102 protein-coding genes and 1 other annotated feature (2 of these 103 only partly in view) are annotated in these 115,343 nt (G+C 44.9%); of the genes, 23 read left to right on the forward strand and 79 right to left on the reverse strand.

Annotated elements, in window-relative coordinates:
• The 16 genes from nrdR to citZ all read right to left on the reverse strand — a co-directional run.
• Positions 1-298 carry the 5' portion of a transcriptional regulator NrdR gene (nrdR, locus tag BHE18_RS13960; RefSeq protein WP_071619158.1) on the reverse strand. It extends 158 nt beyond the left edge of the window, so the window shows 298 of its 456 coding nt (coding positions 1-298); it begins with the start codon at positions 296-298; its stop codon lies off the left edge, out of view.
• 82 nt (positions 299-380) lie between these two features.
• Positions 381-761, reverse strand: coding sequence for a hypothetical protein (locus BHE18_RS13965; protein WP_071619159.1), 381 nt, complete (start codon positions 759-761; stop codon positions 381-383).
• A 166-nt stretch (positions 762-927) separates the two neighbouring features.
• Positions 928-1,308, reverse strand: coding sequence for an adenosylmethionine decarboxylase (speD, locus tag BHE18_RS13970; protein ID WP_071619160.1), 381 nt, complete (start codon positions 1,306-1,308; stop codon positions 928-930).
• Positions 1,309-1,932: 624 nt separating this feature from the next.
• Positions 1,933-2,961: a glyceraldehyde-3-phosphate dehydrogenase gene (locus tag BHE18_RS13975; protein ID WP_071619161.1), complete on the reverse strand. Its 1,029-nt coding sequence runs from the start codon at positions 2,959-2,961 to the stop codon at positions 1,933-1,935.
• Positions 2,962-3,504: 543 nt separating this feature from the next.
• A complete protein-coding gene (coaE, locus tag BHE18_RS13980; protein WP_071619162.1) occupies positions 3,505-4,110 on the reverse strand; it encodes a dephospho-CoA kinase in 606 nt (201 codons plus the stop codon).
• Positions 4,111-4,158: 48 nt separating this feature from the next.
• Positions 4,159-4,797, reverse strand: a complete 639-nt coding sequence (ytaF, locus tag BHE18_RS13985) for a sporulation membrane protein YtaF (protein WP_071619163.1) — start codon at positions 4,795-4,797, stop codon at positions 4,159-4,161.
• Positions 4,798-4,867: 70 nt separating this feature from the next.
• Positions 4,868-5,698 carry a DNA-formamidopyrimidine glycosylase gene (gene mutM, locus BHE18_RS13990; RefSeq protein WP_071619164.1) on the reverse strand — a complete coding sequence of 277 codons (831 nt, stop codon included), beginning with the start codon at positions 5,696-5,698 and terminating at the stop codon, positions 4,868-4,870.
• A 23-nt stretch (positions 5,699-5,721) separates the two neighbouring features.
• Complete coding sequence (polA, locus tag BHE18_RS13995) at positions 5,722-8,352, reverse strand: DNA polymerase I (RefSeq protein WP_071619165.1); 2,631 nt, start codon at positions 8,350-8,352, stop codon at positions 5,722-5,724.
• Between the two features lie 162 nt (positions 8,353-8,514).
• The gene (gene hflC, locus BHE18_RS14000) at positions 8,515-9,450 is read right to left on the reverse strand and encodes a protease modulator HflC (RefSeq protein ID WP_071619166.1); all 936 of its coding nucleotides are present in this window, start codon (positions 9,448-9,450) and stop codon (positions 8,515-8,517) included.
• The gene (gene hflK, locus BHE18_RS14005; protein ID WP_071619167.1) at positions 9,450-10,406 is read right to left on the reverse strand and encodes an FtsH protease activity modulator HflK; all 957 of its coding nucleotides are present in this window, start codon (positions 10,404-10,406) and stop codon (positions 9,450-9,452) included. The genes hflC and hflK overlap by 1 nt, the downstream gene beginning before the upstream one ends.
• 262 nt (positions 10,407-10,668) lie before the next feature.
• Positions 10,669-12,465 carry a two-component system histidine kinase PnpS gene (pnpS, locus tag BHE18_RS14010; protein WP_071619168.1) on the reverse strand — a complete coding sequence of 599 codons (1,797 nt, stop codon included), beginning with the start codon at positions 12,463-12,465 and terminating at the stop codon, positions 10,669-10,671.
• Positions 12,462-13,175: a response regulator transcription factor gene (locus BHE18_RS14015; protein WP_071619169.1), complete on the reverse strand. Its 714-nt coding sequence runs from the start codon at positions 13,173-13,175 to the stop codon at positions 12,462-12,464. The genes pnpS and BHE18_RS14015 overlap by 4 nt, the downstream gene beginning before the upstream one ends.
• A 177-nt stretch (positions 13,176-13,352) precedes the next feature.
• Positions 13,353-13,829, reverse strand: a complete 477-nt coding sequence (locus BHE18_RS14020; RefSeq protein WP_071619170.1) for a MaoC family dehydratase — start codon at positions 13,827-13,829, stop codon at positions 13,353-13,355.
• A 399-nt stretch (positions 13,830-14,228) separates the two neighbouring features.
• Positions 14,229-15,167, reverse strand: a complete 939-nt coding sequence (mdh, locus tag BHE18_RS14025) for a malate dehydrogenase (protein ID WP_071619171.1) — start codon at positions 15,165-15,167, stop codon at positions 14,229-14,231.
• A gap of 79 nt (positions 15,168-15,246) precedes the next feature.
• Positions 15,247-16,518 carry an NADP-dependent isocitrate dehydrogenase gene (gene icd, locus BHE18_RS14030; RefSeq protein WP_071619323.1) on the reverse strand — a complete coding sequence of 424 codons (1,272 nt, stop codon included), beginning with the start codon at positions 16,516-16,518 and terminating at the stop codon, positions 15,247-15,249.
• A gap of 118 nt (positions 16,519-16,636) precedes the next feature.
• On the reverse strand, positions 16,637-17,755 hold the full coding sequence (citZ, locus tag BHE18_RS14035) for a citrate synthase (protein ID WP_071619172.1): 1,119 nt from the start codon (positions 17,753-17,755) through the stop codon (positions 16,637-16,639).
• A 466-nt stretch (positions 17,756-18,221) separates the two neighbouring features.
• Here citZ and ytvI point away from each other — a divergent pair, with 466 nt between their 5' ends.
• The gene (ytvI, locus tag BHE18_RS14040) at positions 18,222-19,334 is read left to right on the forward strand and encodes a sporulation integral membrane protein YtvI (protein ID WP_071619173.1); all 1,113 of its coding nucleotides are present in this window, start codon (positions 18,222-18,224) and stop codon (positions 19,332-19,334) included.
• A 44-nt stretch (positions 19,335-19,378) separates the two neighbouring features.
• Here the strand turns inward: ytvI and BHE18_RS14045 are convergent, their stop codons facing one another.
• The 8 genes from BHE18_RS14045 to dnaE all read right to left on the reverse strand — a co-directional run bounded on the left by BHE18_RS14045 (position 19,379) and on the right by dnaE (position 30,687).
• Positions 19,379-19,765 (reverse strand): FxsA family protein, encoded by a 387-nt coding sequence (locus BHE18_RS14045; protein WP_071619174.1) that lies wholly within the window; start codon positions 19,763-19,765, stop codon positions 19,379-19,381.
• 470 nt (positions 19,766-20,235) lie between these two features.
• Complete coding sequence (pyk, locus tag BHE18_RS14050) at positions 20,236-21,996, reverse strand: pyruvate kinase (protein ID WP_071619175.1); 1,761 nt, start codon at positions 21,994-21,996, stop codon at positions 20,236-20,238.
• A gap of 31 nt (positions 21,997-22,027) precedes the next feature.
• A complete protein-coding gene (pfkA, locus tag BHE18_RS14055; RefSeq protein WP_071619324.1) occupies positions 22,028-22,987 on the reverse strand; it encodes a 6-phosphofructokinase in 960 nt (319 codons plus the stop codon).
• A 316-nt stretch (positions 22,988-23,303) separates the two neighbouring features.
• Positions 23,304-24,284, reverse strand: a complete 981-nt coding sequence (gene accA / locus BHE18_RS14060; protein WP_071619176.1) for an acetyl-CoA carboxylase carboxyl transferase subunit alpha — start codon at positions 24,282-24,284, stop codon at positions 23,304-23,306.
• A complete protein-coding gene (accD, locus tag BHE18_RS14065; protein ID WP_071619177.1) occupies positions 24,278-25,156 on the reverse strand; it encodes an acetyl-CoA carboxylase, carboxyltransferase subunit beta in 879 nt (292 codons plus the stop codon). The genes accA and accD overlap by 7 nt, the downstream gene beginning before the upstream one ends.
• Before the next feature lie 126 nt (positions 25,157-25,282).
• Positions 25,283-25,951 carry a FadR/GntR family transcriptional regulator gene (locus tag BHE18_RS14070; RefSeq protein WP_235860326.1) on the reverse strand — a complete coding sequence of 223 codons (669 nt, stop codon included), beginning with the start codon at positions 25,949-25,951 and terminating at the stop codon, positions 25,283-25,285.
• Positions 25,948-27,186, reverse strand: a complete 1,239-nt coding sequence (locus BHE18_RS14075; protein WP_071619178.1) for an NAD(P)-dependent malic enzyme — start codon at positions 27,184-27,186, stop codon at positions 25,948-25,950. Before BHE18_RS14075 ends, BHE18_RS14070 begins: the two co-directional genes overlap by 4 nt.
• A gap of 147 nt (positions 27,187-27,333) precedes the next feature.
• Positions 27,334-30,687: a DNA polymerase III subunit alpha gene (dnaE, locus tag BHE18_RS14080; RefSeq protein ID WP_071619179.1), complete on the reverse strand. Its 3,354-nt coding sequence runs from the start codon at positions 30,685-30,687 to the stop codon at positions 27,334-27,336.
• A 143-nt stretch (positions 30,688-30,830) separates the two neighbouring features.
• Between dnaE and BHE18_RS14085 the strand changes: the two genes are divergently transcribed.
• Positions 30,831-31,166, forward strand: coding sequence for a YtrH family sporulation protein (locus BHE18_RS14085; protein ID WP_032087358.1), 336 nt, complete (start codon positions 30,831-30,833; stop codon positions 31,164-31,166).
• Positions 31,163-31,666, forward strand: a complete 504-nt coding sequence (gene ytrI, locus BHE18_RS14090; RefSeq protein ID WP_032087357.1) for a sporulation membrane protein YtrI — start codon at positions 31,163-31,165, stop codon at positions 31,664-31,666. Before BHE18_RS14085 ends, ytrI begins: the two co-directional genes overlap by 4 nt.
• A 341-nt stretch (positions 31,667-32,007) precedes the next feature.
• On the opposite strand, the gene BHE18_RS14095 is transcribed toward ytrI, so the two are convergent.
• Positions 32,008-32,946, reverse strand: a complete 939-nt coding sequence (locus tag BHE18_RS14095; RefSeq protein WP_071619326.1) for a DHH family phosphoesterase — start codon at positions 32,944-32,946, stop codon at positions 32,008-32,010.
• Between the two features lie 93 nt (positions 32,947-33,039).
• Between BHE18_RS14095 and BHE18_RS14100 the strand changes: the two genes are divergently transcribed.
• On the forward strand, positions 33,040-33,345 hold the full coding sequence (locus BHE18_RS14100) for a YtpI family protein (RefSeq protein WP_032087355.1): 306 nt from the start codon (positions 33,040-33,042) through the stop codon (positions 33,343-33,345).
• 47 nt (positions 33,346-33,392) lie between these two features.
• Here the strand turns inward: BHE18_RS14100 and BHE18_RS14105 are convergent, their stop codons facing one another.
• The 4 genes from BHE18_RS14105 to ald form a co-directional block, all read right to left on the reverse strand.
• A complete protein-coding gene (locus BHE18_RS14105; RefSeq protein ID WP_071619180.1) occupies positions 33,393-34,709 on the reverse strand; it encodes a CBS domain-containing protein in 1,317 nt (438 codons plus the stop codon).
• Positions 34,710-34,817: 108 nt separating this feature from the next.
• The gene (locus BHE18_RS14110; protein ID WP_328585885.1) at positions 34,818-35,069 is read right to left on the reverse strand and encodes a hypothetical protein; all 252 of its coding nucleotides are present in this window, start codon (positions 35,067-35,069) and stop codon (positions 34,818-34,820) included.
• A 116-nt stretch (positions 35,070-35,185) separates the two neighbouring features.
• Positions 35,186-35,866: a metal-dependent hydrolase gene (locus BHE18_RS14115; protein WP_071619182.1), complete on the reverse strand. Its 681-nt coding sequence runs from the start codon at positions 35,864-35,866 to the stop codon at positions 35,186-35,188.
• 577 nt (positions 35,867-36,443) lie between these two features.
• Positions 36,444-37,562: an alanine dehydrogenase gene (gene ald, locus BHE18_RS14120; RefSeq protein ID WP_071619183.1), complete on the reverse strand. Its 1,119-nt coding sequence runs from the start codon at positions 37,560-37,562 to the stop codon at positions 36,444-36,446.
• Positions 37,563-37,976: 414 nt separating this feature from the next.
• Between ald and BHE18_RS14125 the strand changes: the two genes are divergently transcribed.
• Complete coding sequence (locus BHE18_RS14125) at positions 37,977-39,314, forward strand: purine-cytosine permease family protein (protein WP_141771877.1); 1,338 nt, start codon at positions 37,977-37,979, stop codon at positions 39,312-39,314.
• A gap of 44 nt (positions 39,315-39,358) precedes the next feature.
• Here BHE18_RS14125 and BHE18_RS23260 read toward each other — a convergent pair whose 3' ends face one another.
• Positions 39,359-39,517 carry a hypothetical protein gene (locus tag BHE18_RS23260; RefSeq protein ID WP_171910708.1) on the reverse strand — a complete coding sequence of 53 codons (159 nt, stop codon included), beginning with the start codon at positions 39,515-39,517 and terminating at the stop codon, positions 39,359-39,361.
• Between the two features lie 103 nt (positions 39,518-39,620).
• On the opposite strand from BHE18_RS23260, the gene BHE18_RS14130 reads away from it, so the two are divergent.
• Positions 39,621-40,073 carry a universal stress protein gene (locus BHE18_RS14130; RefSeq protein ID WP_071619185.1) on the forward strand — a complete coding sequence of 151 codons (453 nt, stop codon included), beginning with the start codon at positions 39,621-39,623 and terminating at the stop codon, positions 40,071-40,073.
• A 43-nt stretch (positions 40,074-40,116) separates the two neighbouring features.
• On the opposite strand, the gene argH is transcribed toward BHE18_RS14130, so the two are convergent.
• Both argH and BHE18_RS14140 read right to left on the reverse strand, forming a co-directional pair.
• On the reverse strand, positions 40,117-41,511 hold the full coding sequence (gene argH / locus BHE18_RS14135) for an argininosuccinate lyase (RefSeq protein WP_071619186.1): 1,395 nt from the start codon (positions 41,509-41,511) through the stop codon (positions 40,117-40,119).
• Entirely contained in the window at positions 41,508-42,722 is a 1,215-nt protein-coding gene (locus tag BHE18_RS14140) for an argininosuccinate synthase (RefSeq protein WP_071619187.1), read from the reverse strand. The genes argH and BHE18_RS14140 overlap by 4 nt, the downstream gene beginning before the upstream one ends.
• Before the next feature lie 250 nt (positions 42,723-42,972).
• Here BHE18_RS14140 and BHE18_RS14145 point away from each other — a divergent pair, with 250 nt between their 5' ends.
• Positions 42,973-43,269, forward strand: coding sequence for a hypothetical protein (locus tag BHE18_RS14145; RefSeq protein ID WP_141771889.1), 297 nt, complete (start codon positions 42,973-42,975; stop codon positions 43,267-43,269).
• A gap of 42 nt (positions 43,270-43,311) precedes the next feature.
• Here the strand turns inward: BHE18_RS14145 and BHE18_RS14150 are convergent, their stop codons facing one another.
• The 8 genes from BHE18_RS14150 to sppA form a co-directional block, all read right to left on the reverse strand.
• The gene (locus tag BHE18_RS14150; RefSeq protein WP_071619189.1) at positions 43,312-44,148 is read right to left on the reverse strand and encodes an EcsC family protein; all 837 of its coding nucleotides are present in this window, start codon (positions 44,146-44,148) and stop codon (positions 43,312-43,314) included.
• A gap of 161 nt (positions 44,149-44,309) precedes the next feature.
• Positions 44,310-45,503: an acetate kinase gene (locus tag BHE18_RS14155; RefSeq protein ID WP_071619190.1), complete on the reverse strand. Its 1,194-nt coding sequence runs from the start codon at positions 45,501-45,503 to the stop codon at positions 44,310-44,312.
• 810 nt (positions 45,504-46,313) lie between these two features.
• Positions 46,314-47,300: a class I SAM-dependent methyltransferase gene (locus BHE18_RS14160; protein ID WP_171910711.1), complete on the reverse strand. Its 987-nt coding sequence runs from the start codon at positions 47,298-47,300 to the stop codon at positions 46,314-46,316.
• Positions 47,301-47,429: 129 nt separating this feature from the next.
• A complete protein-coding gene (tpx, locus tag BHE18_RS14165; protein WP_071619191.1) occupies positions 47,430-47,930 on the reverse strand; it encodes a thiol peroxidase in 501 nt (166 codons plus the stop codon).
• 404 nt (positions 47,931-48,334) lie between these two features.
• Positions 48,335-48,811: a GerW family sporulation protein gene (gene ytfJ / locus BHE18_RS14170; protein WP_071619192.1), complete on the reverse strand. Its 477-nt coding sequence runs from the start codon at positions 48,809-48,811 to the stop codon at positions 48,335-48,337.
• Positions 48,812-48,826: 15 nt separating this feature from the next.
• The gene (locus tag BHE18_RS14175; RefSeq protein ID WP_083573803.1) at positions 48,827-49,549 is read right to left on the reverse strand and encodes a DUF2953 domain-containing protein; all 723 of its coding nucleotides are present in this window, start codon (positions 49,547-49,549) and stop codon (positions 48,827-48,829) included.
• Positions 49,550-49,673: 124 nt separating this feature from the next.
• Positions 49,674-50,168, reverse strand: a complete 495-nt coding sequence (locus BHE18_RS14180) for an RDD family protein (RefSeq protein ID WP_071619329.1) — start codon at positions 50,166-50,168, stop codon at positions 49,674-49,676.
• A 77-nt stretch (positions 50,169-50,245) separates the two neighbouring features.
• Complete coding sequence (gene sppA / locus BHE18_RS14185; RefSeq protein WP_071619193.1) at positions 50,246-51,256, reverse strand: signal peptide peptidase SppA; 1,011 nt, start codon at positions 51,254-51,256, stop codon at positions 50,246-50,248.
• A gap of 152 nt (positions 51,257-51,408) precedes the next feature.
• Between sppA and BHE18_RS14190 the strand changes: the two genes are divergently transcribed.
• A complete protein-coding gene (locus BHE18_RS14190) occupies positions 51,409-52,209 on the forward strand; it encodes an NAD kinase (protein WP_071619194.1) in 801 nt (266 codons plus the stop codon).
• A 45-nt stretch (positions 52,210-52,254) separates the two neighbouring features.
• On the opposite strand, the gene rarD is transcribed toward BHE18_RS14190, so the two are convergent.
• The 6 genes from rarD to BHE18_RS14220 all read right to left on the reverse strand — a co-directional run bounded on the left by rarD (position 52,255) and on the right by BHE18_RS14220 (position 60,052).
• Entirely contained in the window at positions 52,255-53,172 is a 918-nt protein-coding gene (rarD, locus tag BHE18_RS14195) for an EamA family transporter RarD (protein WP_071619195.1), read from the reverse strand.
• A 75-nt stretch (positions 53,173-53,247) separates the two neighbouring features.
• Positions 53,248-54,840, reverse strand: coding sequence for an amidohydrolase (locus tag BHE18_RS14200; RefSeq protein WP_071619196.1), 1,593 nt, complete (start codon positions 54,838-54,840; stop codon positions 53,248-53,250).
• A 404-nt stretch (positions 54,841-55,244) separates the two neighbouring features.
• The gene (gene mbcS, locus BHE18_RS14205) at positions 55,245-56,828 is read right to left on the reverse strand and encodes an acyl-CoA synthetase MbcS (RefSeq protein ID WP_071619197.1); all 1,584 of its coding nucleotides are present in this window, start codon (positions 56,826-56,828) and stop codon (positions 55,245-55,247) included.
• A 571-nt stretch (positions 56,829-57,399) separates the two neighbouring features.
• The gene (locus BHE18_RS14210; RefSeq protein ID WP_032087337.1) at positions 57,400-57,603 is read right to left on the reverse strand and encodes an alpha/beta-type small acid-soluble spore protein; all 204 of its coding nucleotides are present in this window, start codon (positions 57,601-57,603) and stop codon (positions 57,400-57,402) included.
• 89 nt (positions 57,604-57,692) lie between these two features.
• Positions 57,693-58,904 (reverse strand): tRNA uracil 4-sulfurtransferase ThiI, encoded by a 1,212-nt coding sequence (gene thiI / locus BHE18_RS14215; RefSeq protein WP_071619198.1) that lies wholly within the window; start codon positions 58,902-58,904, stop codon positions 57,693-57,695.
• Complete coding sequence (locus tag BHE18_RS14220; RefSeq protein WP_071619199.1) at positions 58,901-60,052, reverse strand: cysteine desulfurase family protein; 1,152 nt, start codon at positions 60,050-60,052, stop codon at positions 58,901-58,903. The genes thiI and BHE18_RS14220 overlap by 4 nt, the downstream gene beginning before the upstream one ends.
• Positions 60,053-60,364: 312 nt before the next feature.
• Between BHE18_RS14220 and brnQ the strand changes: the two genes are divergently transcribed.
• Positions 60,365-61,702, forward strand: a complete 1,338-nt coding sequence (gene brnQ / locus BHE18_RS14225; RefSeq protein WP_071619200.1) for a branched-chain amino acid transport system II carrier protein — start codon at positions 60,365-60,367, stop codon at positions 61,700-61,702.
• A gap of 138 nt (positions 61,703-61,840) precedes the next feature.
• Here brnQ and ezrA read toward each other — a convergent pair whose 3' ends face one another.
• Positions 61,841-63,532, reverse strand: a complete 1,692-nt coding sequence (gene ezrA / locus BHE18_RS14230; protein ID WP_071619201.1) for a septation ring formation regulator EzrA — start codon at positions 63,530-63,532, stop codon at positions 61,841-61,843.
• Between the two features lie 218 nt (positions 63,533-63,750).
• On the opposite strand from ezrA, the gene hisJ reads away from it, so the two are divergent.
• Positions 63,751-64,545, forward strand: coding sequence for a histidinol-phosphatase HisJ (gene hisJ / locus BHE18_RS14235; RefSeq protein ID WP_071619202.1), 795 nt, complete (start codon positions 63,751-63,753; stop codon positions 64,543-64,545).
• A 58-nt stretch (positions 64,546-64,603) separates the two neighbouring features.
• On the opposite strand, the gene refZ is transcribed toward hisJ, so the two are convergent.
• Entirely contained in the window at positions 64,604-65,257 is a 654-nt protein-coding gene (gene refZ, locus BHE18_RS14240; RefSeq protein WP_071619203.1) for a forespore capture DNA-binding protein RefZ, read from the reverse strand.
• A gap of 231 nt (positions 65,258-65,488) precedes the next feature.
• Between refZ and BHE18_RS14245 the strand changes: the two genes are divergently transcribed.
• Positions 65,489-65,974: a GAF domain-containing protein gene (locus tag BHE18_RS14245; RefSeq protein WP_071619204.1), complete on the forward strand. Its 486-nt coding sequence runs from the start codon at positions 65,489-65,491 to the stop codon at positions 65,972-65,974.
• A gap of 46 nt (positions 65,975-66,020) precedes the next feature.
• Here the strand turns inward: BHE18_RS14245 and megL are convergent, their stop codons facing one another.
• Together megL and BHE18_RS14255 are read right to left on the reverse strand one after the other, a co-directional pair.
• Positions 66,021-67,223, reverse strand: a complete 1,203-nt coding sequence (gene megL / locus BHE18_RS14250; RefSeq protein ID WP_071619205.1) for a methionine gamma-lyase — start codon at positions 67,221-67,223, stop codon at positions 66,021-66,023.
• A 141-nt stretch (positions 67,224-67,364) separates the two neighbouring features.
• On the reverse strand, positions 67,365-69,209 hold the full coding sequence (locus BHE18_RS14255; protein ID WP_071619206.1) for a sensor domain-containing diguanylate cyclase: 1,845 nt from the start codon (positions 69,207-69,209) through the stop codon (positions 67,365-67,367).
• Between the two features lie 452 nt (positions 69,210-69,661).
• Here BHE18_RS14255 and rpsD point away from each other — a divergent pair, with 452 nt between their 5' ends.
• Positions 69,662-70,264 (forward strand): 30S ribosomal protein S4, encoded by a 603-nt coding sequence (gene rpsD, locus BHE18_RS14260; RefSeq protein WP_071619207.1) that lies wholly within the window; start codon positions 69,662-69,664, stop codon positions 70,262-70,264.
• A 390-nt stretch (positions 70,265-70,654) separates the two neighbouring features.
• Here the strand turns inward: rpsD and tyrS are convergent, their stop codons facing one another.
• Positions 70,655-71,917, reverse strand: a complete 1,263-nt coding sequence (gene tyrS / locus BHE18_RS14265; protein WP_071619330.1) for a tyrosine--tRNA ligase — start codon at positions 71,915-71,917, stop codon at positions 70,655-70,657.
• Positions 71,918-71,986: 69 nt separating this feature from the next.
• Positions 71,987-72,195, reverse strand: a binding site (T-box leader).
• A gap of 179 nt (positions 72,196-72,374) precedes the next feature.
• On the opposite strand from tyrS, the gene BHE18_RS14270 reads away from it, so the two are divergent.
• Complete coding sequence (locus BHE18_RS14270; protein ID WP_071619208.1) at positions 72,375-75,317, forward strand: transglycosylase domain-containing protein; 2,943 nt, start codon at positions 72,375-72,377, stop codon at positions 75,315-75,317.
• Positions 75,318-75,413: 96 nt separating this feature from the next.
• On the opposite strand, the gene acsA is transcribed toward BHE18_RS14270, so the two are convergent.
• Positions 75,414-77,132 carry an acetate--CoA ligase gene (gene acsA, locus BHE18_RS14275; RefSeq protein ID WP_071619209.1) on the reverse strand — a complete coding sequence of 573 codons (1,719 nt, stop codon included), beginning with the start codon at positions 77,130-77,132 and terminating at the stop codon, positions 75,414-75,416.
• 266 nt (positions 77,133-77,398) lie between these two features.
• Here acsA and BHE18_RS14280 point away from each other — a divergent pair, with 266 nt between their 5' ends.
• Genes BHE18_RS14280 through BHE18_RS14290 form a run of 3 tightly spaced genes read left to right on the forward strand, consistent with a single transcriptional unit; the run spans position 77,399 to position 79,882 of the window.
• Positions 77,399-78,031, forward strand: coding sequence for a GNAT family N-acetyltransferase (locus BHE18_RS14280; RefSeq protein WP_071619210.1), 633 nt, complete (start codon positions 77,399-77,401; stop codon positions 78,029-78,031).
• A gap of 31 nt (positions 78,032-78,062) precedes the next feature.
• On the forward strand, positions 78,063-78,710 hold the full coding sequence (locus BHE18_RS14285; protein ID WP_071619211.1) for an acetoin utilization AcuB family protein: 648 nt from the start codon (positions 78,063-78,065) through the stop codon (positions 78,708-78,710).
• A complete protein-coding gene (locus BHE18_RS14290) occupies positions 78,707-79,882 on the forward strand; it encodes an acetoin utilization protein AcuC (protein ID WP_071619331.1) in 1,176 nt (391 codons plus the stop codon). The genes BHE18_RS14285 and BHE18_RS14290 overlap by 4 nt, the downstream gene beginning before the upstream one ends.
• Positions 79,883-80,007: 125 nt before the next feature.
• Here the strand turns inward: BHE18_RS14290 and motS are convergent, their stop codons facing one another.
• The 4 genes from motS to BHE18_RS14310 all read right to left on the reverse strand — a co-directional run bounded on the left by motS (position 80,008) and on the right by BHE18_RS14310 (position 84,389).
• Positions 80,008-80,745, reverse strand: coding sequence for a flagellar motor protein MotS (motS, locus tag BHE18_RS14295; RefSeq protein WP_071619212.1), 738 nt, complete (start codon positions 80,743-80,745; stop codon positions 80,008-80,010).
• Positions 80,735-81,547 carry a flagellar motor protein MotP gene (gene motP / locus BHE18_RS14300; protein ID WP_071619213.1) on the reverse strand — a complete coding sequence of 271 codons (813 nt, stop codon included), beginning with the start codon at positions 81,545-81,547 and terminating at the stop codon, positions 80,735-80,737. Before motP ends, motS begins: the two co-directional genes overlap by 11 nt.
• Before the next feature lie 57 nt (positions 81,548-81,604).
• Positions 81,605-82,603, reverse strand: coding sequence for a catabolite control protein A (gene ccpA / locus BHE18_RS14305; protein ID WP_071619214.1), 999 nt, complete (start codon positions 82,601-82,603; stop codon positions 81,605-81,607).
• A gap of 709 nt (positions 82,604-83,312) precedes the next feature.
• Positions 83,313-84,389, reverse strand: a complete 1,077-nt coding sequence (locus BHE18_RS14310) for a bifunctional 3-deoxy-7-phosphoheptulonate synthase/chorismate mutase (protein ID WP_071619215.1) — start codon at positions 84,387-84,389, stop codon at positions 83,313-83,315.
• Between the two features lie 200 nt (positions 84,390-84,589).
• On the opposite strand from BHE18_RS14310, the gene BHE18_RS14315 reads away from it, so the two are divergent.
• The gene (locus tag BHE18_RS14315) at positions 84,590-86,752 is read left to right on the forward strand and encodes a cell division protein FtsA (RefSeq protein ID WP_071619216.1); all 2,163 of its coding nucleotides are present in this window, start codon (positions 84,590-84,592) and stop codon (positions 86,750-86,752) included.
• A 34-nt stretch (positions 86,753-86,786) separates the two neighbouring features.
• Here the strand turns inward: BHE18_RS14315 and BHE18_RS14320 are convergent, their stop codons facing one another.
• The 4 genes from BHE18_RS14320 to BHE18_RS14335 all read right to left on the reverse strand — a co-directional run bounded on the left by BHE18_RS14320 (position 86,787) and on the right by BHE18_RS14335 (position 89,213).
• Positions 86,787-87,356: a YtxH domain-containing protein gene (locus tag BHE18_RS14320; RefSeq protein WP_071619217.1), complete on the reverse strand. Its 570-nt coding sequence runs from the start codon at positions 87,354-87,356 to the stop codon at positions 86,787-86,789.
• Positions 87,357-87,778: 422 nt separating this feature from the next.
• The gene (ytxJ, locus tag BHE18_RS14325; protein WP_071619218.1) at positions 87,779-88,093 is read right to left on the reverse strand and encodes a bacillithiol system redox-active protein YtxJ; all 315 of its coding nucleotides are present in this window, start codon (positions 88,091-88,093) and stop codon (positions 87,779-87,781) included.
• A 119-nt stretch (positions 88,094-88,212) separates the two neighbouring features.
• A complete protein-coding gene (locus tag BHE18_RS14330) occupies positions 88,213-88,680 on the reverse strand; it encodes a YtxH domain-containing protein (RefSeq protein ID WP_071619219.1) in 468 nt (155 codons plus the stop codon).
• Positions 88,681-88,697: 17 nt separating this feature from the next.
• On the reverse strand, positions 88,698-89,213 hold the full coding sequence (locus BHE18_RS14335) for a DUF948 domain-containing protein (protein WP_071619220.1): 516 nt from the start codon (positions 89,211-89,213) through the stop codon (positions 88,698-88,700).
• A gap of 197 nt (positions 89,214-89,410) precedes the next feature.
• Here BHE18_RS14335 and BHE18_RS14340 point away from each other — a divergent pair, with 197 nt between their 5' ends.
• Complete coding sequence (locus tag BHE18_RS14340; protein WP_071619221.1) at positions 89,411-90,526, forward strand: aminopeptidase; 1,116 nt, start codon at positions 89,411-89,413, stop codon at positions 90,524-90,526.
• 92 nt (positions 90,527-90,618) lie between these two features.
• On the opposite strand, the gene murC is transcribed toward BHE18_RS14340, so the two are convergent.
• From murC to BHE18_RS14380, 8 genes are all read right to left on the reverse strand, one after another.
• Entirely contained in the window at positions 90,619-91,938 is a 1,320-nt protein-coding gene (murC, locus tag BHE18_RS14345; RefSeq protein ID WP_071619222.1) for a UDP-N-acetylmuramate--L-alanine ligase, read from the reverse strand.
• Positions 91,939-92,156: 218 nt separating this feature from the next.
• Positions 92,157-92,828 (reverse strand): hypothetical protein, encoded by a 672-nt coding sequence (locus BHE18_RS14350; protein ID WP_141771878.1) that lies wholly within the window; start codon positions 92,826-92,828, stop codon positions 92,157-92,159.
• Positions 92,829-93,062: 234 nt separating this feature from the next.
• Complete coding sequence (locus BHE18_RS14355) at positions 93,063-95,888, reverse strand: DNA translocase FtsK (RefSeq protein ID WP_071619224.1); 2,826 nt, start codon at positions 95,886-95,888, stop codon at positions 93,063-93,065.
• 538 nt (positions 95,889-96,426) lie between these two features.
• Positions 96,427-97,032, reverse strand: coding sequence for a YtpR family tRNA-binding protein (ytpR, locus tag BHE18_RS14360; protein ID WP_071619225.1), 606 nt, complete (start codon positions 97,030-97,032; stop codon positions 96,427-96,429).
• A 14-nt stretch (positions 97,033-97,046) separates the two neighbouring features.
• A complete protein-coding gene (locus BHE18_RS14365; protein ID WP_071619226.1) occupies positions 97,047-97,841 on the reverse strand; it encodes a DUF1444 domain-containing protein in 795 nt (264 codons plus the stop codon).
• Positions 97,842-97,984: 143 nt separating this feature from the next.
• Positions 97,985-98,299, reverse strand: a complete 315-nt coding sequence (locus BHE18_RS14370) for a thioredoxin family protein (RefSeq protein WP_071619227.1) — start codon at positions 98,297-98,299, stop codon at positions 97,985-97,987.
• 1 nt (position 98,300) lies between these two features.
• Positions 98,301-99,335 carry a PTS transporter subunit IIC gene (locus tag BHE18_RS14375; protein ID WP_071619228.1) on the reverse strand — a complete coding sequence of 345 codons (1,035 nt, stop codon included), beginning with the start codon at positions 99,333-99,335 and terminating at the stop codon, positions 98,301-98,303.
• 568 nt (positions 99,336-99,903) lie between these two features.
• Positions 99,904-100,410 (reverse strand): hypothetical protein, encoded by a 507-nt coding sequence (locus BHE18_RS14380; RefSeq protein WP_071619229.1) that lies wholly within the window; start codon positions 100,408-100,410, stop codon positions 99,904-99,906.
• A 196-nt stretch (positions 100,411-100,606) separates the two neighbouring features.
• Here BHE18_RS14380 and BHE18_RS14385 point away from each other — a divergent pair, with 196 nt between their 5' ends.
• Complete coding sequence (locus tag BHE18_RS14385; RefSeq protein WP_071619230.1) at positions 100,607-101,053, forward strand: YtoQ family protein; 447 nt, start codon at positions 100,607-100,609, stop codon at positions 101,051-101,053.
• 247 nt (positions 101,054-101,300) lie between these two features.
• A complete protein-coding gene (locus BHE18_RS14390) occupies positions 101,301-102,794 on the forward strand; it encodes a peptide MFS transporter (RefSeq protein ID WP_071619231.1) in 1,494 nt (497 codons plus the stop codon).
• Between the two features lie 89 nt (positions 102,795-102,883).
• On the opposite strand, the gene BHE18_RS22935 is transcribed toward BHE18_RS14390, so the two are convergent.
• From BHE18_RS22935 to BHE18_RS14405, 3 genes are all read right to left on the reverse strand, one after another.
• Positions 102,884-103,237: a hypothetical protein gene (locus BHE18_RS22935; RefSeq protein ID WP_141771879.1), complete on the reverse strand. Its 354-nt coding sequence runs from the start codon at positions 103,235-103,237 to the stop codon at positions 102,884-102,886.
• Between the two features lie 111 nt (positions 103,238-103,348).
• Complete coding sequence (locus BHE18_RS14400) at positions 103,349-103,873, reverse strand: DUF84 family protein (RefSeq protein WP_328585886.1); 525 nt, start codon at positions 103,871-103,873, stop codon at positions 103,349-103,351.
• A gap of 120 nt (positions 103,874-103,993) precedes the next feature.
• Positions 103,994-105,067, reverse strand: a complete 1,074-nt coding sequence (locus BHE18_RS14405) for a M42 family metallopeptidase (protein ID WP_071619233.1) — start codon at positions 105,065-105,067, stop codon at positions 103,994-103,996.
• 166 nt (positions 105,068-105,233) lie between these two features.
• Here BHE18_RS14405 and BHE18_RS14410 point away from each other — a divergent pair, with 166 nt between their 5' ends.
• Entirely contained in the window at positions 105,234-105,548 is a 315-nt protein-coding gene (locus BHE18_RS14410; RefSeq protein WP_071619234.1) for a peptidase M4, read from the forward strand.
• Between the two features lie 48 nt (positions 105,549-105,596).
• On the opposite strand, the gene BHE18_RS14415 is transcribed toward BHE18_RS14410, so the two are convergent.
• The gene (locus BHE18_RS14415; RefSeq protein WP_071619235.1) at positions 105,597-106,436 is read right to left on the reverse strand and encodes a YtnP family quorum-quenching lactonase; all 840 of its coding nucleotides are present in this window, start codon (positions 106,434-106,436) and stop codon (positions 105,597-105,599) included.
• A gap of 433 nt (positions 106,437-106,869) precedes the next feature.
• Positions 106,870-107,514 (reverse strand): tRNA (guanosine(46)-N7)-methyltransferase TrmB, encoded by a 645-nt coding sequence (trmB, locus tag BHE18_RS14420; protein ID WP_071619236.1) that lies wholly within the window; start codon positions 107,512-107,514, stop codon positions 106,870-106,872.
• A 360-nt stretch (positions 107,515-107,874) separates the two neighbouring features.
• Between trmB and BHE18_RS14425 the strand changes: the two genes are divergently transcribed.
• Complete coding sequence (locus tag BHE18_RS14425) at positions 107,875-108,153, forward strand: YtzH-like family protein (RefSeq protein WP_071619237.1); 279 nt, start codon at positions 107,875-107,877, stop codon at positions 108,151-108,153.
• Here the strand turns inward: BHE18_RS14425 and BHE18_RS14430 are convergent, their stop codons facing one another.
• The 5 genes from BHE18_RS14430 to thpR form a co-directional block, all read right to left on the reverse strand.
• Positions 108,154-108,927 carry a phosphotransferase family protein gene (locus BHE18_RS14430; RefSeq protein ID WP_071619238.1) on the reverse strand — a complete coding sequence of 258 codons (774 nt, stop codon included), beginning with the start codon at positions 108,925-108,927 and terminating at the stop codon, positions 108,154-108,156.
• A gap of 203 nt (positions 108,928-109,130) precedes the next feature.
• Complete coding sequence (gene pulA / locus BHE18_RS14440) at positions 109,131-111,281, reverse strand: type I pullulanase (RefSeq protein WP_071619240.1); 2,151 nt, start codon at positions 111,279-111,281, stop codon at positions 109,131-109,133.
• On the reverse strand, positions 111,275-112,228 hold the full coding sequence (locus BHE18_RS14445) for a diacylglycerol/lipid kinase family protein (RefSeq protein ID WP_071619241.1): 954 nt from the start codon (positions 112,226-112,228) through the stop codon (positions 111,275-111,277). Before BHE18_RS14445 ends, pulA begins: the two co-directional genes overlap by 7 nt.
• Entirely contained in the window at positions 112,225-113,202 is a 978-nt protein-coding gene (locus BHE18_RS14450; protein ID WP_071619242.1) for a nuclease-related domain-containing protein, read from the reverse strand. Before BHE18_RS14450 ends, BHE18_RS14445 begins: the two co-directional genes overlap by 4 nt.
• Positions 113,203-113,226: 24 nt before the next feature.
• Complete coding sequence (gene thpR, locus BHE18_RS14455) at positions 113,227-113,793, reverse strand: RNA 2',3'-cyclic phosphodiesterase (protein WP_071619243.1); 567 nt, start codon at positions 113,791-113,793, stop codon at positions 113,227-113,229.
• Between the two features lie 169 nt (positions 113,794-113,962).
• Here thpR and cysK point away from each other — a divergent pair, with 169 nt between their 5' ends.
• On the forward strand, positions 113,963-114,892 hold the full coding sequence (gene cysK, locus BHE18_RS14460) for a cysteine synthase A (RefSeq protein WP_071619244.1): 930 nt from the start codon (positions 113,963-113,965) through the stop codon (positions 114,890-114,892).
• A gap of 203 nt (positions 114,893-115,095) precedes the next feature.
• Here cysK and BHE18_RS14465 read toward each other — a convergent pair whose 3' ends face one another.
• A protein-coding gene (locus tag BHE18_RS14465; RefSeq protein WP_071619245.1) for a hypothetical protein crosses the window boundary here: on the reverse strand, positions 115,096-115,343 show its 3' portion. It continues 40 nt past the right edge of the window; 248 of the gene's 288 nt are visible here — the last part of the coding sequence; the start codon falls outside the window, past its right edge — the gene reads right to left on this strand; the stop codon is at positions 115,096-115,098.

Below are 115,343 nucleotides of genomic sequence, written 5' to 3' on the forward strand. Positions count from 1 at the left end.
CCCCCTGGTTCCTGAGCTCTTTCTCAATTTCCATTGAAATCTTCTCCAGGCTTTCAAGAGGTACCGGCCGCTTTTCACATGCCTTGATCAGCCCCCTAAGGATCTTTTCGCGGCTGAACTCTTCGCGGACACCTTCTTTTTTCACGACAATCAGAGGCAGCTCCTCCACTTTTTCGAATGTGGTAAACCGGAAGCTGCACTCTTCACATTCTCTGCGCCTTCTGATCGAGCGTCCTTCATCAGCGGGACGGGAATCGACTACGCGGGTCCCATTATGCTGGCATGACGGGCATTTCATATTATCAGCTCCGTTTTAACAAACTATTACTTTTATCATATTAAAAAGCAGTCATTTAAACAAGCAAATCACGGAATTACCGTTATTTTACCTTCGTCAGCCGACTGTCCAGCCTGGAGTAGTAATGTCCGATTTGAGCTTTCAGGACTGTATATGTACCAAAAATCTTTCCTCTGTCGGCGCTCACCTTGAAGTCGACAGCCGTTTCGAGCGGACGGACTGTGATTACTGTGGCGACAATAAACAGCCGGGGAGTCCCGTTTTTACGGACTGTGATTTCCCCCCGCTCCTTTGATTCTGAGATGACTTCATATTCTGAAGAAGAGAATAATTCAAGAACGGCACTATATGCAGCACCATGCATCGCTTTATAATAACGTGAACGGAGATCGGGATCTTCGTTCCGGTCCGACGTTTCACATTCAGATTGGAATCTTTTTAACAGGGTCTTTAATCCACTCATTTATCTGCCTCCCTTTATTTAACCCTATTTTACACGAAAACGGTTGCGTTGAAAATTGGTACTTGTTAAACGTGACTTTCATAGGGGGATAAATCCAAGGGTGACAGGGGATCTTTCAAACATCAAAAAAGAGATGCATCGGTATGCATCTCTTACATTATTAATATTAAAGTGCCTGCGCCTGTGATTTTTTCACTTGAACAGGACCCATTCCCCTAGGCAGCTCGATCGTTTCACGAGTATCTGCTCCAAGAGCTTCTGCAATATAATCAGCAGCAATATTAGGATCTAAATCACCGCATGTATATACATCTATACTGGCATAACCATGTTCAGGAAAGCTGTGAATGGTCAAATGTGATTCAGAGATGATCACAACACCGCTCACGCCTTGAGGAGCAAATTTATGAAAGGCTACCTCACGGATTTCAGCACCTGATTTAAGTGCAGCATCTACAAACGTTTTTTCAATTCCTACAACATCGTTAAGCTTTTCGAAATCACAGCCCCAAAGTTCTGCAATTACATGACGACCCATTGTTTCCATTGATCGTTTCCCCCTTTGACATAGTTTTTTTCGTCAAAATGAACGAATCCCTCAGCAAAATCTTAACTACCACGGGGGAAAGTTAGTCCGAAGAGGTCCTAACCCTTTAAGTAGCTAAATCAGTATTCATCTGCCATTAAGAAGTTCACGAAAAATAGTATACTTTGTTTGATATTCTTTTGCAATAAATTTATTAAAAGTTTTTTAATGGCCCTCAAAGCCGCTGTTGATTTCCGTGGAAGACTCCGCTTTCCGCGGGCGGTTGGTGAGCCTCCTCGGCTTCGCCTGCGTGAAGAAAAGCAGAGGGGCTTCGCTCAGAGGCGGTTGGCATAAGTTGGATCGGCCATGAAGGCGTTTTTTGCCTTCTTGGACGAGTCGGCTTATGACTTGTGCCTCTAAGCCCCGGAGCTGGACAGGTCTCACCTAACTCGCTTTTCCCGCAGGAGTCTGCGTCTTTCACTCCAATCAACAGCTGGAATGGCCTATATACTTTCAGAACCCGTTATTATTACAGCAGCTAAATTTCCTGATTTCCGAGAACACTTTTGGAAATATTTTATTAAAAAGAAAAGAACGTCCCGGGGGACGTTCGAGTGGTTTTGCTTATTGTTTTTTTGGGTTCTTTCAAACGTTTACTTCTGTTTTGGCTTCCATTTTGGATGCAACGTATTTGGCGAGGTCGACTACGCGGCAGGAGTAGCCCCATTCGTTGTCGTACCATGCGAGCACCTTTACTTTACGGCCGCCCATCACCATTGTTGACAATCCGTCTATGATCGCCGAGTGCGGGTTCGTGTTAAAGTCGATGGATACAAGTGGTTCCGTTGTATATTGCAGGATTCCGTGCAGGGATCCCAGTGATGCCGTGATGAATGCTTCATTGATTTCTTCCGCTGTTACATCCCTCTTCACATCTACTACAAGGTCAACAAGCGAAACATTGGGTGTCGGTACGCGAAGTGCCATCCCGTGCAGCTTCCCATTCAATTGCGGAAGGACGAGTGACAGCGCTTTCGCAGCCCCTGTCGTTGTAGGAATAATCGATTGTCCGCAAGCCCTTGCCCTGCGAAGGTCCTTATGAGGGTTATCGATATTCTTTTGATCATTTGTATATGCATGGACAGTCGTCATCAACCCATTCTCGATTCCAAACTGCTCATCCAGCACCTTCGCAACAGGAGCGAGGCAGTTTGTCGTACAGGATGCGTTGGAAATAATGGAGTGCTCTTCGATATTTAATGCGCTTTCATTTACTCCCATGACAATCGTCACATCTTCATTTTTCCCTGGAGCTGTAAGGATTACTTTTTTAGCGCCGGCTTCCAGGTGAAGGCTTGCCTTTTCCTTGGAATTGAATTTTCCCGTTGCTTCGATCACAATATCGATATCCATTTCGTTCCAAGGTAATGCTTTAGGATCACGATTACTTAATAGTTGAACTTTTTTCCCGTTAACGATGATAGCATTCTCTTCTGTCAGTACTTCTCCCTCGAATGTACCGTGATTTGTGTCATACTTAATCAAATGTGCCAACGTGGCAGCTGGGTAACTTGCGTTAACCGCCACTACTTCCAGGCTTTCGTCCAAGATCGCTTTTCTGAAAACCATTCTCCCAATTCGTCCAAAACCGTTAATCGCAATTTTCGCCTTCATAAATCCGGCTCCCCTCTATATTAATGTTATACTTATATGTTCATTAACTAAAAATAGTATAACATATTTAGAGAAATAGTTAATAAGTAATTTGCGGATTTTTAATGTTTTATTATTCTGACAAATTATATTCTGATTCTATGTAAAAAATGACGCAAACACTTAGAAATCCCGCTTCTATACCTTGGCTTTTGTTTTAGTTATTTTATAAGTGATAATTTGCCTTTTCACATTGAAAAGAGTTGAATTCTTACTAAAAGCGGCTAAGATTTTACCAAGTTACATGCAATTTGTCCCATTATTTTACGTTCACCCTTGCTTTCTAACATGCAGCCTTCAGGATATTATCAAAACCGGCCACTTTATTATCAAAAATCCAATTTTATTATCAAAAACAGGAATATATTATCAAAAACGACCCTTTTATTATCAAATCGAAAAATCCAGCCATTAAATACCACATAAGGTATAACTTAACCATTTAGATAATCGACAAAAAATAAAACCGACAAGAAGCAAATTCCTGTCGGCATATGTTAAGTATTATGGTCTCAAATCCCACTCATTTAAAATCTTCTCTAGCTGTTCTTCGGTTTCTTCGATTGTTCCGTTATTGTTAATGACTGCGTCGGCGAGGCCGATTTTTTCTTTTAGCGGGAATTGGGATGCGATTCTGGATGACGCTTCTTGTTCTGTGAATTGGTTTCGTTTCATTAATCGGGATAATTGGGTTTCGCTGTCTACATATACGACGATTGTCCTGTCCACCATCCATGTCAGTTCGCTTTCAAAGAGGAGCGGGATATCCATGATGATGGTGTTTTTCCCTGACTCGATGGCCTGATCTTTTTCTGAGAGCATCAGCCCCCGGACTGCAGGGTGGACGATGCCGTTCAGTTTTTTTCTCATTTCTTCATTATGAAAGACGATATCGCCGAGTTTTGCACGATTGATGGTGTCATCTTCCTTGTTCAGGATGCTTCTGCCGAATTCCTCGACGATGGCAAGGTAAGCCGGCTGTCCGACCTCAACAACCTGTCGTGCGGCAAGATCTGCATCGATCACCGTATATCCCTTATTCAAAAGCATATCCGATACAGTACTCTTTCCGCTTGCGATTCCGCCTGTCAATCCTAGAATGGTTGCCATATTTCGATTCCTTTCTTAATGCAGATGTTCAAGTTCACAATATCAATGTTAAAACCGAAGGATTCCTATAAGTATCAGCAGGACCCCCGGCAGGAAAGCCACCCGCTGGATCCACTTTAAATGGGATAGGGACCGCCCCATCCTCAGCCCTGTCGATAAGAAAATAAAACTCATGCAGAGAATGGCCGCCGCCAATACCAGCGGTGAGAAATCCAGGAGAGCCGCCCCGATCCCTGCTCCGAAAGCATCGAGTGATAGGGCAATCCCGAGCATGAATGCCTCGATGCCGGTAATTGTCCCGGACCGGTCAAAGTCTGCCGTTAATGGGCGCCTCAGGATCTGGATGACCAATCCGATGGACTTTATTTCGAAATTGATGAGCGTCTTCTCTTCTGAAGCCCGGGTATCCGTTTCTTTTTCCGGTCTGAAAAATTGATACAGTACAAGAGCCCCTATCACGACAAGGATGAGCCCGCCGATCCTTCCCGCCCATACGGGGGTGATGAACGACTGGACTGCCCCTCCGACCAACATGGCGGCGAGCAGTGAACTTGCCGAACAGATCGAGATGATACTGATTGATTTTACAGGAATTTTCACTTTTCTTAATCCGTACGTTAAACCTGTGCCTAAACTATCTAGACTTACAGCAAATGCAAGCAGCAGCAAGGAGATTGTTTGAGTCATCTAAAGCCCTCCCATAAATCATTACAATACTATATGGCAAGGGCTTATCAGATGTTAAATGTCCTTCGGCTCAGGGTTGCTTCTGGCAGCGGGGGCAATAATGGGTACCCCTTCCGGCTGAAACCTTCTTTTCAATCGGGGTACCGCAGACCCTGCATTCTTCGTCCTTCCGGCTGTATACGAACAAGTTTTGCTGAAACATTCCCATTTGTCCCTGTGAGTTCACATATGACCTGATCGTGCTGCCGCCCATCTCGACCGCTTCCCTCAATGTTTCGATGATCATGCGGTGTAATCCACTCACTTCTTCCGCGGTGAGGGATTTGGCTTTCCGGTCAGGGTGGATGCCCGCACGGAACAATGCCTCATCCACGTAAATGTTCCCGAGCCCGACCATTACCGATTGATCCAATAAGGCGGCTTTTACAATTCGTTCCGTTTTCTTAAGCTTCTGCTGGAGATAACCGACGGTGAATTCTTTATCAAAAGGCTCTGCCCCCAATTGAATCAGGGGCCGGTGAAGAATTTCTTCTCCTTTTTTAAACAGATGCATCGTGCCGAATTTCCGGACATCCCGGTATCTCAACTCCGTACCATCTGTAAAATGAAAAATGACGTGTGTATGTTTTTCCACTGGATCCTCTTCATTGTAAAGCCCGTACTTTCCTTCCATCCTTAAATGAGACACCAGGGACAGTTCATTCATATAGAAGATCAGGAATTTCCCTCTCCGCTTCATTTCAAGGATTTCCTGGCCGCGGAGAGCTTGAACGAACTCTTCTGTATCTTCCGGGTGTTTGATCATTTTGGGCCAGAAAAGAGAAATACCTTCTATCTTTTTCCCTATAACAAGGAGTTCAAGGGTTCTTCTTACCGTTTCCACTTCAGGAAGCTCTGGCATAGGGGCACCTCCTCATGACTTGCTTATTTTGCATCGTACCAGGTAGGGCCGTAAGAATAATCGACCTTGAGGGGAACCTCCAGTTCCATCGCATTTTCCATTACTTCCGGTACGATTTTCTTCAGTGTTTCAATTTCATTTTCAGGTGCTTCAAAAATCAATTCATCATGCACCTGCAGCAGTAAGCGTGATTGAAGGTTTTCCTCTTTCAGGCGCAAGGCCATATCGATCATCGCTTTCTTGATGATATCGGCTGCACTTCCCTGGATCGGGGTATTCATGGCTGTTCGTTCCGCAAAGCTTCGCAGATTGAAATTCCTGCTCGTGATCTCAGGCAGATAGCGGCGGCGGTTCAGAAGTGTGTTGACGAATCCTTTTTGTTTCGCTTCCTGAACGATATCATCCATATACTCTTTGACGCCCGGGAAACTTTCCAGATACTTCTTGATGAACTCCCCCGCTTCCTTCCGGGTGATATCAAGGCTCTGGGAAAGCCCGTAGTCACTGATTCCGTAAACAATCCCGAAATTGACCGCTTTGGCATGACGCCTCATATTCGAGGTCACTTCTTCCTTGGAAACACCGAAAACATCCATTGCCGTTTTCGTATGGATATCCATGTCGTTACGGAATGCTTCGACCAATTTCTCATCGCCTGCAATATGGGCAAGCACCCTGAGTTCGATCTGTGAATAATCGGCGGCAAACATGACCCAGCCCTGTTCAGATGGAATGAAGGCCTGGCGTATCTTCCTGCCTTCCTCAAGCCTGATCGGGATATTTTGCAGGTTCGGATCGATTGAACTCAATCGGCCTGTCTGCGTCAAGGCCTGATTGAACCGTGTATGGATTTTGCCGGAATCCTCATGGATCACTTTAAGGAGGCCTTCAAGATAAGTGGACTGCAGCTTCCCTAATTGACGATAATGCAGGATATAGTCAATGATGTCATGCTTGGATTGGAGTTTTTCCAATACATCTGCAGAAGTTGAGTAGCCTGTCTTGGTCTTCTTGACGACCGGAAGTCCCAGCTTTTCAAAAAGGATGACACCAAGCTGTTTCGGGGAATTGATGTTGAAGTTTTCCCCTGCAAGCTCATGGATTTTAACCTCAAGTTCCTCAATCCTGCTGCCCAGTTCTTCTTTCATATCGAGTAAACGCTGTTTATCAACTTTTACCCCGGTATACTCCATTTCAGCAAGAATCAATGCCAAAGGAAGTTCGAGCTCATTGATCAGGTCAAATTGTTCGTTTTCCTCGAGTTCCTTCGTGCAGACTGACTCTAGTTCAAAGATGGCAGCTGCCTTTCTGGCCAGGTGCTCTGAAAGATTCTCCTCCGCAGGCACTTTCTGTTTCGCTCCCTTGCCGTAGACCGCTTCATCGCTGTCCACTGCAGGAAGGCCGTGTGTTTTTGCAATCGAGGCAAAATCGTCACCTGAAGAAGATGGGTTCAAAATATAGGACGTCAGGGATAAATCGAATACAATACCCTTGATATCGATGCCGTGCCTTTTCAGTGAAACGACTGTCTGTTTCGAATCGTACACATATTTTCTATTCTCATCACTTTCCGCCCAGTTTTTGAAGTCTTCCGATTTCAGTGCTGCATCCAGTGAAAAATAGAACGTCCCTTTCTCATTGTGCATGCTCATTCCGATGATGGAACCGAGATGGTAGTTGTCTTCGAGCATCTCGATATATAATGAACTTTCTTTCCCTAGATGTTTCCCTTCGATTTCTTGAAGGATTTCATATGAGATTTCTTCTAATTCCTGTACTTCTTCCTGAGGTGTTTCCCCCATTTTTTCAAGGAGGGAATTGAAGCCGAGATCCTTGAACACTTCCTTGAGCTTGCTTGCATCCATACCTTCATAGTCCAGTTCGTCCACTTTGATCTCAATCGGAGCTTCACGGAGAATCGTCGCCAGTTCCTTGCTCATGACGGCAGATTCTTTATGTTCCTCGAGTTTCTCTTTCAACTTTTTCCCGCTTACCTCGTCGATGGATACAAGCAGTTTTTCAACCGTACCAAATTCCTTCAGTAATTTGATCGCAGTTTTTTCCCCGACACCCGGCACACCCGGGATATTATCGGAGCTGTCGCCCATCAATCCTTTCATATCAATGATCTGATCCGGGGATATCTCCCACTTTTCCTTGATATGGTCAGGCGTATAGATTTCAAGATCGGTGATGCCTTTTCTAGTGATGCATACGGTCGTTTTATCCGTGCTGAGCTGGGTCAGGTCTTTATCACCGGAAAAAATCTTGACTTCATATCCGTCCGTTTCTGCCTGCAGGGAAAGGGTGCCGATGATATCGTCCGCTTCATAGTTTTCCTTTTCATACCGTTTGATGCCGTAAGCATCCAGAAGCTCCCTGATATAGGGGAATTGTTCAGAAAGTTCAGGTGGGGTCTTCTGTCTCCCTCCCTTATATTCCTTGAATGTCTTATGCCTGAAAGTGGTCTTGCCTGCATCGAATGCGACCATGATATGGGAGGGCTTTTCATCTTCCAGGATCTTTTGCAGCATGGTGGTGAAACCGTACACCGCATTTGTATGTACACCTTTATCATTGTTCAACAGCGGCAGGGCAAAGAATGCCCGGTATGCGATACTGTTCCCGTCAATCAATACTAACTTCTTCGCCATAAATGGACCTCCTTAAAAGGGTAAACTGTTCTTCTATTTATGCCGGCTCAGAGTTTGTCCGGATTCTTTCCATATATCCTCTTTTATTCTATCATGCCGCAGTCAGAAAGGAAAAATAAGCCCTTCCGGGAAGAAGGGTCCTAATCCGGAAGGGCTTATCCATTATTCTGTATAGCCCATCAGCAATCGGGCATAAGGGGAATCAGAAGGCAGGATGATGACTGTTTTTTCATCCACTGTCTTCTTATATGTTTCCAGTGTCTTAAATAAGTCATAGAAACTTGGATCTTTTGAGAATGAATTATTGTAGATTTTTGCCGCTTCCGATTCACCTTCGGCACGGATGACATTGGCATCGGCGCTTGCCTTGGCAAGGAGCTCTTTAACTTCCCTGTCTGTATCGGCTGTAATCCTCTGCTTCTCTGCATCACCCATCGACAGATACTCCTGGGCCTTGGATTCACGTTCGGAAATCATGCGGGTATAAACAGAGTTTTCATTGGCCTCCGGCAGATCGGTGCGTTTCATGCGCACGTCTTTGACGACGATACCATATTCATCTTTGGCCAGAAGTTCATTCACTTTTTTCGTGATTTGATCGTTCAGGCTTCCCCGGGAGGATTTTTCATCATTGATAATCTGATCATAATTCAAACGGCCCAGTTCGGCGCGGACGACCGAATAAATGAACTCTTCCATTTTCGTCTCGGCATTCACTACCGTCCTCGCATTTTTGATCATCTTCAGTGGATCTTCAATGCTCCACACTGCAAAATTATCAATCAACATCCGCTTTTTATCCTTCGTGTTGATTTCCGCTTCGGTTACATCATACGTCATCTGATGCTTCGGCAGCGTGGTGACGGATTGAATGAACGGAATCTTCGCTTTCAGACCCGGCTCCTTGTCGATTTTCACCACTTCCCCGAATTGCCTGACCACTTTGTATTCGCCTTCTTTCACAACATAAAGGCTTGTAAAAAGAAGGAGGAGAGCTGCAAGAAGGAGGATAAGGAAGATGCCCAGTTTTCTGTATCTTTTCCATTCAACCGGTTCCTTCTGCTTCGATTTTAAGTCAAAGACATTCTGCTCTGTCATTATTCCTCACTCCCTTCCTGCTTTTGCGGCGGTGTTTGATTTTCAAGCTGTCTGATCGGGAAGTATTTGAGGGTCTCACCGTTATCCTTCATAATATAGATTTCAGCGTCAGGCAGGACATTCTCAAGTGTTTCGAGTACCAGCCGCTTCCGGGTGATTTCCGGATTGCCCTTGTATTCCGTATAAAGCTTATCAAAAACCGCTACATCCCCGCGGGCCTGCTCGACACGGGCAATTTTGTCACCTTTCGCCCTGTAGATGATGGCATCTTTTTCACCCTTGGCTTCATTCGTCCTCTGATTGCGGTACTTCTTCGCTTCGTTGATTTTCGTATTCATCGTTTCGCGTGCATCGGTGACTGCAGTAAAAGAGCTGCGCACCTCGTCGTTCGGCAATTCAACATCCTGCAGTTTGACTGCCAGAATGGAAATACCGATATCATACTCTTCGATCAGACTTGTTAATAAATCCCTCACATTGGCTTCGATTTCTGCTTTCCCCGAAGTCAATGCATCGTCGATGAGTGAACTCCCAATAATACTCCTCAAGGAAGCTGAAGTGGCGTCATACAGAATTTCCTTCGGATCATCCGAATTGAATAAGTAACCTTCGGGATCGGTGATTTTCCATTGTACCACCAGGTCTGCAAGGACAATATATTCATCCCCCGTGATCATTTTCGTTTCTTTCGGAAAATCCTTTATTTTCCCTTCACTTTCTTCATATCCGAATTGAAGACTGAATGTTTCCTTGGACAGTACTTCTACCGACTGCATCGGCCACGGCATTTTAAAATGAAGTCCCGGCTCCACGACCGGTTCACCCGCTTCCCCGAATGTCAAAACGAGTGCCTGTTCGGATTCATCAACCGTGTACCAGGATGTGATTAATACAAGAATTAATATTAGAGCGGCAATCACCATACCGGTAATCGTATAAATGCGTTTCAGGTTCATAAATTTCCTCCCCTTTCCCAGTTGCAGTTATCTCTATCATATTAGTCGACTACTAATCTATACGGATAATATACAAAAAGGTTTCAATAATATTACAAAAGAGGAAGGAAAGATAAAAATGTGAAAAGACGAGAACGGGGTTGGTTCTCGCCTTTTCTTAACTCCTTGGATGAAGGGGTTTCAACTATTATAGTATCAGCACTTTATTAATTTTGGTTTAACCCTTTGTAAATGAATTGTAAAAAATCAGTAAGAGAATGGATCAATTTCTACTTTTTTCTCTGAATGAAGGGTCGGGAAACTGTTTATGAAGAGTCACTTTAAATGTTGTACCTTCATTCAACCGGCTCTCCACTTCAATCTCCCCTTCATGGGCTTCGATAATATGTTTGACGATGGCGAGCCCAAGACCTGTACCGCCAGAGTTCCGGCTCCTCGCTTTGTCAACACGGTAGAAACGTTCAAAGATTCTCGGAAGCTCCTCCTCACTGATCCCGATTCCGTTATCACTGATCGAAACATGGACGTTCTCCATATCTTCTGTAATGGAAATGGTGACGTCCCCGCCTTTCGGAGTGTAAACAATCGCATTGGAAATCAGGTTGATGAATACCTGCTTCATCCGGTAGGAATCAACTTCAGCTGTTCCAGGTGAATCGAATCTGCTGTGAATCGTGATGTCCTTCTTTTCAGCCCGATCTTTCAAAATTGGCAGGACTTCTCCCACCAGCCCTGAAATCTCTTGTTTATCCAGTGAAAGCTCAAAACCATGCTTTTCGATTTTGGACAGCTCGAGTAAATCCTGGATAAGTGTCTGCAGGCGGTCACTTTCAGTCAGGATGATCTCAAGGAAAGACTTCAACGCATCCTTATCATTCATGGCACCATCCAAAAGGGTTTCCGAAAAGCCCTTGATCGATGTGATCGGCGTCTTCAGTTCATGAGAGACATTCGCCACAAAGTCTTTTCTCATCTGCTCCAGGTTCTTCAATTCTGTAATATCATGAAAAACGACGACAATCCCTTTCCATTCATCATTCTGACCAATGATCGGCGCACCGTACACTTCATAATGTCTTCGTTCTATTTTATGCGGAAGGAGGATCTGCCTTCTTACACGGTCTTCCGTCATGAAGATTTCTTCCACCAGCTTATTCACTTGCTGGTGATGGATCACTTCATGATATCGCACCTTCCTCAACTGGCTTTCATTCAGATTAAAAAACTCCCTGAATGTCCGGTTGGTCAATACCACATAGCCTCGGTGATCAATGAGAAGCATCGCACTTCCCATGTTTTCCACCAGGGTGGTAAGGCGGTCATGCTGCATTTCCTGGGAAGTGATCATTTCCTGCAGGTTCCTCGCCAGGATGTTGATCGAGGAACTCAGCATGCTGGTCTCATCCAAGTGATCTTCATACGTCCTGGCCCTGAAATTCCCTTTTGCAAGTTCCATCGCCACTTTGGTGGAAGATTCGACCGGCTTCGTATAGCGGACCGTGATCCTTGAACCAAGGATGATGATAAGGATCAATGCCAGGCCCAGGGATACAGCAAGGACTACCCAAATCTGTTCGGTACCCTCTTCCAATGCGTCCACTTCGGTACTCATGATCAGAAGTCCTTCTGTGGTCCCATCCGCTTTTTTGAGCGGATACCAATAATAACGGTATTCCTTACCTGCATACACAAGCTTTTTATGCTTAGTCTTTACATCCCAGTTTTCACCGATTTTCTTTATCATCTGCTTTTGCTGATCTTCGAGTCTGGGATCAGCGGACTCCGTATCGTGAATGACTTTTCCCGAGTCATCAAGGATCGAGATCCGGACATCCAATATATCGCTCAATTCCTCAATCATGGAAGGATTGATTTCCCCCAGCCTTCTGTTCTCTTCTATTGAGTTGGCCAAAAGCCTGGATTCCTTCTGAATCCTGGAGTTAAAGGTATCCATGTAAAAGTTTTCAAATATCTGGCCCAACACCACCCCGAGGGCGATCAGTACAAAGATGATTAATGTTATCAGGGCAAAAAGAAGCTTCGTCCTGAATTTTGTCATTGATTTCTAGGCTCCTCCATCTTATAGCCAAGCCCGCGGATCGTTTTGATATAGACAGGTTTCTTCGTGTCGGGTTCAATTTTTTCACGGAGATGGCTGATATGTACATCGACAATCCTGGTATCACCCGCGAAATCATAGTTCCATACAGCACTAAGAAGATGGTCCCTTGTCAATACTCTCCCTTTGTTGTTTATCAAGTGGAGAAGCAGCTCAAATTCTTTAGGAGTCAATTCCAATAATTGCCCCTGAAAATATGCTTCATATTGCTCGGGATACACTTTCAGTTCTCCTACTTCTTTATAATCAGCAGGCTCCTCAGGTTCAACTGCACCCTGGACCGCCTTACTCCTGCGGAGGATTGCTTTTACCCTTGCCAAGACTTCCCTCGGGCTGAAAGGCTTTGTCATATAGTCGTCAGCTCCAAGCTCGAGCCCAAGGACTTTATCGAATTCATCATCTTTTGCCGTCAGCATCAAGATGGGAATATTCATTTTCTTCTGCCTCAATTCCTTGCAAACTTCGATCCCGTCCATTTTAGGAAGCATAAGATCAAGAATCATTAAGTCAGGAAGCTGTTCAACAGCCATATTCCTTCCTTCCTCACCATCATTTGCCGTGATGACGGAATAACCCGATTGCTCAAGGTTATACTTCAATAACGTCGCAATCGATTGTTCATCTTCTACCACCAGGATTGTTTTGTTCATTTTTGTGCCTCCAAATAAAAGAAATTAACCCCATCATCCAACGATATTATGTAATTGTAGTTTTATTATAATACAATTGGAGATCTTACACATACCCTGAAGATAGTTTTAGTATGCGCAAATAAAAAAAGCTATACAATCCAATCAGGATTGTATAGCTTTTCGCATTGCTTATTATTAGAAGTTTTCAAGTGCGTGGCTGTTCATTTTTTCCAGTCTATGCGGCGGGCAGACTTTAACTGTTCCATTTATCACTTTTTCGTCATCTTCATTCACAGCCGTTACGGTGATGGTGACAGTATGGGAAGAAGGCTCAACTTCCGTGACTTCAAAAAGGAACTGAATCGTAGCATAATGGTATACCGGCTTTGGAAATTCGATATTCTGTTCAATGATGTGAGATCCGGGTCCCGGCAGATATTTTGACACGGCAGACGTGATGATCCCTGTCAGCATGATGGATGGGACGATCGGCTTTTTAAAAGGAGTCTGGGACGCATAATCGTGCTGGATGTAAAGCGGATTTGCATCGTTAGTCAAGCCGAGATACAGAAGCAGGTCATTGTCTTCTATTTTTTCGGTCAACGTTAATTTTTCCCCGACGGTCATTTCTTCGATTTTTCTTCCCAGTTTTCTTTTCTTGCCAAGTAACATAAGAAGCACCTCCGTATGTAAACGCATACAATTTACAATAATAGAAATAATCATTATTATCTGTATATTACTATAATATCATTTTTAGCGTTTCCATACAAAGGGATTTTAAGCCCTTAAGAAATATAAATTTCAATCTTTCTTACTTATCCTGTTCAATTATTTTTGCGGGCAGATATGTTGACCGTTTCTTTCCGCTTCAGGCACTTGCTTTCCGCGGGGAGGAAGTCGAGCCTCCTCGTCGCTTCGCTCCTGCGGGGTCTCGACCTTTCCTCTATCTCCCGTCGGAGTCAAGTGCCTTCAGCTACAATCCACTCTGAGTATTAAATATGGTGTCAGCAAAAATTCATTTAAAATAGCCAGCTCCATATCCTCAATGGAACTGGCTATTAATATTATCTATGCCAAAGATGACATGACGTTTTTTACGGAGTCGGCTGATTTTGCGAGGGCAGATTGTTCTTCTTCTGTCAGCTCTAGTTCGATTATTTTTTCGAGGCCGTTTCCTCCGAGGATGGTCGGCACTCCGAGGTAGATGCCTTCGAAGCCGTACTCGCCTTCAAGGTACGCGATCGCAGGTATGACACGGCGCTGGTCTTTCAGGATCGCTTCCACCATTTGAACGAGTGATGCAGCAGGGGCGTAGTATGCAGATCCATTGCCCAGCAGGCCGACGATCTCCCCTCCGCCTTTACGGGTGCGTTCGACGATTGCATCGAGGCGGTCTTTCGGAATCAAGGTCTCTAACGGGATTCCTCCTGCATAGGAATAACGGATCAACGGAACCATGTCATCTCCATGTCCGCCAAGAACAAACCCGGTGACGTCTTTGACGGACAGTTTCAACTCCTGGGCAACGAACGTGCGGAAACGGGCCGTATCAAGGACGCCGGATTGACCGATGACCCGTTCTTTCGGAAATCCTGATTCTTTGAAGACCGTGTAGGTCATGGCGTCGACCGGATTCGTCAGTACGATGATATAGCAGTTTGGAGAATATTTGACAATTTGCTCTGTTACAGATTTCATGACTTTCTGGTTTGTCTGAACAAGGTCGTCACGGCTCATCCCCGGCTTGCGGGCAATCCCTGCAGTGATGACGACAACATCGGAATCTTTTGTGTCTCCATAGTTTGATGTACCGATGATGTTTGCATCGAAGCCTTGAACCGGACTTGCTTCAAGCATATCGAGCGCTTTCCCTTTTGTAGGATCTTCCATCTGGGGAATATCAACAAGCACCACATTACCGAGTTCTTTTTGCGCCAGCATGAGTGCAGTCGTTGCACCTGTAAAACCTCCGCCGATCACTGAAACTTTTCTGCGTTTAATTGTCATAATGGTTCCTCCTGTTCATCATATGTATTTTATATAAGACAGAAGCATCCCTATTGAAGGAATGCTTCTGCTTTTTATATTATTCCATGTTTTCGATCAATGCAGTACCGAACTCTGAACATTTCACTTCAGTAGCACCATCCATCAGACGGGCAAAGTCATATGTCACGACTTTCGAAGCGATTGTTTTTTCCATTGATTTCGTGATTAGATTAGCTGCTTCTGACCATCCAAGGTGCTCAAGCATAAGCACACCTGAAAGGATGACTGAAGAAGGGTTAACCTTGTCCATACCTGCATATTTAGGAGCTGTACCGTGAGTCGCTTCGAAGATGGCATGGCCGGACTCATAGTTGATGTTCGCTCCAGGTGCGATCCCGATTCCGCCTACTTGTGCAGCAAGCGCATCAGAAATATAGTCTCCGTTCAGGTTCATTGTAGCAACGACATCGAACTCAGCCGGACGTGTAAGGATTTGTTGCAAGAAGATATCAGCGATTGAATCTTTGACGATGATCTTGCCTGCAGCTTCTGCTTCAGACTGCGCTTTGTTAGCTGCGTCAACGCCTTCAGCGTCTTTGATTTTATCGTATTGAGCCCAAGTGAATACCTTATCTCCGAATTCTTTCTCAGCAAGCTCGTAACCCCAGTTCTTGAATGCACCTTCAGTGAACTTCATGATGTTCCCTTTGTGTACAAGCGTAACTGATTTACGGCCTTCAGTGATGGCATAATTAATAGCTGCACGAACAAGGCGGGATGTACCTTCTTCAGATACAGGCTTGATACCGATTCCGGATGTTTCAGGGAAACGGATTTTGTTCACGCCCATTTCGTCTTGTAGGAAGCTGATCAGTTTCTTCACTTCATCAGAACCGCTTGCATATTCGATACCAGCGTAGATATCCTCTGTATTTTCACGGAAAATGACCATATCAGTATCTTCAGGACGTTTTACAGGAGAAGGTACACCTTCGAAGTAACGCACAGGACGCAGGCATGTGAATAGATCAAGCTCTTGACGAAGGGCAACGTTCAACGAACGGATTCCGCCGCCTACAGGAGTTGTAAGTGGGCCTTTGATGGCAATGAAATATTCACGGATTGCTTCAAGTGTATCATTCGGAAGCCATTCACCGGTTTTGTTGAATGCCTTTTCACCAGCATAAACTTCTTTCCACTCGATTTTACGTTCGCCTTTGTAAGCTTTTTCTACTGAAGCATCGAGGACGCGCTGCGCTGCAGCCCAGATATCCGGACCAGTTCCGTCACCTTCGATAAATGGAACGATTGGATTATTCGGCACATTAAGCTGGCCGTTTTGGTTTGTAATTTTTTCACCTTGTGTCATTATGTAACCTCCATATTCATTATCAAAGGGGATGAGCGATAAGTGCAGCAAGCCATTCATCGTCATTCCCCTCCTTATTCATTACACCAATATTTTTACTATTTGTAAATATCGATGATTAACCTCTTTCATCAACCGGAACATATTCCTGTTTGCCAGGCCCGATATAATCGGCACGAGGACGGATTAAACGGTTGTTGGAATATTGCTCCAGGATGTGAGCAAGCCAGCCGGATACACGGCTTACAGCAAAGATCGGTGTAAACAGATCATGATCGATGCCGAGGCTGTGATACACAGATGCTGAATAGAAATCAACATTTGGCGGAAGCCCTTTATTTGCTGTGAAGACTTCTTCGATCTTCGCAGACATTTCATAATATTTGCTTTCTCCTCTGAGCTCAGTCAGCTTTTTGGACATTTCTTTCAAATGCTTTGCACGCGGGTCTCCCTGACGGTATACGCGGTGGCCGAAGCCCATGATCTTCTCTTTCTTCTCAAGCTTGTCCAGAATGTAGGATTCCGCATTCTCGACAGATCCGACTTCGGTAAGCATCTTCATAACCTGTTCGTTGGCTCCGCCGTGGAGCGGTCCTTTAAGAGCTCCGATTGCTGCAGTGACACCTGAGTATACATCAGATAGTGTAGCTACACATACACGCGCAGTGAATGTGGAAGCGTTTAACTCATGGTCCGCATGAAGGACGAGCGCCTTATTGAATGCTTCGATCTCGATCGGCTCAGGTTCTTTGCCTGTAAGCATGTACAGGAAGTTGGCAGCAAAGCCAAGATCCTTGCGCGGTGCGATCGGCTCCTGGCCGTTACGGATCCTTGCGAAGCTTGTCACAATCGTAGGGATCTTTGCTTGGAGGCGAACGGCTTTCATGTAGTTCGCTTCTTCTTCCATCACGTCTGCCTGGTCATCATATAAACCAAGCAAAGACACTGCTGAACGCAAAGCGGCCATCGGATGAACTTCCTTGATGTTGTACATCTTGAAGTGATCAAGCACTTCCTGTGGAAGGGCCATATTTTCAGCAAGCTGGTCTGTGAGCTCCTGAAGCTCCGATTTAGTAGGCAGCTTAAGATGCCACAGCAAATAGATTACCTCTTCGAAAGTGGCATTGTTGGTTAAGTCATCAATGTTATAGCCGACATATGTAAGTGTGTCGTCAATGATTGAACTGATGGATGAAGTAGTGGCTACAACACCTTCAAGTCCGCGTGTCGCTGTCATAATAATCTCTCCTCCTGAATGTATTTCCCTTTTACCCATTTTCATATGAGCATAAAACCCTGCACGAAAATTTGTAGCGGGCTTGTTTAAAATAAGTAAGTAAAATTACCTGTTGAGGGCATATATTCATTACATTTCCAATGTTGAGCGATTGCTCAATCCCTGCACAAAAAATGATTCCCTGTCTGATAAAAAACTGCAGGGAAAACAGAGCTTGGGATGCGCTTACATTTTCTATTATAAACAATTATCTGACATTTGTGAACGAAAACGCTCGAATTTGTCTAAAATTATTTTACTAGAAAAATAAAACTTTCCGACTGTACCGGATTAAATCGTTAAGGATTGCTATAAAACCCCGTCCGGACAGCCTGTATGAATTGTAAGGATTTTTAAATTTAGAACTTTCTTTCATTTCCGGACTCTTATAAAATAGGAAGTAATCGTAAGGTCAGGGGGAACTCAGTTGAACTTGGAATATGTTTATAGGACCATCCGCTTTCTAATAGTGGTCAGTATCATCATCCTTTCTATATTTGCTTTGTACTACATATGGAAACTTGCCTATCCATTCGTCATTGCTGTCGGGATTGCCCTTTTGATCAATCCCTTCGTCAATTGGCTTGAATCCAAAGGCAGGCTCCCGAGGGTGTGGGCAGTCGTCATTTCCCTGTTTTTGATCATCGGTGCTTTTGCAGGTTTGATCACTTTGCTGATAGCTGAAATTGTATCTGGTGCAAACTATTTATCCGAAGTGCTCCCGGAACACGTCCGGACGCTGGTGACCTATGCAGAAAATTTCATTGTCGGACAAGTGATGCCGTTTTATCACCAGATTGCCGGACTATTTAAAAATCTTGATGCAGGACAGCAGAATACTATACTTGAAAATATTGAAACTGCGGGAAGTAAAATCGCCCAGTCGGCCGGGGATTTTCTTCAGAACTTCTTCCAGAGGCTCCCTCAGCTTATTTCCTGGATACCAAATGCCGCATCTGTTCTCGTATTTGCGTCATTGGCAACCTTCTTCATAAGTAAAGACTGGTACAAACTGTCTGCTAAAGCGGCAAAGTTCGTTCCCGGCAGGGCAATGGAAAGCGGAAGGACTGTGTTCATCGATCTGAAAAAAGCTTTGTTCGGCTTCATCAGGGCCCAATTCACGCTGATTTCGATAACGGCCATCATCGTATTGGTCGGACTTCTCATTCTTCGTGTCGACTATGCCATAACCATCGCGCTTGTAAGCGGCCTGGTCGATATCCTTCCGTATCTGGGGACAGGTGCCGTTTTCGTTCCATGGATCGCTTATGAATTCATTACAGGAAATGCAGGGCTTGGCATCGGTCTTTCCGTGTTATACGCAGTCGTCGTCGTTCAACGGCAGATCATGGAACCGAAAGTGCTGTCTTCAAGCATCGGCCTCGATCCCCTTGCTACATTGATCGCTCTTTTTGTCGGGTTCAAACTGATCGGTTTTCTCGGATTGATCGTGGGTCCGGTCGTACTTGTGATTCTTTCAACATTGAGGCGTGCAGGCGTTTTTGAAGATGCGTGGAAGTTTATTATGGGTGACAAATAAGAAAAGCACCGCACCGGTTTATAAGCCGGTCGGTGCTTTTTTCATTATCGGTAAATGATCAGGTTTCCGTTATTGAACCATTTCTTGAAGAGTCTGTAAATGAAAGGCTTGAACATTTTTCTGGTCGGAGGCAGCAGTAATAGAAATCCGGTTGCATCTGTAATGAAGCCCGGCGTCAATAATAAAAGGCCGCCGACAAGGATGCAGAGACCGTCGATGATCACATCGCCCGGGAACTGGGCATACTGCATGTCTTCCCGTGCCCTCCTGATTGTTTCGAGTCCCTGTTTCTTTGCAAGGTAAGCACCCGTGACACCTGTTGCGATGATCATCATCACGGTCGGGAGGACGCCGATTGCCTGACCGGCAAGAATAAGGATCCCTATTTCCAAAGCGGGCACTATGATTAGAAACGGCAGTATATATCTCATGAGGAATTCCTCCAGTTATTTACGACTTGTCCTTTTATTATAACATATAGCAGCTTGGGTGGCAGTATTCCGGTTGACCTGAGGATTCTGGCTTGTCGTCAACTTATGGATTGATTTGGTTGAAGGTGGAGCTTAGCCGGGGAGAGGATGAATCTACATGAGAAAATAATGAATTGTAATCTAACGCTTCGATTCCCTTAACCGCCACATACTTAATCTCTAATATCTTAATATGGAATTTATGATACAAATAAAAATTATATGCTCCATTTTGAAGTTTTATGCTCCTAATCCAGAAAATATACTCTTTTTAAAATCATTCTAATTTGCTCCAAATAATGATAAACACCAAGCGTGGTGACAAACCAACCCCTCCATTACTCAAATCTCCATAACAGCCTTCCCCACCAGGAAAGATCCCACAAAAAAACCGGAGCCCCATAAAGGGACTCCAGCCTGTATTCTAATGATTATAGTACACTCGCATGACCATTATAGATCACGCCGCGGGTACCATCGACTGTAACTTCCTGTCCATCCCTGAACAGTGATGTAGCATTATCCACACCTACCACTACAGGAATACCGAGGTTGATCCCCACTACTGCTGCGTGGCTTGTCAAGCCGCCTTCCTCTACGATCAGTGCAGAGCACTTCTCCAGGGCAGGCATCATTTCTTTGTCAGTTCCGATTGTTACAAGGACTGAACCCTGCTCGACTTTTTCCACTGCTTCCTGGGCGTTTGAAGCGACGACTGCTTTGCCGTAAGCAGATTTACGTCCGATTCCTTGTCCTTTAGCAATGATGTCCCCTACTACATGAATTTTCATCAGGTTGGTTGTGCCTGTTTCACCGATTGGAACACCTGCAGTGATGACAATCAGGTCACCGTGTTTTGTCATGCCGGAATTCACGCTTTCTTCAACTGCCATGTCTAGCATCTCATCCGTCGTGGATACTCTGCGTCCGACTGTAGGGTATACTCCCCATACCAGTGCCAATCTTCTTGAAACAGATTCCGAACCTGTGACAGCTACGATTGGGGCTTTCGGGCGGTATTTAGAAATCATGCGTGCTGTATGACCGCTTTCCGTAGGTGCCACGATTGCGTTGACATCCAGGTTAATGGCCGTGTGGGCCACTGATTGTCCGATTGCATCGGTCATATTATGATCGCTTTCTTTGCTGCGGGCTGAAAGGATCTCATTGAAATCCAGTGCGGTTTCCGCTTTAGATGCAATATTATGCATGGTTTGAACAGCTTCGACAGGATAGGTTCCTGCAGCTGTTTCACCTGAAAGCATGATGGCATCGGTTCCGTCAAAGATGGCGTTTGCCACGTCACTTGCTTCCGCTCGTGTCGGTCTTGGATTTCGCTGCATTGAATCAAGCATTTGAGTAGCCGTGATAACCGGCTTTCCTTGTGAATTGCATTTCTTGATCAGCTGCTTTTGTACAAGCGGCACCTCTTCTGCAGGGATTTCCACTCCAAGATCTCCGCGTGCAACCATCAGGCCGTCGGAGACTTCAAGGATTTCATCGATATTGTCTACACCCTCTTGATTTTCAATCTTAGGGATGATTTGAATATGAGGTGCATGGTGCTCCTCCAATAACTGACGGATTTCCAGTACATCTGACGCACGGCGTACGAATGAAGCGGCGATGAAATCGACATCCTGCTGGATACCGAAAATGATATCCTTCGCATCTTTATCCGTGATTCCAGGCAGGTTAACGGAAACGCCTGGTACGTTCACACCTTTTTTATTTTTCAGCATTCCGCTGTTTGAAACGACAGTATGGATTTCTCCGTTTGCTCTATCGATTTCAGTTACTTCGAGTCCGATGAGTCCGTCATCCAAAAGGATTTTAGATCCAACCTCAATGTCATCGATCAACCCTTCGTATGTAACGGAGAATTTCTCAGGCGTACCTAATACCTCTTTCATAGATACAATCACGGATGCTCCCTGCTGCAGTTCAAATCCATCATTCTCCATATTGTTCGTACGGATTTCAGGTCCTTTTGTATCTAACAGGATCCCGACAGTCTTCCCTGCTTTTGCTGCTGCTTCACGGATGTTTTTGATACGCTGGCCATGCTCTTCATGATCCCCATGGGAGAAGTTTAGGCGGGCGACATTCATCCCGGCATCGATCAGTTGAGATAACTTTTCGATACTTTCACTGGCAGGGCCAATGGTACATACTATTTTTGCTTTTCTCATTATCTTTACCTCCTGAATGTTTCAGCGATTATTAAATTGACAGCTCTTTAGATAGGCGGTACATATCCAAGTCGATCTTGTGAGGCTTGGCTAGTGCTTCAATGATATCATAATCGACAAGTTCATTCTTTTCGATTCCAACTGCTTTTCCGCCTTTTCCAGCCATTAACAATTCGACGGCACGCGCACCGAGACGGCTCGCCAGCACGCGGTCGGAAGCTGTCGGGGTTCCCCCGCGCTGAATGTGTCCCAGGACAGAAACCCTGGTATCCATTCCTGTTGCTTCAGTAAAACGGTTTGCAAATTCGTTACCAGACATAACGCCTTCCGCAACGATGATGACACTGTGTTTCTTACCGCGTTCCTGACCTTTGGTCAATCGGCTGACGATATCATCCATGTCAAACTTTTCTTCTGGGATGATAACAGTCTCTGCTCCGCCTGCGAGTCCTGACCATAGTGCAATATCTCCTGCATTGCGGCCCATCACTTCAATGATGAATGTCCGTTCATGGGAAGTGGCCGTATCACGGATTTTATCAATCGCATCAATCACTGTGTTCAACGCTGTATCAAAACCGATCGTAAATTCTGTACCCGGGATATCATTATCGATCGTTCCCGGTACACCGACACATGGATAACCCCATTCTGTTAATGCTTTGGCTCCTTGATAAGAGCCGTCTCCGCCAATCACCACAAGACCTTCGATGCCATGTTTTTCAAGCTGCTTGATCCCTTTTTGCTGGCCTTCTTTTGTCTTGAATTCTTCACAGCGGGCAGTGTAAAGCATCGTTCCGCCGCGGTGGATGATGTCCCCCACAGAACCAAGCTCAAGCTTCTTAATGTTTCCATTGATCAATCCATTGTACCCCTGATAGATACCATACACTTCAACGCCTTGGAAAATGGCTTTACGCACGACTGCACGTACAGCGGCATTCATGCCCGGAGAATCTCCGCCACTTGTCAGTACTCCTATTTTTTTCACTTTCATCACCTCATGAAGATAAATTTATATGTAAAAGAGTTAAAAGAAAATTTGTTAATGGTTTCACATATTTTCAGTGAATCTCATTTTATCCTATCTATTCTACCCAATTATTATGGACCAATAGACCATTGATTATTTCTAAAATAACACGAAGAGTAAAGCTTCTCAACAAGTTCCCCCCGGGAAGACCAATAGACGAAATAATCTATTAACTGGAAGCGTTTTAATTGCTAAAAAATTCAAAAACACCTGTATCCTTCAAATAAAAGGACTGACAAAAGGCAGAATCCTATTTGTCAGTCCAGTGGTTCCCTTATGATTTTACCCCAACGACATCATTTAAAACAGAAAAATCACCAATCGATTTAAATTTCTCGTAACGGTGCTGGATCAATTCTTCTTTGCTCATTGGGATGAGTTCTTTTAATGATTGTTTCAAAACGTCTTTCATAAGGTTAGCCTGTTCTTCAACATCCTTATGGGCCCCGCCCTTCACTTCGGGAATAATCTCATTGATGATTCCGAGTTCCTTTAGGTCGGGAGCCGTGATTTTCATGGATTCAGCAGCCCTTCTTGCCTGAGTGGAATCTTTCCATAACAGGGCTGCAGCTCCTTCCGGAGAAATGACTGAGTACGTGGAGTTTTCAAGCATATGAATGTGATTTCCCACACCCAATGCCAATGCTCCTCCGCTTCCGCCTTCCCCGATGACGATGCAGACGACAGGAACGCTCAGGCCGGCCATTTCAACCAGGTTCCTGGCAATGGCTTCACTCTGCCCGCGCTCTTCGGCTGCTTTCCCTGGATAGGCGCCTTTTGTATCGATGAAGCAAACAATCGGGCGGCAGAATTTTTCAGCCTGTTTCATAAGTCTCAAAGCTTTTCGGTAGCCTTCAGGGTGGGGCATCCCAAAGTTTCTGCGGATATTCTCTTTCGTATCTTTACCGCGCTGGTGGCCGATTACAGTCACCGGCACACCGTCGAATTTGGCAAGCCCTGATACAATCGCGTCGTCATCACCATATAGACGGTCTCCATGTATTTCCATGAAATCAGTAAATAGCCTGCGGATGTAATCCAGAGTCGTAGGACGATTGGGATGCCGCGCAACCTGGACCCTTTCCCATGGTTTCATGTTTTCATATATATCATTTTCGAGCTTCTGTAACCGCGTTTCCAGTTTTTCAATTTCCTTTGATAAATCCACTTCCGAATTCTGAGTGAACTCTTTAAGCTCTGCAATTTTCTTCTTTAATTCAACTACAGGCTTTTCAAATTCCATCTCATTTACCATGGCAGATCACCGTCCCATTGATGTATATCTAATACCAGTCCGATCTTCTCTTTCATTTCCATCCGCGAAATGACTTCATCAAGCTGTCCGTGCTTGAGAAGGAATTCTGCTGTTTGAAAATCTTCCGGAAGATCTTCCCGGATCGTCTGTTCAATGATCCTTCTTCCAGCAAACCCGATCAATGCACCAGGCTCCGCAAAATTATAATCACCAACAGAAGCGAAGCTTGCCGATACTCCTCCGGTTGTTGGATGGGTCATGACTGAAATGAAAAGACCCCCATTATCACTGAATCGTTTTAGCGCGACGCTTGTTTTGGCCATTTGCATAAGCGAGAGTACACCTTCCTGCATCCGTGCACCGCCTGATGCCGTAAAAATGATGAATGGCACTTTACGCTTGTCCGCTTCCTCGACCGCTCTCGTTATTTTCTCACCGACTACAGATCCCATGCTCCCCATCCGGAATCTGGAATCCATGACGGCAACGACGATATCTATGCCGTTTACTTTTCCAGTTCCCGTAAGTACGGCTTCGTTCAGACCTGTCTTCTTCCGGTCTTTTTCCACTTTGTCAAGGTATTCCGGGAAACCGAGGGGATTCACCGAGACAAGGTCTGCATCGATTTCTTCAAATGTCCCTTCATCGATGAAGCAGTCCACCCTCTCCATCGAACTCATGCCATGATGGTATCCGCAATGGATGCATACTTTTAAATTTTTCTGCAATTCCTTGGTGTACATGATTTTTTTACAATCGGGACACTTGGTCATGATTCCTTCAGGAACATCCTGTTTGGCTGCTTCGGAAGGAATCGTTGCATATTTTTTCTTTTTGGGTTTATTGGATTTATTGAAAAGATCCTTAAGCAAGGTTGAAACCTCCTTAACTAATTACAGTCGCCTTTTGTATTCGTATTCTTTGGATGATAGAAATATATTAGTGCATGGAGCAAGTTGATTTTGTAAACTGTTTGTCTATCAGTTTAACCGAAAGCGTTATAAAAAAATGTTGGAATTTGTCAGCTCCCGGTCGCTGATTTCCGAGATCTGCCTGTAAGCAGTCTGCACCGATTCTTTATCTTGATTTTCCAATCCTTGAAGCAGGTTCAGAAGCTTTTCTTTTATCTCGGGGGTTATCTTCTTCTCACCGATGATGAAAGTCTCGTAATCATTCAGGACGTTCCAGATTCGATGGGAGAGATAGTTGTTGCTAAGGAGAATGAGTTCCTCTACTATCTCTCTCCATGTAAGTGTCCCGTTGTCATCTTTAACAAGGTCCTTGATTGCCGATGTATCGAGCTTTTGGCAGAAGACTGTACGAAGGGCTTCCTTTTCGATCATCGTTTTCGTACATTTGATATCTTCCTTGGCTTTTTGGTCCTGGAGGATGAACATCCCCAGAAGGTCGATCAGGTGATGATCCCTGAAGTCACGGAGAAATGTCCCTTCTCCCCTCCTGGTTTCAATCAACCCTAAAAGTTCCAATGCTCTCAGTGCTTCCCTCACAGAGGAACGGCCTACATTCAATCTTTCTGAGAGTTCCCTCTCTGAAGGAATTTTATCTCCCTTTTTCAGGCCGTCCTTTGATATCATTTCTCTAAGTTGGTGAACAATTCCAATATATACTTTCGATTGAGAATGGAGAGAGTTCACTTTCGTCATCATTCACTCTTCCCGATAACCGCTAATTCTTCTGTCTTTTTACGGATTTCTTCAGGGTCTGCCTTTAACCTGGCCACTCCCGTTTCCATTGCCGTCTTTGCTACAGCGGCTGCGACGGCAGGCGCCACACGTTTGTCAAACGGACGAGGGATGACGTAGTCTGCATTCAATTCATCTTCACTGATCAAGCCGGCAATTGCTTCCACAGCGGCTTGTTTCATTTTTTCATTGATATGAGTGGCGCGCACATCGAGTGCTCCCCGGAAGATTCCAGGGAATGCCAGTACATTGTTTACTTGATTAGGAAAATCGGAACGGCCCGTCCCGATCACTTTCGCCCCTGCGGATTTAGCCAGTTCAGGCATGATTTCAGGAACCGGATTCGCCATTGCAAAGATGATCGGGTCTTCTTTCATTGATGAGACCATTTCTTCCGTCAAGGCACCGGCTACCGAAACACCGATGAATACGTCGGCATCTTTCAGCACATCTCCGAGACCGCCTTCAAGACGTTCACGATTCGTGAATTTTGCCACTTCATCTTTAATGGTGTTCATTCCTTGTGAGCGGCCCTCATAGATCGCCCCTTTAGAATCACACATAATGATATCCCTTACACCATAACGGTAAAGCAGTTTGATGATGGCAATGCCTGCTGCTCCTGCACCATTGGCCACTACTTTGATTTCCGACATTTTTTTGCCTACGATTTTCAGCGCGTTTACAAGTCCTGCTACCGTTACGATGGCGGTGCCGTGCTGATCATCATGGAAAATAGGGATGTTCGTTTCTTTCTTAAGGCGTTCTTCTATTTCAAAGCAATTCGGGGCTGCGATATCTTCCAAATTCACTCCGCCGAATGTCGGTTCAAGCAGCTTGACCGTTTCAACGATCTTGTCCACATCCGTTGTATTCAAGCAGATAGGAAATGCATCGACACCCGCGAAACTCTTAAATAGAACAGCTTTCCCTTCCATTACAGGAAGGGAAGCTTCAGGACCGATGTTCCCAAGTCCGAGTACAGCCGTACCGTCTGACACGACTGCGACCATATTACCTTTCATCGTATAATCATAGACCGTTTCCGGCTTGTCATAAATCACCTTGCATGGTTCTGCAACCCCTGGTGAGTAGGCCAGACTTAAGTCTTCGGCATTTCTTACCTCCACCTTGGATTTTGATTCCAGTTTCCCCTTATTCACTCGATGCATATGCAACGCTTCTTCGCGTAATGACAAAATCATTCACTCCTTATCAAATTCCGTGTATTTTTATGTTTTATCGTTCATCAATGGTTATGTCATCCTGCAGCATACTGAACCCCAGTGGTCAGACCACTTTTTTCTATTAAACAATAATATAAATTCCGGTTTAAGTAAAGTATGTTATGTCAAAACAACATTAGGTTTTCCTAAAACTGCTTCTAAATGACTAATTGCATCACTGGACGCGTCTATTCTGTAAGAATTAGATAGTTTTATACTTTTCTTGTCTTTTTCAATATACACAATCACTTGATGACGCCCCTTGTTTTCACCGATGATCTGTTGGATATCCTTCATGCAGGCATCTTGATCCTCGGTCACAGGAATCTTCAAGAATAGTTTCTTATCCCGCGTTTCAGAACGTTCCTTTATCTCTTCTATTGTTTGCACTTTATTGATGATAAGCTGCAGCTTATTGTTCCGTTCCTCCGTTTTTCCATCAAACCATAACACATTTCCCTCTTTCAGGTGTGTCATAATTTGGCGGTAGACCACAGGAAACACGACTGCTTCCATATCCCCTGTTTCATCACTGATTTCAAGGAACGCCATGACTTCACCCTTTTTCGTGCGGATTGACCGTATCGAGCTGATAAAGCCGCCGATTGACGCTTTCGCACCCTGCCGGACATCTACAATCAATGTTACTCCCAGATCATCCAGAAGCGGACGGTACGTAGTCACAGGATGATCTGAGAGATAAAGTCCAAGGACTTGTTTTTCAAAATTCAATTTCGTTTCTGCGTTCATTTCCTCCACTTCAACATATTTCGGTTTAAGCAGGAACGCTTCTTCTTCTTTAAATAAATCATGATCATCATCCGGATTGACCAGCTCTGCATGCTGAATCGCAACATCAAGGCTTGCGAGGAGGGTGGCCCGGTCTATGCCGAATTCATCAAATGCGCCGGCCAATACAAGGTTCTCCAATATCTTCCGATTGATGATTTTCGAAGAGACCCTCATGCAGAAATCGAACAAATCTTCAAATGGCTTATCTTTTCTTACAGAGATGATTTCTTTCAGTGCCTGTGCCCCGATCCCTTTGATTGCGCCGAGACTGTACCGGATTCCCTCTTTTCCCTCCACTGTAAAAACAAATTGGCTGCTGTTGACCGACGGAGGCAGAATGTCTATGCCGTAATGTTTCGCTTCTCTTATATACTGAGCGATTTTCGTTTCGTTGCCGACCACGGACGTCAGGAGGGCAGATAAAAAGTGAGCAGGATAATGGGCTTTTAAGTATGCCAGCTGATAGGCAATCATACTATAGGCGACCGCATGGGAACGATTGAATCCATAATTCGCAAATCGGACGATAAGGTCATAAATACGATGTGCCTCTTCTGTTGAATAGCCTTTTTGAATGGAACCTTTTACGAAATGCTCCCTTTCCTGATCGAGCACATCTTTTTTCTTTTTCGAGACGGCTCTTCTTAACAGATCGGCTTCTCCAAGGGAAAAGCCGGCCATTCTTGATGCGATTTGCATGATCTGTTCCTGATAAACGATGACACCGTATGTCATATCGAGGATCGGCTTCAAGTCCGGATGGGGATATTCCACTGTTTCCTTTCCATGCTTCCGGTTGATATATGTCGGGATGTTTTCCATCGGACCCGGCCTGAACAGGGCGTTGACCGCGACGATATCCTCGAAGGAAGTGGGCTTCAGCCTCGTCAATACATTGCGCATGCCGTCCGACTCAAGCTGAAAGATTCCGTTGGTCTGCCCCTTACTGAGGAGTTCGAAAGTTTTACTGTCATTTGAAGGGATGTGTTCCAAAGAAAAGCGTTTATCCCTCCCCTTCTTTATATTCTTTACGATCCTCTCGAGGATACTGAGGTTCCTGAGACCGAGGAAATCCATTTTCAATAAGCCGATTTCTTCAAGGATATCCATTGAATACTGGGTCAGATGGATGCCAGAGGCACTCCCTTGAATCGGAATCCACTGCACCAAAGGGTCTTCGCTGATCACAACGCCTGCTGCATGTGTCGATGTATGCCTGGGCAGGCCTTCAAGCTTCAGTGCCGTTTCGAATAACCGTTTATATAATTCCTGGTTTCCGATAAGATCACGGAGCTCTTTGGATTTCTCATAGGCATCCTTCAGCGTGATGCCGGGCTGATTTGGTATCAGCTTCGAAAGCTGCTCCTGCTCTTTCATATTCAACCCGAATACCCTGCCTGTATCCCTCAGGGCTGCCTTCGCTGCAAATGTACCGAATGTAATGATCTGGGCGACATGAAGGGAACCGTATTTTGCTTCCACATACTCAATCACTTCATCCCTGCGATGGTCAGGGAAATCAATATCGATATCGGGCATCGAAACCCTTTCTGGATTAAGGAAACGTTCAAACAATAAATGATGCTTGATTGGATCGACATCGGTGATGCTGAGTGCATAGGAAACGAGCGATCCCGCTGCGGAACCCCTGCCAGGGCCGGTGAGGATGTCCCTTTCCCTTGCAAATTTCATAAAGTCCCAGACGATGAGGAAATAGTCACTGAAGCCCATCCGCCCGATGACATCGAGTTCATAATCGAGCCTTTCCAGATACTCGGTCGTAACCTCCTCAAGCTTTTTACTGAGTCCTGTTTCACAAAGTCTGGTGAGTTCGTGCCGGGCTGTCACACCTTCCGGAAGCGGGTATTTTGGGAGGAGCTGCTGATGAAACGGAATTTGCACGGTGCATTCTTCTGCAATTCTCAGCGTGTTTTGGAGCTCTTCCACTTCATCCGGGAAAAGTTCTGTCATTTGCTCTTTTGTCTTGAAGTAGTATTCCTCTGTCTCAAGCACGGTCCGTTCATCTTCAGACAGCTTGACTCCATCGCGTATTGCATTCATGCATTCATGTGCAAAATGATCTTCCTTGTCCAAATACCGGACATCGTTTGCGGCCGCCATTTTCACACCGTTTTCACGCGCTATATTTTTCAGCAGGGGATGCAGTGTTTCTTCTGCCTTCAAGCCGTGTTTTTGAAGACTGATATAAAAAGATCCTTTTCCGAACATCCTTTGGTATAGTTGTATGGCTTCTTTTGCTTTATCTTCTTCCCCATTCAACAAATAGGTTTCAATCTCCCCCTGCAAACCGGGAGTGATTGCGATCAGGCCTTCACTGTAGGAATTGAGCCACTTATGAGGGATCCCTTCCGGGGCCTTCGCCCCGATCGCGCTTGATATCTTCAATAGATTCTGATAACCCCTATTATTCCTGCTTAACAGTACAAGCGGGAACGACTGTTCATCGCTGACAGCGACATCCGCAGTCAAACCGATGATTGGCTTGATCCCTTCCTTCACACATGCCTTATAAAAGGGAATGGCAGCATACATCATATTTCGATCAGTCAACGCCAGGGATTTATATCCGAGCGTCTTCGCTTTATGTACAAGTCCATTTATGGAGATTGTGCTGGAAAGTAAACTATAAGCGCTTGCTACCTGTAAATGAACAAACGACATATTATGCACACCCTTTTTCTTTTCAATATACTTTTATTATAGGTAAGAAAAGCAAAAAAAGAAAATATGTTCTCCCTCATATCCTGTCCATGAAGCCCATATAGTTATCGTAAGAGAAGAATTGCTCATATGGAGATGATGAAATGGCTGAAGCCTTTTTTCCTGAATTATTTAAGAGTTTCTTTATTGCTTTCGGGGTGATATTGGGGGGATCCCTGATGGGCGGGCTGGCTTCCTTTGCAATGGGGCAGCCGCTGTTCATCGAGATGTGGCGCCTTTCAAATTTTTTGCGCATCTGGGCAATCATTGCAGCAATCGGGGGAACGTTCGACACGGTCTACAGCTTTGAGAAAGGTTTTTTGAATGGAGAAACGAAAGAGCTGTTCAAACAGTTCCTGCTGATTCTATCTGCCCTGGGAGGAGCGAATACAGGGGCCATGATCATTTCCTGGCTGACTCAGGAGCATATCTCATCATGAGGATCCCCCCTTTTTATAAACTTCCTTCCTGGCAGCGCTTTTTCTCCGGTATGGTTGTGGGGGGCATCGTCAGCTGGATCATCTTCATTTATATGTTTGGCGTCATGCATGAAAATCAGACCAAATTGATAGAAGAACAGAAAAATGAGATAAGCAAATATAAAAATACCCTTTCCTATCTGCAGGAAGAATACAAGCAGCTTAATGAAAAAAATGAAGATCAGCTCACCATCCAGGAGGTAAAAATTAAATTGATCAACCCGACCAAAACAAAAGTCGAGCTCCTCAGCATCCATGAAACCGAGGACCGGCTAAGCGGGGATCTGCGCAGCCTGATCAACAAGGACCTTGAAACCGCTTATGGAACCCGTGATCTGATCAAGAAGATCATCGAAAATAAAACTGTGGAGTTAAATGATAAGTCGTTCACCTTTAAAGTGCGTGAGATTTATTTCTGGACAACCACGCAGATCACATTGGAACTTGAGTATGAAGAATAGAAAAGCTGGAGGAGTCCGTTCCTGGGGCGGTAAGCTTAATGGGCGCGCAGACTTTAGCGAATAGTGTCGATTAATTGGGGTTTCGCCCTTATATTTGAGATTTCGCCCTTAAATCCGGCATTTCGCCCATATAATCAGGATTTCGCCCTTATATCCGATATTTCGCCCTTATAATTAATTCTACGCACATAATAAGAATTCGATAATCGGGGTTTATTACCTATATCTATATTAGAATCGATCAACACAAGACATTTCTCACACCACATTTTTTAACACATCAAAAATACAAAAAAGCTCCCGGTAATAGGGAGCTTTTAATACGAATATGTCTCAAATCCTTAATAACCCCGGCAAGCCTCACGCAAATCCCGCAGTACATCCTCTTTCTCTTCCCATGAATAGATGGAAGCGCCTGCCGCGAGCGGATGCCCTCCGCCGCTGTATTTCTTTGCGATGGTGTTGATGACCGGACCTTTTGAACGGAGACGGACACGGATCTGGTCATCCTCTTCGATAAAGAAGACCCATGCTTTGATCCCCTTCACGTTACCCAGTGAACTCACCAATAAGGATGCCTCGGAAGGAACAACGTCATACTGCTCGAGGATGTCCTTGGACATAACCATCTGCGCGCAACCGTCTTCATCCATTTCAAAGTTTTGGAGCACAAAGCCCTGCAGCTTCAAGACATTCGAATCGACTTCATACATCTTATTGAACAGGTCGTTCCTGTCAAAATCAAACCGGATCAGTTCACCCGCGATATCGAACGTTTTCTGGGTCGTGCTCGGATAAAGGAATCTTCCCGTATCGCCGACGATGCCGGCAAACAAAAGGCGCGCGGCATGATCAGGGAGTACGAGCCCTTTATCCTTTCCGAATTGGTAGAATTCATAAATCATTTCACTGACGGAACTGGCAGACGTGTCGATCCATAAGTGGTCACCATAGGCATCTTCATTTGGGTGATGATCGATTTTCACGAGTCTTTCCCCCAGCTTGTATCGGCTGTCACAGATCCGTTCTTCGTTGGCAGTGTCGCAGACAATGATGAGTGCCCCCTCGAAGACCTCATCTTCAATCAGATCAAGACGGTTCAGATAATGAAGGGTTTCTTCTTCCAGCCCGACTGAGTATATATTTTTATCAGGGAAGGAAGCTTTCAACATTTCGGCAAGGCCTCCCTGGGAACCGTAGGCATCGGGATCGGGACGCACATGCCTGTGGATGATGATGTTTTTATATTCTTTGATTAAATCAAGGATCTGTTCTTTCATAAGGATCTCCTTTTTCACGAAATTTTCATTTGGCAATCTGTACTCTTACCTGTAAAATAGTAGCGAGAAAGCCAGCACTGGAGGATAAGGATTATGTATTTTCTCGCTTTTTTCATTACATTAGCATTTGCTTTTTATATTTTCTACAAAATTAAGCAAGTCAGAAGCAACCGGCCGATGGAGAAAAAATGGCTGTCTGCAAAGGCAAGTATGGCTCTTGGCTTGTTCGTAACTTTATTCGGTGTCAATCAGCTTGTCTTATTCCCTGGTACGGTCACGTATATCGTTGGGGCCCTGTTCATCCTGATCGGGCTGGGAAGCATTTGGGCCGGTTACAAATATTACAGGCACGTACTTCCGTATGCAGAGCGTGAAGCAAAGGAACTGAACGGAAATTGATTTTTGGCGGCAAGACCGGGATGGGGATCCCGGTCTTTTCTTTTGTCCTAATGCCGGTCGATCAGCTGACAGATCATGAGCGATTTACCTACAAGGACTCCTTCACTGTATACTTCAACGTCCACCTTACCGAATTTCCTCCCGACGTCAAGTACCTTCGGATGGATTTCAAGCATACTTTCCATCTGTACGGGCTTGATAAAGTAGATGGTCATGTTCTCTACAACAAGATCTCCTTTTTTATAAGGCTTCAACACCCGGTTTGCGGCTTCTGTCATGAGAGTCGTAAAGACGCCGTATGACATGGTCCCGAGCCCGGTCGTCATTTGCGGGGTGACGGCAAAGCGGTAAATCTCCTTGTCCCCTTTTTTCTCCCCGGCCTCTACTCCGTTGCTGATCAAGTCATCGATCGTTTCCCCCACCTGGGGCTGCCTTTGGATCATTTGAAGCGCCTTCAGGACGTCTTGTCGTGATATGATTCCCTGCAGCCTGTTCTGTTCATTGACAACCGGCAGGACCTCGATGCCTTCCCAAATCATCATGTGGGCGGCGGAAGCAACACTTGTCTTCTTGCTGACCGTAATCGGTTGTTTGGTCATGATCTTATCGATCCCGATATGCTTTTCCTGCCCCATGACATCCTTGGACGTCACCATCCCATGCACTTTCATGTTCTGATCGACGACCGGGAACCTGCTGTGAAACGTATATTGATTTTTCTCATACCAATCTTCAAGCGTATCATTAATATGTAAATATGCGGTATTGTCTACTTTTGTCAAAATATCTTCCACGAGGACAACTTCTTTTTTGATCAGCTGGTCATAGATTGCACGGTTGATCATGGCCGCAACCGTAAACGTATCATAGGACGTGGAAATGATCGGGAGTTCGAGCTCATCTGCAAGCTTTTTCACTTCATCTTCAGTGTCAAAACCGCCAGTGATCAGGACGGCTGCCCCTGCTCTTAACGCCTGTTCATGCGCCCTTGTCCGGTTTCCGACAATCAGCAGGTTACCAGCTTCTGTATAACGCATCATCGCCTCAAGCTTCATCGCACCGATGACGAATTTATTGAGCATCTTGTGAAGGCCTGTCCTTCCCCCGAGAACCTGCCCATCAATGATGTTCACGACTTCGGCATAGGTGAGTTTTTCGATGTTTTCCTTCTTCTTCTGTTCAATCCTGATTGTTCCGACACGTTCGATCGTACTGACATAGCCTTTTATTTCCGCATCCTTGATCGCTCTGTACGCTGTTCCTTCACTGACACTCAGTGCCTTTGCGATCTGGCGGACGGATATTTTCTCGCCGACGGGGAGGGAATCTATGTATTCAAGAATTTGTTCATGTTTGGTTGCCAAGCTTTTCACCCTTCTTTTTTACGTCCTGCTTAGTTTCATTATAATGTGAAAAGCTTGGGGTTTCAATTTTATCAAGGGTTTAACGGAAGTTTGGTTAATGTGGCATCATTACCCGAAGGAACGCAGTCTCCTTTTTCGGGAATCCGATGTCTTCCCTTTAACCCTTTTAGAAGCTTTGGCAGGGCTGAAGAGCAGGGCAGCCAGGTTGCCGGCGATTACAAAGGTTGCGAGTACGAGCCACCCGATGGCGAAGATTCCCTCGAGTCCGCCGGCTTCAATGGATAATCGCGGAGCTGCATAATACAACAGCGCACCTGTCAGCAGCAGACAAAGTATATATCGTTGTTTTTTCACAGTCATCCTCCTCTCTATGCTTGTTTCATTTATATGCAGGAGGAGGACGGGATATTGTATAAAAATATAAAAGAGAGTGATGCACAGGCCGGATCAGCCTCTATGCATCACTCTCTTATTCATCAGTATTCGATTACGTCCCCCGCAGACATGACCTGTCCTTCACAGCCATCCAGCATTTCTACGAATTTATGCGGGTCCTGTTTGATTGGCGGGAAGGTATTGTAATGAATCGGGACGACCTTTTTCGGCTTCAGGAAGCGTGCAGCTTCAGCGGCATCCTCTGGTCCCATTGTGAAGTTATCCCCGATCGGCAGGAATGCCAGGTCGATCGGATGCCTTTCCCCAATCAGTTTCATATCTGAAAATAAGCCGGTATCACCAGCATGATAGATTGTCTTACCTTCAATGAACAACAGAAGGCCGGCCGGCATCCCCATATAGATGATTTCATTTCCGTCTGTGATGAGCCCTGAACCGTGGAACGCCTGGGTGAACTTCACTTTTCCAAAATCAAACTCATATGCACCCCCGATGTGCATCGGATGCGTTTTGACCAGCTGCCAGCTGAGGTAAGTCGCGAGTTCATGATTCGCTATCACGAGAGAATCATTTTTCTTTGCAAGTTCAACCGTATCTCCCACGTGGTCATTATGTCCGTGTGTCAGGATGATCACATCCGGTTTTTCGTCTTCTGCTTTAAGATCCGTCAGTTCATTCCCATTGATGAATGGGTCGATCAGGATCGTTTTGCCATTTGTTTCGATTTTCACTACTGAATGTCCATGATAAGATACTTTCATTCTAACTCCTCCTGAAACTTTATTGTATATAGATTGATATACCCGGATTTTTATGGTTTTAAAAGAAGTTTTCTAAATTCATCTACAATCTACCTATAAATGCCGCAGTTGATTTCCGTGCAAGACTTCGCTTTCCGCGGGTGACCCGTGAGCCTCCTCGGCAAGCCTGCGGGAAGAAAAGCGGAGGGGCTTTGAAGAGAGGCGGGTGGCCACGAAGGCGTTCTTTGCCTTCTTGGTCGATTTGACTTATGACATGTGCCTCTAAGCCCCGTAGCTGGACAAGTCTCACATAAGCCACTTCTCCCGCAGGAGTCTTCGTCTTGCACTCCAATCACCTGCTAGAACGATTTAAATATATAAATTATCTATATATATAATTACCAAGTTTATTAAATTGGGTATACAAGTTGTAGTTTTTCATTCGTAAACTTAATGATGTTCTGTTTACATACATCTTATTTTTATAAAACAGAGTGTATTGGAGGGGAAAGGAATGATCTAATGTAAAAAAAGAACAGAACCAATTTAGAAAACAAAAACCGGCCCAGAAATAGTGTCTGCGGCCGGCTTTGGTGTATTAGAGTTGTTCAAGTTGTGTTCTTGTGTCTGAGTAGTCAAGTCCGTGTGCTTCAGCGACGGCTTGATAGGTTACATAACCATTCAGTGTGTTGACCCCTTTAAGAAGGGCTTCATTTTCAAGGCAGGCTTGTTTATAGCCTTTTGTTGCGATTTGGATTGCATAAGGAACCGTCACGTTCGTTAATGCAATCGTGGAAGTACGCGGTACAGCTCCCGGCATATTTGCAACGGCATAGTGGACGACACCATGCTTTTCGTAAGTAGGATCATCATGAGTCGTGATCCGGTCTGTCGTTTGGAAGATACCGCCTTGATCGATTGCGATATCGACCACGACTGATCCAGGAGTCATTGACTTGATCATGTCTTCTGTTACCAGTTTAGGTGCTTTCGCTCCCGGGATCAGGACGGCACCGATAACAAGGTCTGCTTCTTTTACAGCTTGTTCGATATTTAATGGGTTGGACATAAGCGTAGTAACATCGCTTCCGAAGATATCATCCAGCTGGCGCAGACGGTCGGGATTCAAATCAAGGATGGTTACATTGGCTCCGAGTCCGACAGCCATTTTAGCAGCATTCGTTCCGGCAACCCCTCCGCCGATGATCGTTACCTTACTGCGGCGCACACCAGGCACTCCTGATAGAAGAACCCCTTTTCCGCCATGGATCTTCTCAAGGAATTGGGCACCGATCTGAGTCGCCATGCGTCCAGCCACTTCACTCATAGGAGTCAGAAGCGGAAGCGAGCGGTTCACTTCAACTGTTTCGTAAGCAATCGCTACGACTTTGTTGTCGATTAGTGCCTTTGTAAGTTCAGGTTCCGGTGCAAGATGTAAATATGTAAATAAAATCAGCCCTTCGCGGAAATAAGAATATTCGCTTGGAAGCGGCTCCTTTACCTTCATGACCATATCCATCGACCATGCTTCCGATGCAGTGCTTACGATTTGTCCGCCTGCAGCAGTGTAATCTTCATCTGTAAAGCCTGAACCCATTCCTGCTCCGGATTCGATAAACACCTCATGTCCGAATTGAACAAGGTTCACAACACCGGCAGGAGTCATCGCTACACGGTTTTCATTATTCTTAATTTCCATTGGCACACCAATACGCATATATGCCTACCTCCTTAATCCACAATTGCTCTCTCAGAGCATCACTTCATAAATATAACATTTTCCTTATATAATAGCTAAGAGAATTTCGCTTCTCTGTAAGCACTTACATTTTAACAAATAAATATTAAAATTTCTCTATTTTAAATCAAAATTATAAATGTTTATTTCTTCTCTTTTTTGCAAATATTCTTTAAAATATATAACATTGTTAATTTACCGCTTATGCTTTTCGTGGAAGACTCCGCTTTCCGCGGGCTGCTGGTGACATTTCTCAAAAGTTCATCTGCATGGTTTAGAGTCTTCATCTTCCACTGCAAGCAATGCTGGAACAACCTATTATATCAGCATGCTTATACTTAAGTTCAGCTTTATAATATGTTGAAAAGCAAAATACATACAAAGGAGACTTCTATGGTTAAACAACCTGTGATTGAGAGGCTTGGTCTGGAGCCGGTTCCGGCTGGGCAGAAGACAACAACGTGGAAGGAATATTTCATCATTCAGCTTGCGTTTTCGGTCAATGCCGGAAACTTTCTTGTTCCTGCACTGGCGGTTACTGAAGGCGGCCTGTCCTTCGCCGCCGCCTTCACCTGTACCGTATTGGGCGCGCTTGCAGCGTTTCTGTTTGTTTCATTTCTTTCGCTGCCGGGATCAAGACACGGGCTTCCGGCTCAATATGTACTGAGAGCCTTGATCGGTACGAAACTTTCCATGCGTGTCGCTTCTCCGATCAGATCACTGACATCGCTTTACTGGTTCAGTGTTCAAACCATCGGCGGAACGTATGTCCTTTTGTCGAGCGTAGAAAAGCTCACAGGTATTTCACTGCCTTTCATTCCGATTGCAGCAGGGCTGGCGCTCATCATGACGCTTCTTGCACTGGTCGGGTTCCATGCGGTAAAAAGAGCGGTCAAATATTTCATTCCAATCTTGGTACTGGGACAGCTTGTCATTCTTTATCTATTTATAACAGAAGGTCTTGCCGGGGACATAACTCCATTAACCACAGGCACAAAAGATACGGGGGCAGCTGCATTCTTTTTCTATTCAAGTCTTATATTTGTTCAATATATATCTGGTGTCAGTGCTTCTTCTGATATTACACGCTATAGTAAAACCAGTGCCCATGGTTTTTGGGGATTGTACGGAGGAAATGTGGCCGGTTTCATGATGACTGCTTTGCTCGGCGGATTGAGTGCGAGCCTGTTCGGTGATTTGAATCCGTTTGTCGCGGCAAGTGACCTCACCTCGTCGCTCATTCTGTTAGTCATTATCATCCTGTGTGCGATGGTTTCAATGATTTCGATCAACCTCAGCAATGCCTATACCGGGGGCTACAGCCTCCTTAATGCCCTTCCGGCGCTCTCACGGATTCAAAGCGCTGCTGTTTTCGGGGCAGCAGGAATTCTATTAAGCTGCATCCCGTCGCTCGTTTCACATGCACAGGGCTATATATCACTCCTTGGCATATTGATCATTCCCATTTCGGCGATTGTGACTTCTGATTATCTGCTCGTGAAAAAAGGAACATTAACCGAAAGGTCTCTTCTGGGTCTTCTTAACGGGACATCCACTAATAACAAAGAAGCTTTATGGGTGCTCGTCATCGGGATTTTATCATATATTCTGATTCCGGAATCCTATTCACCCGGTTTCCTTTCCTTTATCCTTACAACCGCCCTTTATGCGGCAGCAAAACGCACGCTATTCAAAGGGAATTCGACCCTTCTGGAAAAGAAACTTGGATAGAAAAATGGCTGGTCCACGAATGAGAACCAGCCATTTTTAAGCTTTTATTGCTCTTGTTCACCATGATCTTCATAGGTATTATAGTATCCGTTTTCCGTATCAATGACACCGCTCGTATACGAGTTCATGATTTGCTGGCTTACTTCCATGCTTCCCTGATCTTCGTACGTAAACTGTTCTTTCGGATCTTTTTTCTTCATCATAATTCCCCCTGTTTATCAGATATTTTCCTCTATATTGTTCGATTTTCCGCCACGGGCTATAAGTGGGAAAATATAGTATGATAAAGATAAGGAGGGGATAACAATGAGTTTGAAGTATCAGAACATATTAGTAGCCGTCGATGGATCCAAAGAAGCTGAATGGGCTTTCCAGAAAGCGATTGCCATCGCAAAGCGTAATGACGCCATACTATCCTTGATTCACGTGATCGATACCCGTTCATTTGCTGCAATCGAGTCATATGACCGTACTGTCGGTGAGCGGGCGATCCGATATGCCGAGGAGCTTCTGCAGGAATATAAATCAGAAGCGGCCGGCAAAGGCGTTACAAAGGTAAAAACGTATGTTGAATATGGTTCTCCTAAAGTGATCATCCCCAGAGAAGCGAACAAGAACATTAAAGCAGACCTGATCATATGCGGTGCCACCGGATTGAATGCCGTGGAACGTTTTCTGATTGGAAGCGTCTCAGAGCATATCACCCGCGCTGCTCATTGCGATGTCCTTGTTGTACGGACAGAAGAAAAAGAAGAGTAAAGAACAAAATAAAGAGAGGCGGGTCCCCGCCTCTCTTTATTTATTATTTGTTTGCCGTTTCTGTTGATTTTAAAAGTGATTTCCCTTTATCAATTTGGGCTTTCACCTGTTGAAACCCTGTGCCGCCGTAAGAATTCCGTCTCTCAACCGCAGCGTACGGTTCCAGGATGGTATAGATATCTTCCTCGATGAATGGTGAATGCTGCTGGTACTCTTCGAGTGGAACATCTTTCAAATAATATCCCTCACCGATGCAATGGAGGACAAGCTTGCCGACAATTTCATGAGCCTGCCTGAAAGGAACTCCTTTGGCTGCCAGATAATCAGCGAGTTCCGTTGCATTTGAAAAGTCATTCGACACAGCTTCTTTCATTCTCTTCTGTTTGACGGTCATCGTACGCACCATCCCATTGAAGATCTTCAATGACCCGACAACTGTTTTGACCGTATCGAACATCCCTTCTTTGTCTTCCTGCATATCTTTATTATAGGCAAGCGGAAGCCCTTTTAGGACTGTCAGTAAGGAAAGCAGGTTGCCGTTGACTCTCCCCGTCTTCCCCCTGACCAATTCAGCCATATCAGGATTTTTCTTCTGGGGCATAATGCTGCTTCCCGTTGTATAGCTGTCATCCAGTTCGATGAATCGGAATTCTTCCGTTGACCAGAGGATGAACTCCTCAGCCAGCCGGGAGAGATGCGTCATCAAGATCGATCCATTGCTCAAGAATTCAACGATGAAATCACGGTCGCTGACTGCATCAAGACTGTTTTCATAATATGAATCGAAACCGAGCAGTTCAGCCGAATATGCTCTGTCGATCGGGAATGTCGTCCCGGCGAGCGCCCCTGCACCAAGCGGTGAAAGATCAATTCTCTTAAGTGAATCTTGGAATCGCTCTTTATCACGCTGAAGCATCCAGAAATAACACATTAAATGATGGGCGAACGAAATCGGCTGTGCGCGCTGCAGATGCGTATAACCAGGTATGATCGTTTCCACGTTTTTTTCGGATTGAAGGATGATCCCTTCCTGCAGTTCATCAATCAGTTCAATGATTTCCTGCACCCTGCGCTTTAAAAATAAATGCATATCGGTGGCGATCTGATCATTCCTGCTTCTTCCAGTATGCAGTTTACCCCCGACTTCGCCAATTTCATCAATTAATAGTTTCTCAAGATTCAAGTGGATATCCTCATACTCCACTGAAAAATCCAATTCCTGTTTCAATGCCTTGTCATGCAGCGTATGAAGCCCCTGAAGGATTTGATCTGCTTCTTTCACTGACAGGATGCTGCATTTTTTCAACATGGTTACATGGGCGATGCTGCCTTCTATATCCTCAAAGACCAATTGCTGGTCGAATGAGATGGATGCATTGAATTCATCCACCCACTCCTCCGGTTTTTTTGTGAATCGTCCGCCCCACAGCTTACTCATAGAGTCACTTTCTCCTTTTTCTCAGAGCTGTTGATGACAGAGGAAACCTTTGTCGGCAGTCCCCAGAGTTTGATGAAACCAACCGCAGCATCATGATCGAATTCATCCGCTTTTGTATACGTAGCCAGATTTTCGTCATATAGTGAGTTCGGTGATTTTCTTCCCTCCACGATGGCATGGCCCTTGAACAGTTTCACTCGTACCACTCCATTGACATACACTTGAGTCTGATCAAGGAAAGCTTTTAATGCCTGGTTTAACGGTGAGAACCAGAGGCCTTCATATATCAACTCAGTCATTTTCTTCTCGATGACCGGCTTGAAATGTGCCAGTTCTTTCACAAGCGTTAAATCTTCAAGTTCCTTATGTGCCTTCAGGAGAGTGACAGCGCCCGGGCATTCATACACTTCACGCGATTTGATTCCGATTAAACGGTTCTCCACGTGGTCGATGCGTCCTACCCCGTGTTTACCTGCTATTGAATTCAATTCAGAAATCAATTGATCCAGCGGCTTCTTCTGTCCGTTCAATTCAACCGGTACACCCTGATCAAATGTAATTTCCACCACATCTGCTGTATCCGGTGATTCTTCGATGCTGCTGGTAAGATCATACGCATCTTCCGGAGGAGCCGTCCAGGGATTCTCCAATACACCGCATTCGTTGCTTCTTCCCCACAAGTTTTGATCGATGGAGTAAGGAGAGTCGAGATTGATTGGAATTGGAATTCCTTTATCTTTTGCATATTCGATTTCCTCTTCACGTGACCATTTCCATTCACGCACAGGGGCGATCACTTCCAGCTCCGGATTCAATGCCTGGATGGAAACTTCAAATCGCACCTGATCATTGCCTTTTCCCGTACATCCGTGTGCGACGGCCGCGGCCCCTTCTTTTTCTGCCACTTCAACAAGTTTACTTGCAATCAAAGGTCTTGATAGGGCTGAAACGAGAGGATATTTCCCTTCATATAACGCATGGCTTTGCAGTGCGATCAGTGCGTAATCCTTCGCAAATTCTTCTTTTGCATCGATTACATAACTTTTCGATGCACCGACCGTCAGCGCCTTTTCTTTAACAAAATCAAGGTCTTTCCCTTCACCGACATCCAGACAGCAGGCGATGACTTCATATCCTTTTTCCTTCAGCCATTGCACTGCCACTGACGTATCCAAACCACCTGAATAAGCTAAAACCACTTTTTTGTTCAATCTTATTCCCTCCAGTTGTTGTTTATATAAATTGAGTATTTGAAAGTGAAAATGAATAATTATTCTTTTGAATGAATTTATATTAACAACTTCTCTTCAGTTTTTCAATACTTATTCATGAATTTGTATAAATATTTTATGGGCTGTATTCGTGATCTTCAGTATGAATGGATTTGCGTGGGAAATTAATGTAGGATTTAATTATCGATATAAACTTGGAAAAGGAGAACTCAGGAGTTATATGAGTACAATCAGCAGTCACTTTTCATACAATCGACGTTTGAAAATAGATCTTCCATGCCTGTCAAAGGAGTGGAGCATGTATCCATCTCATTTGAAGGAAGCCATCCTTCTCGAGTGGGAAAGAATAAGAGGAGCCATTCCTGACCGGATCGGGGAGATTGATGAGGAAATTGAAGAGCTGCAGTCCCGCCTCGGTGAAGAAGAAGACTTTGAGGAATCTTGCAGGCTGAACAGCGAAATATCCGAGAAAGCATCTCAGATCAATGATCTGTGGATATGGTATCGTACCTCTCCCTACATGTAAAATAAGCGGCATGGCCTGTTGGCCATGCCGCTTATTCCATCTCTATTGATTTTTCTTCAACCGCAGATAACGATACTGATAATATTTCTCTGCAAAATCAGTGATTTTACGGGAAAGCTGATAGTTCACACCTGCACCGACCGCCATACTGACAAGCGGGAGACCCGACCACTTCTTTCCTTTGAACAAGGTGATCGCAAGTGCTTTGAATGCCTGCTTCATCGGACCTTCGAGCCATGTATAATCGGTCAGCTGTTCCGATCCATCATAAAAATAATTCGAATCCTTCTTGTTCAAATCCTCCATCAAATCTTCCCAGGCAAGTGCCCTGAGTCTTGATGGAAGGGTGGAGGCATGGAACACCTTCAATGCTGTCATCATTTCAAACGGCGTCTGGACATCAGATCCGTATGTGATTGCAATCAGCTGCACTGAACGGAGATTGATGACAGCCATTGCCGGCAAATCTGAACCAAGAGCCACAAGTCCGCCTGTACCTGTGAATCCGCCTTGGAACAATGAATAAATACGGTGCCGTCCGGCATGCTGCTCGGCTATATAATGAAGCTGATCAATTGTGAGGTATTGAAGATCTTCTATCGTTTCAATATCCTGGTTGAATGCCCTGGCCGTTACCAGGATGCGTTCCCTTGCATCATTTTGCATCTGCGATCCCTGGATGAGGGAATGCATGTGGAACAGCCAGCCGTCCAAACGCTGAAAAAATTGTTCCTGGACATCCTGGGGGATGGACTCAAAAGCGTAATCCAGCCACTTTACATATGTATGCTCCAAATCATTCGCTTCATATTCATACAAGCCTTCTTTCCACGAGTTGATTGACTGCCAAACTTGTTTATCCCGATCGGACCAGCTCATGACTTCCACTCCTTACAGTTACTAAATTAGTATAAGTATATCATACAATTTTCTGTCCCCGATAAAAATATAAAGTGAATTTTCTGTAATTTAATCTTCTATTATATAACGGCAAAAAAACAGGACCATCAATATGGAGGTCCTGTTTGATTCAGCCGATATTAAATGTTTCCTTTTTCAACAACGTCACGGGCGATCATGACTTCTTCGTTCGTCGGGATGACCATGACTTTTACCGGGGAATGCGGGTAGTTGATGAAAGTTTCTTCCCCACGCACGTTATTGCGTGCAGGATCCCAGTATACACCCATGAATTCAAGGCCTTGCAGTACTTTTTCACGGACAAGCGTGCTGTTTTCACCGATGCCGGCAGTGAATACGATCGCATCCACCCCGTACATGCGTGAAGCGTAGGAACCGATATATTTATGGATGCGGTTCGCGAATACTTCGAGGGCAAGTTCTGCACGTTGGTTTCCTTCAGATGCTTGCTGCTCGATGTCGCGGAGGTCGCTTGAGAATCCAGATACACCAAGCATCCCTGATTTTTTATTCAGGATGTTCAGTACCTCTTCCGCTGTTGAACCTGTTTTTTCCATGATGAATGGAATCAATGCCGGATCGATGTTTCCTGAACGGGTCCCCATCGCTACACCTGCGAGCGGTGTGAAGCCCATGGACGTATCGATTGATTTTCCGCCTTCGATGGCAGCGATACTCGCACCATTACCAAGGTGGCAGGAAATCAGGCGCACCTGCTCCTTCGGACGTCCAAGCATTTCAGCGGCTCTTTCAGATACATACTTGTGAGAAGTACCGTGGAATCCGTATTTACGGATGCCGAACTCTTCATAATACTCATAGGGAAGGCTGTACAAGAATGAGCTTTCAGGCATGGACTGATGGAAAGCTGTATCGAATACCGCTACTGCAGGTACATTCGGAAGCACGCTCTTGAATGCTTTGATACCTGTAAGGTTCGCAGGATTGTGAAGCGGGGCAAGATCTGAAAGTTCACCGATCTTTTCAATCACTTCATCCGTAATAAGGACAGACTCATTAAAGACTTCCCCTCCGTGTACGACACGGTGTCCGATTCCCTGGATTTCATCAAGAGACCCGATGATGCCGAAGCCAGTCAGCTTGTCCAATAACATTTTGACCGCTACTTCGTGATCAGGGATATCCGTTACTTCCTCTTTCTTTTCACCGTTCACTGATATGTTGAAAACCGCATTGTCCAAGCCAATACGCTCAATAAGTCCTTTTGTGATAACTGTTTCTTCTGGCATATCGAAAAGCTGAAACTTCAAAGATGAGCTTCCAGCATTGATCGCAATGATTTTGTTTGCCACGATGTATCGCTCCTTTAAATTTAGGATCTTGATTATCTATATTGTGTTCAGAGAATCACTTTTTATCTCTCAGTTTCTCATTTAATCACTGTCTACTTCCTATTTCAAGAAAAAGCTTGAAATGACATCGTTTTCATGTTAAATTAAATATTTTCACAAAATTCCAAATGGATTCCTTCTTTTTTTACCGCATTAACGAATGCTTTAAACTTTTATTAATCGTCCATTTCTTTGGGATCCAGGTACAAGATTCCCTGCGGATGAAGTCGAGCCTCCTAAGTCGCACTGCGGAAAGGGTTCCTTTCATCATGCTTGTACTTGAATAGTCTAGTTTTGGGTCTATTTAAGAATGGGATTGCGCACCCGTAGTGGGTTATTGTGCCGGAAACCGAATAATTGCGCCACTTTCCGGATTATTGCGCCTGAATCATAATAATTGCGCCATCCCTCCCTGGCAGCAGTCTGTATCCTGGCCCGATAAGAATTTTTAGTAAGCATAATGATTGATTCTGCCCTTCATTCAAATATTTGCACCCTTTAGGAAGACGATTACACCCTTTGTCGAGCCTATTCTACCCTTCAACTAACTAATTCGACCTCTCAAAAAATTAATTGCACCCTCCATGTCGAAAAATCTACATCCTTTTCTCCGCCGCTCGCCCATACGCTGCAGGATCTCAACATTTCTTCTGTCTCCCATCGGAGTCAAGTGCCGTCCGCTCCAATCCACACAGGATTTTTCAATGGTGGATAAGCAATCGTAACACAAAAAAGAGACTGCTCTAATTAAGAACAATCTCCAATCATGTATTATTTATTTTCAACCAGCCACTGGTCGATCTTGCCAAGTATATCTTCTAATGCACGCTGATTCGAGAGGCTTGGAAGAGTCGCAAGCAGGACTTCCTTTGGCGCCTTCAGACCTTCTTTCTTTTTTTGCAGGATCAGGATGCTTTTGGCCGAGTTCTTATTTTTAAAGAGTGAAAGAGGCAGCTGCAGGAAGCCCTGGATGTTCACTTTTTCCTTTAAAAATAAATGAAGCTGGCTGCTGAGCGGTGATTCGAACAGCGCATTCGGGACGATGAAAAACAGGTAGCCGCCTTCTTTCGTATGCTTCAGACTTTGTTCGATGAACAAATGATGTGCATAAGAATGCCCTTCCTCCGCTTTCAATTCATAATCGCCGGCTCTGATATCGTTCGGATAGTATCCAACCGGGAGATCGCTCAGGACGATATCTACCGGGTCGATGAAAAGAGGCTCCAAGGCGTCCTGATTAAAAAGCTGCAGCGGATGCTTCTGAAGATTGGCCCCCACATAAGCCAATTTGATCAGTACATCATCAATCTCCACCCCGATGGAGTCGGATTCGACGTGGGGCATCTGATTCAACACGGTCGTCAGAAGATTCCCGGTTCCGATCGCCGGGTCCAGCACAGTAAGCTTTTCACTGCCCTGAGTGAATTTATTGACGAGGAAGCTGATAAATAACCCGAGGGAATCCGGGGTCATCTGATGATTTGGCTGAACGTTTTCTTTCATACCCTTGAGGATGGCAAACTGAAAAGCTTTGCGGATATCCTCATTTTCTAAGCTTCCGATCTTGATTTCTTCATATTTTTTATGTAGACGTTTTTTTGTGAGTTCGCTTACTTCATCTTGAAGGATCTCCCCTTGAAAAAGGTTTTCCCCTGTTTCGGCCACGGCTTCAAGATAGCTGCATGCGAGCTCTTCCTTAAGAAGCTGTGACGTTTCATCGATGATCGCGAAAAGAGATTCGACTGGCGAATTGATCATAATCATTCATTCCTTTACCAACGTTTTCTGTCCTCTATCTTACCCGCCCGCGGGCAGTTTGTAAAAACAACAATGCTGACCATACAGCGGTGGCAGGTCAGCATGTCCCTTTTTCTCTAATGAGTTGTATTATTTCGCATTTTTCACTGCTTCTACTGCAGCATCGTAATCAGGGTGATTGGTTGCTTCACTCACATATTCCACATAAGTGACTTCATCACTGCTGTCGACAACGAATACGGCACGTGCAAGCAAACGCAGTTCCTGGATATGGACGCCGTATGCTTCAGCGAATGAAAGGTCACGGTGATCGGAAAGTGTCTGGACATTTTCAATTCCGTTCGCTCCGCACCAGCGCTTTTGCGCGAAAGGCAGGTCGACTGAAACGGTCAATACTTCAACGTTATCAAACTTTGCTGCTTCTTCGTTGAATTTTCTTGTTTGTGCATCACAAACACCAGTATCAATTGAAGGAACGACACTGATCAAACGAACCTTACCCTTTGAATCATTCAGAGTCACTTCTGATAAATCATTTGCAAGGACGGTGAAATCAGGTGCTTTGTCCCCGACTTTCACTTCGCTGCCGAGCAGTGTTACAGGGTTGTTCTTAAATGTAATGTTTGCCATTATTTGTTCCTCCTCAGTGAATAGTATGTACAGTTTCATAGTACAGAAAATCGGATGTACAACGCAACTGATAAGGGTCGGGATGTTTAAAATACCTCAGTTGATTTCCGTGCAAGACTTCGCTTTCCGCGGGCGGCCGGTGAGCCTCCTGGCATTCCACGGCAGATCCTGCGCTAGCCCCTCGAGTTCATAAGCTAAATGGACCAAAAAGGCAAAACGCCTTCTCGGTCGATTCGTCTTATGCCACACGCCTCTCTTCATAGCCCTTCCGCTTTTCTTTTAGGAGTCTTCGTCCTGCACTCCAATCAACTGCTGGAATACCTTCATACACCATCCTCGTAATTATTATGGTTCTATCAAAAAAGAGCTGACAACAGAGTCAGCCCCCTTAAGAAAAAGTTCTTTTAGAAATCCATATTCTGTTTTGGGCCGTTTCCTTGATGGCTGCTTCCCTGGTCGTTCTTTTTCATCATGCCCTGGATTTTTTCGATTGCACCCGGGGCGAGGTCGAGAAGGCGGTCCAAGAGGTGTGTACTTTCGTCAAGATGCAGCATTTTGATTCCTCTTGAGCTGACAATCAGGAATGCGATCGGTGTGATGGAGACTCCTCCCCCGCTACCTCCGCCAAACGGCTGCTTCTTCGATGAGCCATCACCGTCGCTGCCGCCTTTTCCTCCTTCAGATTCACCTTTCTTGCTTTTGCCGTCGATGTTAAATTCACTTCCGCCTGCAGCAAACCCAAAACCTACTTTTGAAACCGTCAGGATGACGCTGCCGTCAGGCGTTTCAACTGGATCGCCGATGATTGTATTTACATCGATCATCTCTTTTAAATTTTCCATTGCAGTGGTCATAAGACCTTCAATCGGATGTTCAGACATTTCTAGTCCTCCTCGCTAAACTGATTGTTGTTCCTCTTCTGAGAGCCCGGAAAGAGACAACGCCTTGAAATCCGCTTTGCCGCCTCTCCAGAACCGAAGTATCTTGAAACCTACTAGGATAGCATTCCCTATCCGAAACTGGATAATACATGAAAAATGAGTCTGGATGATGGCTTTCTGGAAGGATGGAATCACTTCGACCGACGGCGGTGACTGAAGCCTCATATATCCGCTGATGATGCCGATGATACTTCCTTTCAAGCCCCATATCGCCCCTGTCATCGTACCGGTGGAAGCAGCGTCACCTGTTCCGAATAACGTCTTCCAATGGATATGATCGATTTTCACTTTTTTCAAGAAAGCACGGATGATTTTATGTAATCCTTTTACATGGGTAAGAATTTCTTTCGTATCATGCAGGCTATTGATAAAATCTTTCGGAGAGATCTTCTTTTTGGATTCATTTTCATTTGAGGGCGCTTTTTCCTTCCCCCTCATTTTTTTCTCTTCCACCACGATATTCGGAGAGTCATCATCAAGCTTGACCATTGGGACATCGATCGTATATCTCAGCAAGCCGAACCATGCCCGGAGCTTAACCTTGAAATGGTCATTATCATTACCGTGGTATAAAGAAAGGGTGATCGTTAATTTCGTTATGATAATAAGAATAATGATGACAACCAGTAATGCAGATAGAATGAGTAATGCCCATACCCAACCACTCAATTTTTTCACAACCCTTCAACTTTTCAGTATGGCCGATGGAAGAAAAATTAAACGGTCCTTTCCTGATTATTTTTTTGTTCCCCCCAAAAAAGACAACAAAAAAACCGCCCTAATGAATAGAGCGGCATCTTACCTACACAGCTGGTGAGAATTCTAGTTTCTTCTTCTCCTGAACAACCGTTGTATCGGCAAATAAATCATGTATTCCCTGTTTCTTAGTGGTGAATGCCACTACGATATAAAGAATAAAAATGGTAGACGAAATGAAGCGGCCGATCAATTCCCTGAAGATGACAGTCCCCCACGTCGGACGGCTTCCTTTCAAGTCAATCACCTTGATTCCAAGTACCATTTTACCGATCGTCTGACTGAAGAACTTTGTCATAAGGACAAAATAGCCGTAAAAGACGATGGCAGAAAGAATGGAAATCGGCGCAAACATCGAACCTTCCACCAGTGAAATATCCAGGACTTTGAACACGGGTTTCACGATAAGCCGTGTGATGCTGCCGATGACGATCAGATCAATCAGATAAGCCCACACCCTCAGCCAGAAACCTGCCAGAAAATATCCCCTTGTCTCCTTATAAGGCGGAGGCGTATGGATAACGGAGTGATGCGAAGTCATTTCATCATGTTTCTCTATGGTTTCCTCCTCGCGTACACGAGGTGCATCTTGATTTTCACTCAATTCATTCACCCTCCCTACTCAGAATATAGATACATCAATCTCGGGGCATTCGGCTGTGACAGAAGCTTCATCAATGCGGTTGCTTCAAAATCCTTACCGATCATCTTCTTGGCGCTCATGCTGAATAATTCTGAGAAGGGATCGCCGCTGGTATATTCAAAAACCTCAGCGCCTTTCAGATTATGATCTTTCTTCATCGCCGAGATGACATCTTCAATATATCCGAACTCATCAATCAAGTTGGCATCTTTCGCCTGCTGGCCGTCGTAGATTCTTCCATCTGCAATCTTTTTCACCTCTGCTTCCGACATATCACGTCCGCTTGCGATGACATCCACAAAGCCTTCATACGAATTATTGATCATTGTTTGAAGGATCTTTCTTTCTTCTTCTGTCATTTTCCTTGTCGGACTCATGATATCTTTATACGGACCGCTCTTGATCGTCACGAAATCAACACCATATTTCTCGGCAAGCTCGGAGTAATTGATGCTTTGCATGATCACTCCCAGTGAACCGGTCAATGTTTCTTTGCTTGCAAAGATCTTCGTTGCAGGTGCAGATATGTAATATCCTCCTGAAGCCGCCATGCTGCCCATCGAAACGTAAACAGGTTTTTTCGATTTTTCTATGATCTCAACCAGCTTGGAATGGATTTGAGCGCTTTCAACCACTCCTCCGCCCGGTGAATTCACTTTAAGGATGATCCCTTTTACCGAATCATCTTCCTGGACGGTATTCAGCTTTTCCATGAACTGTTCATGATTATAGCCTGGGCTCTGGAACATGGACGCTGCATCCCCGGTATCCTGGATGACCCCATTCACCTCAAGCACCGCGATTCTCTTCTGCATGTTTCCATCCTCAATGATTTCTTCCCCAAAAGCCTGCTCGGTGCCGCCAAGCACCTCATCAAACGCCTTATTGAAATCCCCTGTCAAAGCTGAAGTGGCGAAATTAACCACAACGGAGACAAAGAACAGACCTGCTGCAATCGCCAGGGCGATCCATCTTTTCGCATTCATAAGTATATTCCTCCCTTGTTTATCCTATCTTATGTAAGGATATGAATATCATTCTCATGGCAAATCATGATAGAATATTCACAAAGTTATTTTAGCAGACTTTTGATGGAATGGGAAAAATTATCCTACTAAATTTTGGGAGGTACATAGAAATGAACAATCGCAGGAATATTTATTTTTACGTATTAAGAGATGAAGCCATCCAGCCCAAGCTCGACAAACTATATGATTTGGCAAACCGCTATAATTTCAATATCGTCCAGTCCCATAAAGAAGCAAACATCATCGTGAGTGTAGGCGGTGACGGTACGTTCCTTCAGGCTGTGCGGAAAACAGGCTTCAGACAGGACTGCCTGTATGCAGGCATCTCGACAGGCGGTACTCTGAGCATGTACTGCGATTTCCATATCGATGATACATCCAAAATGATCGATGCCATGACGAAAGAGCAAATTGAAGTAAGAAAATACCCAACCATTGAAGTCACGGTGGACGAGCAGACTTCTTTTCATTGCCTGAATGAATTCAGCATCCGGTCAGGAATCATCAAGACGTTCGTAATGGATGTCTTCATTGATGATATCCACTTTGAAACATTCAGGGGGGACGGCATGATCATCGCCACTCCCACAGGCAGTACAGCGTATAATAAATCCGTCAGCGGAGCGGTCGTCGATCCAATGATCCCTTGTCTTCAGGTAAGCGAAATGGCTTCGCTGAACAACAACCGGTACCGTACTCTGGGATCGTCCTTCATCCTCAGCGACAAACGCCGCCTGGAATTGAAGATTGTACAGGATGGAAATGACTACCCTGCGATGGGGATGGACAATGAAGCACTCAGCATCCAGCACGTGGAGAAAGTAGAAGCAAGATTAAGTGATAAAATCATTAAAACCGTAAAACTAAAGGACAACTCCTTCTGGGAGAAAGTAAAACGTTCCTTCTTATAAACTAAAGTAAAAAAGCTCCGGCATATGCCCGGAGCTTTTTCACTGTCATGCAGAAAGCTTCGCTTCCCTTCTTCTTTTCCTTGCAAACCGGATACGCGAACCGGTGAAAACGGCGAGTGCAACCCAAATGAACATGAACGAGATCAAATGGGTGAATGAGAATGTTTCCCCATAGACCATGACACCGAGGATCAATGTGATCGTCGGCGCGATATATTGCAGGAACCCAACCATATAAAGCGGGATCTGCTGCGCCCCTTTTGAGAAGAAAAGCAGCGGAATGGCCGTGGCCGCCCCGGCCCCCATCAAGAGAAGATCCGTTCCCCATGAGATGGTGAATAACGAGGGTGTTCCCTCCGAGTACAAATATCCCATATAGATAAGCGAAAGGGGGGCGATCGTCATCATCTCAAGTGTCAGGCCGATTGCAGAATCCACTTTGATCATTTTCTTGGCTAGACCGTAAAGACCAAAGGAGAAGGCGAGCCCCATCGCAATCCAAGGGAAATCCCCATATGAGAATGTGAGGATCAAAACACCAGCAGCCGCCAGGATAAACGAAACGACTTGGGCTTTTGACAAACTTTCTTTTAGTATGAACACCCCTAACAGTACACTGACAAGAGGATTAATATAGTACCCCAGACTCGCTTCCACCATTTGATCCGTATTCACTGCCCAGATATAAATGAACCAGTTGGCACTGATTAACAGTGAGGCCAGCAATAAAGCAAGCAGCTGCTTCTTCTTTGTCAACGAGGTCTTTATGTAGGAAGTGAAAGCCTTCCATCTCTTCGTGAAAAATAAAAATAAAAGCATAAACCAGAAAGACCAAAAGATCCGGTTTGCCAGGATTTCGTCAGCTGATACATGGTTTAACCATTTCCAGTAAATCGGGAGTATTCCCCATAGAAAATAGGAAAAAGCTGTGTATATCATTCCTGTCTGTTCATTCTGCTTCATAAAAAACACCCCCAAACTATTTCCATTTCCGAAATAACTTCATTATATCGGGGAAACGTTTTAGGGGCAATCATTTTATTTTTTTGTATAAACAATTGTTTCATCGATTATTGTCATGAATACGATTTTTTCAAGCAATTCATCCGAATCAGACTCGAATGGATCTTTTTCAAGGACGGTGAAGTCGGCCGTATATCCTTCTTTGATCATGCCGCGGTCGTTTTCATGATGGCATGCATATGCGCTTCCCTTGGTAAAAAGAGAAATCGCTTCATACATTGAGAGGCTTTCTTCAGGAATATGTACGGTCTTTTCCGGATCCAAAGGATTCGTCCTTGTGACTGCGGCATGGATGCCCCATAAAGGATTGACGGGTTCGATCGGTGCGTCCGACCCGCCTGCACAGTGTATGCCTCTGTCCAGCAAGGTCTTCCAGGCATAATTGTATTTCATGTTTTCTTCCCCGAGCCTGTCGATGACCCATGGGAAATCAGAAGCGACAAAACGCGGCTGGATATCCAATATGAGGGGGAGTCCTTTGATTTTTTCTATTAGTTCCTCCCTGAGAATCTGTGCATGAATCAAACGGTCACGTCTCAATTTTTTAGACGGGTGTACCGTGATGGCATCCACGACATTCTCGAATGCCTGATCTCCGATCGTATGGACGGCAATCGGCAGCTCAAGGCTTCTTGCTTTTTCAACAAGCTTTAGAAGCTTTTCCTGAGAATGGATGCTGACACCTTTTGTATCCGGTTCGTCTGCATAGGGATGGCTGAGAAGGGCCGTCCTGCCTCCGAGGGCGCCATCGGCGAAGATTTTCATGGCTCCGAACTCGATGAATTCATTTCCTCCAAGAAAATGATGTCCTTCTTCATGCCAATCATCGATCACTTCATGATGCACAAGTAGATGGGCCCTGAATTTTTTATTGTCATCGTTGATCGTTTGTTTGAACGCATTGTACGTTTTGTTGAAATTTCCGTAATAGCTTAAATCCTCTGTATGTCCTCCGACAAGGCCATTTTCCCAGCAGCTCTCTATACCTTTTGACAGGGCTTCTTCCAGATAGTTTGATGAAATAGGGGGAAGGGCTGCTGTCATGAGGTCCTGGGCTTTATCCTTTAATAATCCGTTCAGGCTGCCATCATCACCTTTTTCAATCAATCCTCCCTCAGGATCAGGGGTTTCCTCATCAATGTTTGCCTCTTTAAACGCAAGGGAGTTGACCACCATGGCATGGCGGCAGATCCTTTTTAACAGGACAGGATGGTTCGGAACAGCGTTATCCAATTCTTTTTTTGTAATGACTTCCGCTCCGTCCCAAAGATTTTCATTCCACCCTTCCCCGAAGATCCACTGGCCCGCAGGAAGCTTACCTGCTTTGTCAGCTACGGCATTCAGTACCTCTTCTTTGCTGGTCATCTGTGACAAATCAAGGCGCAAGAGGGTTTCCCCGTGGCCGATCAAGTGCATATGGCTGTCTACGAACCCCGGGAACATTACGCCCCCCTTTAAGTCGATTGTTTCTTCTATTGTATATTTGTTCCTTAATTGTTCTGCCTGGCCCAAGTCCTTAATGAACCCGTTTTCTGTATAGACGGCTTCGACCATGTGGCCTTCCGACTGCATTGTATAGATTTTTCCATTTGTCCATAATGTACCCATCTTGGAAGCTTCCTTTCTTGTAAGAAAATTCTGTTTCAAATGTACCATATTATAGGATGAGTCGGGAAGTGGGAGGATTTCAGAAAGTTCATTAAAATCCGCTTATGATTTACGTGCAAGACTTCGCTTTCCGCGGGTGACCCCGTGAGCCTCCTCTCTTTATTGACGGGTGAAGAGATGTCCATCTTCAAGGCTTAGATAAGCCAAACCGGACAGGAAGGCAAAGAACGCCTTCTTGACCATGCCACACGTCTCTGAGCAAAGCCTTCCCCATTTCTAATAGGAGTTTCGTCTTGCCTACGAACTAGTGCCGGGATTCCTAAATATAATTATCCTGCTTTCTAAATTCATAAAAATACAGAGAACCTATTCAAGGAGGCTCTCTGTATCTTACTTACATATATTTAGTTTTTGACCGAGGTCATTTCTTTTTGGCGCAATTCGATTCTTCTGATTTTGCCTGATGTTGTTTTTGGCAGTTCTTTGACGAATTCGATCTTGCGCGGATATTTGTATGGTGCTGTCAGCTGTTTTACGTGTTCCTGCAGCTGCGGGACAAGCTCAGGATCGTTCTGGTCAACGCCTTCACGCAGTACGACGAAGGCTTTTACGATCAGACCGCGCACCTCATCAGGGCTGCCTACTACAGCGCACTCCTGTACAAGTGGATGCTTTACAAGTGCATCCTCTACTTCGAACGGTCCGATTGTATAACCGGAGGAGATGATGATGTCGTCTCCCCTGCCTTCGAACCAGAAATAACCGTCTTGATCTTTCTTCGCTTTATCTCCGGTGATATAATAGTCACCCCTGAACTGCATGGCCGTTCTTTCAGGATCTTTATAATAGTTCTTGAATAAGGCAGGTGTTTCAACGTGAACGGCGATGTCCCCTACTTCCCCGATTTCACAAGGCTGGCCTTCTTCGTTGATTACTTCCACCCTGTTTCCCGGTGTAGGCTTGCCCATTGATCCCGGTTTCAATTCCATGCCCTTCATAATCCCCACGAGAAGCGTATTTTCTGTCTGGCCGTAACCGTCACGAACTTCAATGCCATGATGCTTCTTGAACGCATCGATGACTTCCCTGTTCAATGGCTCCCCTGCCGAAACAGCACTGTGCAGCGGTGAAAGATCATACGATCCCAAATCATCGACTTTGGCCATCAGGCGATATTCCGTCGGTGTGCAGCATAGGACGTTTACATCGTTGTCCTGAAGCAGCTGTAAATATTTATTGGGTTCGAATTTACCTTGATAAACAAGTCCAGTCGCTCCGGAGCCAAGGACGGACATGAACGGACTCCAGATCCACTTCTGCCAGCCCGGTCCCGCAGTTGCCCAGACAGTATCTCCTTCTTCAATTCCAAGCCAGCCTTTGGCGGCCGTTCTAAGGTGGGCGAATGCCCATCCATGTGTATGTACGACTCCTTTAGGATTTCCTGTCGTCCCTGAAGTGTATGACAAGAAAGCCATATCATCCCTTGCAGTGTCAGCAAACCGCAATTCCCCGGAAACGTTCTTCATTTCTTCCTCGACCGTGATCCAGCCTTCCTGCTTTTCGCCGATGACGAATTTTTGCAGCTTGTCCATCCCGCGCACATTCTCGAACTGTCCGATGAATGGTGCATAGGCGACGATTCCTTTTACATCCCCGTGTTCTATTCTATATTCAAGATCTTTGGTACGCAGCATTTCTGAACTTGGAATGACCACCATTCCTGATTTTAAGGCTGCAAGGTAAACCGCATATGCTTCTATTAATCTTGGGACCATCACCAGGATTACATCACCTTTTTCCAGGCCGGAGCCCAAGAAAACGTTCCCAATTTTATTAGCGTCCTTGATCAGGCGGCTGTATGTAATTTCTTTCTTTTCGCCTACTTCATTCAGCCATTTAAGCGCAAACTTTTTCTCATCACTTGCAAACTTCTCCACTTCTTCAACCAAGTTGTACTTTTCAGGTGCAATTAATTCATGTCTGTCCATCCGAATTCCCCCTTGTTTGTACTTACACCTCCATTATACAAAATAATTTTAATTTTTTAAATTATTCATTTTCAATTAAAACAATAGATACTCACTAATGGACTCAATTAATTTTCAAATTAAAAGTTGGTGCGTTCCTTTCCGCTTCAGGCACTTGCTTTCCGCGGGGAGGAAGTTAAGCCTCCTCGGCGTTCCGCCTGTGGGGTCTTAACTTTTCCTCTATTTCCCGTCGGAGTCAAGTGCCTTCCGCTGCAATCCACTCTGTAATTCTAATAATTAATCGGACCAATATTTCGGTTGAAAATAAACTGGATACTATATAAATAAATTATTTAATTTATATGTGTGTGCTTATTAGTATGCAGTGCATCCAGCAATTGATTGGAGTGCAAGACGAAGACTCCTGCGGGAAAAGCGTGTTAGGTGAGACCCCGCAGGCGAAGCCGAGGAGGCTCACCAACCGCCCGCGGAAAGCGTAGTCTTGCACGGAAATCAATAGCGGCATTTCAAGTCATTTAAACAAAATTAAAAGGAGCGGGTCGGCCCCGCTCCTTGTAGCCATTGTATTTAATTATTTTTGGTATCCGCCACCGATTTGTTGTTCAGCCATTTGGACTAAACGCTTAGTGATTTCACCACCTACAGAACCGTTAGCGCGTGCAGTTGCATCAGCACCAAGTTGAACTCCGAATTCAGAAGCGATTTCGTATTTCATTTGGTCAAGAGCTTGTTGAGCTCCTGGAGCTACTAGTTGGTTAGAACTTCTGTTTGCCATGTGTTTTCACCTCCTCGTTGCTTGTTGAGTATAGATTGCGCGAAAACACATGGCTTCATGCAACGAAATTCACTGGTAAATGTTCCTATTTAAAGGAGGTCATCAAAGCTTTCTTCGAGGTCTGATTCTGCCCCTCCATGGATGGTGGTCGTCTCTGTTTCTTTGACCGCCTCAAGGATGAGCTGATCAAAATCAACAAAGCTCTCATAGTACTGTACCTTTTCTTTTTTGGGCCTTGTTTTAGGTGCCGGCGGTGTAAAGATCGTACAGCAATCCTCATATGGCAGAATTGAAATATCATGAGTATCGATTCTTTGGGCGATATCAATTATTTCAAGTTTATCCATGGCGACGAGCGGTCTCAGGACCGGGGTATTCGTGACGTCATTGATCGCCTGCATGCTTTCAAGCGTCTGACTCGCCACCTGCCCGAGGCTTTCACCCGTGATCAAAGCAAGGCCTTCGTTCTGCTGGCGGATTTTGTCCGCTATCTTCAGCATCATTCTTCTCGTTGAGGTCATTGTATAGTTCTCAGGTACTTGATCGTGAATCGTCTGCTGGATTTTCGTGAAAGGCACGACATGTAATTTAATGCTGCCGGAAAAAGCAGAGAGTTTCTTAGAAAGATCGATCACTTTCTGCTTTGCACGCTCACTTGTGAACGGCGGGCTGTAAAAATGGACCGCTTCGATTTCCACACCGCGCTTCATGGTCAAGTATCCTGCAACGGGACTGTCAATTCCCCCTGACAACATCAGCATAGCTTTTCCGCTGGCACCGACCGGCATACCCGTTGATCCGGGGTAAATCTCAGAAGAGAGGTAAACTCCTTCTTTTCTGACTTCTACATTTAATTTTATATCCGGATTTTTGACATCGACGGTCAATCCTTCCGTGTTCCTCAGAATGTATGAACCCACTTCATAGTTGATTTCATTGGTCTCCAATGGAAAATGTTTATCTGCACGTCGCGCCGACACCTTAAATGTCTTCCCTGGTTCAAAGCTTTTATGCACCAATGCAGCTCCCGCTTTGCAGATTTCCTCAATATCACGTTCCACCTTCACAACAGGACTGAATGATTGAATGCCGAAAATCTTTTGCAGGCGCGGGATGATCTCATCCCCATTTTCTTCACCCAAAAGGATATGCAGGCGGTCTCGGCTTGCAGACACGGATACCCCCGGAAAATCCTTTAAAGCCTGGATAATGTTCTCCCTGAGTTTTGACGTGAACTTTTTGCGGTTTCTTCCTTTTGTGGAAATTTCACCGTATCTGACTAAAATTCGATTATATTTCATCTCGATCTCCTCATTATTTTCTCTAATTGGGCTGTTTCTTGTTTCAGAATCCTGACGAACCGCTCAGCTTCTTGCATTGTATTTTGAAAGGACAAACTTACGCGTATCGCCCGGTCTGCCAGGTTCTCACCCACTCCCATCGTCAGAAGTGTCTGACTCGGCTTGCTTTTCTTGGAAGAGCAGGCACTCGTAGTGGAGACGTATATCTCATGCTGATCAAGGGCGTGGACGACTACCTCACTCTTGAAATCTTCAATGGAAAAGTTAAGAATATGAGGGGCACTCCCCGCATGAGGGGTATGGACAGTCACTCCGCGCATTTTCTCCAGTTGTACCCGTAAATACCGTTGAATATCCTTCATTTCATTTAAGCTGTCCCGGCTTTCTTCCTGATATAGCCTCATCGCCTTCGAAAAAGAAACGATGCCTCCCGTATTCTCTGTACCGCTTCTTATGTTCCCTTCCTGCTCTCCTCCGGAAAGAATAGGGGAAAGGATGACACCGTCTCTTACATAAAGCATCCCCGCTCCCTTCAGGCCGTGGATTTTATGCGCGGAGATACTGTATAAATCGATATGGTGATCCAGTAATGAGACCGGAATTTTCCCGAACGCCTGGACACCGTCTACATGAAAAAGAATCTTGGAATGTTTTTTCAATAAGGAACCAATCTTTTTGACCGGCTGGACTGAACCCACTTCGTTATTTACATGCATGATTGAAACGAGGATCGTATCGGGCCGGATCGCTTTTTCAACATCTTCAGGGTCGACCACTCCCGCTTCATTTACATCCAGGCAGGTCACTGAGTACCCGATTGATTCCAATTGCTTCATTGTATTGGAAACAGAGGGGTGTTCGATTTTGGTTGTGATAATATGTTTCCCTCGGTTCCTGTATAGGAGGGCAGCCCCTTTGATCGCCAGGTTATTTGATTCAGTTCCTCCGGAAGTAAAAATGACTTCTTTATCGTTGATATTCAAGATGGAGGCAATCTGCTTCCTTGACGTAGAAATTAATTTTTCCACCCGGCCGCCAAACGAATGAATGGAAGAAGGGTTTGCATAGTAAATGTCATTTACCTTCAAAAAGGCATCCAATACTTCCGGAAAAGGCTTGGTGGTTGCTGCGTTATCGAAATAGATCATGTTATACACCTTCTTTAGTTCTATCCAATCATTAATATTATCACAAAATCATTTGAACCCAAATGAAATCGAAAATTCCCCGATATTATTTAGACAATAATAATATTTAATAAAAACGTTGAAATTTTTAATATTTTATAAAAATAACCATTGATAACTTTGTCGAAATTTGCGACAATCATTTAGGTGATAAACCCGATTAATTATTTAAATATACTAAATTGCAAGACTATTTAGTTATTCGACATTTTTCTACATGAATGTGATAAGATAGTTTTGCTCATGATAACGTTTACAAACGGAGGGGTATATATGAACGAGAAAGCGCTGTCATCCGGCGGTGTATTAACTGTAGGTCTAATGCTTTTCGCTCTTTTCCTCGGAGCCGGAAATATGATTTTTCCGCCATTCCTCGGCCAGCAGGCCGGTGATCATGTATGGACGGGGATCATCGGCTTTTTGATCACCGGGGTGGGACTCCCTTTGATGGGAGTAATCGCGATCGCTAAATCCGGAGGCGACCTTCAAACACTGGCAAACCGGGTCCATCCAGTTTTCGGATTGATTTTCACCATTATCATGTACCTTGCAATCGGACCATTTTTTGGAATCCCTAGAACCGGTACAGTTGCATACGAAATCGGCATTATTCCTTTTTTACCTGAAGATGCAGCAAAATATGGGGTTTCCCTTCTTATTTATTCTGTCATCTTTTTTGCTCTGACAGCCTGGCTTGCGATGAATCCTTCCAAGCTAGTTGACAGAATCGGGAAGATTTTGACTCCTTCCCTGCTGATCATTCTTACTGTATTGATTGTAAAAAGTATCGCAACACCTATGGGAAGCTTTGGAGAACCGAATCCGGCATATCAGGAAGGTCCGCTCTTCAAAGGATTCATTGAAGGCTATCTGACAATGGATACCATTGCGGCTCTTGTATTTGGTATCGTCGTAATCAACGCGATAAAGGACCGCGGGATTACCAATAAATCATCACTGACCAGGATCACGATCATTGCCGGCCTCATCGCTGCGACGGGACTTGCCCTTGTATATCTGTCACTCAGCTATATTGGAGCGACGAGTACGGACTCAATCGGGGTCCAGGCCAATGGGGGCGCTATTCTCTCGGCATCTGCAAATCACTTATTCGGCTCTTTGGGTGCTGTGATCCTTGGACTTGCGATCACGTTTGCCTGCATCACTACATCCGTCGGATTGGTATCGGCATGTGCCCAATATTTTTCAAAGATCTTACCTGTATCTTATGGAAAACTTGTCATCATCCTTTCTGCTTTCAGCATGCTGATTGCCAACATCGGGTTGACTCAGCTGATTGCCGTTTCATTGCCGGTGCTCATCACTATTTATCCTTTGGCAATCGTATTGATCGTTCTTTCATTCATGCATAATTGGTTCAACGGCTACTCCATGGTCTATGTTTTCGCCTTGGTGGCTACCGGCCTTATCAGCTTGGTCGACGGCCTGAAGACAGCTGGTATGAATGTAAGTGCAGTGAGCAATTCCTTGAACTTTCTTCCTTTCTACGCTGAAGGGATCGGCTGGCTACTACCCGCATTGGCAGGAGCAGTCATCGGCTTTGTCATAGCCAATATGGCAGGAGCCTCTAAACGCATTATTGAAGCTTAATACCATTGAAAAAGACCTTTGAAGAGAAGAGTGATCTTCTTCAAAGGTCTCTTTATTTTTTCTGCATCGCTGCATATTCGAATTAGATAAAACGAAAGCCAGCAAACCTTATATAAAAGGATACTGGCTTCTTTCATTCTATTCTTCGATATTGATCATCTTTTCGATTTTTTTCATGGCACCCGGCTCCACTTTTTCAATCGTTGTGGCCGCTTCTTCCAGCGCTTTACGATAATCATATTGCCTGAACGCTTCTTCCGCTGCCTGCAGTCCTTCTCGAACGGAGTTGTAGCGGCTTCTGTAGCGGTTACCGTATTGAATGATTTTTTCTGAAAGCAGGACGTTTTCTATCAGATCCTGCGTTTTTGAATAGAAATGATCGACAGTGCCGGCTGCTTCTAACAGCGTTTCCTGAATGAACTTCATATTCAATGGTTTTTCTGTCAGGCTTGCGTTCACCTGCTCAATCTTTCGGTGGACTTCAGTCAGAAGCTCATCATAATCTGCAGGGAGGCCCGGCACATTGCTTTTGGCGATCATCCTGCTTGCTTCTGCGGTCTTTTTCTTGAGTTCCGCAATTTTTTCGCGTGTCGTCAATTCATCTTTTCGCAGATTCTGAAGGAAGACGGCAAATTCCGATTGTTCACCAATCAGGACTTCAAGGCCGCTCCTGATTTCCTTCAGCTCTTCACTCAACGATGTGTACGCAGTCTTATTGCTTTCTACTTTTTCAATAATCAATTCATGGCGCTTCGATAATTGGATGATCTTCTTCTGAAGTTCCTGGGGTGCCTTGAGATCGGATTCATGTAAATGATACCCTTGCTGCACTACATTCACTTCATATTGAATATCATCATTCTCTTCTTTTGCCTTTATTAGGCCTTCGGTCGTTTCATCTTTATATTGAAGCACAAAGTGTCTGGCATGTACTTCTTTTTCCAGTGAATCATAGAGCATTTCTATTTTACTTTTGATTTCCTGCAGACCCTGCTCAACTTCTTCCACTTCTAGTGATTGAAGACGGCCTTTGAAAGCGGCCAGCGTTTCATTCAGTTCTTTGACTTCTTTATCAACTTCCACATGTTCGAGAACGTAGCCCTGTTCCTTCATTTCAACATATCCCGCTTCCAGTTCGTACAGCTGTGAAGGAAGGATATTCTCGCAGTCCGCTGTCAGTTTAGGGATGCTTTCCATCTTGTAGGCGATCGCCTTCATTTCCTGGCCCAGGTTCAATACGATTTCACGTGCATCCAGATAATTCCCCTGGTCTGTCAGTGCTTTGAATTCCTCGATTTCTTTAGCAAGCTTGTCCAGTACTGCTTCGATTTTCTTAGCGGCCTGGCCATATGTATGACGATATGCCAGCAGCTGTTTCTTGCTGCTGATATATTCTTCTTGTAATAGTTCAATTTCTTCCCTGTTCTTTTCTTCACTGCCGACGAGTTCGTTCAATTCTTCCAAAATCTTATCTATTTTGGCTTCTGTTTTAGTCAGGACTTCATCGATTTTCGCCAGTGTCTCCCTAGTCTTCCTGTAACGGAACTTATCTGTGTATTCTTCTGCATCGAACAGAAGTTCTTCAATATCAGGAAGCTCGACAGCCACGATTTCGTCCCAACCTTGTCTCCAGCCTTCGAAAAGCTGCTCCGTCTGCCCAGTCATGTTCAGCTGTTTGACTTTTGACAGTTCTTCCGGAATAGGCCGGTTCATGATATCCACCTTCCATGCTTCGTACCGGTCAATTTCCGCATAATATTTCTTTCTGGATAAGACTCCAATTAGGAATAAAATCAAGATTAGTATGATTCCAGCGATGACATATTGCATCTTAAGCCCCCTGTTCAACTATTCAGTAGACATCTATATCAATTTGAAAGTTTCATTAATAAATTCTCATTGTTATAATGATACCATGAGAACGACATTTTTTGACTAATAAATTCTATTTTTTCAACTGTAAAAGTTAAAATTTAGTGTTTTCTCTAAAAATAGTGAGAGATTCACAGAAAAATACAGCTGATTTTGGATGAAGGAAGTGTTTTCTGATGAAAAAAGTCGACGGACATATCCATACTCCTTTCTGCCCGCACGGAAGCATGGATTCATTTCATGAATATATAGAAAGGGCCATCGCCCTCCGCTATTCACAGCTGACGTTCACTGAGCACGCGCCGCTCCCCCGGGGCTTTGTGGATACAACTCCAGATCAGGACAGCGGAATGGCTGAAGACGATGTCCCTTTATACTTCGAAACCCTGGAAGAATTGAAAGAGACATATAAACACCGGATTACCATCCTTTCCGGCCTGGAAGTGGATTATATTGAAGGCTTCGAGGATGAAACAGCCGATATCCTCAACAAGTGGGGCGGGAGACTGGATGACAGCATCCTCTCGGTCCATTTCTTACATTATAAAAATAAATGGGACTGCCTTGACTTCAGTCCTGATGTATTTCAGGAAATGATCGGACTTTACGGTTCCGCGGACGAAATTTACCGGCATTACTACAGGACAGTCCTGAAATCGATCGAAGCCGACCTCGGCCCCTTCAAGCCGAAACGGATCGGCCATATCACCCTTGTTAAAAAGTTTCAGAAACTCTATCACGCATCAAGTCCGTTCAACAAGGAAATACAGTGGATCCTGGAGGCCGCAGCATCAAGAGGGCTTGAACTCGATTACAACGGCGCAGGTGTCATCAAGCCCCATTGCGGTGAGTCCTATCCCCCGGAGGAAGTCATTGAACAAGCACGGAAACTTGGGATTAAAACCGTGTACGGATCCGATGCCCACTCCGCAGCCGGCATCGGCCAGGGAAGACATGCCATGAAGCTGTAATGGGCAGCAAAAAGAGATTGCCCGGATACTCCTCCTGACAATCTCTTTCTATCTATACTTAAATGATGAGTTCTTTTGTGAAACCCGATGAACCTTCGGACGTCATCAGGAGGTTGATCCACTGATCGATATTTTGATAATACTGATCTACAAAATAATATTCCTGCGGAAACATCTGCCATACTTCCCGCAATTGCTGGCTGTTTAAGAACGGCATCGTCAACATTGACTTCAACTGTATGACAAGGAAGCTGATCGGCTGTTTTTTAAAAGACCGGTCCACCATCCCCTGCTCAAAAAGGCTTTTCAAATAAAATCTTTCTTTCATGAGGTAAGACGAAATGATTTCCCTCACAATCTGCGAGTCAATCGAAACCTCCCTCCAAATGAAACGGGATAATTGATGATTTTCACTTTGGAATTTTAGTACTTTGAAGACAGCACGCTTCAGACATAAGTCTGCGCGGATATATTTAAGAGCATCCACCTCTTCCTGCAGGAAATGAAGATATTGTTCGAAGAAGTGGGTAAAACATGCCTCAAGCAGACCCTGCTTTCCTTTGAAATAATAAGAGATTGTTGAAGGATTAACCTTGGCCCTCCCTGCGATATCCCTTACAGACGTCCCGTCATAGCCGTGGTCATAGAATAATGAAACAGCTGCTTGAAAAATGGCTTCCTTTGGCGAAGTAGAGGTTTGTCCCTTTTTCATATTCTCCCTCTTTTCTCTTCTTTTAGATTTCCCCCGAGTGGACTGAATCGAATCTATTGAAGCTTTATTGAAAGTATGCTAAAAATGGTCTAATAGAGTTTTCACATATTGTATAACAATGATTTCGCTTTTATAGTAAGAATTCCTTTAAGTATTTCTCGACAGTTTTTCCACTGAGGATGCGATGCTGCAGGGAATTCCACTGATTTTGTAGAAATGGGGGAAATGATGATGTTTCAAGCAGAAAAATATCAAGGTTCGAAAAAAGATAAATATGGACTCGTAACGAAACAATTACGTGCCCTGCTCGAAGATGAACCGAATAAGATTGCCAACCTGAGCAACGCCTCAGCCCTGTTGAATCAATTTTTAGATCGTATTAATTGGGTCGGATTTTATTTATTCGAACAGGAAAGCAGCCAGCTTGTCCTTGGACCGTTCCAGGGCCTCCCTGCATGTGTGCGGATCCCGTTGGGACGAGGGGTGTGCGGAACTTCAGCCAGTGAAAGAAAAACATTTGTCGTGGAAGACGTCCACAGCTTTCCCGGCCATATCGCATGTGACGCCGCTTCTCAATCTGAAATCGTCATCCCTCTTGTCAAAGATGGAAATCTAATCGGGGTGCTGGACATCGACAGTCCTGAAAAATCCCGTTTTGACGAAGAAGACAAGCAGTACTTGGAAGCATTCACAGAAGAATTATTAAAACACCTGTAGTCACTAAGCAAAAAAAGAAGCGTGCGGAGTCCGCACGCTTCTTTTTTTACATGACATCACTTGGGAATTTAACTTTGTTCAAAGCCTGTTCAAGATCATCCCAAATATCATCCGAGGATTCAAGTCCGACAGAAAGTCTGAGGAGGGTATCATTGATCCCCATTTTCACTCTTGCCTCTTCCGGGACGACCGCATGTGTCATTGTTGCCGGATGTTGAATCAACGTCTCTGCATCCCCCAGGCTGACCGCAATCTTGATCATACCCAAATCATCCATGAACGCTTGGGCGTCTTCCTTCGATCCTTTTAAGGTGAAAGAAATCATTCCCCCTGGTTTTTTCATCTGTTTCTTCATGATTTCATGCTGTGGATGATCGGCACGCCCCGGATAAATCACCTGTTCCACTGCAGGATGCGTAGCAAGCAGTCCGGCGAGTTTATCTGCACTTTCACAGTGGCGGTCAAGCCTCACCGCAAGCGTCTTCAATCCTCTTAACAACAGCCATGCATCGAATGGGGAAATGATCCCGCCGATATCCTTTTGGGTAGTCATTCGGATTTCAGCCATTTTCTCCTGTGAACCGACCACAATACCGGCGATGACATCACCATGCCCTCCTATATACTTCGTCGCACTGTGAATCACGATATCGCAGCCGAGTTCAAGAGGCCTCTGAAGATAAGGCGAACAGAAAGTGTTGTCCACAACGACCGGAATCCCCTTTTCACGGGCCACCCTCGCCACCATTTGTAAATCGATCAGCTGCATCGTCGGGTTGATCGGAGTTTCCACGTAAATGCAGGATGTATTGTCTTTGATCTTTGCCCTGATCTCTTCTTCTGAGTCCATGGCGGAAAAGTCATGGCCGATCGCAAATTTCTCGTCCAATAATTGCAGAAGGCCGAAGGTACAGCCATACACTCCTTGAGAACAAAGGATATGATCCCCTGATTTGGTCAAGGAAAAAAGGACTGCTGAAACGGCAGCCATCCCAGAACCGAAAGCAAGTGCTGCTTCTCCGCCTTCAAGCGATGCCATTCTTTCTTCAAGGATGCCCACCGTCGGATTGCCGAGTCTTGAATAGATATACCCTTCCTCTTCCCCTGCAAATCGGTTTTCCCCCTGCTTTGCATTGGCGAACGTATAAGTTGACGTTTGATACAAAGGGGGCGCCAGACTATCAAAATGTCTGGAAGAATCGTACCCCTCATGGATCACACGTGTTTCAAAATGTTTTTCATCTTTCATCAAGTATTCCTCCCACTTTTGTTCCCTCTAAGATCTCTCACTCTTCTATTCTAGAATATGATAATCCAGCTGAAAAAGAAAGCGTTTACATTAACGTGTTAAAGTATACGCCCGCCAAAAAAGAGCAGCCGTATACTTCTATCATGGTTTTATCAGGAGTCGGGCGTCGAGGTCCTCCACAACCTGATTCTTACCATGATTTTTTGCTATATAAAGTGCCTCATCCGCTTTCTTGACTAACTCTTTTACCGATGACGGACAGCGTTCATCGCCTTTCACCCACGAAGAAAGACCGCATGAAAGCGTCACGGCCGGCTCTGTTCTGCAGGAGACCGTTTCCACTATGGCTTCAGCAATCGCATATCCTTCATCCCTTTCGACATAGGGGAGATACACAGCCATTTCTTCTCCTCCCCAGCGGGCGGCAGAACCATTCTCACCCACAACTTCCTTAATAAAGGCGGCTGTCTGGATCAGGACCTCATCTCCGACCCCATGCCCGTAACTATCATTCACCGCTTTAAAGTCATCGATATCGATCAGAAGGAGCGTGCCTTGTTCATCTTCTTTCATCGCCGATTCCATTTTTCCATCAAGATAATGGCGGGCATACAGTTTCGTCATATGGTCGGTGATGACCATATGTTCAAGTTCTTCCCTCAGCGTTGCATTCGTTATGGCAAGCGCGGAATGATGGATGAACGATTGCAGAAGTTTGTACATATCAAATGAAAACATATAGGGATCCTGGTGAAGGACGACACAGAAACCGATCAGTTCTTCATTTTGTGTCATCGGCACCGCCATCAGCGACAAATAACTCGGATCATCAATCCGGTCACTCACATCTCCCAGGAATATCGAGTCTCGTTCCTTGTTGATGCGCTCGTTTACATAGGAAATATATTTTTTACCTTCACCCGTGAAAAATAATGGAGAGCTTTGTTCCAGGATAACGGATTCATCCGTTTCATTTAACAAAAATCCGATGGCACTCGGCTGAAAAGAACGCTCTATCTGTTTCTTCAAAAATAGCAGTGTATCAGACAAACGAAACTCCAAATTAAGCTGATGGGAAGTTTCATTGATAAGCTGCAGGTCACTGATCAAACGTTTCGACTGCTCGTACAGCTTGGCATTCTCAAGCGCACTTCCGGCCGTATAGGCAAGTAATTTGATGAATTCGATTTTCTGCTCGTCGAACAGCATATGAGCAGCGGTGCCGACTTCAAGCACGCCATAAATACCCTGTTTCCCCCTTAACGGAGCATAAAGCATGGAAATTTCCTCATCCAGCTCGATACTTCCGTTTACAAACGCCTGCATGGCAAAAGGGTTCGCCTTTTCAAACTCAAAAGACCTTATAGGCAAAGACCCGAAATCATAGCGGTCATTGGAAAGGAGCAGGCGGAACTGATCCTCCGGAAAAACCTCCCCGAGCGTTTCGATGATTTGCACCAACAACGTCTGAACATCCCTGTTAGAATGAAAAAACTCAGTCACTTTGAATAATTCCCGGTATCGCCTTTCTTCTTCATATATATTCTGGATATTCCACGAGAGTCTCAGGAACTGATCACTCGCTTTCCAAAATGCTGAAAGCCAGTCCTCCTCGATTGACTGCCTGTCCGAATGCTGAATGAGCAGCACGCAAGTCTCTTCGGTATCGATTCTGAATTGAAAGCAGGAATGAAAAAGAGAGTCCCTGCAGCCCTCAATAAAATAAAGGCCATCCTTGAAAGATGTCCCGATGATATCTTTTCTTAACGTCCCGGGCAAGATTTGCTCTTCTGTGCTTCCTTGCAGGCAATACTCATTATTCCTGCAATGGTATAAGAAAGCTTTCTCGATCCCCGGACTCTCCTTCAACAGCCGGAGCCATCTTTGAACCTGGTCTGTTTGCTGAAGATTGATGGACGTGTCGTCATGAATAAGATCGAATAATTTAGATTTATAAATATGTAAGCGATCAGCTGATTTGGTCATTTTCTCACCCGTACCCTGAAGGTTTGTGAATCTATGATTTTCCACACATTATTATAGCATACGATTAAACGTATGAATGCAAATATATTCAATATTCAGGTAGATATTCTGCACATAAATAATGGTATCATTTAGTTAGACGGATGCGGGGAAAGAGAAGTTTTATTTTGAAAAGAAAGGAATAGTTTTTCTTTAGCGCAGGGTGCATTTTGTACGAATCTGAAATACTTGCTTGACTTCTATTATCAGACATCATATAATATTCTTTGTGTAAAATAATGCAGCTTCAGTGAAGTCCTTTATGCTTGTATTTTGTTCCTCTTATGTTGAGGTGTATCTTGTAACCCTCTGCTGCTAGGGCGAAGGTACATGAAAACAAAATACACATAATTGTTAATTCACAGGTGTTTTTATTTTACAACAAAATAAAAACAATAAAGGAGGAGTCTCTCATGGCTCGTTATACTGGTCCAAGTTGGAAATTATCTCGTCGTCTTGGAATCTCTCTAAGCGGTACGGGTAAAGAATTAGAAAAGCGTCCTTACGCTCCAGGTCCTCATGGTCCTAACCAACGCAAAAAAATCTCTGAATATGGTTTACAACTTCAAGAAAAGCAAAAACTTCGTCACATGTATGGAGTAACTGAACGTCAATTCCGTAACCTATTTGACCAAGCTGGCAAATTACAAGGTAAACACGGTGAAAACTTCATGGCTTTACTTGAATCACGTCTTGATAACGTTGTTTATCGTTTAGGTCTTGCGCGTACTCGCCGTCAAGCTCGTCAGCTTGTTAACCACGGTCATGTTACGGTTAATGGATCTCGCGTAGATATCCCATCTTTCCGCGTACAACCTGGACAAACAATCTCAGTTCGTGAAAAGTCACGCAACCTTGACATCATCAAAGAAGCTCTTGAAGTGAACAGCTTTGTTCCTGAATTCTTGACTTTCGATGCTGACAAGCTTGAAGGTACTTTCACTCGCGTTCCTGAGCGTTCTGAATTACCAGCTGAAATTAACGAAGCTCTTATCGTTGAGTTCTACTCTCGTTAATCTTTGTGAAGAAGAAACTCTGTCCTTTATGGGACAGGGTTTTTTTTGTTCTTTTGACAAGGGGATTCACTTCCCCAGGAATTCCGGTTTGGGGTGGCACGCGAGACCCTGGCGGTGATGAAAATTCGACAAGTTGCTCAATTATGAAAAAAGTGGCTTAATTATCTTGAAAGAGGCGCAATTATTTAGAATTCGGCGCAATAAATATTAATAAAGTTATATCCCCCTTATTCCCTCCCATTTCTCCATTGATGACTCTACTTTTTTATCAAAATCAAGCTTCCTCCACTTCACAATCATCTAAAATCCGCCTGCCAGCAGCCGATTTCATACAAAAAACAGCGCAATCCCCCAAAACAGGGATCACGCTGTCCATTCAAATCATTATTTTTACACGTACTGAACCTTAAAGTACTTCTTCTTACCCCGGCGGATGATTGTGAACTGTCCGTCAATCATGTCCTTCTCACCCATCACGTGCTGAAGATCTGTCACACGTTCACCGTTGATGTAGATGGCACCGTTGCCGATGTCCTCGCGTGCCTGACGCTTCGATGGCGAGATTTTTGCATTGACAATCAAATCGACAAGTCCAACCTCTTCTGCTTTCGGCTGTTCAAATGAAGGAACATCCTTGAAACCTTCCAGAATTTCAGAAGCGGATAATGATTTGATGTCGCCGCTGAATAGAGCTTCGGTAATACGAATCGCCTGTTCCAACGCATCTTCACCATGAATCATTTTTGTCATTTCCTCAGCCAGTGCTTTTTGTGCCTTGCGTAAATGAGGTTCCGTTTCAACAGATCCCGCAAGTGACCCGATTTCCTCATGGGAAAGGAATGTAAAGTATTTCAGGTATTTCACTACATCGGCATCAGCCGTGTTAATCCAGAACTGGTAGAACTCGTAAGGAGACGTTTTCTCTGGATCCAGCCAAATCGCTCCGCTTTCCGTTTTACCGAATTTCGTTCCGTCAGCTTTCGTTACAAGAGGAATCGTGAAACCGAATGCCTTTGTTTCTTCTTCATGCGTTCTGCGGATCAGCTCAAGACCTGTCGTGATATTCCCCCACTGGTCGCTTCCGCCGATCTGCAGCTTGCAGTTGTAGTTGTCATACAGGTGATTGAAATCAAGCGCCTGAAGAATCGTGTATGTGAACTCGGTGAATGAGATCCCTGATTCCAGACGGGATGAAATCGTATCCTTTGCCAGCATGTAGTTGACACCGACATGTTTACCAAAGTCTCTCAGGAATGTCACGACATCCATCGCACCGATCCAGTCGTAGTTATTCACCATGACCGCTCCGTTTTCACCTTCAAAATCGAAGATGCTTTCCAGCTGATTCTTGATGCTTGCCGCGTTGTGCCTTATCGCATCGATAGTCTGAAGTTTACGCTCTTCGTTTTTACCGCTCGGATCGCCGATGAGACCCGTTGCCCCTCCGACCAAAACCAACGGCCGGTGCCCTTCATTTTGAAAACGGCGGAGAGTAAGGAAGGGCAGTAAGTGACCGATGTGCATACTGTCTGCAGTCGGATCGATTCCGCAGTAGATCGAAATGCTTTCTTTATCTAAAAGGTCCTTCAACCCCTCAGCGTCTGTTTGCTGGTACGTGATTCCACGCCATTCTAAATCCTTCAATAATTCCATGTCCAATCTTCCTCCTTCTTCTTTTCCATCCACCTGATTCCGCTTAAAACAAAAAAGTCCCTGCATATATGCAGGGACGCTGTCGCGCGGTACCACCCAAATTAAGGAATACATCCTTCACTCATAAAGATAACGGCTTTGACCGTTTGCTGCTACTAAGGGTTCACAGCAAAAGCTCAAGGATGTAATTCATCTGCATTTTGTGTCAGTTTTCAGCGGCCACTGACTCTCTGGATAACAGGGAATGCAAACTACTCGGGTCCTATCATTGCGGTATGGTTTATATGTCAAATGAATTGAAAATCAATACTGACTATATTAGGTTTTTACCATAATGCATGATAATAGTCAATAAAGTCAAGATTTTTTTTGTATCTAAATGCCTTTTTGTTTGACTTTTTACGACAGTATTCTCTCGGATATGCTATAATAGGAATGTTCTAGGGGGAATGAAAATATGAGAGAAACATGGAACAAATTACTTGAAAAATTAGATCCTGTCATCAGGTTCTTTAAAAATACCAGGGTTCAAAAACGAGCACGAATTACATACGGAGTATTTTGGAACCTTTCACTGATCACCATTGTCGTCGTGGTCCTCGGCACGGCTTTCGCAGGAGGCGTGGGTGCCGGTTATTTCGCATCACTGGTCAAGGAAGAGCCGATCCGCTCTTACGACCAAATGAAAAAGGATATCTACAATTATGAAGAAACCTCTCAGTTGTATTTCGCTGACGATGTGTATCTTGGAAAGCTCAGGACGGACCTCGAACGCGAAGAGGTAAAGCTTGAAAATGTCTCGGAGTATTTGAGAAACGCTGTCATCGCCACTGAAGATGAGTATTTTAAAGAGCATAACGGAGTGGTTCCCAAAGCCATCATGCGTGCAGTGCTGCAGGAATTCACCAATTCTTCCACTCAATCCGGCGGAAGTACGCTCACACAGCAGCTCATCAAGAATCAAATCCTCACGAATGAAGTCTCCTTTGAAAGAAAAGCAAAGGAAATCCTTCTCGCGCTGCGGCTTGAAAGATTCTTTGAAAAAGATGAAATACTTGAAGCCTATCTCAACGTTGCCACATTGGGAAGAAACTCATCCGGCCGTAATATCGGCGGTGTCCAATCTGCCGCCCAGGGAATCTTCGGCGTAGATGCAAAAGATTTAAACCTTCCACAGTCGGCATTCATTGCCGGTTTGCCTCAGGCTCCATTCAGCTACACTCCGTTCAAGAATAACGGAGAGCTTAAAGAAAACCTTGAGCCAGGCCTAACACGAATGATGACCGTGCTCTACCGTATGCACAGGGAAGGCTATATCACGGACAAAGAGTATGAAGATGCTGCCGCTTACGACCTCTCAAAGGATTTCATCAAAAGAAAAGCTTCACCAAATGAAAAATATCCTTGGCTGACAGCAGAACTTGAAAGCAGGGCCATCAATATCATGACGGAGGTCCTCGCAGAGAAAGACGGTATTTCAAAGCAGGATCTTGAGAATAACGATGAATTGAAAGATAAGTATCATACACTGGCAGACCGGAATGTCCGCCAGAGCGGTTATGAGATCCATTCAACCATCGATAAAAAAATCTATGATCAAATGCAAAAGACGAAAGATGCTTATAATATGTACGGACCATCAAAGACAGTCACAACCACTGACCCTGAAACAAAGAAAGAAGTTACAGTGGAAGAACCTGTCCAGGTCGGTGCCATCATGATAGAAAATAAGACTGGCAGAATCATAAGTTTCATCGGCGGCCGGGATTTTGAAAAGGAGCAGTTGAACCACGCCACTTCATCCTACCGCTCGAACGGTTCGACTATGAAGCCGCTGCTTGCCTATGCGCCAGCCTTGGAATATGGCTATATCTCACCGGGATCTCCGATACCGGATGTAGAACTAAACATCAACGGATGGACCCCTCAGAACTATTCATTGAACGAGCGCGGATTATATCCTGCCAGACTGGCACTGGCTGAGTCTTTGAACTTGACCGCAGTCAGGACGTATACAAATATTTATGACAGAAATCCATTCAACGAATTCCTGATGAAAATGGATTTCTCCAGATTGGGCCGTGTGGATAATAACTTATCCCTTGCACTCGGAGCAACCACCCAGGGCGTGACCGTTGAGGAAAATATCAATGCGTATGCGACCTTTGCCAACGGAGGTAAATTTGTCGATGCATATATGATCGATAAGATCGTCGATCAGGATGGCAATGTGGTATTTGAACATAAATCAAAACCTGTGGACGTATACAGCCCTCAGACAGCTTACCTGACACTCGATATGATGAGGGATACGCTTAATCACTATGCCGGAACCGGACGCTATGCGAAGACGTTCCTGAATTTCTCTTCCGACTGGGCAGGGAAATCAGGTACATCACAGGACTATAAGGACCACTGGTTTGTCGCATCCAATCCGAGCATCACCTTTGGTACCTGGTTCGGATATGATACACCGTCTGATTTGAACACGGCTGCTTCACGGGCACAGTACGGCCATTACGGATTAAGGAACATCCGTCTCTGGTCATATCTCTTGAATGATACGCGGGACCTTGCCCCTGAACTGATCGACCCTCAAGGTTCCTTTAAAGAGCCGGGCGGAATCGTGCGCCGTTCATTCTGTTCAATCTCGGGATTGCTTCCTTCAGAAGCATGTACGAAAGCCGGGCTGGTCAAGAGTGACCTCTTCAATGCTAAATTCGTACCGACCAAAACGGATGACAGCTTGCTCATGAGCCGTTACGTAATGGTCAACGGAAAGAAATATCTGGCACTTCCTAATACACCAGAAGAATTTTCACAGCCAGGTGTCATCCTAAACCCTGATTTCGTGAAGAACATCTTCGGTAAAGTGCCTGGGGATGCTTCAAAACTCATCCCTGAGGATGATGAGCGATTCAAGAATGTGTTGATCGCAGAGAATAAGATCTCTGACGACGGTGCAGCACCGGGTACAGTGAAGGCATCCGTAAATGGAAATAAAATTACATGGACACCTTCCGGGAGCGGTGATGTCGTCGGCTACCGCGTATATTCTAAATCCGGAAGTAAAGCAGGAAGCGTCAAATCAGGCGGAAGCTACTCCGTTTCAGTTGGAAACGGGCAATATTTCGTCAAGGCAGTCGACGTGGCAGGTAAAGAATCTTCCCCTTCCAACACGGTTCAAATAGGGAAGGCCCAAGAAAAACCTGAAAAGCCGAAAGAAGACCCTAAACCGCCAAGCGGTGACAAACCGACTGATCCAAAGCCTCCAAAACCGGATAAACCAGATGATCCGCCTCCCGCAGATGACGGCGGCGGATCTGGAGACGGTGGCGGCGATGATGATGGAGGGACGGAACCTCCGGCTGAACCACCAGCCCCGCCTGAAGAAGGCTAAAATGAAAAAGGAAAAACGAGCACAGAAATTGTGCTCGTTTTTTTATACGCATAAAACCCCCGCCTTGAAACAAGGCGGGGGTTTTATATAAATCTATCAGTCTTCCATCGTGCTCAAATCACCGGTAGGCAGATCAAGCTCCCATGCTTTCAAGACACGGCGCATGATCTTCCCGCTCCTTGTTTTTGGAAGTTTTTCACGGAATTCGATTTCACGCGGTGCTGCATGTGCGGCCAATCCTTTTTTAACAAACTGGCGTATTTCTTCTTTCAGCTCGTCAGTCACTTCATAACCGTCACGAAGCGCGATGAAAGCTTTGATGATTTCTCCGCGTACAGGGTCCGGCTTGCCGATGACGCCTGCTTCTGCAACGGCAGGATGCTCCACAAGCTTGCTTTCCACTTCGAACGGGCCGACACGTTCACCAGATGTCATGATGACATCATCAACGCGTCCCTGGAACCAGAAATAGCCCTCTTCGTCCATATAAGCAGAGTCCCCTGATACATACCAGTCACCCGGCATGAAGTAAGACTCATACTTTTGAGGGTTGTTCCAGATCTGGCTCATCATGGACGGCCAGCCTTTTTCAATGGCCAGGTTCCCCATCCTGTTCGGAGGAAGCTCATTCCCCTGGTCATCGACGATCGCAGCCTTCACTCCAGGGAATGGTTTACCCATTGATCCAGGCTTGATTTCCAGGCAAGGATAATTACAGATCAACTGACCTCCGGTTTCTGTCATCCACCAAGTATCGTGGATGCGCAGGTTGAAGACCTTCATTCCCCAGCGCACCACTTCAGGGTTAAGGGGCTCTCCGACGCTCAGGATGTGACGGAGGGAACTCAAATCGAATTGTTTCACGACTTCGTCGCCTGCTCCCATCAGCATTCTGAAAGCGGTCGGCGCGCTGTACCATACAGTCACACCAAAATCTTCAATCATCTTATACCAATTTTCAGGCTTGAAACGCCCTCCGACGATCACATTCGACGCGCCCGTCAGCCACGGTCCGAAGATACCGTATGAGGTACCTGTCACCCAGCCAGGATCAGCTGTGCACCAGTACACATCTTCTTCCTGCAGGTCAAGGACCCATTTGGACGTCTGGTAGTGCTGGAGCATCGCGTTATGAACATGCAGCACTCCCTTCGGCTTCCCGGTAGAACCTGACGTATAATGAAGGATCAAGCCGTCGTTCCGGTCAACCCATTCGATTTCCAGCTTGTCACTTGCTTCATTGAATTTCGCATTGAAATCAATGTGGACATCATCTTCCTTCACGTCTTCCCCGATCAGGAACACATGCTTTAGATGAGGCAGTTCACTTACAGGAACACGTTCGAGAAGCTCGGGAGTCGTAATCAGAACCTTTGCTTCGCTGTCCTCCAGGCGGTCCCGTACAGCACCTTCCATAAATGCTTCAAATAACGGCCCTACGATGGCACCCAGTTTAACCGCTCCGAGTACGGAGAAGTACAATTCAGGTGAGCGCGGCATAAAAATGAACACACGGTCGCCTTTTTCCACATCACCGTATTGTTTCAGCACATTCCCTGCTTTATTGGATAATTTCTTCATATCTGTGAACGTATATTTTTCATCACGTTCAGGATCCCGATAATAAAGGGCAACTTTATTCTTTCTGAACGATTCAGCATGACGGTCAATCGCTTCATACGCCAGATTCACCCGTCCTGTCTCATACCATGAAAATTCTTTTTCTACTTCTTTCCAATCAAAAGAACTGTAAGTATCTTCATAGCTTTGCAGATTATAATTCCCCTTCGTGACTGGTAACGCTTCCACTTTCATATTCCGAATCCCCCTTATGTAAGAATTTACATTCTTATTATAGTATATAAATTATTTTTTCTCAATTTTTTAAAAAGTCAGTTGGATCGAACATCCTCTATCAATACAGGATTTCTACCATCTAAACCATTGATTTATAGGTATTTTACAATAATGTTCCCCTCTTCAAAAATACTTTCAAACGTCTGAAAATTTTGTGAAAGCGCTCTACTTTTTTCTATTTCATGTATAATAGATTGAGAGGAATATCTTTAGGTGGTGTCCAAATGAAATTGAAGAAAACCTATAATGCAACTGAGTTAAAGACAACAAAAGGAAATTTGATCATTGAAGGGCCGATTCATGCAGAAGAGCTTGCGCGCCTAGATTTCCATGAAGATCTTGTCGCATTCAGACCTCCTGCCCAGCAGCATAAAGCGCTGGTTGAAATTGCCGGCCTGCCTGAAGGAAGAATCATTATTGCAAGGGAAAATCATACGATTGTAGGCTATGTTACATATCTGTACCCCGATCCGCTCGAACGCTGGTCTCAAGGAAAAATGGAGAATTTGATCGAGCTTGGAGCGATTGAAGTCATTCCGAAGTTCCGCGGTGCTTCTGTCGGGAAGCATCTGTTGAAAGTATCGATGATGGATGACCATATGGAAGATTTCATCGTGATCACGACTGAGTATTATTGGCATTGGGACTTGAAAGGGACAGGTCTGAATGTTTGGGAGTACCGCAAGATCATGGAGAAGATGATGAATGCGGGCGGACTTGAATATTACGCGACTGATGATCCTGAAATAAGCTCACATCCCGCCAACTGCCTGATGGCGAGAATCGGGAAGAGGGTCGACTCGGAGTCGGTCCAGCAATTTGATCAGCTTCGTTTCATGAATCGCTTTATGTATTAATCTATTCGTTTTCTAAAAGGGGTGGAAAAACATGATAGTGGAAGAAATTATGAATACGGAAGTGGCTGCCTTAAAACCGGACGATACGATCGAATCAGCCATTCTTTTAATGAGGGAAAAGAAAATCAAGCACATTCCCATCACCAATGATCATTCGGAAGTGATCGGAATTGTGAGCGACCGCGATGTAAAAGACGGCACCCCCTCTATTTTTGATGATGAAGCCTCTCAGGAAGAGCTGAAAAAACCTCTCAGACTGATTATGAAAACCGAGGTCATCACCGGGCATCCCCTAGATTTCGTGGAAGAGGTCGCTGCGTTATTCTACGAGCATCATATCAGCTGCCTCCCGGTTGTGAGTGAAAATAAATTGATCGGAATCATAACGGAAACCGATCTCCTCCACACGCTCATCCAGCTGACCGGAGCGAATCAGCCAGGTTCCCAGATCGAGGTGAAAGTACCCCATCGTGCAGGGATACTCTACGATGTCGCCGGAATCATCCGACGCCACAACAGCAATATTCTAAGTGTACTTGTCTATCCTGATAAAAAGGATGAAGCTTATAAAATTCTCGTATTCCGGGTCAGGACGATGAACCCGATGAACGTGATCGAAGATTTGAAGAAAGAAGGATATGACGTGTTATGGCCAAATATGCCGGGAATGTCTTCATGATGAAAGATGCAGTATTTATCTATTCCGACGAGCTCCTCGGGTACCGATTCAATGATCAGCATCCCTTCAACCAGACCCGGTTGACGCTGACGATCGATTTATTGAAGGAAATCAAGGCCCTCGACCAGGGAGAAATCGTTCCCGCAAGAATGGCGACCGATGAAGAATTATTTCTGAATCACGACCCGGGATATGTAAACGCTGTCAAGAGGGCGAGTGTCGGCCAGCTCCCCCCAGAACAGGCAGAAGGGTACGGAATCGGAACTGAAGATACCCCGATATTCGATGGGATGCACGAGGCAAGCGCCTACTTAGTCGGAGGGACACTTACAGCAGCGGACTATGTGATGACCGGGAAAGCGAGACATGCCCTCCATCTCGGGGGCGGACTTCACCACGGTTTCAAGGGAAAGGCATCCGGCTTCTGTATTTACAATGACAGTGCGGTCGCCATTCGTTATCTTCAGGAGAAGTATAAGGCAAGAGTGCTTTACGTCGATACGGATGCCCATCATGGCGATGGTGTGCAATGGTCTTTCTATGATGATCCTGACGTCTGCACATTGTCCATTCATGAAACGGGGAGATATTTATTTCCGGGTACAGGCAATATCAATGAACGCGGACATGGAAAAGGATACGGTTTTTCGTTCAATATCCCGCTGGATGCCTTCACTGAGGATGAGTCGTGGATCGAAGCATACGAAACGAGCTTCATGGAGGTTGTTGAATATTTCAAACCAGATGTGATCCTGACACAAAATGGAGCCGATGCCCATTATTACGACCCGTTGACACATTTGTCTGCCACGATGAAGATTTACAGGGAAATACCGCGCATCGCCCATGAACTTGCAGAGAAATATTGTGATGGCAAGTGGATCGCAGTTGGCGGCGGCGGTTATGATATTTGGCGTGTCGTGCCGAGGGCCTGGTCCATGATCTGGCTTGAGATGACAGGACGCACCGAAGCGGCCGGCACATTCCCCGCTGCCTGGATTGATCGGTGGAAAGGAAAAGCCGGTGTCCCGCTGCCGACCGAATGGACAGACGCTCCCGATATCTATCCACCTATCCCGCGTAAAGGTGAAATCACAGAAAAGAACAGGCATACCCTTGAAAAAGCTCTGTATCCCGTCCGCCAGCAGCTTAGGCAGAAGCCGGGAAGTTGAGGAAAAATTGAAGGCCCGCAGTCTTTCCATCTGACTGCGGGCCTTTCCTGGTATTTATTGATTTCACTGCTTATCTTCATGCACGAAAAAACCACCCAGCCATTGCTGAAGTGGTTCTTTCGCTTTTACTCATTTTCATATGCGGGATCACTGATGATGATCTCAACTCTTCTGTTTTTTTGCAGATTTTCTTCTGTATCATTAGGTGCGACCGGCCGGGTATCCCCATACCCTACTGCTATGAAGCGCTTTGGATCCAGGTCTTCCGTGCTGGTCAAATACCGGATGACTGAACTGGCGCGTGCAGACGAAAGCTCCCAATTGGATGGGAATTGAGATGTTGAAATCGGCCTGTTATCTGTGTGGCCCTCGACTTTTACGAAGTTAGGGATCCTTTCAAGCAGTGCTCCCACTTTATCCAAAAAAAGATAAGAGGAAGGCAGGACATCTGCTTCACCTGAATCGAAGAGTGACTGCTCAGGGAGGACCAGCACAACTCCCCGCTCCGTTCTTGTCGCTGTCACAATCTCATCTAATCCATTTTCCCTCAGGTAAGATCGAATATCACTTAAAAGCCCGCGCAGCTCTTCTTCCTGCTTTTCTTCCCTATCTGCGATTTCGCCTGTCATTTCCAAATTGTTTTTTCCAGACGGTTGTTCAGAAGGAATGATGGACGGTTCGAAATCAAGTATGTCTTTTTGCTGAAATGAATCTGCGATCGCCCTGAATTTAACGATATCAATCTGCGACATTGAAAAAAGGAGAATGAAGAATACGAGAATAAGAGTAATCAAATCGGAAAAAGTCACCATCCATCGCGGAGCATGGGACCTTGGTTCAGGCGGCCTTCTTCTACGCTTCATAGGTAGCTTCCTCGAGCTCTTTTTCCTCATACTTCATAAGGTCATCCTGGGACATGAAGACTTTAAGCTTTTCTTCAAGGATCCTTGGATTCTGGCCTGACTGGATCCCGACCACTGCTTCGATGATGATTTGCTTCATGAACACTTCTTTCTCCGTCCGCATTGCAAGCTTCGATGCCATCGGGATGAAAACAAGGTTGGCCAATAGGGATCCATAAAGGGTCGTCAGGAGGGCAATCGCCATATTGGGACCTAGGGTAGACGGATCATTCAGGTTTTTCAACATCAGGACAAGTCCGATCAACGTTCCGATCATCCCCCAGGCAGGTGCGTATTCACCCGCTTTATCCAGTAAGCTTTTCCCTTTGCGGTGACGCTCTTCGAGTGCAATAATCTCCGCTTCCATAATATCCGTCATGACATCGGGTTCGATGCCGTCAACAGCTAAGAGGACCCCTTTTCGAATGAAAGGATCCTCAATATCTTCCACTTCCGCTTCTAATGCAAGGAGGCCTTCCCTCCTCGCTTTTTCAGAAAGCTTGATGAATGTCCGGATCAATCCATGGATATCGTAATCCTCATCCCTGAATGCTTCCCGCATGACCCCGCCCATATGCTTCAGCTCTTTGAATGAGAAACTGACCAGCATGGCCGCAATCAGACCGCCAGTGACGATAAAGAAGGAGGAAGGGTCCACGAATGAAGCAAACCCCGACAGCCCTTCATTTGTCATGATGGCAAATCCAACAAATAGAAAGCCTATGATCACTCCGATAGGCGTAAGAACATCAATCTTCTTCATTTTGACTCTCCCTGTAAATAAGTTCTTTTTCTGTTGATTGTATTATCGGCAAGAAACTTATTTTGTTGAGCCGCGTTGTTCAAGGCGGTGAGGTAATACAACGCTCTCTTCTTCCACCGTTTCTTTGTTCATGTATTTCGTCAACAGCCTCATTGCGACGGCGCCGATGTCATACAGGGGCTGTACGACTGAAGTCAATTGCGGTCTTACCATAAGGGCAAGTCTTGTATTATCAAAACTGATGATCTCAACATCTTCAGGGATGTTCACACCGCTGTCCTGGGCACCGTGCACCACACCAAGGGCTGTCTCATCGTTCCCTACGAAGATCGCTGTCGGCTTGTCAGCGAGTTCAGAAAACTTCTGCCATGCTTCAAGACCGGAATCGTATGTGTATTCGCCTTCGACCACCAGGTCGTCGCTGAATTCCACACCTGCTGAGGCCAATGCTTCCCTATAACCCTCAAGCTTGAACTTCATATTGATTGTATCGTGGAAAGGACCGCTTACAAACCCGATTCGTTTATGTCCCTTATCAAGCAGCTCCTTTACTGCATCATTCGTCGCAGCTTTATAGTCAATGTTAACAGATGGGACCGTATTGGTTTCTTCCACCGCACCGGCAAGCACGATCGGAACCGGGGAACGCTCGAATTCCTGGACGTGTTCTTCTGAAATATGCCCGCCCATGAACAGGATTCCATCCACTTGTTTTCCAAGCATCGTATTTAACAGGTGAAGTTCTTTTTCCGAATTTTGATCGGAGTTGCTCAGGATGATGTTGTATTTGTACATCGTGGCAATATCTTCGATTCCGCGGGCAAGTTCAGCATAGAATATATTCGAGATATCCGGGATGATAACGCCGACTGTAGTCGTTTTTTTGCTTGCAAGCCCCCTGGCTACCGCGTTTGGACGATATCCAAGCCGGTCGATGACCTCGAGCACCTTTTTCCTTGTTGCAGGTTTTACATTAGGGTTTCCGTTTACTACGCGTGATACTGTGGCCATCGAGACATTTGCTTCCCGTGCTACATCGTAAATTGTGATATTCATGTTTTTGACACTCCTTCAACTTCTCAACTTGTTATTGTTATTTTACACTAAACAAACCATAAGAAAAAAGCGATTACAATGGTTTGTTAAAAAATGCACATATTTAGCGTTAAAAAATTTATTATAACAGTCTTTAGTCTATTTATCTGCAATTATGCTGATTATCATACGACAGAGTTTGTTGGACTTCAATAATTGAGGATAAAAGTAACTAACTGAACATCGCTTTTGATTTCCGTACAAGACTTCGCTTTCCGAATTGATGCCTGATTCACAGGAACCGTTCCTTTTCGCTGCAGGCATTTTTTCCGTGGGGAGAAGTGGAGCCTTCAAAAAGCCGCTTTTGATTTCCGTGCAAGACTCCGCTTTCCGCGGGTAGCCCGTGAGCCTCCTCGGCTTCGCTTGCGGGGTCTCACATGTCTAGCTGTAGGGCTTAGAGGCACATGTCATAAGCCAAACCGACCAAGAAGGCAAAGAGCGCCTTCTAGGCCAATTCGTCTTATGCCACCCGCCTCTGAGCAAAGCCCTTCCGCTTTTCTAATATGCTACTCTTCCCGCAGGAGTCTCCGTCTTGCACTCCAATCAAAAGCTGGAAAGCACCTAACACCACAGTTGCTTTACCAACAAATCCTATATGAGCATTTCAAACTAAAAAGGCTGGACTTTGCGTGAAAGTCCAGCCTTTTTTCTATACCCCGTTTTGGGTTTATTAAACGTTGATTGTGCGGCCTTTTAATAGTTCCTGGTAGAAGTGATCGAATTGGTCCAGGTCCATTTGCTGGGCTGAGTCGGACAGGGCTACAGCCGGGTCCGGGTGTACTTCTGCCATTACACCGTCCGCTCCGATGGCGATTGCTGCTTTTGCAGTCGGAAGCAGAAGGTCCCTGCGCCCTGTGGAATGCGTGACATCCACGAATACAGGAAGGTGAGTCTCCTGCTTAAGGATAGGCACAGCAGAGATATCAAGTGTATTCCTTGTCGCTTTCTCGTAGGTACGGATACCACGTTCACAAAGGATAATGTCTCCGTTGCCCTGAGAAATGATATATTCAGCTGCATTGATGAATTCATCGATCGTGGCAGCAAGACCTCTTTTTAACAGTACCGGTTTTTTCACTGCTCCGGCAGCTTTCAGCAATTCGAAGTTCTGCATATTCCTCGCACCGATCTGGATCACATCGATGTACTCGAGTGCAGGTTCGATATCCGCTGGATTCACGATTTCACTGACTACAGCGAGATCGTATTCATCCGCGACTTTCTTAAGGATCTTCAAGCCCTCGATTCCAAGTCCCTGGAAATCATATGGCGATGTTCTTGGCTTGAAGGCTCCTCCGCGAAGAAGTTTTAATCCTTTCGCTTTGACAGCCTGTGCCACTTGGGCTACCTGCTCATAAGATTCAACTGCACATGGACCGAAGATGAAATGAGGATTCCCGTCACCGATTGCATCTCCGTTAATGTTCACAATCGTATCCTCTGCTTTTTTCTTACGGGATACTAACAGTGCTTTGCGATGATCATCTTTCTGTAATTCTAAACCAGCTTTGAAGACCTCTTTAAAGATATGTTCAATGGTCGAATTTTCAAACGGACCATTGTTATTTTCCTTGATCAGGTCTAACATTCCTCTTTCACGAACAGGATCATACCGGTATACTCCTTGCTTTTCCTTCACACGCCCGATTTCCTGAACGAGCTTAGCACGCTCATTGATGGTTTCTAGTAGTTTTAAGTTCATCTCGTCGACTTTTTTCCGTAATAGATCGAGCTCTTGATTACTCACAATACAGCACCCTTTCTTGATTTTATCCTGTTCATACATAAAAAACTGTTTTAGTTTTGTAAAAGTATGATACATTTTTTATAGATATTGAAACTAATTATAATAGAAGAATTCTCAAATGTCACGATAAATTTCTTTATTAATTAAACGCTTTTAAGCACTAAAGTATTTTAGTATCTTATGAGACTGTTCAAAAGTAGGTGTATACTTTGCAAAAAATTTTTTCATTGGATATAGGCACCCGCTCTGTAGTCGGGATCATCCTTGAAGAAAAAGACGGGAAATACCATGTATCCGATATTGAAGTGGAAGAGCACAAGGAACGCGCGATGCTTGACGGACAAATCCACGATGTACCCGCCGTTTCAACGGTCATTTCTTCAATCAAGAAGAAGCTCGAAGAAAAGCATGGACCTCTTCACAAAGTCTGTGTCGCTGCCGCCGGAAGAGCACTGAAAACGGAGAAGTCGCACTCTTCTTTTTCCATTAAAGGCAAACCGCTCCTGAAAAAGGAAGATATACTCCACTTGGAACTCAGTGCGGTCCAGAAGGCCCAGGCTCAGGCAGCTAAAGAAGTAAGCGATGCAAAGAGCTATCATTATTATTGCGTTGGATATTCGGTTCTCTACTATCGTCTCGACGGAGAAGAAATCGGCAGCCTGATCGATCAGCAGGGGGAAGAAGCGGGCGTCGAAATTATCGCCACTTTCCTGCCGAGAGTCGTCGTTGAATCACTCTTGGCTGCTTTAAGCCGTGGGGGCCTCGAAATGGAAGCACTCACTCTTGAACCAATCGCTGCCATCAATGTCTTGATCCCGCCTTCCATGAGAAGATTGAATGTGGCACTGGTCGATATCGGAGCGGGAACATCTGATATCGCTTTGACAAACAAAGGAACGGTCACCGCCTACGGGATGGTGCCGACTGCCGGCGATGAGATTACGGAGGCACTCAGTGATGCCCTGCTTCTTGATTTCCCTCTGGCAGAAAGAGCAAAAAGGGAACTGCACCAATCCGAAAGCATTACGGTCACCGACATCCTCGGTTTTGAATCAGACTTCCCGGTAGAAGAAGTGGTGGAAAAAATACATCCTTCCATCGTACAGCTTGCAGAAAGAATTTCACATGAAATCCTGTTATTAAACAATCAAAAACCTCCCCAGGCAGTCATGCTTGTCGGAGGGGGAAGCTTGACTCCCTCTTTAAACGTTGAATTGGCAAGATTCCTGAACCTCCCGGATAACAGAGTGGCTGTAAGAGGGATAGAAGCCATACAGAATTTAGCGTTTTCAGACCTCCCCGCCGGCGGTCCTGAATTGGTGACACCTGTAGGGATTGCGATTGCCGCTAAACAAGCTCCCGTGCAATACGTGACCATCCACGTAAACGATCAGCCGATCAGGCTGTTTGAAGTAAAGGATTTAACAATCGGGGACGGGCTTCTTGCCGCCGGCCAAACAATCAGTAAATTGTATGGAAAACCCGGCTCAGCTTTCTTTATCACTGTCAATGGCCAGGAAGTGACCCTCCCGGGAGGCTATGGCTACCCTCCGGAGATCTTAAAAAACGGGAAATCTGCATCGGTCGAAGACCCACTCATGAACCATGACAGGATCACCGTAATCAAAGGGAATGATGGGCCCGCTCCAAACGTAAAGATACGGGATCTCCTAGATCATGCTCCAGATAAAGAGATCGTCATTAATGAAAAAGAACACACCCTTTCACCGCTGTTGCTAAGGAATGGGAAGAATGCTTCAATGGATGACACAATTGAAGACGGTGACTCTATTCATTATGAACTGAAGGAAACAATTGTTGATACGTTGAGGAAGCTTGGCTATGATGAATTACTCGAAGCGTGTAAACCATTCCGTCTCACCATCAACGGAAAAGAAACGTTCATTCCGGCGTTCGGCGGGAAGGTAGTCTTGAATGGCATGGAGGTTAAACCGACTGCTGCGATCTCCCACAGGGATAAGATTATCGTCTCTCGCCCTGTCTCCCCGACAGTTGGAGAACTAATGGCGAAACGAAAAGATTACAAGGAGCAGTCAATCAAGGTCATGTTCAATGACACCCCTGTTTTATTGAAGCGTGAAACGGTAACGGCATATAAAAAAGGACTTCCATTGAAAGTGAATGACACCTTGAATGCCGGGGACTCGATCACGATTGAAGAGAAAGGGGCTCACCCTTTCATTTTCCAGGATGTCTTCAATCATGTGGAAGTCGCCATGCCTGATAACGGTAATGCCTCTTTTCAGCTTCTTCTAAATGGGGAAGAAACTACTTTTTATGAAGAAATACAAGCTGGTGACAGTCTCGAAATACTGTGGACGAATGCACCCCATAAAAATTAGCACACAAAAAAACTGGCCATGGGGCCAGTTTTTTTTATGATCCGACCTGTCCAGGAACACTGCTCGGTTTATTCGTGCTGTGGACATTACTGTTACTTGAAGATGAAGTGGAGGTCGAAACAGATGAAGTCTGTGATGATTCTGAGGTCACTTCTTCACCGGCTTCTTTTACCTTGCTTCCGATTTCTTTCAAATCTTCTGCAGCTTCCTTGGTAGTCGCGATGATGTCTGTTGAATCCTCTTTAACCTGATTCACTTGGTCGATGACTTCGCCGTTCACCTTTTCATATAGCTTCTGTGCGTCATTGATCGCTTCTTTCAGTACAGATGATGCTGATTTAATGCGGTCCTGCCAGTCATTCATCACTCCGGACGGATTATCTTTTACTTTTGAGACCATGTCCATAGTAGAGTCTTTCATCGAACTTGTTCCGTTGGTGATTTTTTTTCTTGTGTTCTTATCCATCATGGCAACTGCCCCGCCGACGACTGCGCCCAGCAGGATTCCCTTTACCAGCTTGCCGCTTCTTTTATCTTTTACGGTTGGGACTTGGTTTACATTGTTATTCGGTTGTGCTGTTTTATTTTGATAAGATTGTACCATTTTGGTTGATCCTCCTATTGTGTTGGTTTGATTTGTTATTACGTGTAATTCCCCGTTCGCTTGCAAATAAACTTTTGTTTGGGAAATTCCTGTTATTACCGTTGTTGGATAAATAAAATCATAATATTTATGAGTGTTAAGTGGCATCACCGCTGATGGTTTCCGTTGCAAGACTTCGCTCTCCGCGGGCGAGCGGTGAGCCTCCTCTAAAATTTCTACGGAGAACTGTCCAGCTGCAGGGCCTAGAGGCACTCGCCTCTGAGCAAAGCCCTTCCGCATTTCAGATAGGAAGATTCGCCTTGCACTCCAATTAACCGCTGGTATCTCCTATAAATAAGCAGCAGGGCCCCCTTATCCACAAATATTTTTACCGCAGCCCTCCAAATGAAAAAACAAAAAGAACCTGCACATGCAGGTTCTTTTTAGAGTTTGCTGAGTTCTTTTTCGGTGATGTTCCAGTGGGAGGCGTTCCAGCCTGGTTTGCCGTCTATGAATAGGAAGGCTTGTGGTGATTCGTGTTTGATGCCGTATTTTTCGGAAATGTGGTTTGAGAGTTCCCTTGCCTCCTGGACTGCGAGGTAATAGCCGTCTTCTTCCCTGTTATTATTGAGGAATGCCTGATAATCAGTGAACGCACTTGAACTGATCGGACAGGTCAAGCTGTGTTTCATGAAAAAGAAGCGGGGATTCGTTTCTGCGAGTTGCTCGAATTGCTGTACCGTTTCAATCTTTTGCATCTGTCTTATTCATCCTTTCTCTCCTCTATCTTTAAAAAACTTGTCAATTGTATCTACAATAGCCTGCACAAAAAAGCGGCGAAGTAATCATATCACTTCACCGCTCTAGAGGACAACTCTTATTGATTATACGTTTTTTCTGTTTCATCAAAAGCTTTCTTTGTTTCCTCAAGCTTTTGGTTTACATCTTCAGTTTCCTGCACTGGAGTCGCATCTCCCACAGGTACTTCCTGAAGCTCATCGTTTACGTCTTCTGTACTTTTAGAACGGTAAGATTTAAATTTATCCTTCACTGTATTGGATTGTTCCTGGACAGTCTTAGTGAACGCAGCGGACTTTTCTTTTGCAACAGCCGCCAGTTCATTGCTTTTCTCAACCGCGGTGTCTTTCCATTGACCTGACTTTTCCTTAATTACGACAGCCTGATCGTTGAGATCATTACGAAGGTCCTTACCGGACTTTGGAGCCAGCAGCAGCGCAGTGGCTGCGCCAACGATCCCTCCGATCAAGGTTCCGATCATGAAATCCTTTGAGTTGATGTTGTTGCTGTCGTTAGTTTGCTGATTTTGAGTTTGGTTTTGTGTCATTTGAAAATTCCCCTCTCCTAATTGTTATAAGATCTTGCTCTTTTAACCAATTTTTCTCGAGATTGAACTTCTGTGGGTGCGGGTTGATTTTGAACAGCGTTGTCAGAAAGACTCGACTGTTGTTCCTTTTTTTGCTTCCACTTGTCCTTTAACTCGATAATCGCATTTCCCCACTGAACCACCTGGGAAATCTTTCCTTGATTCCTCTCCAGTTCAGAAGAGATGGAAGTGCTCACTTTCTTCACCGAGTTATTAAGGTTCTGGATGGAATGACCTACATCTTTTACTGCATAAACAACGGTGTTCAAATCCTCAGACTTGCGCTGGATATCCTCGGCTAACAGATTCGTTTTATGTAGTAATTCAGTAGACTCCTTCGTCACTCCCTGAAGCTGGGTTTCAAGACCGTTCAACGTACTTGATACACTGTCGAGGGTCGTCCCCATTGATTTCAAGGTTTTCATAACGCTAATAACTAAAATGAAAAAGGCAATTGCAATAACTGCTACACTTAGATAAAGAATTATTTCCATATAGTACACCTCCATGTATAGAAATTCTTTACCCACTCTATACACAAATAAAACATTATACTAGGATTTCTTCCTCCTGAAGGGAAAATCCTGCTTAAATTTAAAAATACTTTTTTATCTTTTCTCATTTACTTTTTTATCATCCCGGTAATTTTTAGGGTACAATAAAATGGATAAGCATAAGGAGGTAGACATAAATGAAAGATCCGCGTATTGAAAAACTTGCACGGAACCTGATTCAATATTCCGTGCAGCTGCAGCCTGGAGAAAAAGTCTTGATTGAAAACTTCGGCTTGCAGCGTGAACTGGTCACGGCACTTGTTAAAGAAGCATATGCAGCAGGCGGCTGCCCGTTTGTTTCCATCAAAGATCACTCCGTTGACCGCGCATTGCTGCTCGGGGCACAAGAAGAGCAATATAATATGATGGCCGGCTTTGAAGCGGATGTCATGAAGGAAATGGATGCGTACATCGGGCTCCGGTCCGGTGATAATATCAATGAACAGTCCGATGTCCCGGATGATAAAATGAGGATCCATGGAAATACAATCGGAAAGAAAGTACATAGGGAAATCCGTGTTCCCAAGAAAAAATGGGTCGTCCTCCGCTACCCTAATGCATCGATGGCCCAGCTCGCAAAGATGAGCACCGAAGCATTTGAAGACTTCTACTTTGATGTCTGCAACCTTAATTACAGTAAAATGGATAAAGCGATGGACAACCTCGTTGAACTCATGAACAATACGGACAAAGTGCGGCTTGTCGGGGAAGGAACCGATTTGACTTTCTCCATCAGGGATATTCCGGCGGTTAAATGTGCAGGGCGCCTGAACATTCCTGATGGAGAAGTTTATTCTGCTCCTGTCAAGGATTCTGTGAACGGGACCATTTCCTACAATACTCCGTCCCCTTATAATGGATTCACTTTCGAGAATGTCAAGCTGACGTTCAAAGATGGTAAGATAACAGAGGCGGCTGCCAACGACACAGAACGGATCAATAAAATCTTCGATACGGATGAAGGGGCAAGATACGTCGGCGAATTTGCGATCGGGGTCAATCCCTATATCCAGCATCCGATGCAGGACATCCTGTTTGATGAAAAAATCGACGGCAGCTTCCATTTCACGCCGGGCGAATGCTATGAAGATGCCTACAATGGAAACCATTCCAATATTCACTGGGACATGGTGATGATCCAAAGACCTGAATACGGCGGAGGGGAAATCTACTTCGAAGACGTACTGATCCGCAAAGATGGAAAGTTCGTCCTGTCTGAACTCGAAGTCCTGAACCCGGAAAACCTTAAATAAAACAGCAATACAAATAAAGGCCCGTCCGCCAATGCGTTAGAACATTGGCGGACGGGCCTTCGAATTAAAGCCGGCATATTGCCGGCTTTCCATTATTCGTTTTCAGCTAATTTTTCTTTCAAGGTCGATTCGTATGCTTCCTGGAACTTCTGAATATCTCCCGCTCCCATGAAAATCAGGACGCTGTTGTCATGTTTCAGTAATGGAGTGGTATCTTGTTCATCGATGATTTCCGATCCTTCGATTTTACTTTGCAGATCCCCGATTGACAGCTTGCCGTGGTTTTCCCTTGCTGAACCAAAAATCTCGCAAAGATACACTTTATCAGCCAAGTTGAGGCTTTCAGCGAATTCTGTAAGGAATGTCTGCGTACGTGTAAACGTATGCGGCTGGAATACAGCGATGATATCCTTTTCAGGATACTTTTGACGGGCTGAATCCACAGTCGCCTTGATTTCGGTCGGATGGTGCGCATAGTCATCGATCAGGATCTGGGAACCGATTTCTTTTTCCGAGAAACGGCGTTTTACACCTTTGAAGCTGCTCAACCTTTCCTGCACGACGGCAGTGTCGAGTTCTTCATAATGACAGATCGCGATGACTGACAAAGCATTCAGGATATTGTGATCGCCAAAAGTCGGGATCTTGAAGCTTGCATAGAATTCATTCCGCACGAATACATCGAATGATGTACCTTCACGGTCGCGGTTCACATTTCTTGCCTGGAAATCATTTTCTTCTGCGAAACCGTAGAAAACAACCGGTACCTGAGCCTGTATTTTTTGTAACTGCTCATCATCCCCGCATGCAATGATCCCTTTCTTTACCTGCATCGCCATCTCCTGGAATGCCGAGAAGACATCGTCTACGTTCGCGAAGTAATCAGGATGATCGAAATCGATATTCGTCATGATGGCATAGTCGGGATAATAGGATAAGAAATGGCGTCGATACTCGCACGCTTCGAATACAAAGTATTGGGCATCGACTGCTCCTTTACCTGTACCGTCCCCGATCAAATAAGAAGTAGGTTTCGCTCCGCTGATCACGTGTGCAAGAAGGCCGGTGGTGGATGTTTTACCATGTGCCCCGGTCACTGCGACACTTGTATACTTCTGCATGAAGTCGCCAAGGAATTTATGATATCTTGTGATCGGCACCCCTTGTTGGATTGCCGCTTCAATTTCTTCATGTGTATCGGGAAAAGCGTTCCCGGCGATCACATGCATATCCCCTCCGATATTTTCTTTCTGGAAAGGGAGTATTTTAATATTTGAATCTTCTAGAGACTTTTGAGTAAAGAAATATTTGTCATAGTCAGATCCCTGGACCTCGTAGCCCGTATCATGGAGTATTTGGGCCAGTGCACTCATACCCGAACCCTTGATTCCTACGAAATGATATATAGTCATAATAGAACCTCCAACAATCATCTATCTAAAGCATTATATGAAATGAATATTTTTTTGCTATCCGTATGGCTGTGGATATAAGATACTGTACTACCCTGCAGCAGACTGCCGCTTCTTAAGTATAAGGAAGTTCCAGAAGAAAGGCTAACTTCTGATACACCTATTATTTGTTTCTTGTTTCTTTCAACTTGAACATTATATCACTTTTTAAAGCCTTTTTAAAGCCGATGACCATGAACGGGAGGGGAATCCCCCTTAAGGATGTATGAAGGTGCTTCTTCTTTTAAAAATGTTCTCCATAATACTCCATTTTCATGATTCTTTAGATGGTAATCTTCTTTTATCTTCCCCGGAAAATCACTGCCAGCTGCCTCAAATACGGGTCCTATGAGCCACTGATCTGTAACAAGCGGGACTTTTCTCACAAAATAGGTTGAACCCGGCCGTATTTCTTCAGACCGTCCCGATATGGAAGTTTTTACACTTTCTTCCTTGACATGGATGATGTTTTTTCCTGTGATCAGAATTTCCCGCTCCCCTGATTGTATACCCGTAACGAGCAGCGGTTCAGGTGCCGCGGTCAGGAGCAGTGCTCCTATCATTTTGACCGGTTCACTAAACTTTTGGGACTGAAGGAATTGGAAGAATAATGTTTGTCCCTTTATTGTTTTATAATCAAAAAGAAACCATTGGTGAAAAACGTCTTCCGCCTTTTTCGAGACAAGGGATGGTTCCTTCATATGAAATCGGTCTGCAAAGATCATCTTGGCTCTTACTTTTTCACGTATATTGGTTTCTTTTAACGCATATTCGAACGCCTGGCGGTATAATTCATCTATCTGTTCTTCCGCGATGCGCTGTTTCTTCAATCGGTATTGATGTAAATTCAAGATTTCCTTATCCTGCATCGTCTCACCTATTCGAATTCAACATAATAATCTCCCCAGACCTATCAGCAGGTCTTGCCTGATGCATTGTCCCTCTTCAGGGGGGCGCTTTTTCCCTTACCCCTTTTCATTGAGCTCCAAACCCGCCATCAAAATGGCACACTGCCAACGTCCAAAAAAATAGGTATTCTGTTTATATCCTAAACAGAATACCACGTATCCTATGTTTGTACTAGTCTATGCCAATGTTTCCAGTTCGCTTTCAGAAATCAGTACATCCCTCGGCTTACTGCCTCTTGATTCCGAAATGACACCGCTCTTTTCCATCATTTCCATCAGTCTTGCCGCACGGTTATACCCAATCCTGAACCGCCTTTGCAGACTGGAAGCAGAAGCTCCTCCCTGATCAATGACAAATTCACACGCTTCGAAGAACAATTCATCTTCTTCCTCCGTCACTTGCGCTTTCTTGATCAGTTCATCCTGCTGAAAGATATACTCGGGCTCACGTTGGTTCCTCACATGGTTGATGATGTCGTCTATCTCGTCATCTGAGACGAAGGTACCCTGAAGCCTTACAGGCTTTCCGGATCCATTCTCCAAGAACAGCATGTCTCCTCTGCCAAGCAGCCGCTCAGCACCGCTTCCATCAATGATCGTTCTGGAATCCACGCCTGAAGAAACAGAGAATGCGACCCTTGTCGGTACATTCGCCTTGATCAATCCCGTGATGACATCCACGGAAGGACGCTGTGTCGCGATGATCAAATGAATCCCGCAGGCACGCGCCTTCTGGGCAATACGGCATATTGCCTCCTCGACATCTGCAGGCGACATCATCATGAGGTCTGCCAGCTCATCGATGACGATGACCAAATATGGAAGGGTGTCATTGTATTGTTTATTACGTTTAGCCAATTCATTGAATCGCTTGATATCCCTCACACCGGTATGGGCAAACAACTCATAACGCCTTTCCATTTCCTCAACAGCCCACTTCAAAGCAGCCGTAGCCGCTTTTACGTCTGTGATGACCGGGCTCACCAGATGGGGAATTCGGTTGTAAGGCGCCAGTTCCACCATCTTAGGGTCGATCAACAGCATCTTCAACTCATCAGGTGATGCTTTGTATAAGAGACTGACGAGTATGGAATTGATGCATACGCTCTTTCCGGAACCCGTGGCCCCAGCAATCAGTCCGTGCGGCATCTTGCTCAAATCGGTTACTATGGGCTGACCGGAAATATCAAGTCCGAGGGCTGCAGTGAGCACTGATTCCGACTCCTGGAAGGCAGGGCTTGCGATCACCTCACTGATACAGACCGGACGGCTTTCCCTGTTCGGTACTTCAATCCCGATCGTATGCTTACCGGGGATCGGAGCTTCGATCCTGATATCTTTCGCTGCAAGGCTGAGCTTGATATCGTCAGAGAGATTCGTTATTTTATTTACCTTTACACCCGGCTCAGGCTGCACCTCGAACCGCGTGACGGATGGACCCTGGGTGACGTTGACCACTTTTGCCCTTACGTTGAAATTGTGCAGTGTCTCGTCAAGAAGGTTTTTCTGTGCTTCCAGCCACTCCCCGCTCAATTTCTTCGATACAGGCGGCATTAAGTATTCCATTTCAGGAAAAGTATAGCCTTTGGTGCGTTTCACCTCGGATGACAGCTCACTGTAGCTTTTAGCAGCATCCTCCCCCTGGATATCATCTGATCTCCGGCTGACCGGTGTGTTTTCAGGAAATGACGGTTGCTGCTCCACTGAAGCTATTTCCCTTTCCGGACCGCTTCCTTTCCTGGCTCCAGGCTTTTGGGGTTCTGACTTTCTTTCAGTAACAGCCTGTGCTCTGTGCCGCTGATTCATCTGCCTTTTGTCCTGCTTCAGCATCAGAACATTGAAAGGAAGGTGTGACCTCTTTCTTGGCTTAGGTTCTTCTTCATTTTTGGTTTCTGGATCATTCGCGTGCGTGTTTTCTTGAGTCTGCACTGCTGCAGGCTGTTTCATTTCTTCATGTCTTGTTTCAGCTTCCGGTTGATCCGTGTGCAAGGTTTGATCTTCCAGTTGGGCAGGCTCATCATCTTCTGCTTCAAGATCAGCCGATCCTTGCGGCCGTTCCTGAGTCTGCATACCTTGTGGCTGCATCAACTGGATTACTCCATCTTTCTGTTGCGCTTCTGTATGCCCGTCAGCAGGTTCTTCAGGCTTCTGCGATTCTTCAAATGCGGCTGCAGAAGTTATTTCTGATTGAAGACTTTCTGAAAAGGCTTTTTCAGTTGTCTCTTCCACGGAACCTTGGTTATATGGGCTTGTCCGTTCAGCCTCATTCTCCCTGAATGAAAATTCATTCCCTATCAGGGAAGCTTCAACCCCGGACCAGCTGCCGCTCTCTTGCATTCTCTCATTTTTTTCTTCCATTTCTTTTTCTTGTTTACTTTCTTTGACTACATGTAAATCACGTAATTCCGGGGGGTACGCCTCTTGTTTAACTTCCACTGCTTTCTCATTCCCGCTTTGTAAGAACTCATTCAGTTCAAATTCCACGTCACCCTTTTTTTCGGGTTTAACAGGTCTCGTCCTGAACCCGTATATAGGGGATGGGATCTCAGTAGGCTTGAACGGGCGGCTGTTTCCTTTCTCAACCTTTTTAGTCTTTGAGATCTTTTCACTTTTTTCGTAAGTACGTTCTGTCTGGGCAGGAGGTTTCGCTTTTTGATAGGCTGCGTTTTGCATCTGGCTTTTACGTGGCTTTCGCTGTATTTCCCTTACTTCCCCTTGTTGTGTCTCACTCTTTTCATTCTTCTCAGGCTCATGACGCTTTCTCACCGGACGCTGATCTTGCCGGTTTTCCCCGTCTGAAATGAGCGGGAATCTGAAGTTCCCTTTCGGATATTGATATGTCATCCTGGCTTCAACGTCCCTGGATTTGTTTACTGCTCTATTGTTTAGTATCCGCTTTTCAGGGCGGGGTGCTTTTTCTTCGACTTCTGCCTCTTCAATATATTCTTCAAATTGTTCGTCTTCATCTGATAGTTTATTGATGATTTTTTTAATCCAGCTCACGATTATCACTCTTTCCTTGATACTTATCTTTATTTTATCAGTTAAAGAGAAAAATTCGAGTGATTTCGATAGAATTAGAGAATTGTTAAGAGAATGTGTCGAAAGCAATATTGGTGTAATATTGTTTTGGTGGGAAAAGTTAGAATGAAGAATTAATGAGTTTGGTTTTTCTATACCGCAGTTGATTTCTGTGGAAGACTTCGCTTTTTGCGGGCAACCCGTGAGCCTTCAACGAAGTACTTATTTTGAGCTCTCAACTTATTGGGTCCTTTCATAACCGCTAATGATTTCCGTGCAAGATTACTGGGTTACACCTACTAAGTCTTCCTCCACTATCTTTCAACATTCTTCAAGTGCAAATCTAATCTCCATTTGGAGATAGACTAAAATTTTTCTTTGACTCCCTCCTTAAAATCCATCCTTTCTCAGCTGCTTTCATATTAAATGCAAAAAATCTCTCAACTCCTCTACTAGTTTTATAAAATCTACAATAATAAAAAACCCGAAGTCAATCGACTCCGGGCTTGATGGTAGTAATTTATCCTTTAAACGGCTGTCCGACTTCATAGTTGTCTTCGAGTACCAGGATGCCTTTTTCCTGGGGGGCGTTTGGCAGGTCGAGTTCTTTTGCTGAACAAATCATGCCTGATGAAGGAACCCCGCGCAGTTCTGCGTCTTTGATGACCATTCCGCTTGGCATGACGGCGCCTACTTTCGCCACGACCACTTTTTGTCCCTTGTCGACATTCGGTGCGCCGCATACGATCTGAAGGAATTCTCCGCCTACATCCACTTTGCAGATATTCAGTTTATCTGCATTCGGGTGTTTCTCTTTTTCAGCAACAAAACCAACTACGAATTTAGGCGAGAAATCTGCTTCCAGAATCTCATCAAAGCCGTTTTCCTTGATGGCTTTATTGATCTGCTCCAGCTTATCGTCGTTCATTTCAACTTGCCCTTTTTCTTGAAGCTCCAAATAATTGGAGGCATTAAACAAGTTAAAGCCGGCTGTTTCACCTGAATCTTTATCAAAGATGCGGACAGCATCTCCTTTCATCTCATGAGCCACTTTCCCTTCAAACCCGGGCTGCATCGTGATGATGAGGGTATCCCCGATTCCTTCAAGATTGTAAAATACGTTCATTTCATTTTCTCCCTTCACTTTTTACGGTTTTTAGCCAATATGAAGACCGGTTCCAAATCTCCGTCTTCATAGACAAATGATAACGCGGTGATCGGTACATTGCCGGTCGTGAAAAAGCTCATCGTCATCTGTGCAAGGACATCATATCCTGTTTCGTTGCGGATGTCACCAATGACAAGCACGTCCTGATGGGGGACAGACACAGTCATCTCCCCTTGTATATCACTGCTGACTTTCTTCAAGAAAGCATCATTCAAGATGCGGCTCGCATCGTACCCATCATTATTGTTCAAGAAATAAAAGACATTCCCGGCTACTTCGTCTTTTTTCATCTGTGTCGAAAGCCCTCTCACGTTGAACAGGGCCGTTTCCTTCATCTGTTCATGAGTCCAGCCTTCCTCTTTCAGCATATTCTCATCGATCAAACGATAGGTGGATCCAAGATCTATGGCGTAATAAATCCTTGTCTCCGCTGTATGTTCATCTGTTACAAGCGGGATGCAGTCATTTGATTCTGTCGCAAAAGAAGTTGACCGGATGACAGGGAAAACGTTTTTCTCTTTGCTTCCCATGTCCGATTTAGTCCCCATTACATTCAATGCTTCTTCTACGTAATAAACGACTTCATCAATGATGGATTTATTATTTTCCTTCCATTTAGAAACGATGGGAGGAAGTGCAACCGTGATCCCTTTACCGGTCTCGGTATTCTCAATCCGCAGGGAATCTTTATCCCGGTCATATGTAAAGGTGCGATTAGGCTTGTCCAGTCTTTCCTGGAGGATGCCTTTTAATTTTTTTATATCCATGGTTCCCCTCCTTCTTAAACTTGAGTATTCCCGTTCATATCTTATAAACTGCCACTTTTAACATTTTACAATAAAATCGTGATAATACAAAAGAATCAACAATAAAAAAGGGACATCCCCGAAAGAATATCCCTTCTTCATTATTAGGACAGTGAGTTCATGAACTCCTGTATTTCTTCTTTCGTTTTACGGTCCTTGCTTACAAAGCGGCCTGTTTCCTTTCCGTTTTCATAACCAAGGAAGCTCGGTATGCCGTAAATGTCGTGCTCTATGCAGATATCGATGAATTGATCTCGATCGACATAGATGAAGGTATACTCGCTATATTCACTTTCGATTTCCGGCAGGATTGGTTCGATGATCCGGCAGTCCGGGCACCAGTCGGCTGAAAACATAAAAACATGTTTTCCATTGTTTTTCAATTCATGGAATTCTTCCATCGTTTCAAGTTTGCGCATATCATTTTCCTCCTGTATCTATCGTCATTTGGTCCGGTTTGATCCAGCCAATTTTCCTCATATATTCAGATAGTAACAGGGAGATGACGGCAGGTCCAACGAAATGCAACAGCAGCACCTTTAAAGCTGTATCCCAAGTGAAACCCATAGTTTTGAATGTCATGATCTGACCGACGAGGCCGCTCGTTCCCATCCCCGCCCCGGCAGAATTGTTTTCCATGAGCCAGATCGTAGTCCCGATCGGTGCGAGGATCATACCTGCAATGGTCGGCGGAAGTAAGATACGCGGATTGCGGACGATATTCGGAACTTGCAGCATGGATGTTCCGATCCCCTGTGCCAGGAGCCCTCCTACTTTATTTTCCCGGTAGGAGATCACTGCAAATCCGACCATCTGGGCTGCACATCCGATGGTCGCAGCCCCGGCCGCGACTCCACTCAAATCAAGCATAAGGGCAATCGCAGCGCTGGAAATCGGAGCCGTCAACGCAAGCCCCATAAGTGCCGCCACGAGGATCCCCATAATGATCGGCCTCTGTTCCGTCGCCCAGCTGATCCAGCTTCCGAACATCGTCATAAAGTCACCAATTTGCGGTCCGGCGAAATACGCAACAAAAAAACCAGTAAAAATTGTCACAAAAGGCGTGACAATGATATCCACTTTCGTCGACTTGCTTACAAGCTTCCCAATTTCAGTTGAGACGACAGCGGCCAGGTAGGCACCGGCCGGACCGCCAAGGGAAGCACCCGCCGCCCCTGTCACCACGGCAGCAAACAGGACCAGCGGCGGCGCACCCAGTCCATATGCAATCGCGGCTCCGATGGCAGGTCCCATCAGCCCGATGGCGAGCGCACCCATATCGATAAAGAACGTATTGACCGCATCAGGCAGGAACACGGCCTGCTCCCCGATCGTCTTGATGATCAGTCCGATGATCAGCGAGCTGAAAAGACCGAGTGCCATATAACTAAGTGCATCTATGAAATAAACCTTTGCAGAAAACTTAACCCCTTTACTCTCCATGTAATTCTTCAATCTACATTCCCCTTTTCTATAAATAGAATCACACATTTACTAGTGTAAAGACACATGTTACTTTTGTCTATCATAAATTTCCTCCCAAACCACAGGTTAAGGGAAATCATGATAAATAAACGGTATTGAAGGGTGAAGAAGACTAGCGGGTCACATTTGTTGATGGAGGAGCCCGCCCGTTAATTACGGGGACAAGCTGCAAAGAGGATTCGACAAGTGGCACGATTATGGAGAAAGTGGCACAATTATCTGCTTTCAGGCCCAATTACCGAGAAAGAGGCACAATTATTCCTAATGCGGCACAATAAATATTCGCATATTTATATCCATGTTTTCTGAACATCTTCACCACTAGTTCAAAGTAGATTTTTGGATGAAAAGTAGTATAGGTTGAGCTGAAAATCAGACTTTTTTCTCTTTTTCACTGTAAAAATGCCTCCCCAATTGTTAATTGAGGACCAGCGGGATCAGCAGTCCGTAATCATCACAAATACCTTACTTTATAATTCCCAAATAATATAAAAAAACCGATCTTCCACTTAATTCAGTGAAAAATCGGCAGATATGATTAATTTTGTTTAACAGAGTCAGCTATTTCCATCATCATTTCGGCATGATCCGAAAGATCTTCCAAACTTGACTGGGTGGTTAATTTAGTGCCTCCCACTCCAACAATCAGCTCATACTCCTTTGAATCCGGCAATTTATTAATGACATAATATCCAAAACGATCATCTTCCTTGAAAGAATCATTTTGAACGATATTCTTCTCATCGCTGATAGCCATATTATATAGAAGCTCACTGTTTTGATCTTCCTCTGGGTTAGTGAATAGAATGAATGTATCAGAGCCTTTTGAAATGATGACATTATGTTCAGATTCCTTTTCAATCTTGGCTCCAAACGGGAGATAAAAGCTGAGGCTGCCCGCCTCTTCTTTCGCGTTCTTGTCTGTATTTTTGAACGTATCCTCCACGGTCTGGGCTGTCTGCTCTTTCTCTTCGTCTATTGTTGTATTGCATCCAGCTAATATAAGCACAAGAAAGAAGAGAACGATCGAAATCTTTGTTTTCATCCTCTTTTCCTCCTTTTCCTGCTTCGTCGGAACCCGCCTTCAAGTTTACCTGAAGGACCTACGCTAATAATACCGTCACAAAGTACCATTGACAACCCTTACACAAAGAAAAAACCTTAATTTAATGGCAGTGGAGGTTACTTTTCACCACCTGAGGGTATATATGATAAAATGACTAAAAAAAGGAGAGATACAATTGGAATTCACTGTTTATCTTGCAGGGGAAATACATAGCAGCTGGAGAGAAGATTTGAAGGAGGAAGCGAAAAAACTGGACTTGCCTTTGTCGTTTGTGGGACCGATGGAAAATCATGAACGTTCTGATCATATCGGGGAAGAAATCCTTGGCGAACAGCCTGATAAGATACTCCGTGATGACGCCGCATCTGCGGTCAATAATCTCCGCACTGAATTATTGATGAAGAAATCCGACCTTGTCATTGCGTTGTTCGGCGAAAAATATAAACAATGGAACACAGCCATGGATGCAGGTACAGCCCTTGCCTTGAATAAACCGCTGATCCTGATCCGCCCGGAAGAGCTTCATCATCCGCTGAAAGAACTGTCGAATAAAGCAAATGTAACGTGCACATCGATCGAACAGGCAACGAAAATACTTTCATATATTTTCGAAACTGAATAACCAGTTTATTCTTGTGCTGACAGTAATTTTATCTTTCTTTCATGAAAAACATGCCGCTATAATAGGATCCGGCATGTTTTTTCATGGTGAAACCAAGTTCTTCAGACCTAAATTATCTTACTATTCTAAAATAATAAAATATTAGTAAAATAAAAACATCTTATGATATACTTACTAGTTTTAAAAGTTTTTTTGACTTTATGAAAATATTAAAATATTATAGTAAAAGAACTAAGGAGGTTGTAATATGTCGTCAATCAATAAACAGAAAATTGTGGATAGTGTTCCCCAGAAAGGATTCTTTGGACACCCTAAGGGACTATTCACGCTATTCTTCACGGAATTTTGGGAGCGCTTTTCTTACTACGGAATGCGCGCAATCCTTGTATACTATATGTATTATGAGGTTTCAAAAGGCGGCCTTGGCCTAGAAGAAGGTACAGCTTTAGCAATCATGTCTATTTATGGTTCACTCGTTTATATGTCAGGTGTGATCGGAGGCTGGCTTGCAGACCGTATCTTCGGTACATCGAAAGCCGTCTTCTACGGAGGAATCTTGATTATGTTCGGGCATATCGCCTTATCATTCCCGGGCAGCCTGTCAATGTTTTTCGTTTCAATGGTATTAATCGTACTTGGTACAGGTTTATTAAAACCGAACGTATCTACTGTAGTCGGTGAAATGTATGCAGAAAATGATACACGCCGCGATGCTGCGTTCAGTATCTTCTATATGGGGATCAACTTGGGTGCTTTCCTTGCACCGCTTCTGACCGGGGCACTTATGAAGAGCTACGGATTCCACTGGGGATTCGCACTTGCCGCAATCGGTATGTTCTTCGGATTAGTCGTCTTCATGCTCACAAAGAAGAAGAGCCTGGGTCTTGCTGGTACTTATGTGCCGAACCCGCTTAATGCTGCTGAAAAGAAAAAATACGGTTCCATCACTGCTCTTGTCGTCATTGTATTGGCAGTTATCCTTGGAATCACAATTCCTAATGGAATGTTCACGTTAGATGTATTCATCAATTTAGTCGGAATTTTCGGAATCTTGGCGCCGACTATCTATTTCATTATTATGTACAGAAGTCCTAAAACAACAGCAACTGAACGTTCACGCGTACTTGCCTATATTCCATTATTCATCGCTGCTGTCATGTTCTGGGCAATTCAGGAACAAGGTTCTACGATCCTTGCTGCTTATGCAGATAAACGTACACAGCTTGATTTCATGGGAATCGAAATTTCACCAGCATGGTTCCAGTCACTTAACCCGTTATTCATCATTCTGCTTGCACCTATATTCGCCGGAATGTGGGTAAAACTTGGTGACCGGCAGCCAACGATCCCTCAGAAATTTGCAATGGGACTTCTTTTTGCAGGACTTTCATTCCTTGTCATCCTGCTTCCTGGTTATTTCACAGGGGAAGATGCATTGGTCAGCCCGTTATGGCTTGTATTGAGCTATTTCATCGTTGTCCTTGGTGAATTGATGCTGTCACCTGTCGGCCTTTCAGCCACGACGAAACTTGCTCCTGAAGCATTCTCGGCTCAAACGATGAGTCTTTGGTTCCTTGCTTCAGCAGGTGCACAAGCATTGAATGCACAGCTTGTTAGATTCTATTCAGCTGATTCAGAGATGCTTTACTTTGGTTCCATCGGAGGGGCAGCAATCGCATTAAGTATCATCCTCTTCCTATTGGCACCGAAGATCCAAGTGTTCATGAAAGGTGTAAAATAATCCAATGTTTAAGCCCCCTGATCCGTTCAGGGGGCTTTTGTTATAAAAAAAGACCCCGCGCCTATGAAAGCGTGGAGCCTTCTTACTTTTTACCAGAACCAGCAGCAGTTGCCGCGATGTCTTCTGCGGTCTTCAGCACCGCCGACATCGTCTCTTATATGACGGCATCTTCCACGGTTATCTTCCGCACCAGCTACATTGCCGTGCCTTCTGTTGCATCTTCCGCGGTTGTTGTCTTCTGCTCCGCGTACATCTTCATTTCTTCTTCCATGACACCTGCCGCGGTTGTTGTCCTCTGCTCCAGCTACATCATCATCACGTCTCCGGCGGCATCCTCCGCGGTCTTCAGCTCCTCTTACATCATCACGTCTGCCGCAATGCCCGAATAAGTCCCAGCAATTGTTACGGCGGCCTTCCACTCGATCATGTCTTCTGCATCCCATAAATCAAACCTCCCCTGCATAAGGATTATCAGTAAAAAAGCACTGACATATTTTATCTTATGAGGATGGCATTAGATTGGTATGGGCCAAGTAGTAGGAAGTTGATGGGGATCAGAATTGATTTTTCTTATATTTCCACTGACCGATCAATAACTGGACGACGTGAAAGAACATGACATCCCGTGTGACGAGCCCATCGGTGAATACACCAACCGCCCCTTCACTTTGACGGATACCTGTTTTAGAGGTGAATTCATCCATAAGCGGACCAAGTTCCCTTCCCTTCCTGAGCCCTTCAGCAATTTCTGTCGGCAATGAAATCCTGGCCCCTCCCGCAATGATTTCATTGCCGTTCCGATCAACCAGACTTCCCCAATTGCAGAGGAACATGCCGTATAAAGTTTCGGTCACCCCTCCTTCAAGGCCGATACCGATATCTGCATTCGTCATCCTCAATACGTTCTTTGCCCGGTTAAGAGCACCTTCGATCGTTTCCTGATCGGAAAAAGGCTGCTCACTTACATTTGATTCCGTTTTCAAGCACTGGAAACTAACCTCATTAATATGCTGTTGAAACCCTTTTTCAATTGCTTGTACTTTCGCCTTGTTTTTTGTCCCTATTGCGATTTTCAACAAATTACGATACCTCTTTTCTTATTACATCCCAATCCGGATTCCCTGCCAAAAAAACTGCCTCCGAAAGAGACAGTTCTTAGTTCAGACAATATATATTTAATCTTTGTAAGATAAACTCAATTATCCATTCCTCTTGATTGTGTCGATTGTGGAACGGTCACACTGTTTGACAAGTTTCACAATCAGTTCTTTTGCCGCAGCATAATCATCGACATGAATCATGGAGGCATGGGTATGGATGTAGCGTGAACAAATGCCGACCACAGCACTCGGCACCCCTTCGTTTGAAATATGTACTCTTCCTGCATCCGTACCACCCTGAGACACAAAATATTGATAAGGGATGTCATTGGACTCTGCCGTATCGAGAACTAATTCCCTGATTCCTTTATGCGTCACCATGGAACGGTCGAGGATCCGGAGAAGGGCCCCTTTACCAAGCTGGCCAAATTCATTCTTATCACCAGACATATCATTAGCAGGACTTGCATCAAGCGCAAAGAAAATATCCGGTTTGATCATATTTGCTGCAGTCTGGGCTCCGCGGAGGCCCACTTCTTCCTGTACTGTCGCACCGGAGTACAATGTATTGGACAATTCAGTGCCTTGAAGTTCTTTTAAAAGTTCGATTGACAGACCGCAGCCATAACGGTTATCCCATGCCTTCGCAAGGATTTTCTTTTCATTTGCCATTGGGGTGAACGGACAAATCGGGACAATTTGCTGCCCCGGCTTGATCCCGATTTCAAGTGCATTTTCTCTATCATCCGCACCGATATCGATGAGCATATTTTTTATATCCATCGGCTTCCTTCGCTGCTCTTCTCCCAAAAGATGAGGAGGGATGCTGCCGATCACACCGGTGACAGGCCCGTTATCCGTGATGATTTGCACTCGCTGAGCAAGGAGAACCTGGCTCCACCAGCCGCCAAGGGTCTGGAAGCGGAGCATTCCATTATCGGTGATGGAAGTTACCATGAAGCCGACTTCATCCATATGTCCTGCTACCATGACCACCGGATCATCCGCCCGGCCCCTTTTCACACCGAATACTCCGCCCAGGCGGTCCTGCACAACTTCATCGGAATACGAAGCCAATTGTTCCTTCATGAATTGGCGGACCGCATGTTCATTCCCGGGCGCACCAGGCAACTCAGTCAATGTCTTAAATAAATCCAATGTATCTTGTTTCATATATTCTGCCCCTTTTTTAAAAAAATTCAGTTATGTATACTTTCATTTTACAGAACTTTCTCACGTCTTACCACCAATTAAGACAAAAGCAGTTCTCTTTTTTTCAGATTCTTTGTTAGAATGTACCTATATACAAGTTTGTAATCAAGGCTGTGGAGGGATAAAGATGAACTGGAAGTCATTCATTTTAGGAGTCGGCATCGGCGCTGCGGGCGGGTTATTAGTTAGCGGTAAGCTAAAGGAAACAAGCCTGGTTTCAGCCGAAAAAGTATTGAAGGATGTAAAACTCTCATTTAAAAAAGAAGGGAAGGTCGACGGGTCGTGGATTTCCATGAACCCGGAAGATTATCAGAAACACTCCCTGTCAACAAAGATCTATAAAGGCGGGGTTTCTCGAAGGAGCGAAGGCCGCCTGGAACAGTACGAATTCATTGCGGATGCCTTCACCGGGACTGTTATAGATGTATACCCTATATCTTGAATAGAAAAAACAGGATGGCAGCTGTGTCATCCTGTTTTACTTTCATTATCATTTTCTAGGCACTTCTTCGACGATCTCCCCGTCCCTGTTCCACTTCAATGCTCTGTAGACAGCATCGTGATAAAACAAGAACCACCACTCATTTTCGATTGCCTGATTGATCCACTTATCTTTAGCGTGGATCGATGTCATCGGATAATCATCATAGGCAAGCACCCAGAGCGGGTTCTTATGGGCATGGGTCGGCATGATATCCGCCATATGGATGAATGTCTCGCCGCCGTGCTCGATGACGATGATCGAATGTCCGTCACTGTGACCGCCCGTATGGATCATGCGCAGTCCCGGAAGCACTTCCTTCTCTCCTTCGAACGTCTTCACCTGACCTGTGATGCTCTCCCAATTTTCTTTCCAATATGTATTTCTTGAGCGGATATTCGGCTCCCTCATCTCATCCCACTCAACCTTGGACGTATGGATTTCTGCATTCGGAAATACAGGAACCAGTTTATCCCCTTCATATTTCGTCAGACCGCAAGCATGATCGAAGTGCATATGCGTCATCAAGATGATATCGATATCGGAAGTCGTTAAACCGAGCTTCTCCAGGGATTCTTCTATCGATGATTCCTCGTGCACACCATAATTCCTTTTCTGCTTTTCATTTAATTTTCCTTTTCCGATTCCCGATTCAATGAGTATGTTTTTACCTTGGTATTGAAAAAAGAGGGGATCGGTTCGCAGCTCGATCTGGTTCAACTCGTTGACTGCATATTTTTTTGACCAAAGAGGTTTCGGCACCACTCCGAACATCGCTCCCCCATCCATGTGGGTGACGCCCCCATTCAGCCAGTGAAATGTTAAATCTCCTGATTTCAATGATTCCATCTTGTCTATTCCTCCTTTGTTCGTACGGTTTCATTTTATCAGAATTTACGGACGACTTGTATAGATAAGGCTTCCGTTAAACTCGGGCAGTGAAATCCACACTTGGAACAGGACTGGCACGAATAAAGAAAATTCTACAAGCGGCGAATTAATATAAAAAGTGGCACAATTATCCTGAAAGTGGCGCAATTATTTTGAAACCGGCTCAATAATCCTTATAAGCGGTACAATTACCGCTTCACGGGCCGATGGGGGATTGAGTACCCTTCAATAATTTGGATTTCCTTCATAAAAACCAGGCCAAACAAAGTTACTACTGCTATAATCATCAAATTTTTTAATCAAAATTACAATTTCACAAGAAGACCTCCCCCTTTAACTGGACTCAAACAAAAAAAGCACCCCAAAAACTCATCGGGATGCTTTCCAACCATTATTGATTCTGATACTGCGCTTCTACGCGGTAGATGCGCTGGCCTTTTGCTGAGAATTTCTCTTCGTATTCGGTCATGATGTTTCCTTCGAAATCGCTGTTGTGCAAATCCAGGCTCAGGAATTTCAAGTGAAGGCCGTACCATGAAAAGCTCATCAATGAATATTCGAACAAGCCCTGATTATCGGTCTTGAAGTGGATTTCCCCGCCTTTGATCAAGATATCCTCATAAAGCTTGAGGAATGTTTTGTAAGTAAGGCGGCGCTTTTCGTGGCGGTTTTTCGGCCATGGATCGGAGAAGTTCAGGTATACCCTGCCAACTTCTTCAGTTCCAAAGAAGTCGGTCAAGTTGCGTGCATCCACGTTCAAGAGCTTTACATTCGGAAGCTCCGCCTCGATCAAGCGGTCAAGGGCTGTCACGATGACACTTTCATATAATTCGATCCCGATATAATTGACATCGGGATTCGCTCTTGCCATTTCCGTGACGAACTGGCCTTTTCCTGTTCCGACTTCTATATGGATGGGATTGTCGTTTCCAAACACTTCATTCCAATTGCCTTTTTTCTCTTCGGGCTGTGCGACCACATATTGCGGATTCTCGCTGATTTTTTCTGAAGCCCATGGTTTATGTCTTAAACGCATGCTGTGACACCTCATTTAGTTATTTTGCTACATTGAACATTCGCTGTTGATTTCCGAGAGTTCTTCGTCTTGCACTCCAACCAACAGCTAAAAACAGAAAAAACTACAAAAAAATTCAAAAGCGGTTTTCATATATGATGTTTTTCTAAAAAAGAGCCAAGCCAAACATTTTATATGAAAACAGCTCTACCGAAAAAAACAATAACAGATGAATGGGTTCTATGCAACAACATTTTGCGTACACACCCTTTCAAAAAAACCACGAATAAATAGAAAAGGAATCCACACACTAAATGTGAATTCCTGTTTTGTTTTCGAGTAAGAAAACGATGTAAAGATCTATATGAAAGGGTGAACGTCATGCCTTTAGATTCCCATTATCAAATGCAATTGTTAAAAGATATACTCTCCAATCATCAGACAGATTGCTGCGGTTCAGTATCTGAATGTGAGCAGGTGGAGCGATTAGTCAAATCGTTGATGGTCAATGCTGATATAAATGAAAATATTAAGCCGGTCCTGCAGGAAATTTATCAGTACGGTCAAAGTGGAGCAGGCAGCTCTGACCTCGATACTCATATTACGAGCAATCGCCAAAACCTGTCTCAGTGGGTTTCGGATATGGATCAGTTCTCCTGATCAAACCACTTTATGCAAATATTCGATCCAGTGGTTCATTTCATGAAAGCGTCCTTTCCCTTTATGCCATTGGATGGAAAGGATCGTTTGAGCCACTACATACCATTTCATCCTCAGTCTCAAATTGTCTGTCAGGTCAACACCATATTGGTTGAGCCAAGCAGGCCATTCTTCCTCGGGAATGTACCAGTATAGCAGCATTCCTACATCGAAAGCGGGATCGGCGATCATTGCCCCGTCCCAATCGATCAAGTACAGCTGGTTGTGATCGGAAAGCAGCCAGTTGTTGTGATTGACGTCTCCGTGACAAACTACGTATTCATCCTGCCGAACTTCTTCCAGTTCTTTTTGCAGAAACAATAATGCCTGCCTTACTATCGGCAGCGAAAGGAGATCGAACTCCAGCCCCGTCTCCACTTCAGTCAGCATATGCTCTGGCTGAAAAGGTTCCTGGCCCAGCCTCTCAAGCATGGTGGAAAGAGGCCTTGAAGAATGTATTTTTTTGAGCAGCCTCGCTACCCGTTCATTCTTCATTTCTTCGGGATTGAGTTCTCTTCCATTTAACCAGTGCTGTGCTGTTATTACGTCCCCATTTTCCATCCGCTTTGTCCAAACAAGCTTCGGTACGATACCCTCTGCCGACAATACGGCGAGAAAAGGAGATGAGTTGCGCTTAAGAAACAGCTTCTGCTCTTGATACTGAGCAAAAAAAGCTTCTCCGGTGGCGCCTCCTGCGGGGACTATTTCCCAATCTTGGTCAAATAAGTGTTCCAATATTTTCACCTTCTATTGGTCCTTAGTCGTGTTCATGTATTTCAACCTTACGTTTATTATCGTCATTAGAATTCATACATTTAATAGATCCACTTAAAAGTCTTATAAAACAAAAAAGACAGCTATTGGGCAGATCAATCAATAGCCATCTGTTTTTGATTTTATCGTCATCTTCTCGATTCGTCAAGCTTTGGAACGATGCATCAGCGGACGATGACATAGGAGCAAATCCCCTCAAGCCCTAAAGAATCGCCGTTCAGCTCCCGCAAACCGTTCACTTTTGCTTTCTTTCCGTCAGACAGCATAGTCCAGGACTTCCCTTTAGGGAGCGGGAACCGGACATCGCTGTTTTCACCTGAATGGAAGATAAGAAGCAATTCATTCCACGGGCCGTATGGATGAACATCCCGGTAATGGACCGTTACCAGCTTTTCTGCCGGATGATGCACAGAGGTGTGTTTCCGGATGAGATCCGGCTGTTTAAAACGGAATGCACTGTGACTTTTTCTTATCGCAATCAATCCCCGGATATAATCGATATCTTCCTCATGCCTTTCTCTTCTCAGCCAATCAATCCGGTTTATTTCCACCGGTGAATTATAGCTGTTCTCCACACCCTGTTTGGTACGGAAAAATTCCTGTCCGGCATGCAGGAACGGAATCCCCTGTGAAAGCAGCACCATCGAAGTCGCCAGCTTCTGTCTCTTCATCAGAAATTCATCGTCTTCTTCAAGACAAGCTTTCATTTTATCCCAAAGTGTATGGTTGTCATGGGATTCTACATAATTGACGGATTGGGCCGGCTCAATAAATATGCCTCTGTCACCATCTTTGATGCCGATGCTTCCAGTGAGCACCGCCTCCACTTTTTCCTCCAGATTTCCGTGTCCGAGGGCGAACCCCTTGTCATGGAGATTGAAGGTACTCCCTTTTACGGTGTCCCTGAAACAATCATTGAATTGACCGATTCCCCTGAGACTGTTTGCATTCCTGAGGTTGGCTTTGCTGTCCGGTGCAAGGGGTGTGTTCAGGTCCCACCCTTCACCGATCACAATTGCCCCTGGCAAAATCCGATCCACTTCTTCTCGGATTTCATTCATTGTCGTGACATCAAGGATCCCCATCAGATCAAAGCGGAATCCATCCACTCCATACCTCAGCAGCCAATAGCGGATGGAGTCCTTGATGAATTTCCGTGCCATCAATCGTTCGGAGGCGAAATCATTTCCCACTCCCGTTCCGTTAGAGGGAAGTCCGTTTTCGTCATGTCTGAAAAAATAACCGGGTACGAGCTTTTCGAATGAAGAGGTTTCCTTGACAAATACATGATTGTAAACGACATCCAGTATGACCCTGATATTTTCTTCGTGCAGGGAATGGATCGCGGATTTCAGCTCGCGGATCCGTTCGGCAGGGTCGGCTGGATTCATACTGTAACTTCCTTCCGGGGCATTGAAGTATAAAGGATTATATCCCCAGTTGTAACGATTATCTGCCGGATCATCCGATACGCCGTCGAAGTCATTCACGGGCAGCAGTTCGACATGGGTGATCCCGAGCTCTTTCAAATAGCGTATTCCGCTTGAAAACCCATTTGGTGTCACTGTTTCTTTTTCGGTAAATGCAAGAAATTTGCCCTTGAACTTCATTCCGCTTTCTTTTGCGCTCGAAAAGTCCCTTACATTGAGCTCATAAATGACTGCATCAACAGGCGAGGGAAGGGGCTGGAGTGATGAGCATCGAGGGGTGATCTTATCAGGGTCCACGACACACCCCCATTCACTGTTGAAGGAAACCGACGCTGCATACGGATCGACAAGCTCGTTCCAGATAAGATTGATGCAAGTCAAGAATGTATAATGCCAGCCTTCAATGTTTTCGCTGACAGTCAGCTCCCACACGCCTTTTGCAGTTCTTTCCATGGTATGTTGAACGGCATCCTCCCCATGGGGCGGCTTTAACTTCACCTTCACTTCGACAGCGGTCGGGGACCAGACTTTAAAAACGGCCCTGTCACCTTGTAACGTGACTCCCAGATCGTCTCCGTCATAATAAAAATGCCGGTCAAATTCTTCCGTGCGGATGACGGCACCGATTTGCAGATCCGTTTCCGTATTATGTTCATCTTTGATTGTATACGTTCTTCCAAGTTCCAGATTCTCCGCCAGTAATGCTGTATATTTCATCGCATCATCCAGCGGGATCCTCTCCCTTACTTCAAGGGGTATTTCATTCCCGTCTTTCAAAAGGGAAAAACGTCTGGACTGTCCCCCGTGATACGTATATGGGAGAATAAGAGTGATCATATTTAATGTATCCAGGAATGCTTCGTACTGCCGACTAATGACTAACACTTCTCCCACCTGCTTCTATTTAACATTTTCCAGCTGCCGTGGGTCACCTCTGCATGGAGTTCCCTGCATTCATCGATGACTCCTGCAAAATCGCCATCTGCATGAACCGGGATTCCCTTACGGCTTTTCATCTTGATACTTCTTCCTTTTAATGTATGGACTTCTTTTAATTCAGTATGTTTTCCGAAAAAGACAGATATAAATAAAAACATAAGCTTCCATTTCGATAAGCCGGATACAATGGTCAGGTCAAGCACGCCATCATCCGGACGGGCTTCCGGGGCAATTTTCATCCCTCCCCCGAAATAAGGCTGATTGGAAACGGTGATGAACCACACTTTTTCAAGCGTACGTTTCACACCGTCGACTTCGATCACCGCCCGGAAAGGTTTGAAGGATAACGCTTCCCTGCAAAGAATGACAGGGTAGATCAGCTTCCCGAGCGACCAGCGGTTCAACTTCCCTTTTAACCATGATTCATTTGCCTTCCGGGCAATCAAGGCATCGAACCCTACACCTATATTATTCACAAAATAGTGTTTTGGCCCCCCTCCTATAGAGAAAAGACCTGCATCCATAGAAATCGGAAGGGGAGTATGTAATGTTTCCCTGATCAGATCATATGCATTATGTTTGCCCCTTGGCCACCTGTAGCCTCGGGCAAAATCATTTCCGCTTCCTCCGGGAATATACCCGATGAAGATATTCTCAAAACCTGCTGTGCCGGAGATGATGGAGTTCATCGTCCCGTCTCCCCCGACTCCAATTATATAGAAAGATTCGCCTGGATTTTCACGTACAAGCTCCCCTGCGATTCTTCTCACATCATCAGGATGTTCTGTCATGTATAACGAATAGGGGATGGTGATGCCCTTCTGGAATTTTTCCCAGGAAGTAAGTGAATGGTGATTTCTTGCGGAAGGATTCACAATGAAGATGGTCTTCATTGTGAGTCCTCTTCCACTCCCGTATTCCACTCTTTAAGCGTCTCATGCTGATAATGCATCCGTTTAAATGAAGTGGTCTGGCAATAGTCCAGGATAGATTTTGCTGCTTTCAATTGGACACCCTTAATCGGCGAACGGCTGGAACGCTGCTGATTGAACCAGCCTTCATGCTTCCTCTTATCGATGAATTCACAGCCTGCCGGCGCCTGGGGGAAATCGATATAGCCGTTTCTTGATACTACGGCTTTATGGATCGGCAGTTCGATACCGTTATATTCGACGATCTGCCCGATGATGCGTTCCATCCTTTTCAGTGAAATCAGCGGATTCAACACCCTTGATTCGGCGTCTCCCCATTTTTTCACCCAGAAACGGTCCCCTGAACCGACATAAGCCGTACCTTCCTCGAATTCAAGGAATGATAAGCACCATATTCCTGTAGGCGTAATCAGGACAACCTCCAGCTCAACGGGTGCATTTTTTATTTTGAAAACCGGAAAATATAAAACAAGGATGTTATCAGGAAAACGCTGAAGCAGATATTTAAGCCTTTCATCATAATAATAGCTGTTATCCACATAGGATTTTTCTGAAATCGTCGAGCTTGCCCACCTTAACTGAAATTCAAAGATCGAATCCAGGAAGTGCTTTTTTAACTCTTCTTCAGAGGCAAAATCAGTATGCGGATTCATCTCAAGCTCAATCGCATCGTCATCACCCTGAGCAGGGGTGCCGATTTCTTCCGTCTCTCCATTCTCTTTCTTTTTAAAAAAGGACATGAATTTCCGGGTCACGGATGATTTTTCTTTATCCGCTTCATCCTGTTCAGGTGAGGAAAATCCACCCCCGTTTTCCCAGTGAAATTTCATTTTTTCCCATTGCTGCTTTTTTAATCTTACAAATTGGGAAGGATATCTATATAAATCGGTTTCATATCTTGAAACATAATCTTGGAGTTTTATCAGCTGTGCCATCAGGAGTCCTTCCTTTCACATGATTTAGGACGATTCATTAAAGTGTATCGTATGGACCGCTTCATATTTCGGTGTGCGGTCCATATGCGTTCGGTATAGGACGACTTCATTTACCAGGTGGGCGGGAGTTGCTTCCGGATTGAAACCACTCAGCCATTCCTTTGAAAATGGTGAGGGCTTGTTCCATTTCCGCCCGACCGTAATATGAGGGGTGAACGGTCTAGTTTCCAACTGAAAGCCCGCTTCTTCACAGGCTTCGTACACCTTTTCACGAATCTGGTGCAGAGTCGAAGACGGGTTCACACCCATCCAGAAAATCCTCGGCTCATCACTTTTCCCGAAAGTGCCGAACCTCTTTAGCGAAAGCGGGAAACTCCCCAATTTATGTAAAGACTCTGTTACATGATCAATGGCCGCATCTAAATCTTCATGTGAAGCATCACCCAGGAAAGCCAGAGTGATATGGTAGTCTTCCGGATGGACGTACTTTTTAAAAGAATCTTCTTCCTTCATGGGAGCAGTCAGTCTTTCTATCTCCTTCTTCATCTCGCCCGGTAATGAACATGCGAAAAAATAATGAGTTTTTAACATAACATTCCATCCTTATCGTTGGTTATTACTTCTATTTTAGCAAAATGTGCTAAGAGAAAGAATCTCATAAGGGAAATGCAATGAAAATGAAATACAAAGCCTATATAGTTGATAAGATTTATATGAATGAGTACCATATAAGTAGAGAATGCAGGAAAGGAAGTTGACCATGAAAGTAGTACAGAATATTGCTGAATTAATCGGGGATACCCCCCTTGTTAAATTAAATCGCCTGAATCCTTCCGACGGTGCTGATGTATACATTAAACTTGAATTCTACAACCCGAGTAAAAGTGTAAAAGACCGGGCAGCCTTCCAGATGATCCTGGAAGCTGAAAAAGAAGGCCTGCTGAAGGAAGGTTCGACGATCATCGAACCTACGAGCGGGAACACCGGGATCGGCCTTGCAATGAATGCAGCGGCAAGAGGCTACCGTTCCATCCTTGTCATGCCCGACACGATGACACAGGAGCGGATCAACCTGCTAAAAGCGTACGGAGCAGAAGTCGTATTGACTCCGGGAGATGAGAAGATGCCGGGGGCTATCGAAAAGGCAAAGGAACTGACAAAAGAAATCCCGAACAGCTTCATGCCTATGCAGTTTGAAAATGACGCTAACCCGAATGCCCACCGCAAAACGACGGCGCTTGAAATCATCGACGCGATGGAACAGATCGGCAAGCCTCTGTCTGCTTTTGTTGCGACAGCCGGGACAGGCGGAACGATCACCGGTACTGGCGAAGTACTGAAGGACCATTACCCGGATATCCAGGTACATGTCGTCGAGCCTGCAGGTTCACCGGTCCTTTCAGGAGGTAAGCCCGGCAAACATAAGCTTGTCGGTACAAGCCCGGGTTTTGTCCCTGATACATTGAATACGGAAGTTTACGATAAGATCCATAAAATCGAAGATGAACAGGCATACGATATAGCCAGAAGGATGGCCAGGGAAGAAGGAATCCTTGTCGGGCCTTCTTCAGGTGCTGCCTGCTACGCTGCCATTGAGGTGGCCAAAACATTATCGCCTGACGATGTGGTCGTCTGCATCGCATGTGATACAGGAGAAAGATATCTTTCAAGCGACCTGTTCCGATTCTAAGAAAAGCGCAAGCGACTTCTACGCCGACCGACGTTCTTGGACCGACCGGTGAAGTCGGTCTTTGACCTTACCCGGCGGACCGGAACCTCCCGGGGACCAGACGCTGGAGTCGGCCATTTCTTAGATTTCACGTAATGCTTTTTTATGACTAAATTCAAAGGCCCGTCCCGCACTGCTTTAAAGCAGCACGGGACGGGCCTTCTTTATAGGTCTTCTTTTATTTTACGGTAATGCGAGATGAACGGGTCCGGTGAAGACTTCACCACAAACGTCAGGACACCTTCAATCGTATGGAGATAGAGGAAGATATATCGGGCTGAAAGGTGCTTCTTCGTCACGTCGAGCACTTGATGGAGCCCGAAGCTCCTTTTTGGCGTCACGATTTTATCACTGTACAGATACAGGTATTCTTCCGATTCCACCGTAAACTGCTGATTGTCTTCAATCATGC

It is taken from the genome of Rossellomorea aquimaris (genome assembly GCF_001877785.1).
Lineage (GTDB): Bacteria > Bacillota > Bacilli > Bacillales > Bacillaceae_B > Rossellomorea > Rossellomorea aquimaris_A.

Coding starts and splice junctions, on each gene's coding strand:
- BHE18_RS13975 (WP_071619161.1), bottom strand. CDS start 2,961: ATGAAGGCGAAAATTGCGATTAACGGTTTTGGACGAATTGGGAGAATG.
- BHE18_RS14190 (WP_071619194.1), top strand. CDS start 51,409: ATGAACAATCGCAGGAATATTTATTTTTACGTATTAAGAGATGAAGCC.
- motP (WP_071619213.1), bottom strand. CDS start 81,547: ATGAAGAAGATTGATGTTCTTACGCCTATCGGAGTGATCATAGGCTTT.
- ytfJ (WP_071619192.1), bottom strand. CDS start 48,811: ATGTCTGAACATCCGATTGAAGGTCTTATGACCACTGCAATGGAAAAT.
- hflC (WP_071619166.1), bottom strand. CDS start 9,450: ATGACAGAGCAGAATGTCTTTGACTTAAAATCGAAGCAGAAGGAACCG.
- cysK (WP_071619244.1), top strand. CDS start 113,963: ATGAAAGTAGTACAGAATATTGCTGAATTAATCGGGGATACCCCCCTT.
- BHE18_RS14445 (WP_071619241.1), bottom strand. CDS start 112,228: ATGAAGACCATCTTCATTGTGAATCCTTCCGCAAGAAATCACCATTCA.
- BHE18_RS14100 (WP_032087355.1), top strand. CDS start 33,040: ATGTATTTTCTCGCTTTTTTCATTACATTAGCATTTGCTTTTTATATT.
- BHE18_RS14255 (WP_071619206.1), bottom strand. CDS start 69,209: ATGACCAAATCAGCTGATCGCTTACATATTTATAAATCTAAATTATTC.
- BHE18_RS14335 (WP_071619220.1), bottom strand. CDS start 89,213: ATGGAAATAATTCTTTATCTAAGTGTAGCAGTTATTGCAATTGCCTTT.
- BHE18_RS14130 (WP_071619185.1), top strand. CDS start 39,621: ATGAGTTTGAAGTATCAGAACATATTAGTAGCCGTCGATGGATCCAAA.
- ytpR (WP_071619225.1), bottom strand. CDS start 97,032: ATGAACGTATTTTACAATCTTGAAGGAATCGGGGATACCCTCATCATC.
- BHE18_RS14160 (WP_171910711.1), bottom strand. CDS start 47,300: ATGATCAATTCGCCAGTCGAATCTCTTTTCGCGATCATCGATGAAACG.
- tpx (WP_071619191.1), bottom strand. CDS start 47,930: ATGGCAAACATTACATTTAAGAACAACCCTGTAACACTGCTCGGCAGC.
- BHE18_RS14450 (WP_071619242.1), bottom strand. CDS start 113,202: ATGGCACAGCTGATAAAACTCCAAGATTATGTTTCAAGATATGAAACC.
- BHE18_RS14210 (WP_032087337.1), bottom strand. CDS start 57,603: ATGGCAAACAGAAGTTCTAACCAACTAGTAGCTCCAGGAGCTCAACAA.
- thpR (WP_071619243.1), bottom strand. CDS start 113,793: ATGTTAAAAACTCATTATTTTTTCGCATGTTCATTACCGGGCGAGATG.
- acsA (WP_071619209.1), bottom strand. CDS start 77,132: ATGAAAGTGGAAGCGTTACCAGTCACGAAGGGGAATTATAATCTGCAA.
- BHE18_RS14285 (WP_071619211.1), top strand. CDS start 78,063: ATGATAGTGGAAGAAATTATGAATACGGAAGTGGCTGCCTTAAAACCG.
- hflK (WP_071619167.1), bottom strand. CDS start 10,406: ATGAACCTGAAACGCATTTATACGATTACCGGTATGGTGATTGCCGCT.
- BHE18_RS14180 (WP_071619329.1), bottom strand. CDS start 50,168: ATGACTTCGCATCACTCCGTTATCCATACGCCTCCGCCTTATAAGGAG.
- ytaF (WP_071619163.1), bottom strand. CDS start 4,797: ATGACTCAAACAATCTCCTTGCTGCTGCTTGCATTTGCTGTAAGTCTA.
- ccpA (WP_071619214.1), bottom strand. CDS start 82,603: ATGAATATCACAATTTACGATGTAGCACGGGAAGCAAATGTCTCGATG.
- BHE18_RS14340 (WP_071619221.1), top strand. CDS start 89,411: ATGAAAGATCCGCGTATTGAAAAACTTGCACGGAACCTGATTCAATAT.
- BHE18_RS14020 (WP_071619170.1), bottom strand. CDS start 13,829: ATGTTACTTGGCAAGAAAAGAAAACTGGGAAGAAAAATCGAAGAAATG.
- polA (WP_071619165.1), bottom strand. CDS start 8,352: ATGGCGAAGAAGTTAGTATTGATTGACGGGAACAGTATCGCATACCGG.
- BHE18_RS14110 (WP_328585885.1), bottom strand. CDS start 35,069: ATGACTGTGAAAAAACAACGATATATACTTTGTCTGCTGCTGACAGGT.
- BHE18_RS14095 (WP_071619326.1), bottom strand. CDS start 32,946: ATGAAAGAACAGATCCTTGATTTAATCAAAGAATATAAAAACATCATC.
- citZ (WP_071619172.1), bottom strand. CDS start 17,755: ATGACAGCGACACGCGGACTTGAAGGTGTTGTAGCCACTACTTCATCC.
- BHE18_RS14380 (WP_071619229.1), bottom strand. CDS start 100,410: ATGAAAACAAAGATTTCGATCGTTCTCTTCTTTCTTGTGCTTATATTA.
- BHE18_RS13965 (WP_071619159.1), bottom strand. CDS start 761: ATGAGTGGATTAAAGACCCTGTTAAAAAGATTCCAATCTGAATGTGAA.
- BHE18_RS14330 (WP_071619219.1), bottom strand. CDS start 88,680: ATGACACAAAACCAAACTCAAAATCAGCAAACTAACGACAGCAACAAC.
- BHE18_RS14410 (WP_071619234.1), top strand. CDS start 105,234: ATGAACTGGAAGTCATTCATTTTAGGAGTCGGCATCGGCGCTGCGGGC.
- BHE18_RS14245 (WP_071619204.1), top strand. CDS start 65,489: ATGTTTCAAGCAGAAAAATATCAAGGTTCGAAAAAAGATAAATATGGA.
- BHE18_RS14365 (WP_071619226.1), bottom strand. CDS start 97,841: ATGGATATAAAAAAATTAAAAGGCATCCTCCAGGAAAGACTGGACAAG.
- ezrA (WP_071619201.1), bottom strand. CDS start 63,532: ATGCAATATGTCATCGCTGGAATCATACTAATCTTGATTTTATTCCTA.
- murC (WP_071619222.1), bottom strand. CDS start 91,938: ATGACTATATATCATTTCGTAGGAATCAAGGGTTCGGGTATGAGTGCA.
- BHE18_RS14290 (WP_071619331.1), top strand. CDS start 78,707: ATGATGAAAGATGCAGTATTTATCTATTCCGACGAGCTCCTCGGGTAC.
- hisJ (WP_071619202.1), top strand. CDS start 63,751: ATGAAAAAAGTCGACGGACATATCCATACTCCTTTCTGCCCGCACGGA.
- brnQ (WP_071619200.1), top strand. CDS start 60,365: ATGAACGAGAAAGCGCTGTCATCCGGCGGTGTATTAACTGTAGGTCTA.
- pnpS (WP_071619168.1), bottom strand. CDS start 12,465: ATGACAAAATTCAGGACGAAGCTTCTTTTTGCCCTGATAACATTAATC.
- BHE18_RS22935 (WP_141771879.1), bottom strand. CDS start 103,237: ATGGGATGCAGAAGACATGATCGAGTGGAAGGCCGCCGTAACAATTGC.
- thiI (WP_071619198.1), bottom strand. CDS start 58,904: ATGAAATATAATCGAATTTTAGTCAGATACGGTGAAATTTCCACAAAA.
- motS (WP_071619212.1), bottom strand. CDS start 80,745: ATGAAGCGTAGAAGAAGGCCGCCTGAACCAAGGTCCCATGCTCCGCGA.
- icd (WP_071619323.1), bottom strand. CDS start 16,518: ATGACACAAGGTGAAAAAATTACAAACCAAAACGGCCAGCTTAATGTG.
- BHE18_RS14270 (WP_071619208.1), top strand. CDS start 72,375: ATGAGAGAAACATGGAACAAATTACTTGAAAAATTAGATCCTGTCATC.
- argH (WP_071619186.1), bottom strand. CDS start 41,511: ATGAGTAAGCTGTGGGGCGGACGATTCACAAAAAAACCGGAGGAGTGG.
- accA (WP_071619176.1), bottom strand. CDS start 24,284: ATGGTAAATGAGATGGAATTTGAAAAGCCTGTAGTTGAATTAAAGAAG.
- BHE18_RS14320 (WP_071619217.1), bottom strand. CDS start 87,356: ATGGTACAATCTTATCAAAATAAAACAGCACAACCGAATAACAATGTA.
- BHE18_RS14200 (WP_071619196.1), bottom strand. CDS start 54,840: ATGGGTACATTATGGACAAATGGAAAAATCTATACAATGCAGTCGGAA.
- BHE18_RS14425 (WP_071619237.1), top strand. CDS start 107,875: ATGCCTTTAGATTCCCATTATCAAATGCAATTGTTAAAAGATATACTC.
- megL (WP_071619205.1), bottom strand. CDS start 67,223: ATGAAAGATGAAAAACATTTTGAAACACGTGTGATCCATGAGGGGTAC.
- mutM (WP_071619164.1), bottom strand. CDS start 5,698: ATGCCAGAGCTTCCTGAAGTGGAAACGGTAAGAAGAACCCTTGAACTC.
- coaE (WP_071619162.1), bottom strand. CDS start 4,110: ATGGCAACCATTCTAGGATTGACAGGCGGAATCGCAAGCGGAAAGAGT.
- BHE18_RS14415 (WP_071619235.1), bottom strand. CDS start 106,436: ATGGAATCATTGAAATCAGGAGATTTAACATTTCACTGGCTGAATGGG.
- BHE18_RS14125 (WP_141771877.1), top strand. CDS start 37,977: ATGGTTAAACAACCTGTGATTGAGAGGCTTGGTCTGGAGCCGGTTCCG.
- BHE18_RS14280 (WP_071619210.1), top strand. CDS start 77,399: ATGAAATTGAAGAAAACCTATAATGCAACTGAGTTAAAGACAACAAAA.
- rarD (WP_071619195.1), bottom strand. CDS start 53,172: ATGAAGCAGAATGAACAGACAGGAATGATATACACAGCTTTTTCCTAT.
- BHE18_RS14015 (WP_071619169.1), bottom strand. CDS start 13,175: ATGAACAAAACAATCCTGGTGGTAGAAGATGAACAATCGATTGCGACG.
- sppA (WP_071619193.1), bottom strand. CDS start 51,256: ATGAATGCGAAAAGATGGATCGCCCTGGCGATTGCAGCAGGTCTGTTC.
- dnaE (WP_071619179.1), bottom strand. CDS start 30,687: ATGTCGTTTGTTCATTTACAGGTAGCAAGCGCTTATAGTTTACTTTCC.
- trmB (WP_071619236.1), bottom strand. CDS start 107,514: ATGCGTTTAAGACATAAACCATGGGCTTCAGAAAAAATCAGCGAGAAT.
- mdh (WP_071619171.1), bottom strand. CDS start 15,167: ATGACAATTAAACGCAGAAAAGTTTCAGTGATCGGCGGAGGTTTTACA.
- mbcS (WP_071619197.1), bottom strand. CDS start 56,828: ATGGACAGACATGAATTAATTGCACCTGAAAAGTACAACTTGGTTGAA.
- BHE18_RS14370 (WP_071619227.1), bottom strand. CDS start 98,299: ATGCGCAAACTTGAAACGATGGAAGAATTCCATGAATTGAAAAACAAT.
- refZ (WP_071619203.1), bottom strand. CDS start 65,257: ATGAAAAAGGGACAAACCTCTACTTCGCCAAAGGAAGCCATTTTTCAA.
- BHE18_RS14045 (WP_071619174.1), bottom strand. CDS start 19,765: ATGAGATATATACTGCCGTTTCTAATCATAGTGCCCGCTTTGGAAATA.
- rpsD (WP_071619207.1), top strand. CDS start 69,662: ATGGCTCGTTATACTGGTCCAAGTTGGAAATTATCTCGTCGTCTTGGA.
- tyrS (WP_071619330.1), bottom strand. CDS start 71,917: ATGGAATTATTGAAGGATTTAGAATGGCGTGGAATCACGTACCAGCAA.
- BHE18_RS14220 (WP_071619199.1), bottom strand. CDS start 60,052: ATGATCTATTTCGATAACGCAGCAACCACCAAGCCTTTTCCGGAAGTA.
- BHE18_RS14085 (WP_032087358.1), top strand. CDS start 30,831: ATGGCTGAAGCCTTTTTTCCTGAATTATTTAAGAGTTTCTTTATTGCT.
- BHE18_RS14070 (WP_235860326.1), bottom strand. CDS start 25,951: ATGATGACGAAAGTGAACTCTCTCCATTCTCAATCGAAAGTATATATT.
- ald (WP_071619183.1), bottom strand. CDS start 37,562: ATGCGTATTGGTGTGCCAATGGAAATTAAGAATAATGAAAACCGTGTA.
- pyk (WP_071619175.1), bottom strand. CDS start 21,996: ATGAGAAAAGCAAAAATAGTATGTACCATTGGCCCTGCCAGTGAAAGT.
- BHE18_RS14390 (WP_071619231.1), top strand. CDS start 101,301: ATGTCGTCAATCAATAAACAGAAAATTGTGGATAGTGTTCCCCAGAAA.
- BHE18_RS23260 (WP_171910708.1), bottom strand. CDS start 39,517: ATGATGAAGAAAAAAGATCCGAAAGAACAGTTTACGTACGAAGATCAG.
- BHE18_RS14115 (WP_071619182.1), bottom strand. CDS start 35,866: ATGAAAGTATCTTATCATGGACATTCAGTAGTGAAAATCGAAACAAAT.
- BHE18_RS14405 (WP_071619233.1), bottom strand. CDS start 105,067: ATGAAACAAGATACATTGGATTTATTTAAGACATTGACTGAGTTGCCT.
- ytxJ (WP_071619218.1), bottom strand. CDS start 88,093: ATGCAAAAGATTGAAACGGTACAGCAATTCGAGCAACTCGCAGAAACG.
- ytrI (WP_032087357.1), top strand. CDS start 31,163: ATGAGGATCCCCCCTTTTTATAAACTTCCTTCCTGGCAGCGCTTTTTC.
- BHE18_RS14150 (WP_071619189.1), bottom strand. CDS start 44,148: ATGAGCTGGTCCGATCGGGATAAACAAGTTTGGCAGTCAATCAACTCG.
- speD (WP_071619160.1), bottom strand. CDS start 1,308: ATGGAAACAATGGGTCGTCATGTAATTGCAGAACTTTGGGGCTGTGAT.